Origin of the sequence: Burkholderia sp. ABCPW 111 (assembly GCF_000773065.1) — a bacterium.
In the GTDB taxonomy this organism is placed as follows: Bacteria; Pseudomonadota; Gammaproteobacteria; order Burkholderiales; family Burkholderiaceae; genus Burkholderia; species Burkholderia savannae.
This window is the reverse complement of record NZ_JPWT01000053.1, coordinates 1-93,062: the sequence shown is the minus strand read 5'-3', so window position 1 is coordinate 93,062 and position 93,062 is coordinate 1. Positions and strand designations below refer to the sequence as shown.

Below are 93,062 nucleotides of genomic sequence, written 5' to 3'. Positions count from 1 at the left end.
CGATCAAGGTCATCAAGCGCAGGGCCTACGGGTACCGTGACGAGGAGTACTTCTTCCTCAAGATCCGCGCCGCGTTCCCCGGAATTCCGCGATGAACCATAAAAAAGCCGGCATCGCAACACGCGATGCCGGCTTTTTCGTCCGCGGCCGCCGGGAAACGGGCGGCCGCAACCGCCGTCAGGCGAGCGCCTTCTCGACGATCTCCCGCACGTCGCGCGACTGCGCGTTCGCGGCGACACGCTCGAGCGCGTCGCGCATCTTGTCGCGCAGCGCCGGCGTGAAGCGGCGCCAGAGCTCGAGCGCGCGCGCGAGCCGCGCGGCGACCTGCGGATTGAGCGCGTCGAGCGCGAGCACCTGGTCGGCCCAGAACGCGTAGCCCGAACCGTCGGCCGCGTGGAACTGCGCCGGATTCGCCGAACAGAAGCCGAAGATCAGCGAGCGCGCGCGGTTCGGATTCTTCAGGTTGAACGCCGGATGCGCGAGCAGCTTGCGCACGACGTCGAGCGTCGGATGCTCGGGCGTGCCGCGCCGCGTCGCCTGCATCGAGAACCACTTGTCGATCACGAGCGCTTCCTTCTCGAAGCGGCGGTAGAAATCGTCGAGCGCGCGATCGGCGGCGCGCGCGGCGTCGGCCGAGCCGGCGGCCGCCGACAGCAGCGCGACGAGCGCGGCCGAGCGGTCGGTCATGTTGTTCGCGGCGTCGTATTGCGCGTGCGCGAGACGGACCGCGTCGGCCGGCTCGTCGAGCTCGGCGAGGTACGCGAGCGCGAGGTTCTTCAGCGCGCGGCGGCCGGAGTCGTCGGGCGTCGGCGCATACGCGCCCGGCGTCTGGTGGCGCTCGTGCACCGCGAGCCACTCGTCGCGCAGCGCGGTCGCGAGCTGGCGCCGCACGAACTGGCGCGCGCGATGGACGGCGGCCGGATCGGCTTGCGTCATCTGGTCGGCGAGATAGGCCTCCGACGGCAGCGTGAGCGCGAGCTCGCGGAACGCGGGCGACAGCGTGTCGTCCGTCAGCACGCGCTTGAACGCGGCGACGAACGCGTCGTCGAGCGCGAGCGGCTGCTGCGCGGCCGCGCGCGCGGCAAGCGTGAGCAGCGCGCGCGTCGCGAGGCGCTGGCCCGCTTCCCAGCGGTTGAACGGATCGCTATCGTGCGCGAGCAGGAACGCGAGCTCCTCGTCGCGGTAGTCGTATTCGACGATCACGGGCGCCGAGAAATTGCGCAGCAGCGACGGCAGCGGCGCTTCGTCGACGTCGACGAACGTGAACGTCGTTTCCGTGTCGGTCAGTTCGAGCACGCGCGTCGTGCCCGACGCGGCCGTCTCGCCTTCGAGCCGCAGCGGCAGGTCGCGGCCGTCGGCGCCGATCAGGCCGATCGCGAACGGAATCAGCAGCGGCCCGTTCTGCGTGTCGCGCGCGGCGGGCGCGGCTTCGCCGTAGCCTTGCCGCAGCGTCACCGAATAGCGCTTCGCGGCGGCGTCGTACGCGGTGCGGACCGTCACGCGCGGCGTGCCCGCCTGGCTATACCAGCGCTCGAACTGCGCGAGGTCGCGGCCGTTCGCGTCGGCCAGCGCGTGCCGGAAGTCGTCGCAGGTGACCGCCTGGCCGTCGTGGCGCTGGAAGTACAGATCCATTCCCTTGCGAAAACCGTCGCGGCCGAACAGCGTCTGATACATCCGCACGACTTCCGCGCCTTTCTCGTAGACGGTCATCGTGTAGAAGTTGTTGATCTCGACGTAGCTCTCGGGCCGCACCGGGTGCGCCATCGGGCCCGCATCCTCGGCGAACTGGAGCTGGCGCAGCACGCGCACGTCCTCGATCCGCTTGACCGCGCGCGCCGCGGCATGCTCGCCGTCGCCCGCCGACATGTCGGCCGAGAACTCCTGGTCGCGGAACACGGTGAGGCCTTCCTTCAGGCTCAACTGGAACCAGTCGCGGCAGGTCACGCGGTTGCCGGTCCAGTTGTGGAAATACTCGTGGCCGACGACCGATTCGATGTTCGCGAAGTCGACGTCGGTCGCCGTTTCCGGATTCGCGAGCACGTACTTCGTGTTGAAGATGTTGAGCCCCTTGTTCTCCATCGCGCCCATGTTGAAGTCGCCGACGGCGACGATCATGAAACGGTCGAGATCGAGCTCGAGGCCGAAGCGCTTTTCGTCCCAGCGGATCGAATGGATCAGCGAATCCATCGCGTGGCGGGTCTTGTCGAGATCGTGCGGCTCGACCCACACCTGCAGCAGCTTTTCCTTGCCGCTGCCGGAGGTGATCTTTTCCTCGAGCTTGACGAGCTTGCCCGCGACGAGCGCGAACAGATAGCTCGGCTTCTTGAACGGGTCTTCCCATTTCGCGAAGTGGCGGCCGCCCGGCAGCCCGCCGGAATCGACGAGGTTGCCGTTCGACAGCAGCACCGGGTACGCGGCCTCGTCCGCGCGCAGCGTGACCGTGTACGACGCCATCACGTCGGGACGGTCGACGAAGTAGGTGATGCGGCGAAAGCCTTCCGCCTCGCACTGCGTGAAGAAATTGCCGCTCGACACGTACAGGCCGGACAGCGTCGTGTTCGATTCGGGCGCGCACGCGTTCTCGATCGTGAGCTCGAACGCGTCGGGCACGTTCTCGACGGTGAGGCCGTGCTCGTGCGCGCGCACGGCGTCGTACGGCCTGCCGTCGAGCCGCGCGCCGACGAACTCGAGCGCTTCGCCTATCAGCTCGAAGTGCGGCGCGGGCGCGGCGTCCGGGTTGCGACGCACGCGCATCGTGTTCTTGACGATCGTGCGCGCCGGCTCGAGATCGAATTCGAGCGCGACGGCGTCGATCAGGAACGCAGGCGGCGTGTAGTCGCTGCGGCGGATCACGGCGGATGGAGCGGCGGTATCGGACATGTCGATCGTGGGCTTAAGAAAGTAGGGGGCGCGCCGATCGGGCGGCGCGGCGGCAGGAGCCCATTGTACAAAGCCTTTGCGCGCGGTGCGCGGGGCGAACTTTTCGGCGCGCCGAACGGTCTTCGTATTATCGGCGCGGTGCCCGCGCGGGCGGCGTATGATCCGGTCATCGCGACGCCCGGCCGGCCCGCGCGACGCCATCGATCAAGAGGACGAACATGAAACGCAATCCCATCATCCGCGGCGCGGCATGGCTCGCGGGTGCCCTGATCGTGCTGCTGTCCGGCTGCACGTCCTACGTCACGACGCAGGTCACGGCGTTCTCGAACTGGAGCGGCAGCGACGCGACGCGCACCTACGCGTTCGCCCGGACCGCCGAGCAGCAGAATAGCCTCGAGCAGTCGACTTACGAGCAGATCGTCGGCAACGAGCTGTCGGCCTACGCATTCACCCGCGCGCCGGAGAAGGCCGCGCGCTATCTCGTCGGGCTCGCGTACGGCATCAAGAGCGATTGGGTGTCGGTGCCGCAGCCCGTCTACTACGACCCGTGGTTCGGCCCCGGCCCGTACTGGCGCGGCGGCCCGTGGGGGCCGTTCGGTCCGTGGGGACCGTTTCCGGCGGGCTACGTGAATCAGAGCTACCAGATCTTCCAGCGTTCGCTCGAAATCCGGATCACCGAGCGCGCGACGGGCAAGGAGGTCTATAACGTCGCCGCGCGCAACGCGGGCGAAGGCTCGTCGCTGCTGCAGGCGATGCCGTATCTCGCCCGCGCGGCGCTCGCCGATTTCCCGCTCGGCAACGGCACCGTGCGCACGGTGCGGCTGCCCGTCGACAAGAACGGCGCGCCCGCGCCGATGCCGTCGAACGAGCGCGCGGTGCCGGCCGCGCCCGCATCCGGCGCCGCCGCGGCGCCGGCGCGTTGAGAGGCGGCCTGGCGTCGAGGCAGGTCGGCGGAGCGGGAAGCCGGTGGTCTGGGCGGCCGGTGAAGCGGCCGGGCCGGTCGAAGAAGCGGCATATCGGCGAAGCGGGCGCCGGGCCGGCGGACAACGGGCCGCTGCCTTCGCCGCGAGCCGCGGCCGTGCGCGGTGGGGCTGCGCCCACGAATGGTCCGTCTGCCTGATGCGGTTTTCGCGCCGTCAGGCGCCGCCGCGAACGAACGCGAGCGCGCCGAGCACGACGAACAGCACGGCCGCGATGGCATGGACGAGCTTCGTCGGCAGCCGGTGCGCGAAGCGGTCGCCGAGCAGGATCGCCGGCACGTTCGCGAGCATCATCCCGAACGTCGTGCCGGCGACGACGCCGACGTAATCCTGGAAGCGCGCGGCGAGCGCGACGGTCGCGATCTGCGTCTTGTCGCCCATTTCGGCAAGGAAGAACGCGACGAACGTCGCGCCGAACACGCCGAGACGCGAGCGGTTCGCGTTCGCCTCGGCGGCGTCGAGCTTGTCCGGCACGAGAATCCACAAGCCCATCCCGATGAACGAAATCGCGAGCGCCCAGCGCATCACCGACGGCGTCAGATACACGCCGAGCCACTCGCCGAGCGCGCCGGCGAACGCGTGATTGATCAGGGTCGCGGCGAGGACGCCGGCGATGATCGGCAGCGGCTTGCGGTAGCGGGCGGCGAGGACGAGAGAGAGCAACTGGGTCTTGTCGCCGATTTCGGCGAGGGCGACGGCGCCCGTCGAGATTAGGAAGGCTTGAGTCACGGAATGAATATCCCAGGGCCTGGTTGAACGCGAGCGACGATTCGCCGCGCGCCGGGCCCATCTGCGGCGTGCGGTGAACCATCGGTCTCGCCAGGCCTTGCGGGCTGCGTCCGCCATGGCCGCGACGGCCAAGTCTGTTGACGGACGCCTCCGTCACGAGCGCGCCGGGCGGCGTCGGCTCGAGCGGAGCGGCTACTCCCCAATGAGGAGCGGATTCTAGCACGCCTTTTTTGCACGAAGGGAAGGATTGTTGCGTCGCGTTGCGTCGCGTCGCGTTGCGTCGCGTCGCGTCGCGTCGCGTCGCGTGGAGCGAAGCGATGCGGGCAATCGATGTGGCGGGGATGCCGCCCGCACCGGCGCAGGCGGGCACGGCGGGCGGGGGCGGGCGCTGCGGGTTGCGGAGGACGGGCGGGGAAGCGTCGGGTTTCGGTCGAGTCCAATTTGAATCGGGTCGAATCGGGTCGAATGGGGGAATCGGCGCGCCAGGGCGCGCGAGCGCGGTGCAGGCGCGGGCGCGGCAGCGAGCACGCGCCGCGTGTGTCGGCGATTCGACTCGTGCCGGCGTCTTTGCCGTCGCGACTGCTGCACCGCAGCGTCGCGCGCGGTCGTCGGTCGTGATTCGCACGTCAGTCGATGCGTGTCGCTTCAGCGGGGGGGCGCGGCGTGTTCCGCCGCCGAACGGTCGCCTGCCTGCGTGCTCGGCCGCTCAGCTCGCGTCGGCGCCGTCGCGCCGATGCACGCAGCGCCCTGCCGCGTACGTGCGATAGACGGCGCGATCGTCGCCGAGCAGCGCGAGCGCGAACAGCAGCTCTTCGAGCGATTCCGCGCGCGCGGTGCGGCGCGCGAGCAGCGGCGTCGCGGCCGGATCGAGCACGACGAAGTCGGCCTCCGTGCGCGGCGCGAGCGTGCCGATCGTGTCCGCCAGCTCGAGCGCGTGCGCCGCGCCCGCCGTCGCGAGCCAGAACATGCGCGTCGCGCTCAGGTGATGGCCGGTCATTCGTGCGATCTTGTGCGCCTCGTTCATCGTCTGCAGCATCGAGAACGACGTGCCGCCGCCGACGTCGGTCGCGAGCGTGACGGCCATCCGCTGCGCATTCGCGCGATCGAAATCGAACAGGCCGCTGCCGAGGAACAGGTTCGACGTCGGGCAGTGCGCGGCGATCGCGCCCGTTTCCGCGAAGCGCCGGCGATCGTCGTCGTCGAGATGAATGCAGTGGCCGTAGACCGCGCGGCGGCGCAGCAGGCCGTAGTGATCGTAGACGTCGAGATAGCTGCGCCGCTCGGGGAACAACTCGGCCGCCCAGCGGATTTCGTCGAGGTTCTCGGCGACGTGGCTCTGGATGAACACGTCCGGATAAAGCTTCGCGAGCGCGCCGCACGCTTCGAGCTGCTCGTGCGTCGACGTCGGCGCGAAGCGCGGCGTGAGCGCGTACAGCTGCCGGCCGCGGCCGTGCCAGCGCGCGATCAGCTCGGCGCTGTCGTCGTAGCCCGATTGCGCGGTGTCGCGCAGGAACTCGGGGCAGTGGCGGTCCATCAGCACCTTGCCCGCGACCATCCGCAAACCGCGCGCGTCGCTTGCGTCGAAGAACGCATCGGCCGACTGCTTGTGCACGGTGCAGTAGACGAGCGCCGTCGTCGTGCCGCACGCGAGCAGCGTGTCGAGGAAGAAGTCCGAGACGTCGCGCGCGTGCGCGGGATCGGCGAAACGCCGCTCGGTCGGGAACGTGTAGCGGTCGAGCCATGGCAGCAGGCCCGGCGCCGGCGACGCGATCATTTCGGTCTGCGGATAATGAACGTGCGTGTCGATGAAGCCGGGCACGATCAGCTTGTCGCGCATCTCGACGAGCGTCGCGCCCGGCGCGAGCCGCGGCGCGAGCGCCGCATGCGCGCCGGCCGCGACGACGCGCCCGTCGTCGACGATCACGAGGCCGTCTTCGTCGTACGCGGCCGCATCGTCCGATTGCGCGGGATCGCCGTCGAATCGCAAGAGGCGCGCGCGGAAAGCGGTTTGAGTCATCGTTGGGAATCCGTATCGATTGAAGTCAGAGCTGTGCGACGAGAAGCACCGACAGCGCGGCGACCACCCACATCGCCGGCTTTACTTCGTCGCGGCGGCCCGTGAAGAGCTTCAGCACGACGAACGCGAGGAAGCCGTACGCGATGCCTTCGGTGATCGAGTACGTGAGCGGGATCAGGATCATCGCGAGGAACGCGGGGATCGCCTCGTCGAAGCGATGCCATTCGATCTTCGTGATCGATTCCATCATGAACACGCCGACGAGCACGAGCGCGGGCGCCGTCGCGATCGCGGGCACGAGCGAGAGCAGCGGCGACAGGAACAGGAACGGCACGAAGCACAGGCCCGCGACCACCGCGACGAGCCCCGTGCGGCCGCCCGCCGAGATGCCCGCCGCAGATTCGATGTACGCGTTCGCGGGGCTCGTGCCGAGCGGCGCGGATACGACGGCCGAGAACGCGTCGACGATCATCGACTGGCGAATGTTGCGCGGATTGCCGTCGCGGTCGCGCAGGTTGCCCGCTTCCGAAATCGCCATGAACGTGGACAGCGCGTCGAAGAACGCGGTGAACAACATCACGAAGATGAACGGCCAGTAAGCGAATTTCAGCGAGCCGAGCAGATCGAGCTGGCCGATCGCCGAGAAGTCCGGCGCGGCGACGAAGCCGTTCCAGTTGACGAGCGTCTTCGTCGCGATCGCGGCGGGCCAGTACGCGCTGCCGTCGCCCCACACGCGGCCGATCGGGATCGCGAGCAGCGTGGTCGCGACGATGCCGAGCATGAGCGCGCCCGTCACGCGGCGCACGACGAGCACGGTCGTGATCGCGAGGCCGGCGAGGAACGTGACGATCACCGGATTGAGCGACGTCGCATGGACGATCGTCACCGGATCGCCGACGATGAACTTCGCGTTCACGAGCCCGATCAGGCTGATGAACAGGCCGATTCCGCACGACACCGCGTGCCGCAGGTTGGCCGGAATCGCGTCGACGACGAGCTTGCGCGCGTTGAACGCGGCGAGCGTCGCGAACAGCACGCCCGCCCAGAACACGCAGCCGAGCGCGGTTTGCCACGGCATCTTGCCGCCATGGACCATCACGAACGTGAAAAGCGCGTTCATGCCCATGCCGGGCGCGACGAGCACCGGGTTGCGCGCGTAGAGTCCCATCGCGCAGCTGCCGAGGAAGCTGACGATCACGGTCGCCGTGAGCGCGGCCGAAAACGGCACGCCCGCCTGCGACAGGATGCCGGGATTCACGACGATGATGTACATCGCCGTCAGGAACGTCGTCACGCCGGCGACGATCTCGGTGCGCGGCCGCGAGCCGGACTCGCGAATGCCGAAGTGGCGCTCGAGCGCCGAGCGCTTCGCGGGCGCGGCGGTGCCTTGATAGAGGTCCATCGTTAAGCTCTCCTCAGTGTCTCGTGTCGAGCGCACCGCGTCACGACGCGCGCGCTTTCGCGCGCCTCGCATGCAGCGCGCGCGTCGTTTCGGCCGTCAGGCCGCGTGCCAGTGCGCGTCGAGCTTCGCGATCAGCGCCGCGCGTTCGTCGGCGCTCACGAACGACGCGTCGAAGCCGTTCTTGATCACCGTGTAGACGTCGGCATCGCCAAGCTGCAGCGCGTCGACGGTCGCGAAGTAGTTTGCGTTGACGTAGCCGCCGAAATACGCGGGATCGTCGGAGTTGATCGTCACCGCGACGCCGCGGTCGAGCAGATCCTTCAGCGTGTGCTTCGTCAGGTCGTCGAACACGCAGAGCTTCAGGTTCGACAGCGGGCAGACGGTGAGCGCGATCTTTTCGTTCGCGAGACGTGCGACGAGCGCCGCGTCTTCCGCGCTGCGCACGCCGTGATCGACGCGATCCACCTTCAGCACGTCGAGCGCTTGCGTCACGTAGTCGGGCGGGCCTTCCTCGCCCGCGTGCGCGACGAGCTTCAGGCCCCGCTCACGCGCCTTCTCGAACACGCGCGCGAACTTCGACGGCGGATTGCCGCGCTCGGACGAATCGAGGCCGACGCCCACGAGGCGCTGCGCGTAGCGATCGAAGAGGGGCAGCGCCGCTTCGAATGTCGCGAGCGCGTCCTCCTCGGACAGATGACGCAGGAAACACAGGATCAGCTTGCTCGAGAAGCCGCGCTTTTGCGCATCGGCGAGCGCGCGCTCGATGCCCGCGACGACGGTCTCGATCGGCACGCCGCGCTCGGTGTGCGTCTGCGGATCGAAGAAGATCTCCGCGTGCGCGACGTGATCGGCGAGCGCGCGCTCGACGTACGCGGTCGTCATGTCGTAGAAATCCTGCTCGGTGAGGAGCACGCTCGCGCCCGCGTAGTAGATGTCGAGGAACGACTGCAGATCGCTGAACGCGTAGGCGGCGCGCAGCGCGTCGATCGAGTCGTATGCGAGCTTCACGCCGTTGCGTTGCGCGAGCTTGAAGATCAGCTCGGGCTCGAGCGAGCCTTCGATGTGGATGTGCAGCTCCGCTTTCGGCGCGCGGGCGATCTTGTCTTGGAATGTCGGGGTCATCGTGGTGTCTGTATGCGTAACCTGGTTTGAATGACGGCGGCTCAGCATGCGCGCGCGCCGGGCGGCGAAGGCGATGCGGCCGGATGCTCGTTCGCGCGGCGCGCGTCGACGGTCTGCAGGATCTGCGCGGCGACGGCGATCGCGATCGCCTCGGGCGCCTTGTCGACGATGCCGGGCACGCCGATCGGGCACTGCATCCGCGCGATTTGCAACGGGTCGATGCCGCGCGCGGCGAGCCGGTGCTCGAACTGCATCCGCTTCGTGCGCGAGCCGATCATGCCGAAGTACGCGTAGTCGCCGCGCGCGAGGATGCGGTGCGCGAGCTCGAGATCGCGGGCGTGATTGTGCGTCATCACGACGAAGTACGCACCGGGCTCGGCTTCGTCGATCGCTTCGTCGGGCGCGTCGTTCGCGTCAAGCGACAGGTTGCGGATGCCCGCGAGCGCATCGGGCGGCGGGAACTGCGCGTCGCGCTCGTCGACCCAGCGGACGTGGCAGGGCAGCGTGCCGAGCACGCGCACGAGCGCCGCGCCGACGTGCCCGGCGCCGAACAGCACGACCGAAAACGCGCGCGGCGCGATCGTCTCGGTCAATAGCGGCGCGCCGCTCATTTCCCACAGCAGGCAGTCGGGGCGCGCGGCGCCCGGCTCGGGCTCGCTCAGCATCACCGCGTCGGGGTCGGGGCCGAACGACACGCTGCGCACGGTCGGCGCGCCCGCCGCCGTGCGCTTGGCGAGCGACGTGACCCAGCCGAGATCGGCGATGTCGAGCCGCTCGAATGCGAGCACGACCGCGCCGCCGCAGCATTGGCCGAGGCTCGGGCCGAGCGCGAGCCGTTCGAGCCGTCGCGCATGCGGCGTGTGCGCGCCTTCCTTCAGCAGCTGTCGGGCGATCTCGATCGCCTTCCACTCGAGATGGCCGCCGCCGATCGTGTGGCGTGCGGCTTCGCGCGTGACGAGCATCTTCGTGCCCGCGTCGCGCGGCGCGGAGCCGTCGACGCGCGCCACCGTCACGAGGACGGCCGCGTCGCCGCGGGCGAGCAGGTGCTGCAGGTCGGTGAGCCAGGTTTCCATCCGGCGCTTCTCCTGATCCTGAGTCAGACCGCGACGGCCGGCCGGGCGGCTGCTGCCGTGCGATTCGCGCGGCGCGTGCGGGCGAGAGCGGTCGCGTCGGGATGCGTCGTGCGCGGCGCTCGCCGGGGCGCGGTGGCAGCCGCGGCGCGCGCGCGCTTGGCGTCTCGGCGCGACGAACGCGTGATCGCGGCGCTCGTCCGCGACGTGCTGCACGTGAAGCTCGCGCAGCCGGCTCGATCGCCGTGGCCGGAGGCAATGCGGCCGAAGACGACGAGGGACACGCCGCGGACGCGGCAACGGCGAGCGGCGGCGCGCATCGGCTGCGCGTCGCGACGGCGCGCGGCGGACGGGCGGACTCGCGGCGAACCGGCGCGGCGCGCGCCGTCGTCAGGCCGGGCGCCTCGCGCCTTGATGCGCGGGGCGGCGCGGACAGGGCTGCGGCGGGAAATGCGGATGGTTTGCGTTGTCATGGCGAATCCACGGGACATTGCGGATCAGGCGCGCGTTACGCAGGGTCGAGAGGCTCCCGCCTCGCGCACGTAGATCGCCATCCGGAAACGAAGATAGCACCGCAAAAAAATGGCGGCATGGCCTGGCAATGATGCGGGCTATTCGGCGGCGATCATGATGCACGTAGGATTCGCGCGCCCGTCCGAAGTTGCCGGGCGGCGGGAAACCATTGCCCCGCGCGGGTCGCGGCGGGGCGGGACGCGGATGCGGCGCCGCCGGCGCGCGTCGGCTCCCGGGCCGCCGCGCTCGGGAAAACGAGCAGCGGCCGAGCAGCGGCGGCGCGGAGCGATCTATCGCGATCCCCATGCGCCGCCGCGCCGACGCAGGTCAGCGCAGCCGGCCGCGGTGGCGCAGCAGGCTCACGGCGACGGGCACGACGATCAGCACGAATGCGATCAGCGCCCAGCCGGGCAGCAGGATGCCGAAGATCGGCGGATAGACGGTCTCGCACAGCCCGGCGACCTTGAACACGCCCGGCAGCCAGTGCGCAGGCGGCAGGCTGTCGACGATCGGCTGCAGCGCGTCGAAGCCGCAACTGAAGCCTGGGTTCAGTTGCACGTACAAATGGCGTGCGGCGGTGCCGACGCCCGCGGCGGCCGACAGCACGATGAGCGCCTCGGTCACCACGATGCCCGCGCCGCTCGTCATGCCCGCGCCGATGAACGCGAACAACGCGATCAGCACGAAGAAATAGCGCTGGATGATGCAAAGCGGGCACGGATCTTCGTTTTTCACGTACTGCAGATAAAGCGCGCCGGCCAGAAGCGCGAGGCACACGAGGCCGAGCAGCACGAGCAGGCGCCGTTCGCGGCGCAGCGAGAGCATCAGGTTGTTCATCGAAACGGGATTCCTTCGAGCGGTCAGGAAAATGAATCGTCGGATTTTAACGCGAACGCCGCGCCGTCTTCGGGCGGCGGCGTCAGCGGATCGTCGCGAGCACCGCTTCGACCGCCTGGCCGATCGCGAGCAGCGCGTCGTCGCGATGCGGCGCGGCGGCGAGCATCAGGCCGACGGGCGCCGTGTCGCGCGGATGGCACGGCAGCGACAGCGCGCAGGCGTCGAGAAAGTTGAACGCGCTCGGGTTGCGCAGCACGAGTGCGTTCGTGCGCGCGAACGCGTCGTCATCACGCTCGAGCTCGTCGATGCGCGGCGGCGCGACGGGCACCGTCGGCGCGACGAGCGCGTCGAAACGCTGCCACACGGTGCGCGCCGCTTCGTCGATGAGCGCCGCGCGCGCGGCGACGAGATCGAGATAATCGGTGGCGCTCGCCGGCTCGCCCTTCAGGATGCGCGCGAGCACGCGCGGATCGTACGCGTCGCGGTGGCGGGCGATGAGCGGGCGATGCCACGCGTACGCCTCGATCGACGAAAAGCCGATGCGATTGATGTCGGGCAGCGTGTCGAGCGGCGCGAAGCGCGCTTCCGACACGATCGCGCCCGCGGCTTCCAGGTGCTTGAGCGCCGTGTCGAGCGACGCCGCGACGTGCGCGTCGACGCCGTCCGTCACGTAGTTCGTCAGCACGCCGAGCCGCACGCCTTCGAGCGGCCGCGCGGCGCTCACGTGCGGCTCGAGGCCCGCGAGGACCCGGTCGACGAGCGCGCAGCACGCAACCGACACGCCGATCGGGCCGAACGAATCGAGCGTCGCCGACAGCGGCACGCCGCCTTGCCTCGGAATCCGGCTCGCGGTCGGCTTGAAGCCCGTCAGTCCGCAGAGCGCGGCGGGTATCCGGATCGAGCCGCCCGTGTCAGTCGCGAGCGCGACGGCGGCCATGCCGTCCGCAACCGACGCGGCCGCGCCCGACGACGAGCCGCCCGCGATCCGCTCGTCGCCGGGCACGCCGCGCCGGTACGGCGAGCGCGGCGTGCCGTAGTGCGGATTCAGGCCCAGGCCGGAGAACGCGAACTCGCTCATGTTCGTGCGGCCGACGAGCACGGCGCCCGCGCGCTTCAGGCGGGCGACGGCGATCGCGTCGGCGGTCGCGGGGGGCGCATCGGCGAGCACGCGCGATCCCGCGCGCGTGACCTGCCCCGCGATGTCGAACAGATCCTTCACCGACACCGGAATGCCCGCGAGCGGCGACAGCACGGTGCCCGCGGCGCGCAGGCGATCGTGCGCGTCGGCGGTCGCGCGCGCGCCTTGCGCATCGACCTCGGTGAACGCGACCGCGCCCTGTCCCGCCGGATCGGCGATCCGTTCGAGCGCGGCTTCGACGAGCGCGCGGCTGGTCGTCGTGCCGGCGGCGAGATCGGCGGCGAGCCGGGCGAGCGGCGGGAAGGGGGCGAAAGTGGTCATGGCGGTATCGGGCTCGATCGGGTTGGCGACGCGCCGCGCGAAGCGCGCTCGGCACGACACGTCACGCCACGGCACGTCGCGTCGCGTCGCGAAGCCGCGCGTGCGGCGTGCGACGCTCGGGTTCGCGCATTGTAGAACAGCGTTGCGGCGCGGGGTTGTGTCCGGCGGCTCGCCGCTTCGCGTGCGCGGCTCGCGTCGGCCGACGCGCAGGATGCCGATTCGCCGCGCGGCGGCGAATCGGATCGCAGCGGTGGCGTTCGGGCGTGCGGACATGCGGCCGTTGCGATATCCGAACGACGTTTGCGGTCGACTGCAGGTTCGTGTGAGGTTTATTCGCGTGCGCTGTCAGCCGATGCGAGATTGCATGCGAGCCGCGCATGAAGTCAGGGGGGCGAAGCGCCTGGGCGGCGCATCGCGATGCAGTTTGCCGACGCGCGCTCTATGCGCGCTCGACGCGCACGCGCGCCGTTTCGCACGCCGAATCATGCGCGTCGTCGCGCGATTGCAACGTGCGTCGGCGTGAATTCGACACAACATTGCAACAATATTGACGAAACGCTGTCGGTTTGCCGCCGATCGTGTACTGAAGCATAATGAATTCTCGTTGATTCTCCGCGTGACCGACGCGCCAGACCTTCGTCATGAGCGAAAACACGTCCGCAAGAGCCGAGCAGTCCGGTTCTGCCTCTTCTTCCGTTGCGACGTCTTCCGGCCACGCCGGCGCGGCATCGTCTTCCGTTTCCGACAATCCGTCCGTGGGCGCGACCGTTCACGTCGGCGCGTTCGCCGCGCAGATCGCGGCCGCGCAGGACGTCGGCGACCCCGGCTCGGCGCCGACCGATACGATTGCCGAGCCCGGTGCGCCCGGCGTCGGCCCGGGCGGCCCGGGCGCGCGCCCAGCCGCCGCGTCGGCCGGTTCATCGGCCGGTTCATCCGCCGCCGCGCCGCCGGGCGCGACGGCCGCCGGCGCGGCTTCCGCCGCGAGGGCAGGCTCGCCGCCGCCCGGCTTCGGCGCGCCGCCCGATTTCGAGGCGTCGCGCCCGCCGCCCGCGAGCGCCGCGCCGCCTGCGCCGCCCGCGTACCTGAAACAGAGCGATACGCCGTGGTCGGTGTTCGGCCGGATCATCGCCGCGCGGGCGCGCCGGCTGTTCGACCGCGCCGGCCAGCGGATCACGCAACGCACGCTGCGCATCGGCGTGTCGGCGCGGATCTTCCATCCGGAGCCGGGCGCGCCGGGGCTGCGCGGCAAGACGCTGCAATATCTGGAGGAATCGATCGCGCACTGGGTGATGTCGCGCGACGTGCTCGTGTTTATGATTCCGACCGTCGGCCATCAGGGGATGCTGCACCCGAGCAACATCCGGCTGCGCGACTACGCGAAGCATCTCGACGGGCTGCTGCTGCAAGGCGGCGCCGACGTGTCGCCGCAGACGTACGCGGCTTCCGACGCGTATTCCGAGTGGCCCGGCGACCGCGTGCGCGACATGTACGAGCTCGAGCTGCTGCACGAGTTCATCGAGTCGGGCAAGCCGGTGCTCGGCGTGTGCCGCGGCTGCCAGCTGATCAACGTCGCGTTCGGCGGCTCGCTCTATCAGGACATCGCGACCGACGTGCCGACGGCGGGCGCGCACGTGAGCGAGCACTACGACCAGCACCGGCACGCGATCCGCTTCCCGGACGGCTCGACGCTCGCGAACATGTTCCCCGGCCGCCGCGAGGCGATCGTCAACTCGATCCACCATCAGGCGATTCGCGATATCGGCCGCGATCTGAACATCGAGGCGGTGTCGGCGGAAGACGGGATCATCGAGGGAATTCGTTATCGCCGCGCGCCGTTCGTCGTCGGCGTTCAGTGGCACCCGGAGTTTCATCGCGCGGGCGGCCCGGAGCTGCTCGACTGCACGCCGCTTCTCGACACGTTCCTGCGCGCGGCGCGCGAGACGCGGCTGTAGCCGATCGGCGTGCGACGCCCTCGGCGCGAAACGACATGACGGGCCGCACGCGGGTGCGGCCCGTCGTTCGTTCGGCATCCGGAGCGACGAAGCGTCGGAGAGTCGGAGAGTCGGAGAGCGGCGGTGCGGCCGCGTGATTCTCGCGGCGCGACGCCGCATCGCTCACACGATAAACGCCGGAAATCCCGGCGTATTCGTCAGTTTTCAAAGTCCTTTCGGACGACTCCGCAAGCGACGCATTGACGCATCCCGCCGCCGTTCGCAGTAAGATGGCAGGCGCCGTGCAGCGCATCATCGATCTGCACCGCCCCCGGCGCGCCGGGGCAAGAAACACGATGTGATACGCGCCGCATGCCGCTCGATCGGCCGCGGCGCAGCCTTATCGAGAGAGACATGTCTACAGCGTCCCCCGCAATACAGCAGGAATCCAAGGCCAGGACCGTGTTCCGCGTCGTCAGCGGCAACTTCTTGGAGATGTACGACTTCATGGTCTACGGCTACTACGCGTCAGCGATCGCCAAGACCTACTTCCCGAACGGCAACGCGTTCGCGTCGCTGATGCTGTCGCTGTCGGTGTTCGGCGCGGGCTTTCTGATGCGCCCCGTCGGCGCGATCGTGCTCGGTGCCTACATCGACCATCACGGCCGCCGCAAGGGCCTCATCCTGACGCTCGCGCTGATGGCGCTCGGCACGCTGACCGTCGCGACGATTCCGGGCTACGCGACGATCGGCGTGCTCGCGCCGATTCTCGTGCTGCTCGGGCGGCTGTTGCAGGGCTTTTCGGCGGGCGTCGAGCTGGGCGGCGTGTCGGTGTACCTGTCCGAGATCGCGACGAAGGGCAACAAGGGCTTCTACACGTCGTGGCAGTCCGGTAGCCAGCAGGTGGCCGTCGTGTTCGCCGCGTTCGTCGGCGTGCTGCTGAACCGCGCGCTGCCCGTCGAGCAGATGACGGCGTGGGGCTGGCGCATCCCGTTCCTGATCGGCTGCCTGATCGTGCCGTTCCTGTTCCTGATCCGCCGTTCGCTGAAGGAGACCGACGAGTTCCTCGCGAAGCGCCGCCGCCCGAGCATGGGCGAGATCATGAAGTCGATGCTCGAGAACTGGGGCGTCGTGCTCGCGGGCATGGGGATGGTCATCATGACGACGGTGTCGTTCTACATGATCACCGCGTATACGCCGACGTTCGGCAAGGAAGTGCTGCATCTGTCGGCGATCGACGCGCTCGTCGTGACCGTTTGCGTCGGGCTGTCGAACCTCGTCTGGCTGCCGCTGTCGGGCGCGCTGTCCGACCGGATCGGCCGTCGTCCGGTGCTGATCGCGTTCACCGCGCTCACGATCCTCACCGCGTATCCGGTGATGCAGTGGCTCGTTGGTTCGCCGTCGTTCCTGCGGCTGCTGACGGCCGAACTGTGGCTGTCGTTCCTGTACGGTTCGTACAACGGCGCGATGGTCGTCGCGCTGACCGAAGTGATGCCGGCCGACGTGCGCACCGCGGGCTTCTCGCTCGCGTACAGCCTCGCGACGACGATCGGCGGCTTCACGCCGGCGATCTCGACGCTGCTGATCCACGAAACCGGCAACAAGGCGGCGCCGGGCCTCTGGCTCGGCCTCGCGGCGATCTGCGGGCTGATCGCGACGCTCGTGCTGTACCGGTCGCCGGAAGCGCGCAATCAGTACAAGACGGCTTGAGCGAACGTGCGGCCCGGCGCGAGCGGGCCGCGATGGACGAAGCGGAAAACGGAGCGCCTAGCGCTCCGTTTTTTTGTTTGGGCGAAGCGATTTGCGGCGGCGGAGCGTGGCGGCGGCGAGGATCGTTGTCGCGAGCCGTGGCGGCATGCGGGCGCGGCATCGACAATATTGCGGCACGAAGGCACGAAGGCACGAAGGCACGAAGGCACGAAGGCACGAAGGCACGAAGGCACGAAGGCACGAAGGCACGAAGGCACGAAGGCACGAAGGCTCAAAGGCTCAAAGGCTCAAAGGCTCAAAGGCTCAAAGGCGAGAAGGCGAGAAGGCGAGAAGGCGAGAAGGGCGCGAATTCCACCTATAACGGCGCGGCGCGCCCTGCACGAGCGACGATTCGCGGATACGACGCTCGAACGGCCGAAGGCGGTCCCGCACGAATGCGCGCGAGCCGTCACCCGCGCGCGATCTCGGCCGCGACCGTCGCGACCACATCGTCCCAGCGTCCCGGCTGCGATTGCCGGACGAGCCGCGCATGCGGATACCACGGACTATCGTCGCCCGTGCTCCAGCGCCAGTCGGCGGCGACGGGCAGCATCAGCCACAGCGGCTTGCCGAGCGCGCCCGCCAGGTGCGCGAGCGCGGTGTCGATCGACACGACGCCGTCGAGCCGATCGACGAGTGCAGCCGTCGCCGCGAAATCGGTCAAGCCATCGAGGCGGTGGATGCGCACCGCATGCGGATGCGCGTCGAGCGCCGCGCGCTCGGCGTCCGACAGCGCCGGCTGCAGCACGATCCAGTCGACGCCGGCGAGCGCGAAGAGCGGCGCGAGCGTGTCGAGCGGCACCGCGCGGTTTTCCTGCACCTGAGCGCTGCCGGACCACGCGAGCCCGAGCTTGCGCTTCGCGTGTCCGCCGAGCGAGCCGCGGAAGCGGCGGCGCGCGGCATCCGGCACGTCGAGATACGGCGTGCGGGACGGGATCGCGTCGTATTCGAGGCCGAGCGCGAACGGCAGGCTGAGGAGCGGACAGACGAGATCGGCCACGGGCATGCGCGCCGTATCGGTCGGCACGACGCTCACGCGCCAGCGCGCGGCCATTGTCTCGACGAGCGGCAGCAGCGCCGGCTGGACCTGCAGGATCAGCCGCGCGCAGCGCTCGCGCGCGAGCGGAACGAGCCGCACGAACTGCAGCGTGTCGCCGAAACCCTGTTCGGCGCGCACGAGCAGCGTGCGGCCTTCGATCGGCTCGCCTTGCCAGCGCGGCAGCGGCCCGAGGGGCGCCGCGCCCGGCAGCGCATGCCGCGCTTCATACGCGGGCAGGCCGCGCGCGAAGTCGCGCAGCGTGAGCAGCGTGACCGCGCGATGCATTTGCGCGAGCGCATGCGCGGGATCGAGCCGCAGTGCCTGGTCGAATGCGCGCAGCGCCATCTCGTGCGCGCCGAGCGCGTGGTGCGCGGTGCCGAGATTGAGCCACGCGAGCACGAACGACGGATCGAGTCCGACCGCGCGCTCGTAATGCGGCAGCGCGTCGCGATGGCGGCCGAGCGCCGCGAGCGCGTTCGCGAGCCCGAACAGCGCGAGCGGAAAGCGCGGCTGCAGCGCGAGCGCGGATTCGAACGCGGGCAGCGCCTGCGCATGCCGGCCGATCGCATCGAGCGCGTTGCCGAGATTGAAATGCGCGGCGACGAAGCGCGGCTCGGCGGCGAGCGCCGCGCGAAAATGCGAGATCGCTTCGTCGGTGTTTCCGAGCGCGGCGAGCGCCATCCCGAGGTTGTTGTGCGCGCCCGCGTGGCCGGGACGCAGCTCGAGCGCGCGGCGAAACGCCGCGAGCGCGTCGTCGTGCCGGCCGAGCGCGTTGAGCGCGTTGCCGAGGTTGTTGTGGATCGATGCGTCGCCGGGCGTGAGCGCGAGCGCGCGCTCGAACGCGTCGACCGCGTCGTCGTGACGCTCCTGCGCCGCATACGCGTTGCCGAGGTTGTAGTGCGCGAGCGGGAACGTCGGCGCGAGCGTGAGCGCGTTGCGAAAGCGCTCGATCGCGTCGTCGAGGCGACCGAGCGCCTTGAACGCATTGCCGAGGTTCAGTTGCAGCGCGGCGTCGTCCGGACGCAACTCGACCGCGCGGCCGACGAGATCGGCCGCTTCTTCGTGCCGGCCCTGCTGATGGCGCAGCACGCCGAACAGGTGCAGCGCATCGGCGTCGGCGGGGTTGGCCGCGAGCGCCGCCCGATAGCCGTGTTCGGCGACGTCGAGCCGGCCTGCGCGGTGTGCGGCGAATGCGCGGTCGAAAGCGGATTCCATGACGCGAGACAAACGGGAAACCTCGCATTTTCCCACACCTCGGACGGCGCCCGCCGATTCGGGGGCGCGCCGCGCTATGGATGCGGCGAGGCGGCGGGCGTAGACTGCGAATGTTGCGTATCGACGAGGTCTTTATGGCAGTCGTTCCGCTCGCCACTCCTCCCGTCCTGATCGTCGGCGCCGGGCCGACCGGGCTTGCCGCCGCGCTCTGCCTCGCCCGCGCCCGCGTGCCGGTGCGGATCGTCGACAAGGCGGCGCAGCCCGCGCGCTTTTCACGCGCGATCGGCATCCAGGCCAGAACGCTCGAGCTCCTCGAGCAGCAGCGCGTCGTCGAACGGTTCGTCGAGCTCGGGCATCGCGCGCGTGTCGCGATCCTGTACTCGGGCGGGCAGCGCATCGCCGAGCTCGATTTCGATCCGTTGCAAACGCGCTATCCGTACCTGCTGTTTCTCGACCAGACCGTTACCGAGCGGCTCTTGACCGAGCATCTCGCGACGTTCGGCGTCGAAGTCGAGCGCGGCGTGACGCTCACGCACTGCACCGATCCGGACGGCGCGCTCGATGTCCGCCTGCGCCACGGCGACGGCCGCGAGGAGAGCCTGCAGCCGTCGTACGTCGTGGCCGCCGACGGCGCGCACAGCACCGTTCGGCATCTGCTCGACGTCGAATTCGTCGGGCATGCGTTCGAGCAGACGTTCATGCTCGCCGATCTCGATGTCGACGCCGACTGGCCGGACGACGAGATTCATTTGTTCACGACGGGCGACGGCATCGCCGGATTGTTTCCGATGGGAAACGGGCGCTACCGGCTCGTCGCGGATCGACCGCCGCGCAACGGCGCGCTCGACGACGAGCACGGGCCGTCGCTCGAACTGTGTCGCGAGATCGTGCGCGCGCGCGTGATGCCCGAGCTGAAGATCGGCGATCTCGCGTGGTCGTCGTATTTTCATCTGCACAGCCGGATGGTCGCGCAACTGCGCCGCGGGCGCGTGTTCTTCGCGGGCGACGCGGCGCACGTGCACAGCCCGGCGGGCGCGCAGGGGATGAACACGGGCATCCAGGAGGCGTTCAATCTCGGCTGGAAGCTTGCGCGGGTGCTGGCCGGCAACGCGCCCGAGCGGCTGCTCGACACGTATCACGACGAGCGCCATCCGATCGAGCGCGACGTGCTGCGGCAGACGAGCTTCGCGACGCAGGTCGTCGAGGCGGGGCGCGGGCCGCTCAGGCTGCTGCGCGAGCACGTCGTGCCGATTCTCGCGTCGTTCGGGCCGCTGCGGGATGCGGCGCGCCGCACGGTCAGCGAGCTTGCGATCCAGTACCGGAAGAGCCCGCTCACGCTCGAGCGCGTGCTCGACGGCGGGCCGCGCGCCGGGGAACGCGCGCCGGATGCGCTCGTGCACGTGCTCGACGGGCCGCTCGGCAAGGCGCCCGGCGTCGCGCGCCTCTTCGATCTGCACGATCCCGCGCATTTCACGCTGCTCGTGCTCGAGCCGCGCTCGGCCGTCGACGACACGCTGCCGTCGGACCCGGGCGAGGACGGCCGCACGCTTGCCGGCGCGCTCGAGCGGATCATGCCGGGCGCGGTGCGCTGCTGGCGCCTGACGGACGCGCAAGGCGAGGGCGCGCCGCTGTTGAGCGATGCGTACGGGGGCGCGCGGCCGGCGTTCTATCTGCTGCGGCCGGACGGCTATGTCGCCGCGCGCGGCCGCCCGGCGACCGATGCGAGCGCGTTGCTGCACCATTGCGAGACGTGGTTTTCGGGGATGCGGCTCGAGACTTGAGGGCGACGGCGCGCTCGACGCAAGCGCCAGGCGCGCGGCCGCGCGACGAGCGGCGCCGCCGTCTCGCCGTCTTGCCTTGCGGTTGTCGTGTCTTTGAAGCGGGCGAGCGTTGCGTCGTCGCGATGCGGCGTCAACGCGAACGCGGCGATGGGGGCGGCGTGCGCGAAGCGTCAGCGCCGATCCGCGCGATGCGGCGTCTGTCCGCACGCGATGCTGCGAGCAGCGAGCGCGCGTCGTTCGCGCGACACGGCGGCGTCGCGCGCGTCGCGGCGTGCGCCTGCGGCCGCCTATGCGGCGCGCGGCGTTTCAGGCGCGGGCGCCGGTTCGAGCGATGCGCGGTGCCTGTCGATCGCCTCGCGAACGATCGGCGCGACGCTTGTCGCGGCCTCGTCGTTCGGATCGTCGAGCGCCGCGAGGAGCGCGCGCCGCATCCGCGGCTCCCAGAAGCGCCGGATGTGATCGGCGACGCCCGCGACCGCCTCGTCGTGATCGGGCATCGACGCGAAGAACGCGCCGATCTGGTTGGCCATGTCGATCAGGTGTCGGCTTTCCATGTCGACCTCACTTGCCCGTTGCCGTCGCCGTTGCGCTCGACGTCGCCGGCGCGCTCGCCGTCGTGCGCCGCTCGAGCAGCGCGAGCTGCTCCGCGCGAAAGCGCGTGTACGCGCGCTGCCACTCGGACGGCTGCGCGACGGGCGCGACCTGCACCGCCGTCACCTTGTATTCCGGGCAGTTGGTCGCCCAGTCCGAGCTATCGGTGGTGATCACGTTCGCGCCGGATTCGGGGAAGTGGAACGTCGTGTAGACGACGCCCGGCTGCATCCGCTCGGTCACGAGCGCGCGCAGCACCGTCTGCCCCGCGCGCGATTCGACGCCGACCCAGTCGCCCGACCTGATTCCGCGATCGTTCGCATCGTGCGGATGGATCTCGAGCCGGTCCTCGTCGTGCCAGCGCACGTTCTCCGTGCGGCGCGTCTGCGCGCCGACGTTGTACTGCGACAGAATCCGGCCCGTCGTCAGGATGAGCGGGTAGCGCGGCGTGACCTTCTCCGGCGACGCGATGTACTGCGTGATCATGAACTTGCCCTTGCCGCGCACGAAGTGATCGACGTGCATCGTCGGCGTGCCTTCGGGCGCCGCGTCGTTGCAGGGCCACTGCACGCTGCCGAGCTCGTCGAGCAGCGCGTACGACACGCCTGCGAACGTCGGCGTGAGGCGCGCGATCTCGTCCATGATCTCGGACGGATGCGCGTAGCGCATCTCGTAGCCGAGCGCGCGCGACAGCATCAGCGTCACCTCCCAGTCCGCATAGCCGGAAAGCGGCTTCATCGCGCGGCGCACGCGCGAGATCCGGCGCTCGGCGTTCGTGAACGTGCCGTCCTTCTCGAGGAAGGTCGCGCCCGGCAGGAACACGTGCGCGTACTTCGCGGTTTCGTTCAGGAAGATGTCCTGCACGACGAGGCATTCGAGCGACGACAGCGCGGCCGCGACGTGCTGCGTGTTCGGGTCCGACTGGACGATGTCCTCGCCCTGGCAGTAGAGGCCCTTGAAGCTGCCGTCGAGCGCCGCGTCGAACATGTTCGGGATGCGCAGGCCGGGTTCCGGCTGCAGCGTCGTCGACCAGGCCTCGTCGAAGAGCGCACGCACCGCGGCGTCGCCGATGTGCCGGTAGCCGGGCAGTTCGTGCGGGAACGAGCCCATGTCGCACGAGCCCTGCACGTTGTTCTGTCCGCGCAGCGGGTTCACGCCCGCGCCCTCGATGCCGAGGTTGCCCGTCGCCATCGCGAGATTCGCGATGCCCATCACCATCGTCGAGCCCTGCGCATGCTCGGTCACGCCGAGCCCATAGAAGATCGCGGCGCGCCCGCCCGTCGCATACAGGCGCGCGGCGGCGCGCACGGCGTCGGCCGGCACGCCCGTGATGCAGGCCGTCGCCTCGGGCGAATGCTCGGGCCGCGCGGCGAACGCGCGCCACACGTCGAACGCGTGCGGCTCGCAGCGTTCGGCGACAAACGCCTCGTCGACGAGCCCTTCGGTGACGATCACGTGCGCGAGCGCGTTGACGAGTGCGACGTTCGTGCCGGGGCGCAGTTGCAGATGATGGACGGCCTTCACGTGCGGGCCGTCGACGAGATCGATCCTGCGCGGATCGATGACGATCAGCTTCGCGCCCTCGCGCACGCGGCGCTTGAGCCGCGAGCCGAACACCGGATGGCCGTCGGTCGGATTCGCGCCGATCACGACGATCACGTCGGCCGAGCCGACTGACGCGAACGTCTGCGTGCCCGCCGATTCGCCGAGCGTGACTTTGAGCCCGTAGCCCGTCGGCGAGTGGCACACACGCGCGCAGGTGTCGACGTTGTTGTTGCCGAACGCCGCGCGCACGAGCTTCTGCACGAGATAGGTTTCTTCGTTCGTGCAGCGCGACGACGTGATGCCGCCGATCGAATCGCGGCCGTGCTTGTCCTGGATGCGGCGGAACTGCGCGGCCGCATGGCCGATCGCTTCGTCCCAGCTCACTTCGCGCCACGCATCGGTGATTTTCTCGCGGATCATCGGTTTCGTGATGCGGTCCTTGTGCGTCGCGTAGCCCCATGCGAAGCGGCCTTTCACGCACGCATGGCCTTCGTTCGCCTGGCCGTTCTTGTGCGGCGTCATCCGCACGACCTGGTCGCCCTTCATCTCCGCCTTCAGCGAGCAGCCGACGCCGCAATACGCGCAGGTCGTGACGACCGCGTGCTCGGGCTGACCGAGCAGCGCGACGCTCTTCTCGACGAGCGTCGCGGTGGGGCACGCGGCGACGCACGCGCCGCACGATACGCACTCCGAATCCATGAACGCGTCGCCCGCGCTCGCCGCGACGCGCGATTCGAAGCCGCGCGCGGCGATCGTCAGCGCGAACGTGCCTTGCGTCTCCTCGCATGCGCGCACGCAGCGGTTGCAGACGATGCACTTCGACGGGTCGTAGCTGAAGTACGGATTCGACTCGTCCTTCGCGTCGCGCAGATGGTTCTTGCCGTCGAAGCCGTAGCGCACTTCGCGCAGCCCGACTGCGCCCGCCATGTCCTGCAGCTCGCAGTCGCCGTTCGCCGCGCACGTCAGGCAGTCGAGCGGGTGATCGGAGATGTAGAGCTCCATCACGTTGCGGCGCAGGTCCTGCAGGCGATCGCTTTGCGTGCGCACCTTCATGCCGGCTTCGACGGGCGTCGTGCACGACGCCGGATAGCCGCGCCGGCCCTCGATCTCGACGAGGCACAGGCGGCACGAGCCGAACGGCTCGAGCGAATCGGTCGCGCAGAGCTTCGGCACGTTGATGCCGGCCTCGATCGCCGCGCGCATCACCGACGTGCCGGCCGGCACCGTCACCGTGCGGCCGTCGATGTCGAGCGTGACGTCGGTATCGGCGCGGCGCGCCGGCGTGCCGTAGTCGGTGTCGTCGAACGGATCGGCGCGGCGCGCCTGCGCCGCGCTCTTGCACGCGCACTGACCGGAGCCGCAGCCTTGCCGGGGCGAATCGAAAGCGGAAGAGGTCATTGGGACTCCTGCTGTCAGGCCGCGGCCGGCGCAGCGTTTTTCGCGCGCGCGGCGAGGCCGAAATCTTCGGGGAAGTGATCGAGCGCGGACAGCACCGGGTACGGCGTCATGCCGCCCATCGCGCAGAGCGAGCCCGCCGTCATCGTGTCGCAGAGCTCGCGCAGCAGGCGCACCTGCTTTTCCGACGTGTCGCCCGCGCGGATCTTCGCGATCGTCTCGACGCCGCGCGTCGAGCCGATCCGGCACGGCGTGCACTTGCCGCACGATTCGAGCGCGCAGAAGTGCATCGCGTATTCGGCGAGCGCGGCGAGGTTCGACGTGTCGTCGTGCAGCACGATGCCGCCATGTCCGACGACGGCGCCGACGGCCGCATACGCCTCGTAGTCGAGCGGGATGTCCCATTGACTGTCGGGCAGGTAGGTGCCGAGCGGGCCGCCGACCTGCGCGGCGCGCGCCGGGCGCCCGCTCGCGGTGCCGCCGCCGAAGTCGAACAGCAGCTCGCGCAGCGTGACGCCGAACGCGAGCTCGACGAGCCCGCCGCGCTTCACGTTGCCCGCGAGCTGGAACGGCAGCGTGCCGCGCGAGCGGCCCATCCCGTAGTCGCGGTAGAACGCCGCGCCGCGCGCGAAGATGATCGGCGCGGTCGCGAGCGTGATCACGTTGTTGATGACGGTCGGTTGTCCGAAGAGCCCCGCGAGCGCGGGCAGCGGCGGCTTCGCGCGCACGACGCCGCGCTTGCCTTCGAGCGATTCGAGGAGCGCCGTTTCCTCGCCGCACACGTACGCGCCCGCGCCTTTCGCGACGTGCAGCTCGAACGCGTGCGCGGTGCCGAGCACGCTCGCGCCGAGCCAGCCGGCGGTACGCGCGCGGGCGATCGCTTCGCCCAACGCCGCGATCGCGTGCGGATATTCGCTGCGCACGTAGATGTAGCCGATCGTCGCGCCCGTCGCGACGCCCGCGATGATCATCCCTTCGATCAGGCAGTACGGATCGCTTTCCATGATGAGGCGATCGGAGAACGTGCCGGAGTCGCCTTCGTCCGCGTTGCAGACGACGTATTTCTGCGCGGCCGCGGCTTCGCGCACGGTCCGCCATTTGACGCCCGCCGGAAATGCGGCGCCGCCGCGTCCGCGCAGGCCCGATTCGACGAGCGTCTCGCAGGCGGCGGCGCCGTCGAGCGCGAGCGCATTCTTCAGGCCTTCGAGCCCGCCGTGCGCGACGTAGTCGTCGATCGACAACGGATCGGTGATGCCGATTCGCGCGAACGTGAGCCGCTGCTGGCGCTTCAGGTACGGCATTTCGTCGACGATGCCGACGCGCGCCGGGTGTTCGCCGCCGTCGAGCCAGCCGGCGTCGAAGAGCGCGGGGACGTCGGCCGCCGTGAGGTTCGCGTAGCCGACGCGGCCCGCGGCCGTGCCGATCTCGACGAGCGGCTCGAGCCACAGGAGCCCGCGCGAGCCGTTGCGCACGAGCTCGATCGCGGTGCCGCGCGCGGCCGCCTCGGCCTCGATCGCGCGCGCGAGCGCGTCTGCGCCGACCGCGAGCGCCGCGGAATCGCGCGGCACGTAGATGCGCGTGCTCATGCGGGCTCCTTCGCGCGGACGGCCGCGTCGAAGAGCGCGTCGAAGCGCGCGGGCGACATCTTCGCGTGGAGCGTGTCGTTGATCGTGAGCGACGGCGACTGCGCGCAAAGGCCGAGGCAGTAGACCGATTCGAGCGCGACTTCGCCGCCGTGCTCGCCGTCGATGCGGCAGCCGGCGCGCGCCTGCGCGTGCGCGACGAGCGCCTCGCCGCCCATGCTGCGGCACGCTTCCGCGCGGCAGAGCCGGATCGTCACGCGCGCGGGCGGCGCGGTGCGGAAGTGGTGATAGTAGGTCAGCACGCCGTGCACTTCGGCGCGCGACAGATTGAGCGCCTTCGCGAGCGGCTCGACACATGCGGGCGGCACGTAGCCCGCGTCGTCCTGGATCGCATGCAGGATCGCGACGAGTGATTTGCCGGGTTGCGCGTGTGCGCGCACGAGCGCGTCGGGCGCGACGGAATGGGGGGACATCCGGTTGCCTCCTCCGAAGTCATATATGCGCTTTGGGTTCATATGGAGCGCAAACAGACTTTGAGATATTGATATGAGTCAACGATAAATCGATAGAATGACGGCTGCAATAGGAAAAGGGATTGCATAAATGATTCGAGTCGAATGCGACGCGCATTTGATCGTGCGCGACAACGGCGGCCGCACCGCGAGCCTGACTGATGTGGCACCGCTTCTCGAACTCGTCGCGGCGACGGGCAGCATCGCGCAGGCGGCCGAGGCGAAAGGGCTGTCGTACCGGCACGCGTGGGGGCTTCTGCGCGCGCTCGAGGCGTGCGTCGGCGGCGCGCTGATCGAGACCGTGCGCGGCAAGGGCTCGTCGCTGTCCGAACTCGGGCAGGCGGTCGTCGCTGCGCAGCGCCTCGCGGGTGAGCGCCTCGACGGCAACCTGCGCGCGCTCGCCGCCGAGGTCGCGAGCGGGCTGAACCGGCGGCTCGTGCGGCACGCGGGCGCGCTGCGGATTCATGCGTCGCACGGCTACGCGGTCGCGGCGCTCGTGTCAGCGCTCGTCGAAGCCGGCTCGCCCGTCGACATCAAGTACCGCGAGAGCGTCGAGGCGATGCGCGCGCTCGCGGGCGGCGAATGCGATCTGGCGGGGTTTCACCTGCCGCGCGGCGTGTTTCGCGCGCACTGCGCGCAGATCTACCGGCCGTGGCTCGACGATGCCGATCACGTGCTGATTCATCTGACGCGCCGCAAGCAGGGCCTGTTCGTGTCGCGCGGCAACCCGAAGCGGATCGAGGGCCTCGCCGACCTCGCGCGCGGCGACATCCGCTTCGTCAACCGGCAGCCGGGCTCCGGCACGCGGATGCTGCTCGATCTCGCGCTGCGCGACATCGGCATCGATCCGGAGCGGATCGACGGCTACGCATCGGCGGAGCTGACGCATTCGGCGATCGCCGCGTTCGTCGCGAGCGGGATGGCGGATCTCGGCTTCGGCGTCGAGCCTGCCGCGCGCCATTTCGGCCTCGATTTCATACCGATCGTCGACGAGGACTATTACTTCGCGTGCGAGCGCTCGCGGCTCGGCGATGCGCCGCTCGCGGGCGCGCTTTCGCTGCTGCGAGACGACGGCTACCACGCCGCCGTCGCGCGGCTCGACGGCTATGATCCGGGCGCGTGCGGCACGCTCGTCGACGTGGCGGCGGGCCTCGCGGGCACCGCCGACGGCGCGCGCGCGAGCAGTCACGGACGGTAACGAAGCGGGTATGCGAGCGGCGCTGCAAGGCGCGCGCATTTGCGTTACGCTTGCCGCTTACTTTCGTATGAGCCAAAGCGCCGACCGGCGCCCGACACACCGATGAAGCTCCTGACCCATCTCGCCGTCGCGTCCGCCGCCGCGGGCGCGCTCGCCGTGGCCGCGACGGTCGCGTTCGCGCAGAACTCGCCCGGCGTGCCGGGCGGCATCCTGAATGACCAGTTCCGGCTGAACGAGCATCCGCAGATGCAGTTCGCCGCGTCGGCGCCGTCGAAAAAATATCAGAGCGGCAAGAAATCGGATCTGCGCAGGAAGGGCGACATAGGCGATCCGAACGGCTGCAACCTGAAGTGCCCGATGAATTGACGGCGCTCTTGCGCGGCGCCGACCGAGGTGGCCGCGCGAGATGCACGCCGGCCGCGCAGCGCATCCGGCGGGCATGCGTGGCACGACGCATGAGATCGCCCGCTGACGAACGAAGCGAGGACAGGCGAACGCGAACGCCGTAAGCGACGGCGCCGGCTCGCCGCCGGCATGACGTCAAGCGGCCGTCGAGGGCGGCCGCGCGCCCGGCCACGCATGGCCGATCGGCGACGGGGAACCCCAGAAGTCCGCACAGCGCTGCAACCGGTAGACGGCCGCGGGCGGCACGTTCGCCCATGCGATGCCGATGCGCTCCGCGCGAATGCCGATCGCCGCGAGCCGGCTTGCGGGAATCGGGCAGCGAGGCAGATAGGTGAACTGATAGAACGCGCCGCCCGGGCCGAGGTGCATCGCGAATGCGCCATGCACGATCGCAACCGCCTGCTCGACGGGCATCGCGACGAGCGGCAGGCCGCTGACGACGGCGCTCGCACGCGCGTCGCCGAACAGGCCGCGCGTGATGCCGAGTTCGGCCGCATCCATGTTCATGACCCGCAGGTCGGGAAAGCGGCGACGCAGCGTCGCGGCGAACGCCGGATCGGCTTCGACGAGCACGAGCCGCTCGGCGGCGACGCCGCGCGACAGCAACTCACGCGTGAAGACGCCCGTGCCCGCGCCGAGTTCGATCACGCGCGCGCTGTCGCCGGGAATCTGGGCGGTCATCAGCATGGCGAGCGCGGGACCGGACGGCGCGAGCGCGCCGACCTGACGGGGATTGCGCAGCCATGCACGCAGGAAGAGCGCGAGTTCGGGAATCCGCATGGTTGGTTCCAGGGGAATTGAGCGGCAAGCTGTCACGGCGCCGTTCCGATGAAATCGGCTTCGGCTTTGCGACCGGCAAGCTAGCCTGCCACGATCAAAAACACAGGCCATTGTGTATTACCCGCTGTGTTGCGCTGGCGCATGCCGCGCATTCGAGCGCGAAAACCTGCGGTCGAACACCGCAGGTGTTCGTGACAATTGTCGATAGTCTGGAGTCGCGCGCCTACAAGAGCACAACGGGGATCAAAGTGAGACTACCGTTACGCTCCGTGGGAGTGCATAGAGTTCCCCGGGGCGGTCGGGCCTGAATATGTAGCCGATCGCAGCGCGTTTTAAGCGGGCAGCAGTTGCAGATCGAGCGCCAGGAAGTGCGTATCGACTACTGCGGGGACTGTCACAAACGCAACTTCTAGTAGGGGCGTTACGTCGGTGCCGTTTAGCTTGAAATCGTCGGTAGGGTGGGCGAGGCGCTGGCCGGCAAAGTCTATGGTGGTCGCCCAAGCGCGCGCTACACTTGCAGGATCAGCGAACGTTTGGACAACTGCTGGCGACAGCCTTTGCAGCGGTGTGGCGTCCTTCAAGCGGAAGTCTTCGATTCCAAGATCGCCACGGTGACTGCGCGGCCCATCTTTGATGGCTGAAAGCACAGACGGATGGCCGCTGGATTTCAGTCCGAGAAATTCGAGCAAGTACCGGCAGTGAATCGCACCCATGCTCGTCACCGGCTGGGTGTAGTTCATGAGCACACCCTCGTGTACCGGGTGCTCAATCTGCTCAACGCGTATCTCAATCTCCGCGAGCGGTCCGTGCTGTGCTTGAAGTCTTAGTGCGCTGTACGCTAAACGAACTTCGGCCACGAACTGAGGAATGACGCCGACCCGCAACCTGAGCAGGTCCAACGGGTTGATTTCGCGCGGCACGGTTACGGCCAACTGAGTGGGGGATTACGTGGGGGTTCGAGGGCAGCAATCACCGTAAGTCCCATGTAAATCAAGGACTTACGGCAAAATTTGGTGGAGGCGGCGGGAATCGAACCCGCGTCCAGAAGCGGTCCACGACCAGTTCTACATGTTTAGTTCTGTCTTTTGATTTAACCGTGACGTCGCGGACGAACACGCTCCGTTGCGGCGATTCACTAAGTTTTCGACCCGGCCGTCGTGACGCCGGCAAGGCTTAACTGACGTATATGACCTCTGTCGGTATTGCTACCGGTCTTGCGACACTAGCCCGTCAGTGAACTAGGCAGAGGACGGCGGCCCTTAGGCTGCCAGTGCGAACGTATCGTCGTTTGCAGTTACGTTTTTCCCATTGATTAACGAGGTGACGGGTCCTCGACATGCCCTAGCCGCTTCACAACCCCTGTCGAAACCAGGTCGCCCCCAGCGGATTACACATTATAGCGCAACGCGCGCAGCAATCGCTCCAGTTCGTCCGTTGTCTCGACGAGATGCTGCGCTTGCCACTCGGCGGGCACGGTGCCGTCGCCGCAATAGCCGTACGCGGCCGCCACCGTTGGCATCCCGGCCGCGCTGCCTGCCTGGATGTCGCGCAGGTCGTCGCCGACGTACACGATCCGCGCGGGCGCGAGCGACAGCCGCTGCGCCGCGTACAGCAGCGGCGCCGGATGCGGCTTCGGGTGCGACGCCGTGTCGCCGCTGACGACGCACGCCGCGCGCCCGGCGAGGCCGAGCAGTTCGACGAGCGGATCGGTGAACCGCGCGGCCTTGTTCGTCACGATGCCCCAGCGCACGCCGCGCGCGTCGAGCGCGTCGAGGAGCGCGCCGATGCCCGGAAAGAGCGTCGTCTGCACGCACAGGTCGGTCGCGTAGTTCGCGAGGAATTCGTCGCGCAGCGCATCGTATTCCACGTCCGCCGGCGCGATGCCGAACGCGCCGCCGATCAGGCCGCGGGCGCCCGCCGATGCGAGCGGACGCAGCGCGTCGAGCGGCGTTTGTGCGACGCCGCGCGAGCGCTGCATCTTGTTGACTGCGGCGGCGAGGTCGGGCGCGGTGTCGGCGAGCGTGCCGTCGAGATCGAACAGCACGGCTTCGCATGCATCGAGGCGCGGCTCGTCGGTCGGCGACGCGGCGAAGGAGGGCGAGGATGAGCTCATGGACGAGATCGAAACGGGTGGCGGGTCAGGCGCTGCGGCGGCATGCGAGGAGATAGTTGACGTCGGTGTCGTTCGACAGCGTGAAACGCTTCGCGAGCGGGTGATACGTGATGCCCTTGATCTCGACGGTCTGCAGATCGGCTGCGCGCACGAAGCGTGCGAGCTCGGATGGCCGGATGAAGCGCGCGTAGTCGTGCGTGCCCTTCGGCAGCATCTGCGCGATGTACTCGGCGCCGATCACGGCGAGCAGGTACGACTTCAGGTTGCGGTTCAGCGTCGAGAAGAACACCCAGCCGCCCGGCTTCACGAGCGTCGCGCATGCGGCGACGATGTTCGCGGGCGACGGCACGTGCTCGAGCATCTCCATGCACGTGACGACGTCGTACGTGCCCGGTTCGCGCGCGGCGAGCGCTTCGGCCGCGATCGCCTCGTAATCGACGGTCACGCCGCTCTCGAGGCTGTGCAGATCGGCGACGCCGAGCGCTTCCGTCGAGAGATCGATGCCCTTGACCTGCGCGCCGAGCGACGCCATCGATTCGGACAGGATGCCGCCGCCGCAGCCGATGTCGACGATGCGCTTGCCCGGCAGATGCGCATGCGCGTCGATCCAGTTCAGACGCACCGGATTGAGGTCGTGCAGCGGCTTGAATTCGGCGTTCGGGTCCCACCATTTGTGGGCGAGGTCGCTGAATTTCTGGAGTTCGTGCGGATCGGCGTTCGTCATGTCGGCAAGCGGATGCGGGAAAGAGGGCGGCGGCGCGCCCGTCAAGCCACGAGTATATAAGCTAAGCGGGCGAGGTCGCCAGGAACGCGGCCGAGCGATGTCCGGGCCGCGTCAATGAAAAAGCCCCGCCGAAGCGGGGCTTTTGAAGCAGATGCGATCGATCCGCGGCTTACTGCGCCGGAACGGTCGTCTTCTGCACTTCCTGCGTACCAACCACTTCGACTTCCACGCGGCGGTCCGGTGCGAGGCAGGCGATGAGCTGCTTGCGGTTCTTCTGCTTGCAGGTGTTGCCCGTGACCGGGTTGCGCTTGCCCTTGCCTTCCGTGTAAACCTTGTTCGCCGGAACGCCCTTGCTGACAAGGTACGACTTGACGGCTTGCGCACGGCGCAGCGACAGACGGTCGTTGTACTTGTCCGAACCGATGCGGTCGGTGTAGCCCGTGGCGACGACCACTTCCACGTTCATGCCTTGGATCTTCGAGGCCAGTTCGTCAAGCTTCTGCTTGCCGGCCGGCTTCAGGATGGCCTTGTCGAAGTCGAACAGCGTATCGGCTTGGTACGTAATCTTCTGGCTCGTGATGACCGGAGCAGCCGGTGCAACCGGGGCCGGTGCCGGTGCCTGGGCGACCAGTGCGCCATCGCACTTCGCGTTGGCGGTGGCCGGCGTCCAGAACGCATCGCGCCAGCAGAGCTCGTTCGTGCCGTTCATCCACACCCATTCGCCCGTGCCATTCACCCAGTTGTCATTCACGGCTTGACGCGACGCCGGCACCGACTGTGCCGAAGCGGATGCAGCCATAACTGCGGTAGCTGCAATGAACGCGAGCTTTGAAAGTTTATTCATATTTCTCCTCTCGAAATTGAGATTACCGCAGGTTTACTGCGAGCCTGTTGACGATGACAAGTCATACATTGCTCGAAGTATAACATTGGTGCGGCACAAAAAACGCGGCACCGCTCTGTGTAGACTTCGAGCAGCGTCTAACTTTCAGTGCGTTGGCATTTTGCCATATCGTTCCCTTCCCACGAAAAAAAATCCTCCCCACCCTAAGATCGGTCTATCGATTGTGGCGCGAGTGCAACACCGCTTGCCGCATGTTTTGGAAATTGTCAAGTCTGTTGGCGGGGAATTGCAGATTTTTTGAAATGCGAACCTTTCGTTGATCGTTTTGTGTTTTTTTGTGCGTGCGGCGGGGCGGGGTGGCGGCGAAGCGGCCGCGCGAGTTTCGCCATTCTTATATAGAGGGGCCGCGTTGGGGCGGGTTGGGGCGCATGTTAGAATCGCACGTTGCGTCGCGCGAGCGGCGCCCACGCGAAAGGCGGCCCCGTCTTCGCTCCGAAAAGATACGGATACATGGATCAATTCGCCAAAGAGACCCTGCCCACCTCCCTCGAGGAGGAAATGCGCAAGTCGTATCTCGATTACGCCATGAGCGTGATCGTCGGACGTGCCCTTCCGGATGTCCGCGATGGCTTGAAGCCCGTGCACCGGCGCGTGCTGTTCGCAATGCACGAACTGAACAACGACTGGAACCGGCCTTACAAGAAGTCCGCGCGTATCGTCGGCGACGTGATCGGTAAGTACCACCCGCACGGCGACACCGCGGTCTACGACACGATCGTCCGGATGGCCCAGGACTTCTCGCTGCGCTACATGCTCGTCGACGGCCAGGGCAACTTCGGCTCCGTCGACGGCGACAACGCGGCCGCGATGCGCTACACCGAAATCCGGATGGCCAAGATCGGCCACGAGCTGCTCGCGGACATCGACAAGGAAACCGTCGACTTCGGCCCGAACTACGACGGCAGCGAGACGCAGCCGCTCATCCTGCCGTCGCGGATTCCGAACCTCCTCATCAACGGTTCGTCGGGGATCGCGGTCGGCATGGCCACCAACATTCCGCCGCACAACCTGAACGAGGTCGTCGACGCGTGCCTGTATCTGCTGAACAATCCGCAGGCGAGCGTCGACGAGCTGATCGAGATCATCCCCGCGCCGGATTTCCCGACGGCCGGCATCATCTACGGCGTCGCGGGCGTGCGCGACGGCTATCGCACGGGGCGCGGCCGCGTCGTGATGCGCGCGACGACGCACTTCGAGGAGATCGACCGCGGCCAGCGGATGGCGATCATCGTCGACGAGCTGCCGTACCAGGTCAACAAGCGCTCGCTGCTCGAGCGCATCGCCGAGCTCGTCAACGAGAAGAAGCTCGAGGGCATCTCCGACATCCGCGACGAGTCCGACAAGAGCGGCATGCGCGTCGTGATCGAGCTCAAGCGCGGCGAAGTGCCCGAGGTCGTGCTGAACAACCTCTACAAGGCGACGCAGCTGCAAGACACGTTCGGCATGAACATGGTCGCGCTCGTCGACAACCAGCCGAAGCTCCTCAATCTGAAGGAAATCCTGCAGTGCTTCCTGTCGCATCGACGCGAAGTGCTGACGCGGCGCACGGTCTACGAGCTGCGCAAGGCGCGCGAACGCGGCCACGTGCTCGAGGGCCTCGCCGTCGCGCTCGCGAACATCGACGAGTTCATCGCGATCATCAAGGCCGCGCCGACGCCGCCGATCGCGAAGCAGGAACTGATGGCGAAGTCGTGGGATTCGTCGCTCGTGCGCGAGATGCTGACGCGCGCCGAGACGGAGAACGCGGCGGCGGGCGGGCGCGACGCGTACCGCCCGGAAGGCTTGAGCCCGGCGTTCGGCATGCAGGGCGACGGCCTCTACAGGCTGTCCGATACGCAGGCGCAGGAAATCCTCCAGATGCGCCTGCAGCGTCTGACGGGCCTCGAGCAGGACAAGATCATCGGCGAATACCGCGACGTGATGGCGCAGATCGCCGATCTGCTCGACATTCTCGCGCGGCCCGAGCGGATCACCGTGATGATCAGCGAGGAGCTGAACGCGGTGAAGGCCGAGTTCGGCGACGCGCGCCGCTCGAAGATCGAGCTGAACGCGACCGAGCTGAATACGGAAGACTTGATCACGCCGCAGGACATGGTGGTGACGATGTCGCACGCGGGCTACGTGAAGTCGCAGCCGCTGTCGGAATATCGCGCGCAGAAGCGCGGTGGCCGCGGCAAGCAGGCGACGCAGATGAAGGAAGACGACTGGATCGAGACGCTCTTCATCGCGAACACGCACGACTACATCCTGTGCTTCTCGAACCGCGGCCGCGTGTACTGGGTCAAGGTCTACGAGGTGCCGCAGGGCTCGCGCAACTCGCGCGGCCGTCCGATCGTCAACATGTTCCCGCTGCAGGACGGCGAGAAGATCAACGTCGTGCTGCCCGTCAAGGAATTCTCAGCCGACAAGTACGTGTTCATGACGACGGCCTTGGGCACCGTCAAGAAGACGCCGCTCGAAGCGTTCAGCCGGCCGATGAAGAAGGGCATCATCGCGGTCGGCCTCGACGAGGGCGACTACCTGATCGGCGCGGCGATCACCGACGGCGCGCACGACGTGATGCTGTTCTCCGACGCCGGCAAGGCGGTGCGCTTCGACGAGAACGACGTGCGTCCGATGGGCCGCGAGGCGCGCGGCGTGCGCGGGATGCAGCTCGACGAAGGTCAGCAGGTGATCGCGATGCTCGTCGCGGGCAGCGAGGAGCAATCGGTGCTGACCGCGACCGAGAACGGTTTCGGCAAGCGCACGCCGATCACCGAGTACACGCGCCACGGCCGCGGCACGAAGGGGATGATCGCGATCCAGACGTCCGAGCGCAATGGTCGCGTGGTGGCCGCTACGCTCGTCGACGCCGAGGATCAGATCATGCTGATCACCACGGCGGGCGTGCTGATCCGCACGCGCGTGTCGGAGATCCGCGAGATGGGACGGGCGACGCAAGGTGTTACACTCATCAGTCTCGATGAAGGCACCAAGCTTTCGGGTCTGCAGCAGATCGCCGAGGCGGATGCCGATCCCGACGACGACGACGCGTCGGAGGGCGGCGACGCCTGAGCCGGTTGTGACCGTCGAGCCGCCGCCCGGCGCGCACGCAAAGATGCGGCGTGACGGGCGCGGCGTATAAACTGTGCATATTTCCATGAGGGAGTGATGATGCAAAAACGATTCAAGCAACTGGTCCTGCTGGCAGCGATGGTTCCGGCGTTCGCGATGGCTCAGTCGCTGTCGAACCAGACTTCGGCTCCGGCGGCCGCTGCTCCGATCGACGCAGACAAGAAGGCGGCGATCAAGGATCTGCTCGACGCGATCGACGCGCCGAAGCTCGTCGCGGCCATCGCGAACAGCGCCGAGATGCAGTCGAAGCAGCTCGTGCCGGCGATCCTGTCGGACGCGCTGTCGGAGAACAAGACGCTGAACGACAAGCAAAAGCAAGCCGCCGTGCCGACGCTGCAAAAGAATGCGGTGCCGAAGCTCGTCGACGGCGCGGGCAAGGTGTTCGGCACGCAGCAGTTCACGAACGACGCGATGCAGGCTCAGTACGACGCGTACGCGAAGTACTACAGCACGTCGGAGATCAAGGATCTGACGACGTTCTACAAGAGCCCGACGGGCCGCAAGTTCATCCAGGTTCAGGATCAGGTCGGCCGCGACGTCGTGAACGGCCTGATGCAGAAGTACATGCCGCAGGCGATCAAGGCGACGCGCGACCAAGCCGACAAGGAAGTCGCGACGGTCAAGCCGGGCAAGTAAGCCGCGCCGGCTGAGGCCCGCCGGTCGGGGCGTTCGCCGCCCGGGTTTGGCGGGTTCGTCAGGACAGTGCGATAATGGCCGTTTGCGCGACAGCGCAAGCGGCCATTTCCTTTTCCCGCACGGCTTTCGGCGGATCGAGGCGGCCGCGTCCCTTCCGAGGTTCTCACGATGCGCGTCTTTAATTTCTCCGCCGGTCCCGCGGCGATGCCCGAGGAAGTGCTGCGCCAGGCGGCCGCCGAAATGCTCGACTGGAACGGCAGCGGCATGAGCGTGATGGAAATGAGCCATCGCGGCAAGGAATTCATGTCGATCCACGAGGCGGCGCTTGCCGATCTGCGCGAGCTGCTCGACGTGCCCGCGAATTACCGGATACTGTTCCTGCAGGGCGGAGGGATCGCCGAGAACGCGATCGTGCCGATGAACCTACTCGGTTCGCGGACGACGGCCGACTTCATCGTCACGGGCTCGTGGTCGCAGAAGTCGTTCAACGAGGCGAAGAAATACTGCGCGCCGCATCTCGCCGCGACGGGCAAGACGGAAGCGGGCTTCACGCGCGTGCCGGCGTTCTCCGAATGGCAAATGTCCGACGATCCGGCGTACGTGCACCTGTGCACGAACGAGACGATCGACGGCGTCGAGACGTTCGACATCCCCGATCTCGGCAACGTGCCGCTCGTCGCCGACGTGTCGTCGCACATCCTGTCGCGTCCGATCGAGATCGAGAAGTACGGCGCGATCTTCGGCGGCGCGCAGAAGAACATCGGGATGGCGGGCGTGACGCTCGTGATCGTCCGCGAGGATCTGCTCGACCGCGCGCTGTCGATCTGCCCGTCGGCGTTCGAGTGGAAGACGGTCGCGCTCAACAATTCGCTGTACAACACGCCGCCCACCTACGCGATCTACATCGCGGGCCTCGTGTTCAAGTGGCTGAAGGCGCAAGGCGGCCTTGCCGAGATCGAGAAGCGCAACATCGAAAAATCGAAGCTGCTGTACGACGCGATCGACGCGGGCAGCTTCTATCTGAACAAGGTCGAGAAGTCGGCGCGTTCGCGGATGAACGTGCCGTTCTTTCTTGCCGACGAATCGCGCAACGAAGACTTCCTTGCCGGCGCAAAAGAGCGCGGGCTGCTGCAGTTGAAGGGCCACAAGTCCGTCGGCGGCATGCGGGCGTCGATCTATAACGCGGTGCCGCTCGCGGGCGTGCAGGCGCTCGTCGAGTACATGAGAGATTTCGAGCGGCGATGCGCGTGACGCGCGCCGCTCCCTAAGCACGCTTGTCAATTCATGGACGACGAACTCAATACCCGCCTGAAGCCTTTGCGCGAGCGCATCGACGCGATCGATGCGCAGCTGATCGCGCTGCTGAACCAGCGCGCGGCGGTCGCGCTCGAGGTCGGCGAGGTCAAGAAGCACTTCAACGCGCCCGTGTTCCGGCCGGAGCGCGAGCAGCAGGTGATCACGCGCTTGCAGGACATGAGCGGCGGGCCGCTCGCGAGCGAGCACATCAGCGCGATCTGGCGCGAGATCATGGCGGCGAGCCGTGCGCTCGAGCAGACGATTCACGTCGCGTTCCTGGGGCCTGTCGGCACGTACAGCGAACAGGCGATGTTCGACTACTTCGGGCATTCGATCGAGGGGCTGCCTTGCCCGTCGATCGACGAAGTGTTCCGCTCGGTCGAGGCGGGCGCCGTGGCATTCGGCGTCGTGCCGGTCGAGAACTCGTCGGAAGGCGCGGTGTCGCGCACGCTCGATCTGCTGCTGCACACGCAGTTGCTGATCGGCGGCGAGCTGTCGCTGCCGATTCATCACAACCTGCTCACGCAGACGGGCACGCTCGACGGCGTGAAGCGTGTCTGCGCGCATGCGCAGGCGCTCGCTCAGTGCCAGCACTGGCTCGCCGCGAACGCGCCGCATCTCGAGCGGCAGGCCGTCTCGAGCAACGCGGAAGCCGCGCGCCTCGCGGCCGACGACGCGACGGTCGCCGCGATCGCGGGCGACCGCGCGGCGACGCACTACCGGCTGCAGATCGCGTATGCGCTGATCCAGGACGATCCGCACAACCGCACGCGCTTCGCCGTGATCGGCAAGGAGCCGGCGGGGCAGAGCGGGCACGACCAGACGTCGCTCATCGTGTCGGTGAAGAACGAGCCGGGCGCGGTGTTCAAGCTGCTCGAGCCGCTCGCGCGGCACGGCGTCTCGATGACGCGCTTCGAATCGCGCCCGGCGCGGGTCGGCACGTGGGAGTATTACTTCTACATCGACATCGAAGGGCATCGCGACGACGACGCCGTCAAGGCCGCGCTCGCGGAGCTCGGCAAGAAGGCGGCATTCCTGAAGATTCTCGGTTCGTATCCGCGCGCGCGGTGAAGCGCATCGCGTTGCGTTGCGCGGGCCGGCGCGGCCTGCTTCGGCCGCATCGGCCGAAGCGGCGCGCGGCGGCAGGTTCACGGCTGAACGGCTTGCCGCAGCGAGGCGGCGCATGGCTCTTCGCGCTTGCGAATGTGCGGCGCGCCGGGCCGGCGGCCGTTCGATATTGACCCTCGCGCGCCCGGGCCTGGCCCGGACGCGCGTTACTTGGCTCTCGTCGTGTCAGGCTTTTCTTTCGACAAACTGGTGATTTTCGGCGTCGGGCTGATCGGCGGCTCGCTCGCGCTCGCGTTGCGCGAAGGCGCGTCGGGCGGCAGGCGCGAGGTGGTCGGCGTCGGCCGCTCGACGGCGTCGATCGAGCGCGCGCTCGCATTGCGCGTGATCGACCGCGCGGCGGCGCTCGACGACGACGCGCAACTGCGCGACGCGCTCGCGGGCGCGGATCTCGTGCTGCTCGCCGCGCCCGTCGCGCAGACGGGCGCGCTTCTTGCGCGGATCGCGCGGTTTCTCGACGCGTCGACGATCGTCACCGACGCGGGCAGCACGAAGTCGGACGTCGTCGCGGCCGCGCGCGCGGCGCTCGGCGCGCGGATCGGCCAGTTCGTGCCGGGCCACCCGATCGCGGGGCGCGAATCGAGCGGCGTCGACGCGGCGCTCGCCGATCTGTACGTCGGCCGCAACGTCGTGCTGTGCGCATTGCCGGAGAACGCGCCGGACGCGCTCGCGCGGGTCGAAGCGATGTGGCGCGCGGCGCGCGCCGACGTGCGCGCGATGAGCGCCGAGCAGCACGACCGCGTGTTCGCGGCGGTGAGCCATCTGCCGCACGTGCTGTCGTTCGCGCTCGTCGAGCAGATTCTCGGCGAATCCGATGCCGAGCTGAAATTCTCGTACGCGGCGGGCGGCTTCCGCGACTTCACGCGCATCGCCGCGTCGAGCCCGGAAATGTGGCGCGACGTGTGTCTCGCGAACCGCGCGGCGCTCCTCGACGAGCTCGACGCCTACACGCGCGTGCTCGCACGGCTGCGCGCGGCGATCGACGCGGGCGACGGCGCCGCGCTCGAAACCGTGTTCGCGCGCTCGCGCGCGGCGCGCTCGGCGTGGCGCGAGCGCGGCGCGAAACCCGCATCCGCTGTCCGTTCAGCTATCCCTGCAACAGGATTTCACATGGAACATCTCGATCTCGGCCCGTTCTCCCATGCGCAAGGCACGGTGCGCCTGCCCGGCTCGAAGAGCATCTCGAATCGCGTGCTGCTGCTCGCGGCGCTCGCGGAGGGCGAGACGACCGTCACGAACCTGCTCGATTCCGACGATACGCGCGTGATGCTCGACGCGTTGACGAAGCTCGGCGTGAAGCTGTCGCGCGACGGCGACACCTGCGTCGTCGGCGGCACGCGCGGCGCGTTCACCGCGAGAACCGCGGATCTCTTCCTCGGCAACGCGGGCACGGCGGTGCGGCCGCTGACGGCGGCGCTCGCGGTGAACGGCGGCGACTACCGGATTCACGGCGTGCCGCGGATGCACGAGCGTCCGATCGGCGATCTCGTCGACGGGCTGCGCCAGATCGGCGCGCGGATCGACTATGAAGGCAGCGAGGGCTTTCCGCCGCTCAGGATTCGGCCCGCGACGATCTCGGTCGACGCGCCGATCCGCGTGCGCGGCGACGTGTCGAGCCAGTTCCTGACCGCGCTCCTGATGACGCTGCCGCTCGTGAAGGCGAAGGACGGCGCAAGCATCGTCGAGATCGAGGGTGAGCTGATCTCGAAGCCGTACGTCGAGATCACGATCAAGCTGATGGCGCGCTTCGGCGTGACGGTCGAGCGCGACGGCTGGCAGCGCTTCACGGTGCCGTCGGGCGTGCGCTACCGGTCGCCCGGCGCGATCATGGTCGAGGGCGACGCATCGTCGGCGTCGTACTTCCTCGCGGCGGGCGCGCTGGGCGGCGGGCCGTTGCGCGTCGAGGGCGTCGGCCGCGCGAGCATCCAGGGCGACGTCGGCTTCGCGAACGCGCTGATGCAGATGGGCGCGAACGTGACGATGGGCGACGACTGGATCGAAGTGCGCGGCATCGGCCACGACCACGGCAGGCTCGCGCCGATCGACATGGATTTCAACCTGATTCCGGACGCCGCGATGACGATCGCGGTCGCCGCGCTCTTCGCCGACGGCGCGAGCACATTGCGCAACATCGGCAGCTGGCGCGTGAAGGAAACCGACCGGATCGCCGCGATGGCGACCGAGCTGCGCAAGGTCGGCGCGACGGTCGAGGAGGGCGCCGACTATCTCGTCGTGACGCCGCCCGCGCAGCTCACGCCGAACGCGGCGATCGACACCTACGACGACCACCGGATGGCGATGTGCTTCTCGCTCGTGAGCCTGGGCGGGGTGCCCGTGCGCATCAACGATCCGAAGTGCGTCGGCAAGACGTTCCCCGACTATTTCGACCGTTTCCTGGCGCTCGCGAAGGCGTGACGCCCGTATTGACCCGATGAAATCGACTCGACCTTTTCACCCGACCCCAGTTATCACGATCGACGGCCCGACGGCATCCGGCAAGGGCACCGTCGCGGCGCTCGTCGCCGCGCACCTCGGTTTTCACCTGCTCGACAGCGGCGCGCTGTACCGGCTCGCGGCGCTCGCGAGCATCCGCTATCAGGTCGAGCCCGACGACGTCGACGCGCTTGCAAAGCTGGTCGACGGCCTCCACATCACGTTCCGCGAGGGTTGCGCGCAGCTCGACGGCGTCGACGTGTCCGACGCGATCCGCGCGGAGGCGGTCGGCAACCGGGCGTCGGCGATCGCCGTCCACGCGCCCGTGCGCGCGGCGCTCGTCGCGCGGCAGCGCGCGTTTCGCAAGACCCCCGGGCTCGTCGCGGACGGCCGAGACATGGGGACCGTGATCTTCCCGGACGCGGTGCTGAAGGTGTTCCTGACGGCAAGCGTCGAGGCGCGCGCCGCGCGCCGGCATAAGCAATTGATGCAAAAAGGTTTTTCTGCTAATATGGATAACTTGCTCCAGGATTTGCGCGAACGCGACGCGCGCGACAGCAATCGCGCCGCCGCGCCGCTCAAGCCTGCGGCAGACGCCAAGCCCCTCGACACGTCGGCCTTGACGATCGAGCAATCGGTCGCACAGGTGCTCGCGTGGTATCGGGAGCTCGGCCAGCCCGCCTGATCGGGGGCGAAAGCGCAGTAGGTGCTTCGCGCGTCGCGCGAAGCGTGTGTTAAACCCTTACCCCGTGTGGATTCGCGGGCGCGTCGCCAGCCGTTGCGGCCGGCGCGGGCGGTAGAGCGAAACCACGCACAAACCGATTTTTATGTCCGACCTGCAAACCTCCAACCCGAATACCGAATCCTTCGCGGCTCTGTTCGAAGAGTCGCTGACCCGCCAAGACATGCGCGCCGGCGAAGTGATCTCCGCCGAAGTCGTGCGTGTCGACCACAACTTCGTGGTCGTCAATGCCGGTCTCAAGTCCGAGGCCTACATTCCGATCGAGGAATTCCTGAACGATCAGGGCGAGGTTGAGGTTCAGGCGGGCGATTTCGTTTCCGTCGCGATCGACGCGCTGGAAAACGGCTACGGCGACACGATCCTGTCGCGCGACAAGGCGAAGCGTCTCGCTTCGTGGCTGTCGCTGGAAAAGGCTCTCGACAACAACGAACTCGTGACCGGCACGATCACGGGCAAGGTCAAGGGCGGCATGACCGTGATGGTCAACGGCATCCGCGCGTTCCTGCCGGGTTCGCTCGTCGACACGCGTCCCGTCAAGGACACGACCCCGTACGAAGGCAAGACGCTCGAGTTCCGCGTGATCAAGCTCGACCGCAAGCGTAACAACGTCGTGCTGTCGCGCCGCGCGGTGATCGAAGCCACGCAAGGCGAAGAGCGCGCGAAGCTGCTCGAGACGCTGAAGGAAGGCGCGATCGTCAACGGCGTGGTCAAGAACATCACCGACTACGGCGCGTTCGTGGACCTCGGCGGCATCGACGGCCTGCTGCACATCACCGACATCGCATGGCGCCGCGTGCGTCACCCGAGCGAAGTCCTGTCGGTTGGCCAGGAAGTCACCGCGAAGATCCTCAAGTTCGACCAAGAGAAGAACCGCGTCTCGCTCGGCATCAAGCAGCTCGGCGACGATCCGTGGGAAGGCATCTCGCGCCGCTACCCGTCGGGCACGCGCCTGTTCGGCAAGGTCACGAACATCACCGACTACGGCGCGTTCGTCGAAGTGGAATCGGGCATCGAAGGCCTCGTCCACGTGTCGGAAATGGACTGGACGAACAAGAACGTCGCTCCGTCGAAGGTCGTTCAGCTCGGCGACGAAGTCGAAGTCATGGTCCTCGAGATCGACGAAGACCGTCGTCGTATCAGCCTCGGCATGAAGCAGTGCAAGCCGAATCCGTGGGATGACTTCAGCCGCAACTTCAAGAAGGGCGACAAGATCACGGGCGCAATCAAGTCGATCACCGACTTCGGCGTGTTCATCGGTCTGCCGGGCGGCATCGACGGCCTCGTCCACCTGTCGGACCTGTCGTGGAGCGAAGCTGGCGAAGAAGCGGTTCGCAAGTACAAGAAGGGCGACGAAGTCGAGGCGATCGTGCTCGGCATCGACGTCGAGAAGGAGCGCATCTCGCTCGGCATCAAGCAGCTCGAAGGCGATCCGTTCAGCAACTACGTCGCGATGAACGACAAGGGCTCGATCGTCGACGGCGTCGTGAAGTCGGTCGATGCGAAGGGCGCGGTCATCACGCTCACGCCGGACGTCGAAGGCTACCTGCGTGCGTCGGAAATCTCGCAGGATCGCGTCGAAGACGCACGCAACGTGCTGAAGGAAGGCGACAAGGTCAACGCGATGGTGATCAACATCGATCGCAAGTCGCGCGGCATCAACCTGTCGATCAAGGCGAAGGATTCGGCCGAGCAGCAGGAAGCGATGCGCGGCCTGCAAGCCGATTCGAGCGCCGCTGCGACGGGCACGACCAACCTCGGCGCGCTGCTGAAGGCGAAGCTCGACGGCCAGAACCAGTAAGCCTCGCGAGGTCTGCTGAAGTATGACCAAATCCGAGTTGGTCGCCCAGCTGGCATCGCGATTTCCGCAGCTCGTGTTGAAGGATGCGGATTTCGCGGTGAAAACGATGCTCGATGCGATGTCCGACGCCTTGTCGAAAGGGCATCGCATCGAAATTCGCGGCTTCGGCAGCTTCGGTCTGAACCGCCGTCCGGCGCGCGTCGGACGCAATCCGAAGTCGGGCGAGAAAGTGCAGGTGCCTGAGAAGTACGTGCCGCACTTCAAGCCCGGCAAGGAATTGCGCGAGCGCGTCGACGGCCGTGCCGGCGAGCCGTTGAAGAACGACGAGCCGGAAAGCGGCGAGTGACGGTTCCGCCGCGGTCGATGCCGAACCAGCATGGCTGAAAGAAAGCGCCCCTCGCGGGCGCTTTTTCTTTGGCGCGCCGCGCGCGTTTCGCGAAGCGTGTCAAGCGTCGGCACAAGCGATTCACGAAGCGCGAAACGCTTCCTTTACAATACGGGGCGCCTGAAGCGCTGCGAAGGGGAGTCGCACGCGCTGCCGAACAATCTCAGTCAAAGAGAGGGAGTCATGAAGTTCATCGTCTGGTTGATCCGTGTGCTGGTGTTCGTGCTGCTGCTGGTGCTTGCGCTGGCCAATACGCAAAGCGCCACGCTGAATTTTCTAGCCGGGTACAACTGGCAGGCTCCGCTGATCCTGATCGGCCTCGCGTTCTTCGGCGTCGGGCTGATCGCGGGTTTGTTGTCTGCGCTGCCCGCGATTTTCCGGATGCGGATGGAGAACGGCCGCCTGAAGCGCGACTTGCGCGCTGTGCGCGAGAACCCGGCCGTCGTCGACCAGCCGCCGATGCCGCCCGTCATTTAACGATGCCGACGCCGCGCACGATGCGCGGCCCAGGTTTTTTTCGACACGTCGCATGGATCTCGATTTCTGGTGGCTGCTCGCCATTCCCGTTGCGTTCGCGCTCGGCTGGATGGCGTCGCGCTACGACCTCAACAAGCTGCTGTCCGAGAGCGCGAATCTGCCGCGCTCGTATTTCCGCGGCCTGAACTTCCTGCTGAACGAACAGCCGGATAAAGCCATCGACGCGTTTATCGAAGTCGCGAAGCTCGATCCCGAAACGGTCGAGCTGCACTTCGCGCTCGGCAACCTGTTTCGCCGTCGAGGCGAGACGGACCGCGCGATTCGCGTCCATCAGAACCTGCTGAGCCGCAACGATCTGCCCGTGAACGAGCGCGATCACGCGCTCTTCGAACTCGGGCAGGATTTCCTGAAGGCGGGCCTGCTCGACCGCGCGGAAGAGGCGTTCCACAAGCTCTCCGAAGGCGACTACGCGCTCGACGCGCAGCGCGCGCTCCTCACGATCTATGAGATCGAAAAGGACTGGAACAAGTCGATCGACACCGCGACGCGAATCGAATCGATGGGCGCGCCGCGCCTTGCGACGGAGATCTCGCAATTCCATTGCGAGCTCGCGCAGGACGCGCTGCTGCGCAAGAACGCCGAACTCGCGGCCGGGCATCTGCGCGACGCGCTCGCGGTGAATCCGCAGAACGCGCGTGCGACAATCCTGTCGGGCGACGCTGCCGCCGCAGCGGGCGACCATCTCGCGGCGATCGAGCACTGGCGCCGGATCGAGACGCAGAATCCCGCGTACCTGCCGCTCGTCGCCGACAAGCTGATGAAATCCTACGTGGCGCTCGATCGGGCGGCCGACGGCGCCGATCTGCTGACGGACTACGCGCGGCGCTATCCGTCGAACGATCTGCTCGACGTCGTCTATCAGTACGTCGCGCAGATGCGCGGCAACGGCGCCGCGCACGCGCTCGCGCGCTCGCAGATGGAAAAGGCGCCGAATCTGTCCGGCATGCTGCACTTGCTCGATGCGCAGATCGCCGCGGCCGACGAGCCCCGCCGCGCCGAGCTCGAAATGATGCGCACGCTCGTCAAGCAGCGCACCAAAAATTTGCCACGATATACATGCCAGAATTGCGGTTTCCGGGCGCGCCTCTTCTATTGGCAGTGCCCCGGATGCAGCGGATGGGAAACCTATGCGCCGCGGCGCGTCGAGCCCGCCGTTGCGTAGCGGGGCAGTAATGGGGCAGGCCGCGCCAGCCGGCGTGACATCGCCGGCGCGGGCCTGAACCGGGCGGACGCCGTCCGCTCGAGCGAATCATCGGAATACTTATGAAGATCACCATCATCGGCACGGGCTATGTGGGCCTCGTCACCGGCGCGTGTCTCGCCGAGATCGGCCACGACGTGTTCTGTCTCGACGTCGATCCCCGCAAGATCGACATCCTGAACAACGGCGGCATGCCGATTCACGAGCCCGGGCTGCAGGAAATCATCGCGCGCACGCGCACCGCGGGCCGCATCACGTTTTCGACGGACGTCGAGGCGAGCGTCGCGCACGGCGAGATCCAGTTCATCGCGGTCGGCACGCCGCCCGACGAGGACGGCTCCGCCGATCTTCAATACGTGCTCGAGGCGGCGCGCAACATCGGCCGTCACATGGCGGGCTACAAGGTGATCGTCGACAAATCGACGGTGCCCGTCGGCACCGCGCAGCGCGTGCGCGCCGTGATCGACGAGGCGCTCGCCGCGCGCGGTCTTGCCGGCAGCGCCGGGCATCGCTTCTCGGTCGTGTCGAACCCCGAGTTCCTGAAGGAGGGCGCGGCCGTCGACGATTTCATGCGGCCCGACCGGATCATCATCGGCGTCGACGACGACGAAGCGGGCGCGATCGCCCGCGAGAAGATGAAAAAGCTCTACGCGCCGTTCAACCGCAATCACGAGCGGACGATTTACATGGACGTGCGCTCGGCCGAATTCGCGAAGTACGCGGCGAATGCGATGCTCGCGACGCGCATCTCGTTCATGAACGAGATGTCGAATCTAGCGGATCGCGTCGGCGCCGACATCGAGGCGGTGCGGCGCGGGATCGGCTCCGATCCGCGGATCGGCTATCACTTCCTGTACGCGGGCGTCGGCTACGGCGGCTCGTGCTTCCCGAAGGACGTGCAGGCGCTCATCCGCACCGCGAGCGAAAACGGCCAGCCGCTCAAGATCCTCGAGGCGGTGGAGGAAGTGAACCACGCGCAGAAGAACGTGCTGCTCGGCAAGATCGAGCAGCGTTACGGCGCCGATCTGACGGGCCGCACGTTCGCCGTCTGGGGGCTCGCGTTCAAGCCGAACACCGACGACATGCGCGAAGCGCCGAGCCGGCGCCTGATCGCGTCGCTGCTCGCGCGCGGCGCGACGGTGCGCGCGTACGATCCGGTCGCGATCGACGAGGCGCGGCGCGTGTTCGCGCTCGACCTGCACGATGCGCCCGACGCGCTCGCGCGGATCGCGTTCGTCGACTCGGCCGACGATGCGCTCGCAGGCGCGGACGCGCTCGTCATCGTCACCGAATGGAAGGAATTCAAGAGCCCGGATTTCTCGCATCTGAAGGCGGTGCTGAAGGCGCCCGCGATCTTCGACGGCCGCAACCTGTACGAACCCGATGCGATGGCCGAACTCGGCATCGATTACCACGCGATTGGACGCCCCTATGTCGAGCCCGTCTCTTCCTCCGCGCGCGGATAAGCGCGCGCCGCTCGCCGCCTCGGCGAGCGGCGTGCCGCGCGAGCAGATTGCGAAATCGCGCGTGCTCGTGGTCGGCGACGTGATGCTCGACCGCTACTGGTTCGGCAACGTCAACCGGATCTCGCCCGAGGCGCCCGTGCCCGTCGTGCACGTGCAGCGGCAGGAGGAGCGGTTGGGCGGCGCGGCGAACGTGGCGCGCAACGCGGTGACGCTCGGCGGCCAGGCAGGCCTTCTGTGCGTCGTCGGCGGCGACGAGCCGGGCGAGCGGATCGTCGAGCTGCTCGGCGAAAGCGGCGTGACGCCGTACCTCGAGCGCGATCCGTCGCTGCCGACGACGATCAAGCTGCGCGTGCTCGCGCAGCAGCAGCAATTGCTGCGCGTCGACTTCGAGGCGGCGCCGACGCACGAAGTGCTGCTCGCGGGGCTCGCGCGCTTCGACGCGCTGCTGCCTTCGTACGACGTCGTGCTGATGTCGGACTACGCGAAGGGCGGGCTCACGCACGTGACGACGATGATCGCGAAGGCGCGCGCGGCGGGCAAGCCCGTGCTCGTCGATCCGAAGGGCGCCGACTGGGCGCGCTATCGCGGCGCGTCGCTGATCACGCCGAACCGCGCAGAGCTGCGCGAAGTTGTCGGGCAGTGGACGTCCGAGGACGACCTGCACGCGCGCGTGACGAAGCTGCGCGCCGAGCTCGCGCTCGACGCGCTGCTGCTCACGCGCTCGGAGGAGGGGATGACGCTCTTCTCGAACGACGGCGAGCTGCACGTGAGCGCGCTTGCGCGCGAGGTGTACGATGTGTCGGGCGCGGGCGACACGGTGATCGCGACCGTCGCGACGATGCTCGGCGCGGGGCTGCCGCTCGTCGAGGCGGTCGTGCTCGCGAATCGCGCGGCGGGCATCGTGGTCGGCAAGCTCGGCACCGCGACCGTCGAGTACGACGAACTGTTTCATTGAACGGCGCATGGCGCGCGCTGCCGCGCGCCGTGTGCCCATTTTCATCGGTAGGACGATCATGACCCTCATCGTTACCGGCGCGGCCGGCTTCATCGGCGCGAACATCGTCAAGGCGCTGAACGAGCGCGGCGAGACGCGCATCATCGCGGTCGACAATCTGACGCGCGCGGACAAGTTCAAGAACCTCGTCGATTGCGAGATCGACGATTATCTCGACAAGACCGAATTCGTCGAGCGCTTCGCGCGCGGCGAATTCGGCAAGGTGCGTGCGGTGTTCCACGAAGGCGCGTGTTCGGACACGATGGAACACGACGGCCGCTACATGATGGACAACAATTTCCGCTACAGCCGCGCGGTGCTCGACGCGTGCCTCGCGCAGGGCGCGCAGTTCCTGTACGCGTCGTCGGCGGCGATCTACGGCGGCTCGACGCGCTTCGTCGAGGAGCGCGAGGTCGAGGCGCCGCTGAATGTCTACGGCTATTCGAAGTTCCTGTTCGACCAGGTGATTCGCCGCGTCTTGCCGAGCGCGAAGAGCCAAATCGCGGGCTTTCGCTATTTCAACGTGTACGGGCCGCGCGAGTCGCACAAGGGCCGGATGGCGTCGGTCGCGTTCCACAACTTCAACCAGTTCCGCGCCGAGGGCAAGGTCAAGCTGTTCGGCGAATACAACGGTTACGGCCCGGGCGAGCAGACGCGCGATTTCGTGTCGGTGGAGGACGTCGCGAGGGTGAACCTGTATTTCTTCGACCATCCGGAGAAATCGGGCATCTTCAATCTCGGCACCGGCCGCGCGCAGCCGTTCAACGACATCGCGACGACGGTGGTCAACACGTTGCGCGCGCTCGAAGGCAAGCCCGCGCTCACGCTTGGCGAGCAGGTGGACGCGGGCCTCGTCGAATACGTGCCGTTCCCGGACGCGCTGCGCGGCAAGTACCAGTGCTTCACGCAGGCCGACCAGACGAAGCTGCGCGCGGCGGGCTACGATGCGCCGTTCCTGACGGTGCAAGAGGGCGTCGACCGTTACGTGCGTTGGCTGTTCGGCCAGCTTTGAGCGGTGCGCCCGCATCCTTAGACTGGATCTCACGGTCGGCAGCCGCCGGCCGTTTTTCTACGGAGATCCAGATGCTGAAGAAACTTCTCGCGACGGTCGCGCTGTGCGCCGCGGCCGCGCACGGATGGGCTGCCGTCGACGTCAACGCCGCGAACGACGATGCGCTTCGCGGCATCAGGGGCATCGGCCCGGCGAAGGCCAAGGCGATCATCGACGAGCGGAGCGCACACGGCCCGTACAAGGATGCGGCCGATCTCTCGCGCAGGGTGAAGGGCATGGGCGGCAAGACGGTCGAGCGCTTGCAGGCCGAAGGCCTCGCGATCGGCGCGGCGCGTGCGCCCGCCGCATCCGCGGCGCCGCAGAAAGCGGCGGCCGCCGGCAAGAAATAATCCGGGCTGCTGACGATTCCGGCGCCGACGATCCCGCGGTCGAGCGATCGCACGGTCGGCGGCAACGGCGATGTCTCCTTCAGGCGCTGCTTCGGCGGCGAATTCCCGCGGCGCACGCCGCGGGCTTTTTGCGTGGCCGCAGCGCATTGCTCGAGAGAGCCACCGAATGTCCGCGGCGGCGGTCAGGGCTTGACGGCCGTCGTGCGCGTACGTTTCTCCGCTGGTTTACAATCGATCCACTCATCGGCATCGGATAAACGTGACGTTCATGGCTTACAAAACTATCGAAGACACGATCGGCAATACGCCGCTCGTGCAGCTCGTCCGCTTGCCGGACGACGAGATTCGCGCTCGTAACAACGTGATTCTCGCGAAGCTGGAAGGCAACAATCCGGCGGGGTCGGTGAAGGACCGCCCCGCGCTGTCGATGATCCGCAAGGCGGAAGAGCGCGGCACGATCAAGCCGGGCGACACGCTGATCGAGGCGACGAGCGGCAACACCGGGATCGCGCTCGCGATGGCGGCGGCGATCCGCGGCTACAAGATGGTGCTGATCATGCCGGAGGATCTGTCCGTCGAGCGCCGCCAGAGCATGGCCGCGTACGGCGCTGAAATCGTGCTGACGCCGGTGAAGGGCGGCATGGAGTTCGCGCGCGATCTCGCCGACCAGATGCAGCGCGAAGGCAAGGGCGTGATCCTCGATCAGTTCGCGAATCCCGACAATCCGATCGCGCACTATGAAGGCACCGGCCCTGAGATCTGGCGCGAGACCGAGGGCCGCATCACGCACTTCGTGTCCGCGATGGGGACGACGGGCACGATCATGGGCACGTCGCAGTATCTGAAGGAGAGGAATCCGAACATCGAGATCGTCGGTGCGCAGCCGGAAGAGGGCTCGCGCATTCCGGGCATCCGCAAATGGCCGGAAGCGTATCTGCCGAAGATTTTCGATCGCAGCCGCGTCGATCGCGTCGAGAACGTGAGCCAGGCCGCGTCCGAGGCGATGGCGCGCAAGCTCGCGGCCGTCGAGGGCATCTTCTGCGGAATTTCGTCGGGCGGCGCGTGCGAAGTCGCGCTGCGCGTCGCGCGGCAGGTCGAGAACGCGACGATCGTGTTCGTCGTCTGCGACCGCGGCGACCGTTATTTGTCGACGGGCGTGTTCCCCGCGTGACGCGCGGTCCGGCTGCGCGGGGCCGTCGATGAAAAAAGCGCCGCTAGCGGCGCTTTTTCATTGGCGCGACGGCGCAGGCCGCACGCAATGTCATTCCGACGACGGTTGCGCGGCGGGCGCGGCATTGTCCGGCGGCGCCGTCAGCGCGCCGCTCGCTTCCATCTGCGCCTTCACGCGCTCGCCCAGCTGATACACGGCGAGCGCATAGAAGAAGCTGCGGTTGTAGCGGGTCAGCACGTAGAAATTTTGCAGTCCGAGCTTGTATTCGGTTGCGCGGCCGGGCGTCGGCAGATCGATCACGGTGACGGGCGTGCTCGCCTCCGATGCGATGTTGACGGACGGCTCGTCGAGCACGAGGCCCGCGCGCAGCAACTGCGACAGCGCCCAGTGCGGCTCGGGGCGGCCGTCGGCCGCCGCTTGCGCGACGCCCAGGCTGCCCGTGTCGGGCGCGATGTTCCATACCACCGGGCGGCTGGTCTCCCAGCCGTGCTGCTTCAGATAATTCGCGACGCTGCCGATCGCGTCGGCCTGGCTCGCGCGCAGATCGATGTGCCCGTTGCCGTCGTAGTCGACCGCGTATTCGCGGATGCTGCTCGGCAGGAACTGCGGGATGCCGACGGCGCCCGTGTACGAACCGAGCACGCTCGTCGGATCGAGCTGGCTGTCGCGCGTCCACACGAGGAAGTCTTCGAGGTTCTTGCGGAACGTCTCCTGGCGCGAGTCGCGATTCGGCGTGTTCGGATAGTCGAATGCGAGCGTGGTCAGCGCGTCGAGCGTGCGGAAGTTGCCCATGTAGCGGCCGTAGATCGTCTCGACGCCGATGATGCCGACGATCACCTCCGGCGGCACGCCGAATTCCGCCGCTGCGCGCTGCAGCGTTCCCTGATTCGCGCGCCAGAACTTCACGCCGGCGTTCACGCGCACGGCGTCGAGAAAGCGCGACTGGTAGACGCGCCAGTTCTTGACGGCGGGCGACGGCGCGGGCATCACGAGTTTCGCCGCGGTCGCCGAATAGCTGACGCGCGCGAAGAGCGTGTGCAGCGCGTTCACGTCGAAATCGTGGCGCGCGGCCATGTCGGCGATGAACGCGTCGATCTTCGGGTTGTTCGCGTAGCGCTGCGGAACGATTTCTTCTTCGAACGTCTGCCCTTGCTGCACGCTCGGCTGCGGTTGCGGTTGCGGTTGCGGCTGCGGTTGCTGTTGCTGTTGCGTTTGCGTTTGCGGCTGCGCTTGCGCGTCGACGGCCGCGGCGGGCTGCGTTTGCGCGACGGCGGCGGACGCGAGAAGCGTTGCGGCGAGCGACAGCGCGGCGAGCGGGAAGCGAAGGCGGAAGGCGAGCGAGGCGGGGGCGGCAGGCTGGTTGAAAGTCATGTCGAAGCGAGGCGGACGAGGCGGATGATTTCGGGCCAGTATAACCGACGCGCCCGCCGCGCCGGCCCGGCGCGGGGCGCGTTGTGGTAAGTTAGCGGCGAACTTCGCACCAGACGATATCGCGGACATCCTTGACGGAGACCTGCGGCGCGCACCGGCCGCGTCGCGGAACGAGCTTATGCCAACGGCCTTTTACACGCACCCCGACTGCATGCTGCACGAGATGGGGGAGTGGCATCCCGAGTCGCCGGCGCGGCTGTCGGCTATCCAGGATCAACTGATCGCGAGCCGCATCGACGATCTGATCGTCCACGAGACGGCGCCGTTCGCGAGCGAGACGGCGCTTGCCCGCGTGCACACGCAGGCGCACATCGACTACATCCGCAGCCGGATTCCGAAGGAAGGCTACGTCGAGATCGATCCCGACACGTCGCTGAACCGCTACACGTGGCGCGCGGCGCTGCGCGCCGCGGGCGCGGCCGTCGAGGCGACGGACGCCGTGCTCGAGGGCCGCTACGACAACGCGTTCTGCAGCGTGCGCCCGCCTGGCCATCACGCGGAGCCCGCGCGCGCGATGGGCTTTTGCTTCTTCAACAACGTCGCGATCGCCGCGCGCCATGCGCTCGAGATCCATGGCCTCGAGCGCGTCGCGATCATCGATTTCGACGTTCATCACGGCAACGGCACCGAGGCTGCGTTCGCGAACGACGAGCGCGTGCTGATGTGCGGCTTCTTCCAGCATCCGCTGTATCCGTTCTCGGGCGTCGACCATCAGGCGCCGAACATGGTCAATCTGCCGATGCCCGCGCGCACGAACGGAATGGCGGTGCGCGAGGCGGTCGACCTGACGTGGCTGCCGCGGCTCGACGCGTTCAAGCCGCAGATGCTGTTCGTATCGGCGGGGTTCGACGCGCATCGCGAGGACGACATCGGCGGAATGGGGCTCGTCGAGGCCGACTACGAGTGGCTCACGACGCAGATCTGCGAAGTCGCGCGGCGGCATGCGCAAGGCCGCATCGTGAGCTGCCTCGAAGGCGGCTACAACCTGTCCGCGCTCGGGCGCAGCGTGGTCGCGCATCTGCGTGTGCTCGCCGGGGTGTGAGCTCGCGAGACGGCGAGCGACGGGCGAGCGATGACGTGCGCGATGGCGCGCGACGCCGGCTGTCGAGCGCCGGCGCGCATCGGCAAGCGCCGGCAACGCGCGGCGGAGATCGTATCCCGTTCGCGGCGGCGCGCCCGATCGACCAGGCGAGCGCTCAGGCAGCGGTGGCGCGATGGCGCGGTGGCGCGGCCGCCGCGCCGGTTGCGAATCCGCGCGGCGCTGGCGGCGCGCCGCTCTTCACCTCGCGTCGCTCCCGTCTTCGCGCAACGTGTTCCGGTGTCCTTGCGCTCCGCTTGGTCCCGGCATTACCCGTGCGCCGGCGCACGCGCAAGAATCCAGTCGATCAATGCGCCGATCACGCGCTCACGTTCCAGATCGTTCATCGTCTCGTGATAGTTGCCTTCGTATAGCGTGAGCGTGCGGTCGGGCGAGCCGACGTGCAGGCCGAAGTCGCGGCTGCCGTCGGGCTCCGTCAGTTTGTCGGCGGTGCCGTGATAGACGAGCACGGGCACGCGCAGCGCCGCGCGCCCGCCCTCGATGCGCCGCATCGCGTCGAGAATTTCGGCGCCGGTGCGCGCCGGCACCGACCCGTGATGGACGAGCGGATCGGCGCGATTCGCGGCGACGACGGCCGGATCGCGTGACAGCAGCGCGGCGTCGATCTTGATCGCCGGAAAGCGGGGCCATACGCGGCTGATGAAGCGGCTCATCGCGAGCATCCACTTCGGCACGTCGCGGCCCGGCGCGAGCGCGGGACTCGACAAGATCAGGCCCGCGAAGCCCGCGCGGCGCGCGGGCGCGCGCTCGACCGCGTAGAGCGCGGCAATCGCCCCGCCCATGCTGTGCCCCATCAGGAAGAGCGGGGTGCCGTCGCGCGCCGCGCTCGCGACGAGCGCATCCGCATCCTGCAGATATTGATCGAAGCGCTCGATCCATGCGCGTTCGCCGGGCGAATGCCCGTGCCCGCGCAGATCGATCGCGACGACTTCGATGCCCGCCGCGCTCAGCCGCTCGGCGAGCGCCTGGTAGCGTCCCGCGTGCTCGGCGAGCCCGTGCACGAGCGCGACGCTCGCGCGCGGCGCCGCGAACCCCGGCGCAGCCGGCCACCGGTACGACGCGAGCGCGAGCCCGTCGGCCGTGCGCAGGTTGCCGCGCTGCGGGGCCGCGCCGGCGGCAGCGGCGGAGCGGAGCGAAGTCGAAGCGGCAGCGTCCATGGCGTGAGTCTCCGGAGCGAGTAGTTATGAAGGATGCGCTCGATCATAGACGCCGTCCGTGACGGCCCGTGCGGGCGCAGCCCTCTAATCGCGTTTGGTTATGAAAAGGTGGAAATCGATTATTAAGTGAAATGTGGCGGATGCGGTAAACTCGCGGGTTATTCCCTAGACCTAGATGCGGCGGCGGTCGACAGCGAAGCCCGGCACATCCGGCTGCGCGGTTCCGCCGCTTTGTTTACATGATCGAAATTCGCAACCTTTCGCAGCGATTCGAGGGGCCTCGCGGCTGGATCGAGGCGCTGCACAACGTTAATCTGACGATTCCGCAGGGCGAGGTCTTCGGCATCATCGGCCGCAGCGGCGCCGGCAAGAGCACGCTCGTGCGCACGATCAACCTGCTCACGCGGCCGTCGGAAGGCAGCGTGTCCGTCGGCGGGCGCGACCTGACGCAGTTGTCCGCCGGCGAGCTGCGCGGCGCGCGGCGCGATATCGGGATGATCTTCCAGCACTTCAACCTGCTGTCGTCGCGCACGGTGTTCGACAACGTCGCGCTGCCGCTCGAGCTCGCGGGCGTGAAGCGCGGGGAGATCGAGGCGACGGTGCTGCCGCTTCTCGATCTCGTCGGCCTCGCCGCGCAGAAAGACCGCTATCCGGCGCAGATCAGCGGCGGCCAGAAGCAGCGCGTCGGCATCGCGCGCGCGCTCGCGAGCAGGCCGAAGGTGCTCTTGTCCGACGAGGCGACGTCCGCGCTCGATCCGGAGACCACGCGCGCGATCCTCGACCTGCTTCGACGCATCAACCGCGAGCTCGGCCTCACGATCGTCCTCATCACGCACCAGATGGAAGTGATCAAGGACGTGTGCGATCGCGTCGCGGTGCTCGACGCGGGGCGCGTCGTCGAGGAAGGCAACGTGATCGACGTGTTCATGCGTCCGCACCACGAAGTCACGCGCGCGCTGATCGGCGACGTGATCGCGCAGGAACTGCCGCCCGCGATGAAGGCGCGCGTCGCCGAGCGCCTGAAGACGGGCTCGGGGCACCTGTTGCGCCTCGCGTTCACGGGCTCGGGCGTCGATCAGCCGATCCTGTCGGAGACGATCCGCCGCTACGAGCTGGACTTCAACATCCTGCACGGCCAGATCGACGAAATCCAGGGCCGCGCGTTCGGGTCGCTCGCGGTGCTCGCCACCGGCGAGCCGGGCAAGGTGGGGCAGGCGTTCGCGTATCTGCGCGAGCAGGGCGTGGTCGTCGAGGAGCTTTCGTATGTTGAGTGAAATGTTCGATATGTTCGTGCAGTCGTTCTGGGAGACGCTGATCATGGTCGGCATCTCCGGGGCGGTCGGCGCGCTCGTCGGTCTGCCGCTCGGCGTGCTGCTGTACCTGACCGACCGCCAGGGCGTGCTGCGGAACCTCGCGGTGAACCGCGTGCTGGGCGGCATCGTCAACGCGGTGCGCTCGACGCCGTTCATCATCCTGCTCGTCGCGGTCATTCCGTTTACGCGTCTTGCCGTCGGCTCGTCGATCGGCACGGCGGCCGCTGTCGTGCCGCTCACGATCGCGGCCGCGCCGTTCATCGCGCGGCTCGTCGAAACCGCTCTGCGCGAAGTCGATCGCGGCCTCATCGAAGCCGCGCAGGCGATGGGCGCGACGACGGGCCAGATCGTGTTCAAGGTGCTGCTGCCCGAATCGCTGCCGGGCATCGTCGCGGGGCTCACGATCACGTTCGTGTCGCTCGTCGGCTATTCGGCGATGGCGGGCGCGATCGGCGGCGGCGGCCTCGGCGATCTCGGCATCCGCTACGGCTATCAGCGCTATCTGCCCGAAGTGATGTGGACGGTCGTCGCGATCCTGATCGTGTTCGTGCAGATCGCGCAGTCGTTCGGCGACTGGCTCGTGCGGCGCCTGAGCCACAAGTAGCGCAATCGAAGACGAACGAGCGCCGCGCGCCGCGATACGCGATACGCGGCGGCGACGGCGCCGCAACCGGTGAGGAGATCCGGAGATGCAACGAAGAACGATGCTGAAGCTCGCCGCCGCGTTGGGCGCGGCCGCGTGCGTCGCAAGCGCGCATGCGCAGGCGCAGACGATCAAGGTCGGCGTGACGGGCGGCCCGCACGCGCAGGTGATGGAGGAAGTCAAGAAGGTCGCCGCGAAGAGCGGGCTCGACATCAAGATCGTCGAGTTCTCCGACTACGTGCAGCCGAACGCGGCGCTCGCGGCGGGCGACCTCGACGCGAACAGCTATCAGCACTATCCGTATCTCGAAGCGCAGGTGAAGGATCGCGGCTACAAGATCGTCAAGGTCGCGGACACGGTCACGTTCCCGATGGGCATCTACTCGAAGCGCGTGAAATCGCTCGCGGAATTGCGTCCGGGCGCGCGGATCGCGGTCCCGAACGATCCGACGAACGGCGGCCGCGCGTTGCTGCTGCTGCAGAAGCAGGGGCTGCTCAAGCTGCGCGACGGCGCGGGCCTGAAGGCGACGCGCTTCGACATCGTCGATAACCCGAAGCAGCTGAAGATCGTCGAGCTTGACGCGGCGCAGATTCCGCGCTCGCTCGCCGATGTCGACGCCGCCGCGATCAACACGAACTACGCGATGGAAGCGGGCCTGAAGCCGAAACAGGACGCGATCGCGATCGAGGGTCCGAACGGCCCTTACGCGAACATTCTCGCGGTGCGCTCGGAAGACAAGGACAAGCCGTGGGTCGCGAAGCTCGTCGCCGCGTACCGGTCGCCCGACGTGAAGCGCTTCATCGAGCGTCAATTCGGCGGCGCGGTGATCGCCGCGTGGTGAGCGAAACGAGGGGCGCCGCCGATTAGAGGCGGAAATCGAAAACCCGGGCTTGGCGTCCGGGTTTTTTCTCTTTTAAAATAGAACGACCGTTCGCTATTGTCGGCATGCCGCAAGGGGACGCTATCCTCGGTAGCCGCAAATTGAATGACCGGCGTCGCCGCCGCGCGGCCGAGCCTCGCTATAAAATGGCCGCTGGTCGTGTTCGTAACTTTGGAGCGTGTGCATGAAAATCCTGGTGCCAGTGAAGAGAGTGGTCGATTACAACGTGAAGGTCCGGGTGAAGTCGGACGGCACGGGCGTCGATATCGCGAACGTGAAGATGTCGATGAATCCGTTCGACGAGATCGCGGTCGAGGAGGCGGTGCGCCTGAAGGAAGCGGGCGTGGCGACCGAGGTGATCGCGGTGTCGGTGGGCGTCGCGCAGGCTCAGGAAACGCTTCGCACGGCGCTCGCGATCGGCGCGGACCGTGCGATTCTCGTCGAATCGAATGACGAGGTGCAGCCGCTCGGCGTGGCGAAGATCTTGAAGGCGCTGGTCGACAAGGAGCAGCCGCAGCTCGTGATCCTCGGCAAGCAGGCGATCGACGACGATTCGAACCAGACGGGCCAGATGCTGGCCGCGCTCGCGAATCTGCCGCAGGCGACGTTCGCGTCGAAGGTGACGGTGGCGGACGGCCGTGCGATCGTCGCGCGTGAAGTGGACGGCGGCGCGGAGACGCTGTCGCTCACGCTGCCGGCCGTGGTGACGACCGACCTGCGCCTGAACGAGCCGCGCTACGTGACGCTGCCGAACATCATGAAGGCGAAGAAGAAGCCGCTCGAGACGGTGAAGCCGGAAGACCTCGGCGTGGACGTCGCGCCGCGCCTGAAGACGCTGAAGGTGGCGGAGCCGCCCAAGCGTGCGGCGGGCGTGAAGGTGCCGGACGTGAAGACGCTGGTCGAAAAGCTGAAGACCGAAGCCAAGGTGCTGTAAGGGGAGCGCAAAGAAATGACGATTCTGGTAATTGCCGAACACGACAACGCATCGATCAAGGCATCGACGCTGAACACGGTGGCCGCCGCGGTGAAGATCGGCGGCGACATTCACGTGCTGGTCGCGGGCCGCGATGCGCAGGGCGCGGCGGACGCGGCGGCGAAGATCGCGGGCGTGTCGAAGGTGCTGCTGGCCGACGCGCCGCAACTCGCGGACGGTCTCGCGGAAAACGTCGAGGCGACCGCGCTGAACGTCGCGAAGGACTACTCGCACATCCTCGCGCCGGCGACCGCATACGGCAAGAACATCGCGCCGCGGATTGCCGCGAAGCTGGACGTCGCGCAGATCTCGGACATCACGGCGGTCGATTCGGCCGATACGTTCGAGCGCCCGATCTACGCGGGCAACGCGATCGCGACGGTGCAGTCGAGCGATCCGATCAAGGTGATCACGGTGCGCGCGACGGGCTTCGATCCGGTTGCGGCCGAAGGCGGCAGCGCGCCGGTCGAGAAGATCGACGCGGCGGCGGACGCGGGCGTGTCGCAGTTCGTGAGCCGCGAGGTGACGAAGCTCGATCGTCCGGAACTGACGTCGGCGTCGATCATCGTGTCGGGCGGCCGCGGCCTCGGCAGCGGCGAGAACTACACGAAGGTGCTGGAGCCGCTCGCCGACAAGCTGCAGGCGGCGCTCGGCGCGTCGCGCGCGGCGGTGGACGCGGGCTACGTGCCGAACGACTATCAGGTGGGCCAGACGGGCAAGATCGTCGCGCCGCAGCTGTACATCGCGGTGGGCATCTCGGGCGCGATCCAGCACCTGGCCGGCATGAAGGATTCGAAGGTGATCGTCGCGATCAACAAGGACCCCGAAGCGCCGATCTTCAGCGTGGCCGACTACGGCCTCGTCGGCGATCTGTTCACGCTCGTGCCGGAACTCGTGAACGAGCTCGGCTGACGCGCGCCGCGCGCGTTGCGTTCAACGCGCGAGCAGGTCGAACATGAACAAAGGGGCGCGGCGAGCGCCCCTTTTCACACCATAAGCAGACTAGGAGAGGAGCAACATGAGCTATACCGCACCCGTCAAGGACATGCTGTTCGTGATGAAGGAGCTGGCCGGCATCGATGAGGTCGCGAAGCTGCCCGGCTACGAGGACGCCGGCTTCGATACGGCGCACGCCGTGCTCGACGAATCGGCGAAGTTCTGCGGCGAGGTGCTCGCGCCGCTCAACGTCGAAGGCGACAAGAATCCGAGCAGCTGGAAGGACGGCGCCGTCACGGCGACGCCCGGCTTCAAGGAGGCGTTCCGCCAGTTCGTCGAAGGCGGCTGGCAGGGGCTCCAGCATCCGACCGAATACGACGGCCAGGGCCTGCCGAAGCTGATCGCGACGCCTTGCATCGAAATGCTGAACGCGTCGAACCTGTCGTTCGCGCTGTGCCCGCTTCTGACCGACGGCGCGATCGAGGCGCTCCTCACGGCCGGCACCGACGAACAGAAATCCCGCTACGTGCCGAAGCTCATTTCCGGCGAATGGACGGGCACGATGAACCTGACCGAGCCGCAGGCGGGCTCCGATCTCGCGCTCGTGCGCTCGCGCGCGGAGCCGCAGGGCGACGGTTCGTACAAGGTGTTCGGCACGAAAATCTTCATCACGTGGGGCGAACACGACATGGCCGACAACATCGTCCACCTCGTGCTCGCGCGCACGCCGAACGCGCCCGAAGGCGTGAAGGGCATCTCGCTGTTCATCGTGCCGAAGTTCCTCGTCAACGACGACGGCAGCCTCGGCGCGCGCAACGACGTGCACTGCGTGTCGATCGAACACAAGCTCGGCATCAAGGCGAGCCCGACCGCGGTGCTGCAGTACGGCGACCACGGCGGCGCGATCGGCTATCTCGTCGGCGAAGAGAACCGCGGCCTCGAGTACATGTTCATCATGATGAACGCGGCGCGCTTCGGCGTCGGGATGCAGGGGATCGGCGTCGCCGAGCGTGCGTACCAGAAGGCCGCCGAGTTCGCGAAGGAGCGCGTGCAGAGCCGTCCCGTCGACGGTTCCGCGAAGCAGTCGGTGACGATCATTCATCACCCGGACGTGCGCCGGATGCTCGCGACGATGCGCGCGCTCACGGAAGGCGCGCGGGCGCTGTCCTACGTCGCCGCCGCGCATTGCGATCACGCGCACCGCGCCGCCGACGAAGGCGTGCGCGCGCGGCATCAGGCGATCTACGAGTATCTGGTGCCGGTCGTGAAGGGCTGGAGCACCGAGATGGTCAACGAGGTCGCGAGCCTCGGGATTCAGGTGCACGGCGGAATGGGCTTCATCGAGGAAACGGGCGCCGCGCAGTACTACCGCGACGCGCGCATTCTCGCGATCTACGAAGGCACGACCGCGATCCAGGCGAACGACCTCGTCGGCCGGAAGACGGCGCGCGACGGCGGCGCAGTCGCGAAGGCGATCGTCGGCGAGATCCGGCAGACGGCCGACGCGCTCGGCGCGCACGATGGCCCGGCATTCGCCGCGATGAAGGCGCAACTGGAAGACGGCGCGCGCGCGTTGTCGGCCGTCGTCGACTTCGTCGTCGCGAACGTGAAGGGCGATCCGAACGCGGTGTTTGCCGGCAGCGTGCCGTATCTGAAGCTCGCGGGCGTCGTGCTGTGCGGCTGGCAAATGGCGCGCGCGCTGCTCGCCGCGCAGCAAAAACGCGCCGACGATCCGAAGTTCTACGACGCGAAGATCGCGATCGCGCAGTTCTACGCAGAGCACATTCTCGCGCAGGCGAGCGGGCTCGAAGCGTCGATCGTCGGCGCGAAGGGCGGGCAGGGCGTGTTCGCGCTGACGGAAGACCAGTTCTGATCGTCCGGCTCGGCGGCTAGACGCCGAAACGAAACGCTGAAACGAAAAACGGCGCCCTCGGGCGCCGTTCCTTTTGAACGCGGCCGCGCATGCGGGCCGCCCGATTCGCGCGTCAGTGCGTCATGCGTAGGCGGGACGATGCTCGCCGTCCGTTTCGCTCAGATAGCGATGCACGGACAGGTCGTCCGCGCGGATCGCCGGCTTCTTGCCCGACATCAGGTCGGCGAGCAGTTGGCCGGAGCCGCACGACATCGTCCAGCCGAGCGTGCCGTGGCCCGTGTTGAGGAACAGGTTCGGCACCGGCGTGCGGCCGACGATCGGCGTGCCGTCCGGCGTCATCGGACGCAGGCCGGTCCAGAACGACGCGCTTGCGGTGTCGCCGCCGCCCGGGAACAGGTCGTTCACGCACATTTCGAGCGTTTCGCGGCGCGCCTGGCGCAGCCGCTTGTCGAAGCCGACGATTTCCGCCATCCCGCCCACGCGGATGCGATCGTCGAAGCGGGTGATCGCGATCTTGTAGGTTTCGTCGAGCACGGTCGACACCGGCGCCTTCGCCGCGTCGACGATCGGCGCGGTGATCGAATAGCCCTTCAGCGGATACACCGGAATCTTCACGAGATTCGCGACGAAGTCCGTCGAGTACGAGCCTAGCGCGACCACGTACGCGTCGGCGCGCACCATCTCGCCGCCGCAATGAACGCCCGCGATCTTGCCGCCCGCGATGGCGAGCGCGTCGATGCTCGTGTTGAAGCGGAACTTCACGCCGAGCTGCTCGGCGAGCGCGGCGAGGCGCGTCGTGAAGAGCTGGCAGTCGCCCGTCTCGTCGCCCGGCAGCCGCAGGCCGCCCGTCAGCTTTTCCGAGACCGCGGCGAGCGCCGGTTCGGCCTTCTTCAGCTCGTCGCTCGACAGCAGCTCGAACGGCACGTTCGCCTCGCGTAGCACCGCGATGTCCTTCGCGGCGCCGTCGAGCTGCTGCTGCGTGCGGAAAACCTGGAGCGTGCCGCCCGTGCGTCCTTCGTACTGGATGCCCGTGTCGGCGCGCAGCGCCTGCAGGCAGTCGCGGCTGTATTCGGCGAGGCGCACCATCCGGCCCTTGTTCAGCGCGTAGCGCTCGGTCGTGCAGTTGCGCAGCATCTGCCACATCCATTGCAGCTGGAAGCGCGTGCCGTCGAGGCGGATCGCGAGCGGCGCATGCTTTTCGAACATCCACTTGACGGCCTTCAGCGGCACGCCGGGCGCGGCCCACGGCGCCGCGTAGCCGGGCGAGATCTGGCCCGCGTTCGCAAAGCTCGTGTCGAGGGCGGGACCGGCCTCGCGGTCGATCACCGTGACTTCATGGCCCGCGCGAGCCAGATAATAGGCGCTCGCCACGCCGACCACGCCACTGCCCAAGATAACCACTCGCATAGCTGCTCCGGATAGAGAAGACGCCGGGCGGCGCGCGGCACACCCGGTGCGCTCTGCGATTTCCACCCAACCTAGTTTTTTGCGCTATGGTATTGTTGAGACTATAGGTTTTGTTATTGTATTTTTTCAATTTTCAGTAAAAAAACGATGAGAACCCAACGCCAGCCGGTACGCGCGCTCGACAAGCTCGACCGGCGCATTCTGAAGCTGCTGCAAGAGGACGGCCGCATGGCGATGAAGGACCTCGCCGAGCGCGTCGGCCTGACGGTCACGCCTTGCATCGAGCGGGTGCGGCGGATGGAGCGCGACGGCGTGATCACGGGCTATCACGCGCGCGTCGACCCGGCGCAGCTCGGCGCGGCGCTGCTCGTATTCGTCGAGATCACGCTCGATCACAAGAGCGGCAACATGTTCGAGCAGTTTCGGCGCGAGGTGATGAAGATCGACGAGGTGCTCGAATGCCATCTGGTGTCGGGCGACTTCGACTATCTGATCAAGGCGCGGATCGGCGAGATGGCCGACTACCGCAAGCTGCTCGGCGACATCCTGCTGCAACTGCCGGGCGCCGTGCAGTCGAAGAGTTATGTCGTGATGGAAGAGATCAAGGAGACGCTGGCGATCGCGGTCGACGAGTGAGGCGAGCGCGCGTGCGCGCGGGCGCGAATTCTCGGCGCTTGGCACAAACCGCCAATTACTGTATGTTTATACAGTAATTGGCGGTTTTGTCATTCGCGGCTCGGGCCGCGTAGCAGAGGCACGATGAACGATCGATCCGACGTCGAATATCCGGTAGCGCCGCCCGCGCCCCGCAAGGGGCGCGGCGCGGTGGGCAACCTGCAGGGGCGCTACGAGATCGTCGAGCGCGAGGCGGTCGACGACGGCTGGACGCGCGACGACGACGGCGAGCCGCCCGCCGCGTTGCGCACGCAGGTGTTCGAGGAGCGCGCGAGGACGATCCTCACGCGCAACGCGTCGCCAGACATCCCGTTCAACGTGTCGCTGAACCCGTATCGCGGCTGCGAGCACGGCTGCATCTACTGCTTCGCGCGGCCGACGCACAGCTATCTCGGGCTGTCGCCGGGGCTCGATTTCGAGAGCCGGATCTACGCAAAGGTGAACGCGGCGGAGTTGCTCGCGCGCGAGTTCGCGAAGCCCCGTTACGTGCCCGAGCCGATCGCGCTCGGCGTGAACACCGACGCGTATCAGCCGGTCGAGCGCGAGCTGGCGATCACGCGGCAGGTGATCCAGGTGATGCACGATCACGGGCAGCCGTTTGCCGCGATCACGAAGTCGTCGCTGATCGAGCGCGATCTCGATCTGCTCGCGCCGATGGCCGAGCGCCGGCAGGTGATGGCGGCCGTCACGATCACGACGCTCGATCCCGAGCTCGCGCGGGCGCTCGAGCCTCGCGCCGCGACGCCTTCGCGCCGGCTGCGGACGATCCGCGCGCTGCGCGACGCGGGCGTGCCCGTCGGCGTGAGCGTCGCGCCGATGATTCCGTTCGTCACCGAGCCCGATCTCGAGCGCGTGCTCGAGGCGTGCGCGGACGCTGGCGCGACGCATGCGAGCTATATCGTGCTGCGGCTGCCGTGGGAGGTCGCGCCGCTCTTCACCGAATGGCTCGCCGCGCATTTCCCGGATCGCGCGGAGCGCGTGATGGCGCGCGTGCGGGACATGCGCGGCGGCAAGGACTACGACTCGGATTTCAGCCGGCGAATGAAGGGGGACGGCATGTGGGCGGATCTGCTCAGGCAGCGCTTCCGGATGGCGGTCAAGCGCTGCGGGCTGAACGAACGCTCGCGCGGCATTCTCGATTTCTCGCGGTTCGGTGCGCAGCGGCAGTCGAAGCCGCGGACGCCGCTCGCGCGGCCGGGCAAGGCGGCGCAAGCGAAAGACGCGTCGCAGCTCAGCCTGTTCTAGAGCGCGTGATGCGCGCGGGGTATTCGTGCGGGGTATTCGTGCGGGGTATGTGTGTCGCGTCGGCCGCGCCTGCGCACGCATCACTGCGAAATTTGCTTGGCCGCCTCGACCTGCGATTCGAAGTACGTCTGGAACGCGAGCGCGAGCCCTGTCATCAGCAGGAACGCGCCGATCAGCAGCGAGAAGATGACGACGAACACGACGCCCCAGCCGGAGCGGCTGCGGCGGTCCGTTGCGGCGTTGAATTGCGCGTCCCATTTGTCGTCGGCGCGCAGCCCGTAGACGAGCGCGGCGAGGAAGGCGGCGAGCAGTGAAATCGCGCCGGGCATGACGAGCCACCAGCCGAGCGCGGCGCTGCGCCCCGAGGCCGCGAGCAGCAGGAACCCGGGAACGCCGACGATCGTCGCGAACACGTGCGCCCAGCCCGCGAGGTCTTTCCAGCCGTATAGATAGAAACGGTGCGCGCCGAGTGAGCCGAACAGGAAGGCGAGCAGTGCGGTGAGCGTCTTTGAGCGAAAGCGGGGCGGCGTGGTCGTGCTGCTGGACATGTCGGGCAGGCAGAGAGGTCTTCTTCGTGGACGCCCCGGCGAGGCGGGGCGCGGCGGTCGGCTCGCATTCTACGATGTGGGGCGAGGCACGGTCACGCGATGGTTGCGTCAATGCGTCGCATCGTAGGTGATCCGGTAGATCGCGCCTGCGTAGTCGTCGCTGACGAGGAGCGAGCCGTCCGGCAGCGGCAGCACATCGGCGGGGCGTCCCCAGACGCTTTCGTCGGGCCGGAGCCACCCTTGGACGAAGGCCTCCTGGCGCGCCGACCGGCCGTCGGGCGAGGCGATCACTCGCATGACCCGGTAGCCGACCTTGCGGCTGCGGTTCCACGAACCGTGCTCGGCAATGAAGATACTGCCCCGGTAGTCGGGCGGGAACATGTCGCCCGTATAGAAGCGCATGCCGAGCGAGGCGACATGCGCGCCCAGCTTGAGCACGGGCGGCACGTAGCTCGCGCACGTGTGGCCGCCGCCGAACTGCGGATCGAGCACGTCGCCGCCGTGGCAGAACGGATAGCCGAAGTCGAGGCCCGCGCGCGGCGCACGGCTCAGCTTGTCGTCGGGGCGGTCGTCGCCCATCAGATCCCGGCCGTTGTCGGTGAACCAGAGCTCGCGCGTCGCCGGATGCCATGCGAAGCCGACCGTGTTGCGCACGCCGCGCGCATAGACCTCGTAGCCGCTGCCGTCGGGATTCATCCGGCCGATCATCGCGTAGCGGTCGCGGTCGGCGACGCAGATGTTGCACGGCGCGCCCGTCGGCACGTAGAGCTTGCCGTCGGGCCCGAATGCGATGAATTTCCAGCCGTGATGGCGCTCGGTCGGCAGCGCGTTCGTGACCACGACGGGCTTCGGCGGCGCGGCGAGCCGCTCGTCGATCCGGTCGAGGCGTAAAATTCGCGATACGGCCGACACGTAGAGCGCGCCGTCGCGGTACGCGACGCCGACCGGCATCTCGAGCCCGGATGCGATCACGTGATGCTCGCGCACATGGCCGTCGCGCACGACGAGCGCGTGCACGCGCCCCTCCATGCTGCCGACGTACAGGATGCCCCGCGGCGACCACGCCATTTCGCGCGCGGCGGGCACGTCGTCGGCGAGCACCTGGACGCGGAAGCCGGGCGGCACGCGCAGTTCGTCGATCGGCAGCGCGGCCGACGCATCGGCGGCCGCGATTGTGGCCGCGATTGTGGCGAGAACGAGACAGGCGGCGGCCGCCGCGCGCAGCAAAGCCGGCAGGTCTGACGAAACGATGCGCGACAGGGCGGTGGAAGGACGCATGACGGACGAAGGCGGGCGAGCGCGAAGCGCGCGACGGGGCAATTGTAAGTCTCCGGAGGCGGCAGCCGGGTTTTTTTGCCGGGTAAGTGTTTGTTGTGCCATCGATTTCGGGCTATAATCGCATGTTTCAGTAGTTTTCGAACCCGGTTTCCCCGAAGGAATTCATATGGTCATCATCCGTCTGGCTCGCGGCGGCTCGAAGAAGCGCCCGTTCTACAACATCGTCGCCACCGATTCGCGCAACCGTCGTGACGGCCGTTTCATCGAGCGCGTCGGCTTCTACAACCCGGTCGCGACGAAGGGCGAAGCGCTGCGCATCGCTCAAGACCGCCTGACGTACTGGCAAGGCGTTGGCGCGCAACTGTCGCCGACCGTCGAGCGTCTCGTGAAGCAAGCGCAAAAGGCGCAGCCGGCTGCCTAACATGGCGCGGCGTGCCGGAAGTGCCGGCTGCGAGGTTCGTTGATGGCTGGTCACGACTCCGGTAGCGCAAAGCGCGGACAAGCGCCGTCGTTCGGCGTATTCGTCCGCAAGCCGGTCGAGCGCGCGCCCGTGAAAGCGGCGAGCGGCGGCGCGGCTGATTCGGAAGCAATTCGCATCGACGCGGCGCAGTCGTGGCCGGACGATGCGGTCGAGGTCGGCGCGGTGGTCGACGCGTACGGCCTCAAGGGCTGGGTCAAGCTCGCGGCCCATGCCGGTGCGGGGCGAGGCGGCGACGCGCTCCTCAACGCGCGCGACTGGTGGCTGCAAAAAGGCGCGGAGCGGAAATCCGCGCGCGTCACGCAGGCGAAGCTGCATGGCGACGCGATCGTCGCGCATCCGGCCGGCTCCGCCGATCGGGATGCGGCGCTCGCGCTGCGCGGTTTTCGCGTGTTCGTGCGTCGCGGCGATTTCCCGGCGCTCGCCGCCGACGAGTTCTACTGGGTCGATCTGATCGGCCTCGACGTCGTCAACGAGGCGGGCGTCGCGCTCGGCAAGGTCGCCGACATGATCGACAACGGCGTGCATTCGATCATGCGCGTCGAATATCCGGCAACCGGCAAGGATGGCGGGCCGAAAACCGGCGAGCGGCTGATTCCGTTCGTCGGCGCGTACGTGAAGGCGGTCGAGCAGGCGGCGGGGCGCATCGTCGTCGACTGGGAAGCCGATTACTGAAATGGACGAAGCCACGCAGAGCGCGATCCAGTTCGACGTCGTCACGCTCTTTCCGGAGATGTTTCGCGCGTTGACCGACTGGGGCATCACGAGCCGCGCGGTGAAGCAGGGGCGGTTCGGCCTGCGCACGTGGAATCCGCGCGATTTCACGACCGACAATTACCGTACCGTCGACGATCGCCCGTATGGCGGCGGCCCCGGCATGGTGATGCTCGCGAAGCCGCTGGAAGCGGCGATCGGCGCGGCTAAGGCCGAGCAGGCGGCGCAGGGCGTCGCGACGTCGCGTGTCGTGATGATGTCGCCGCAGGGCGCGCCGCTCACGCACGAGCGCGTCGCGCGGATGGCTGCGGAGCCGGGCGTCGTGCTGCTGTGCGGCCGTTACGAGGCGATCGACCAGCGCCTGATCGATCGTTGCGTCGACGAGGAACTGAGCCTCGGCGACTTCGTGCTGTCGGGCGGCGAGTTGCCTGCGATGGCGCTGATGGACGCCGTCGTGCGCCTGCTGCCGGGCGTGCTGAACGATGCGCAATCGGCGGTGCAGGACAGTTTCGCCGACGGGCTGCTCGATTGCCCGCATTACACGCGCCCCGAGGATTACGAGGGCGTGCGCGTGCCGGACGTGCTGCTCGGCGGACATCATGCCGAGATCGAACGCTGGCGTAGGCAGGAAGCGTTGAGAAACACCCTTGCGAAGCGTCCCGATCTGATCGCGCGGGCGCGTCGCGAAAAGTTGCTGAGCCGGGCCGACGAGGCGTGGCTTGCAAGTCTCGCGAAAGAAGCGAAGCAGGCCTCCTGAGGCGGCGGCGCTTTCGCTCGCGAATATGGCGGTGCCGTGCATGCGTGCGCGGCGCCAGATGTGAATCCATCCTCTATCGGGGCCGAGCCTGGGTGCAGGCGGGCGCAAACGCCGACAAGATGGCTTTAGGAGTCAGTGATGAATCTGATCGCAAAACTTGAGCAGGAAGAGATCGAGCGCGCGCTCGCAGGCAAGACGATCCCCGCATTCGCCCCGGGCGACACGGTGATCGTGAACGTGAACGTGGTGGAAGGTAACCGCAAGCGCGTTCAGGCTTACGAAGGCGTCGTGATCGCGAAGCGCAACCGTGGCCTCAACTCGTCGTTCATCGTCCGCAAGATCTCGTCGGGCGAAGGCGTCGAGCGTACGTTCCAGACGTACTCGCCGCTGCTGGCGAGCATCGTCGTGAAGCGTCGCGGCGACGTGCGTCGCGCGAAGCTGTACTACCTGCGCGAGCGTTCGGGCAAGTCGGCTCGAATCAAGGAAAAGCTGGTGTCGAAGGATCGCGCCGCTGCTGCGCAACAGTAAGCGCGCTCGGGAACGTGCGCCGGATGTCGATCGGCGCGCGTTTCGTCAGGTGCGGAAAAGCGCCGTGCGGGAAGCTCCCGCACGGCGCTTTTTTTTCGCAGCGTGTCGAGAGCCGCGGCGCTGCCGCGGCTTTTTGCATTCGACCGCGGTCGCGCGATTGCGCATTCGGGTGAAACCGATCGGCGGCTCGACGCACTGCCTTGAAACGGCGAGCATCGGCCTGCACGCGTGCTGCTCGTGCCAGCGGAGCGCCGGCAAGGCCGGCGCGCGGTGGCTCGCTCACAGGAACTGGCCGAGGGGCAGGTCGAGATCGATCGTCGCACGGCTCAGTTCCGCTTCGGCGGCCCGCGCCTTCGCGGAAAAGAGCCGCATCAGCACGACCTTGTTCAGCGTGTCGCTGCGCAGCGCGCCCTGCGCGCGGCTGCCGATCAGCGTCACGCGCGCGGCGACCGGCCAGCGCCCGGCGCGCGCATAGAAGCGCGCGAGCGGCGGATCGCACGTGAACACGCCGATGTCGATGCCGCTCGCTTGCAGCCACTGCGTCGCCGCCGCGACCGTGCGCGTGCCGAGGCCCGCGCGCCGGTGCGCGGGATCGGTCGCCACCCAGCTGAGCCCGCCGATCGAGAAGCGCTCGCCCGCGTGCGAGATCGTCTTGCGCACGACGGCCGAGTAGCCGACGACTTCATGGTTCGCCGGCGTCGATACGTAGAACGACATCGCGTCGAGGCGAGGATCGTGGATCACCGGAGTCGTTTCGCCGGGGGCAAACGCATCGTCGGGGTCGACGCGTTGGTGGAGCAGGGCGAACTGGCGTCGAAGCGCGTCGGGCGCGTCGTTGTAGCGAATCGAGTGGAGTGCGTAGGCGTTCGTCATGTCGCGGGGGCATCGTGATATGGGCGGGTGGGGCGTGACAGCGAGGCGCGCCGGGGTTCATGCTGGTTCGTCGGCGCTCGGTTTGCCGATGGTCGGGCTTGCTGTCGGGCTTGTTGCCGGGCGGGCGAAGCGGCTGTCGGGCCGGTTTTCCGCTCGTCCGGGTTCGCCCGGCGCGGGGCCGAATCGCCCCGGCTCTCGAAGGCCCGGGTGCGACGACGGTTGCCCGAGCGGTCCGAATCCCGGGCCGCGCGGATGGCGCTCGCATGCAAGTTGCCGGTTCCGCGGGACGCACAAACGGCGGCGCCGGTTCGTGCCGGATATTCGTTCGATCGCGGGCGCGTCAGGCGGTTCGTGGATGTAGCGCGAATCGGGCCAACTTGCATGCCGTCGATCGGTGCGCCGCGGACGGCATCGCTGCGGCACCATATAATGAGCCACGCATCGGCGCACGCGCCGGCCGGACGCGCCGCCGATTTGCCGGTTGCCGACGGCAGTGCCGCCCGACGATCCGCCGCGATGGGCGTTTTTTTCTTTCCGGCGCGACAATATGGTCATATCCATTCCGAGAAGAGCGTCCCCTTGATCCGTCGCCCCATCATCGACCCCGAAGTGCTGCCGATCGAGACGACCGGCGCCGGTCTGCCGGCCGTCCCGCCGCCGTTGCTCACGCCGGCCGGCTTGCGCAGCCGTTTCGAGCAGCCGCCCGAATGGACGCAGGAGCCCGTCGAGGTGCAGCTCGCCGACGGCGTCGATCCGCGCAGCGCGGCGGTGCTCGTGCCGCTCGTCGTGCGTGAGCGTGGCCTGACCGTGCTGCTCACGCAGCGCGCGGACCACCTGAACGACCACGCCGGCCAGATCAGTTTCCCGGGCGGGCGCCGCGAGCCCGACGACCGCGACGCGAACGCCACCGCGCTGCGCGAGGCGCGCGAGGAAATCGCGCTCGCGCGCGAGCGCGTCGAATTGCTGGGCGCGCTGCCCGACTATCTGACGGGCACGGGTTTTTGCGTGACGCCTGTCGTCGCGCTCGTGCATCCGCCGTTCACGGTGCAGGCGGACACGCTCGAAGTTGCCGAGATTTTCGAGGTGCCGCTCGATTTCCTGATGGACCCCGCGCACCACCAGGTGAGGGTGTTCCGCTGGGAGGGCGGCGAGCGGCGCTTCTTCGCGATGCCGTATCCGCGCGGGCCGGTCGGCGGCCAGTATTTCATCTGGGGCGCGACGGCCGGCATGCTGCGCAACCTGTACCGCTTCCTCGCGGCCTAGCGGCCGGCGCCACAGTCGACGCACGCCGCAGCCATCCGGCGCGCCCGCTGTGCTATCTTTACGCGAAAAATCAATCACCCAGAACGGCACGGCCCTTCGCATGACTTTCTTCTCGGTTCTCCTTGCCCTCATCATCGAACAGGTCCGCGCGCTGTCGCCGAGCAATCCGGTCTTCGCGCTGTTTCAGTCTCATGCGGAATCGGCTGCGCACGGCTTCGACGCCGGCAAAAGGAAGCATGGCGTGCTCGCCTGGCTCGTCGTCGTGCTGCCCTGGGTGCTTGCCGTCGGGCTCGTCTATTTCCTGCTGTACAAGGTGAGCTTCGTGCTCGCGTTCCTCTGGAACGTCGTCGTCGTGTACTTCACGCTCGGCTTCCGGCAGTTCAGCCATTACTTCACCGACATCCACCTCGCGCTCAACAACGACGACGTGCCGCGTGCGCGCGACATCCTGCGCGAGTGGACGGGCATCGACACGGTCGACATGCCGGTCAGCGAGATCGTCCGCCATACGCTGATCCACGCGGTCGTCGCGTCGCATCGGCACGTGTTCGGCGTGTTCTTCTGGTTCGTGCTGCCGGTCGGCCCGGCGGGCGCGGTGCTGTACCGGATCGCCGAATATCTGTCGCGCAGCTGGTCGGCGCCGGCGGACGACCGCACCGCGGCGTTCTCGACGTTCGCGCAGCGCGCGTTCTTCGTGATCGACTGGGTGCCGGCGCGCCTGACGGCGCTCGGCTTCGCGATCGTCGGCAACTTCGAGGATGCGATCTACGCATGGCGCAATCACACGCGCCAGTGGCCCGACTCGAACGACGGCGTGCTGCTCGCGGCCGGCAGCGGCGCGCTCGGCGCGCGGCTCGCGGGCCCGCTCGCCGAGCAGTCGAGCATCGATGCGCTCGCGGCGGGGGACAACGGGCCGGTGACGGTCGGCGACGACTGCACGCCGCGCACGCTGCAGTCGGCCGTCGGCCTCGTGTGGCGCGCGGTGATCCTGTGGATGCTGCTTCTGTTGATGCTGACGATCGCCGTCTGGGTGTCGTGATGCGGCGGGGGCGTTGCGCGTGCTTCGCCCCGACCGCGACAGCCAACGAAAAAGCCGGCTTCGAGCCGGCTTTTTTGCGCCTCGTGCCGTGTCGAGCGGGGCGCGCACGTTATTGGTGCGGCGTCGGGCCTGCGGGGCGAGCCGGCACGCGGTGCGGTCAGCCGTCGCGCGGGTCGCGGCCCGCGCCGCAATGCCAGCACGCGGTGAACTGTGCGTCGAGCGTCTCGCCGCAGCGCGCGCAGCGCCACGGCGCCGCGCCGGCGGGCGGCCCGGCCGATGCCGCCTCGATCAGCCGCCGCGCGAGCGCCTCGTCGCGTTCGTCGTCGAGCCAGATTTCCGGCAGGCACGCGTCCATCGGCAGGCCGCCGAGCGCGCCGCTGGCGTAACAGTTGTGCAGCTCGCAGCCGACGCCTGCGACGTCGAGCACGTTCGCCCAGTGCTGGGCGGTGGCGAGGTCGGGGGCCTTGAAGCGCATCGGCGTCTCCTCCGTGCGTGACGAACGGGCGGCGGCGGCGCGGGGCCGCCGGGCCGCCCGGCTAGCGGACGATCTGGCTCGCCTCGTGCACGAGCTGCGCGTACAGCGCGTGGCGCGAGGCCGCGATCCTGCCGCCGGCGACGGCTTCCAGGATCGCGCAGCCCGGCTCGTGCAGATGATGACAATTATAGAAACGGCAATGCGGCAACAGCGGCCGGAACTCCGGGAACGCGCGCTCGAGGCGGCCTTCCGTCAGATGATAGAGGCCGAACTCCTGGAAGCCGGGAGAATCGATCAGCGCGCCGCCTTCCGGCAGCGGATAGAGGCGCGTGAACGTCGTCGTGTGGCGGCCGCTGTTGAGCGCCGCGGAGATTTCGCGCGTCGCCGCCTCGGCGTCGGGCACGAGCAGGTTCACGAGCGTCGATTTGCCCATCCCCGACTGGCCGAGCAGGATCGTCGAATGGCCGGCGAGACGCGGCGCGAGCTGCGCGCGCGCGTCGTCGGGCGCGCCCTTGATCGACAGCTCGAGCACGTCGTAGCCGAGCGCGCGGTATGACGCGAGACGCTCGCGCGCGGCCGGCAGCGCGGCCTCGACGTCGATCTTGTTCAGCACCACGACGGGCTTCAGCGCGTTCGCCTCGGCGGCGATCAGCGCGCGGCCGAGCAGATCTTCGCTGAAATACGGCTCGGTCGCGAGCACGATCAGCAACTGATCGAGATTCGCCGCGAAGAGCTTGGACTTGAACTGGTCGGAGCGGTAGAGCAGGTTGCGCCGCTCGCCGATCTCGACGATCACGCCCTGATCGGCCGACGTCCGTTCGTAGACGACGCGGTCGCCGACCGCGACGTCGCTTTTCTTGCCGCGCGGAAAGCACTGCAGCATCGGGCCGCCGTCGGCGGGCGCGACGATGTAGTGGCGGCCGTGCGCGGCGATCACGCGCCCTTCGACGCGCTCGCCGCCGCGCGCGGCGGCCTTGGCCGGCTGCTTGGTCGGCGCGTGCTTCATGAGTGCTGGAGCAGCCGGTCGATCCGTTGCGACGCGGGCGGGTGCGAGTAATAGAACGCGGTGTAGACGGGGTCGGGCGTGAGCGTCGACGCGTTGTCTTCGTAGAGCTTCACGAGCGCGTTGACGAGGTCGCGCGCGTCGGTCTGGCTCGCGGCGAACGCGTCGGCTTCGAACTCGTGCTTGCGCGAGCTCAGGCTGCCGAGCGGCGTGACGAAGAACAGGAACACCGGCATCGACAGGAAGAACAGCACGAGCGCGACGCCCGCGTTGCTGCCGGCGAGCGACGGCATCACGCCGAGGCCCGTGTAGAACCACGCGCGCTGCGCGAGCCAGCCGAGCAGCGCGAGGAGCGCGAGGCTGAGCGCGAACGTCCAGAGCATGCGCTTCATCACGTGGCGGCGTTTGAAATGGCCGAGCTCGTGCGCGAGCACCGCTTCGATCTCGTTGCCCGTCAGGCGGGCGAGCAAAGTATCGAAGAACACGATCCGCTTCGACGCGCCGAAACCCGTGAAGTACGCGTTGCCGTGCGCGGAGCGGCGGCTGCCGTCCATCACGAAGAGGCCCTTCGCCGCGAAGCCGCAGCGCTTCATCAGCCCTTCGATGCGCGTGCGCAGCGCGTCGTCGGACAGCGGCTCGAACTTGTTGAAGAGCGGCGCGATGAAGCTCGGGTAGAGCACGAGGACGAGCATCTGGAAGCCGACCCACACCGCCCACGTCCACAGCCACCAGAGCGCGCCCGCCTGGTTCATCAGCCACAGCACGACGAAGAGGAGCGGCAGCCCGAGCGCCGCGCCGAGAAGCGCGTTCTTCGCGAGATCGGCGAAGAACAGGCGCTTGGTCATCCGGTTGAAGCCGAAGCGCTCTTCGATGCCGAACTGGCGGTAGTACTCGAACGGCAGGTCGACCGCGCCCGAGATCACGAGCACCGCGGCGACGAGCGCGACCTGCTGGCCGTAGCCGCGCCCGAGCCAGCCGGAGAGCAGCGAATCGAGCGCGCCGACGCCGCCGAGGAGCGTGAGGCCGACGAGTACGGCCGAGCCCACGACGATCTCGAACATCGTGAGCCGGGTGCGCTCGATCGTGTAGTCGGCGGCGCGCTGATGCGCGGAAAGCGGGATCGTTTCGCGGAATTGCGCGGGCACGCGGGCGCGATGCGAGGCGACGAAGCGGATCTGCCGCGACGCGAGCCACAGCTTGGTGCCCGTCATCGCGACGACCGCGACGGCGAAGAGCAGGGTGAAGGTATAGGCGGACATCGAAGGCGCTGGTGGTATCTATGCGAGAATTATATGTTCTTGCGGACCCGGCCCGCTCGTCGTTTGCCGGCCCGCCCGGCGGCGCGCGCGCCGTCCGCCCATTTCCCAGGATTGCACATGACCGATATCTCCGCCGCGGCCGGCCAGCCCGCGCTCGTTCGCAACGAATTGAACCTCGTGTGGCTCGACATGGAAATGACGGGCCTGAACCCGGACACCGACCGCATCATCGAGATCGCCGTCGTCGTCACCAATTCGACCCTCGACGTCGCGCTCGAAGGGCCGGTGCTCGCGATCCATCAGAGCGACGAGACGCTCGCGAAGATGGACGACTGGAACAAGAACACACACGGCCGCTCCGGCCTCATCGACCGCGTGCGGGCGTCGCGTGTCACGGAGGCGGACGCCGCCGCGCAGATCGAGGCGTTCCTCGGCCAGCACGTGCCGCCCGGCAAGTCGCCGATGTGCGGCAACTCGATCTGCCAGGACCGCCGTTTCATGGCGCGCTGGATGCCGGAGCTCGAGCGTTTCTTTCATTACCGCAATCTCGACGTCAGCACGCTCAAGGAGCTGTGCCGGCGCTGGCAGCCCGCGATCTACAAGGGCTTCCAGAAGCGCGCGATGCATACCGCGCTCGCCGACATCCACGAGTCGATCGACGAGCTCAAGTACTATCGCGAGCACTTCCTGATCCCGGCCGCGCCGGCGGGCGAGACCGCTTAAGCGGAGCGGGGCGGCGCGCGCGATCCGGCGCGGTGCCCGTGCGCGGCGCGTGCCGGCGCGCTCGCGCGCCGCGCCGAGCGGCCCGCAGCCGGCGTACGACGCGGCGCCCGCGCCGCATGTCGCCGCGTTGCGCCGCGCCGCGTGCTCCACGAAGGCCGCCGTGTGCGCGGCCGGCACGTCGGACGGGCCTCGCGGCCCGCGTGCGTCGAATGTGCCTCGACCGCCCGCGGCGGGGGCGTCTTCCGGAAGGCTGATTGCCGCGGAGGCGCCTATCACGGAATCGGCTGCCTTGGCGAGCTGCGCGGCCACGCCGCCAACGGCCGCCGTCACTTCGGCGCGCGCACCGCGCTCTTCGGCCGGAACGCCGCGCATACGGCCGGATTCGTCTGCGCGTAAGGGCCGCCGATCAGGTCGATGCAATACGGCACCGCAGCGAAAATACCCGGCACCGCGACCTTGCCGTCGTCGCCGCGCAGCCCTTCGAGCGTTTCCTTGATCGACTTCGGCTGGCCGGGCAGGTTCACGATCAGCGCCGCGTGGTCCGCGGTCTCGCGGATCACCGCGACCTGCCGCGACAGGATCGCGGTCGGCACGAAATTCAGGCTGATCTGCCGCATCTGCTCGCCGAAGCCCGGCATCTCCTTCGTCGCGACCGCGAGCGTCGCCTCGGGCGTCACGTCGCGGCGCGCCGGGCCCGTGCCGCCCGTCGTCAGCACGAGGTCGCAGCCGAGCGTGTCGACGAGCTCGATGAGCGTCGCCGAGATCGTCGGCGCGTCGTCCTGGATGAGCCGCGTTTCGGCGCGCCACGGCGACGCGAGCGCGGCCGCGAGCCACTCGGCGAGCGCCGGGATGCCCTTGTCCTCGTAGACGCCGCTGCTCGCGCGGTCGCTGATCGACACGAGGCCGATCACGAGTTCGTCGGGATGGTTACGCTTGGTCGTCGTCGTCTTCATCGTCGGAAGGGGAGGAGTGCTCGGGCGAGTCGTGCGCGTCGCCCGCCGAGCCGCTCGCCGTCTTGATCCACTGGAACAGCTCGCGGAAGTAGCGCGGCGGCCTGCCTTGCTGCACTTCCTTGCGCGCGTTGCGGATCAGCGTGCGGCCTTCCTGCACGTCGGCGGCCGGATGCTCGCGGATGAACGCGGTCAGCGCGTCGTCGCTCGCGAGCAGTTGCTCGCGGGTGCGTTCGATCCAGTGCAGGCGCGCCGTCTCGGCCTTGTTCACGCCGCGCTGCGTGTCGAGCGCCGTGCGCAGCGCGGCCGTCTCGTCGGCGGTGAGCGAGCGCATCACGCGCCCGACGTACTGAACCTGGCGGCGCTTGCCCTCGTGATCGGTGATGCGGCGCGCCTCGCGCACGGCGTCGGCGAGATCTTCCGGCATCGGCATGCGCTTTAGCGCGTCCTTCGGCAGCTCGACGAGGGCGGAGCCCAGTTCCTGCAGCGCGTGCATGTCGCGCTTCAGTTGGGATTTGCTCGGGCGATCGTAGCCGTGGTCGGCGTCCTCGCCGGCGTGCTCGATCGGTTGGATGCGGGTTTTGCGTGTCATGGGCGGCATTGTATCGCGGCGCGCACCGCACGCCGCGCATCGCCGCAGCGCGCTGCGTTCGCCGACTCGCGTCGCCGGCGCCGGACCTTGCTATGATCGCGGGATACGCACATTTCGAAACACGCGGGCGACCCGCCCGCCACCGGATATCACGACGATGGCTGCAAACCTCGACGCCCAGGCGCACTATTTCCCGCACACGCAGGACGAACTGAAAGAAATCGCGACGGACATCCTCCGGCACGCGAAGGCGCTCGGCGCGACCGACGCCGCGACCGAGATCTCCGAAGGCGACGGCCTGTCGGTGTCGGTGCGGCGCGGCGAAGTCGAGACGATCGAGCACAACCGCGACAAGACGGTCGGCGTGACCGTCTTCATCGGCAAGAAGCGCGGCAACGCGAGCACGTCCGATTTCTCGCCCGCGGCGCTGAAGGACACGGTCGCGGCCGCGTACAACATCGCGCGCTTCACGGCCGAGGACGACGCGGCCGGGCTCGCCGAAGCCGAGCTGCTCGAAACCGATCCGCGCGATCTCGACCTCTACCATCCGTGGTGCATCTCGGCCGACGAAGCGGTCGACATCGCGCGCCGCGCGGAGGACGCCGCTTTCGCGGTCAGCCCGCAGATCCGCAATTCGGAAGGCGCGAGCGTGTCCGCGCAGCACTCGCAGTTCGTGCTCGCGACGACGCGCGGCTTCCTCGCCGGCTATCCGTACTCGCGCCACTACGTCGCGTGCGCGCCGATCGCGGGCAGCGGCCGCCACATGCAGCGCGACGACTGGTACACGTCGAAGCGCCGCGCGGACGAGCTCGCGTCGCCCGAGTCGGTCGGCCGCTATGCGGCCGAGCGTGCGCTCGCGCGGATGGGCGCGCGCCGGCTCGACACGCGCAAGGTGCCCGTGCTGTTCGAGGCGCCGCTCGCGGCGGGCCTGCTCGGTGCGTTCGTGCAGGCGGTGAGCGGCGGCGCGCTGTATCGGAAGACGTCGTTCCTCGTCGACAGCCTCGGCAAGGAAGTGTTCGCGCGGCACGTGCAGATCGTCGAGGACCCGCACGTGCCGCGCGCGATGGGCAGCGCGCCGTTCGACGAGGAAGGCGTGCGCACGCGCGCGCGCGGCGTCGTGAAGGACGGCGTGGTCGAGGGCTATTTCCTGTCGACGTATTCGGCGCGCAAGCTCGGCACGCAGACGACGGGCAACGCGGGCGGCTCGCACAACATCGCGCTGAGGAGCGCGCAGACGAAGCCGGCCGACGATTTCGACGCGATGCTCAAGAAGCTCGGCACGGGCCTGCTGCTGACCGAACTGATGGGGCAGGGCGTCAACTATGTGACGGGCGACTATTCGCGCGGCGCGGCGGGCTTCTGGGTCGAGAACGGCGTGATCCAGTATCCGGTCGAGGAAATCACGGTTGCGAGCACGCTGCAGGAGATGTTCCGCCACATCGTCGCGATCGGCGCGGATTCGATCGTGCGCGGCACGAAGGAAACGGGCTCGGTGCTGATCGAACAGATGACGATCGCCGGGCAGTGAGCGCCGCGATCGGTTCGATCGCGCGCAAAAGCAAGAAGCGCCGCGGGAAGCGGCGCTTTTTTTGTCGTCGGGCGTTATGCCGTCGGGCAGGCGGGCGCGGGATCACGCGCCGTCCGGCGTTCGTCAGCCGGCGCGCCTGCGACGGTAGACGACGAACGCGTACGCGAATTCGTTCGGCTGCGCCGCGCGATGCGCATCGCGCGACACCTCTTCCCAATGCGCGGGATCGGGCGCGGGGAACGACGCGTCGCCTTCGAAGTCCTCGTCGATCTCGGTGACGATCAGCTTGTCCGCGTGGCGCAGGCCCTCCGCGTAAAGCTGCGCGCCGCCGATCAGGAACGCCTCGGCCGCGCCGTCGCGCTCGGCGAGCGCGAGCGCGTCGCCGAGCGACGTGACCGTGTCGCAGCCGTCGAAGCGACGCGCGGCGTCGCGCGTGACGACGATGTTGCGGCGGCCGGGCAGCGGCCGGCCGATCGACTCGTGCGTCTTGCGGCCCATGACGATCGGCGCGCCCATCGTCGTGCGCTTGAAGAACGCGAGATCCTCGGGGAGTTTCCACGGAAGTTGGTTGTCGCGGCCGATCACGCCGTTGCGGGCGCGTGCGACGATCAGGGTCAGCGTCGTCATGACGGGAACAGTAGAGATGCCGGGGGCACGATTCTACCGGATCGCGCGTCGGCCGCCGCGCGGCGCTTCGGCTTCGTTCGGCGCCGCCGCACGGGCGGCGTTCGCGCGTCGCGCCGGCTCGAAAGGCGACGGGTGCGTGATTCGCGTCGCGGCGTGCCCGGCGGCGGACGCTTCGCGTTCCGCGTTCCGCGCGCCGCATGCCGCGCGCGCGTCACGCGTGGTCGGCCTCGTCGTCCGGGGCGCTCGCGCCCGGTCGATGCGTTCCCCACGACAAGTCGCGCAGGCCGTGCGACACCATCAGCCGATACAGCGTCGCGCGCGACACGCCGAGCTCCGCCGCCGCCTCGGTCAGGCGGTTGCGATGCCGCAGCAGCGACGCCTCGATCGTGCGGCGCTCGGCGCGCTCGCGCGCCTCGGCGAGCGTCGTCGCCTGGCGCGTCGCGAACGGCGCGAGATCGAGATCGGCGGCCGACAACTGGCGGCTATCGGACATCACGATCGCGCGCCGGATTCGGTTGATCAACTCGCGCACGTTGCCGGGCCACTGGTAGTTGTACATCGCCTCGACCGCGCACGACGTAAAGCCGTGAATCCTGCGCGCGCCGTCGCTTCTGAAGCGATGCAGGATGTGATGCGCGAGGATCTCGATGTCCTTGCCGCGCGCGCGCAACGGCGGCTCTTCGAGCTTCAGCACGCATAGCCGGTGATACAGGTCCTCGCGAAAGCGGCCGTTGCGCATCGCCGCCTCGAGATCGACGTGCGTCGCCGAGATGATCCGCACGTCGACGGGAATCGAATCGTGCCCGCCGAGGCGCTCGATCCTGCCTTCCTGAAGGAAGCGCAGCATGCTCGCCTGGCTTTCGAGCGGCATGTCGCCGATCTCGTCGAGGAACAGCGTGCCGCCGTCGGCCGCCTCGACGCGGCCGATCTTGCGCTGGCTCGCGCCCGTGAACGCACCGCGCTCGTAGCCGAACAGTTCCGACTGCAGCAGGTGATTCGGAATCGCGCCGCAGTTGATCGCGACGAACGGCGCCTTGCGGTGTTCCGAGCGCTCGTGGATCGCGAGCGCGGTCAGCTCCTTGCCGGTGCCGGATTCGCCGGAGATGAACACGGTCGCGTCGGTGGCGGCGACCTTGCGGATCATCCGGAACAGCTGTTGCATCGCGTCGCACGCGCCGACCATCTCGTCGCCCGTCGCCTGCGCGGCGCCCGCCGCGATATCGAGGTCGCACAGCGCGACCATGCCGTATGCATGGCCGACGAGGTAATCGATCGTCTCGTGCGGCGGCGGGCCTTGCATGTAGTCGAAGCAGTATTGGCGAATCAGCCGGCGCACGTCGGGATCGTTGAGGCGGGTGTCGCCCGCGAGCGCGATCCAGCCGACTTGCTGTTGTCGCAGCACCGATTCGAGCGTCGGCAGCTCGCGCGGCGCGAAGCCGTCGAGATCGGCGATTCCCGCCTGCGGCTCGTCCGGCTTCACGCGCCGCGCCGCTTCGTTCGCCGAGCGTGCGACGTGCACGTTCCAGTGTCGCGCGCGCAGATGCTCGACGAGCACCGTGTCGGGCGTGCGCGACAGGTAGACGAGCTGGCGCGCGGCCGTGTCGGCCGGCGGGACGCACGGATGCGCGGCGTGACCGGGCGGCGTGCAACCGGAGGAGGAGCGGGAGTCTTGCACGATGCACCTCTGCATGGATGTTGTTCAGAACGTGTCGCGGATGTGCGCGCCGAGAGCGGCGCGCGATGTCCGGTGCGGGCGTCGCGTTCGCCGCATGCGTCGCGGCGAGCGCGCCGGCGCCGCGATCGAGGCGGGCGAGCGGCGAAGGGGGCGACGCCGTTTGGCCGGCGCTCGGCTCGGCTCGGGCGCGGCGCATGCGTATTCGTCGAGCATTCGTTCAGGTCGGAAGCGCGGCGATGCGCGCGACGCGCGTCGCGCGATGCACGGACGGCGCGCGCGTGCCGGGTGCGTGAAGTCGGACGACGCGGCCGCGCGGCGCCGCCGCCGACCGTGTCCGGCCGAGCGGCGACGCCGCGATCGAGGACGCGCGCGCACGGCGCGCGGCGCGCGAATGCGGCGGCTGGCCGAACGAGCGTCGGCGCGGTTTCCCCGGCCATGTCGGTCCCCCCGTTGCGCGACGCGCCGCATGTTCGGCGGCGCGACGCACGCTCCCCGGTAAGAGCCGTCGACGGCTGCGCGTCAGCGCGGCGACGACGAATGGTTGTCTTGCCTGTCGCCGGCATTGCCGGCGGTCTTCGATTCGATGATGCCGATCGCACGCGCCGCGCCGCGACGTGTGCTCGACGCGGCGAGCCGGTTCGCTCGCCGCGCCGGAAAAACGTGTGCGCCGGCGCGACGCGCCGCCGCGTCGCCGGCGTCGTCAGTGTCGCCGGCGTTGCCGGCGTCGTGCGTCCGGCGCGACCGCCGCGGCATGCATGTCGCGGCCGGTGCGCGCACAAGCGCCGATGCGCACGCGGCCCGATGCGAATCGCGTCGGCGGCGCGCGTCGCGGGCCACGCTCGATGTCATTGCGATCCGCTGATCGCGGCCGCTTGTCGCGGCGGCGTCGGCGCGATCGACGCGCGCGCATCCGCGCGGCACGGCGTTGCGCGGCGCGACGCCGCGTGCGTTGTCTGAAGTCGGGCGAAGCGCCGAGGCGGGCGCGAAACCGGCGGCCGTTGCAGGCTTCGCCGCTGCAAAGCGTGGGCGCGTCGTCATCCTGCGCTCCGACGTCTAGGAATTCCGTTGTCAAAAAGAGTGCCCGCCGGGGGACGGAGCACCAAAACGTTTGCCGTTGCATGAACGGCTTCGGCTATCTGGACGACCTGGACGATTCCGATGAGATGTGCGAGCGCGTCGCCGTGGCGCAATGCACGCTGCATGTCATGCCCCCCCGACGGCTGTCCCAGATTTCCGTGTTTCGAGGCCGCCTCGGATAGCGCGCTATCCGGGGCGGTCTCCACTTCCGCGCTCAGCGTGAGGATCGTGACGCTGCGGCGCTGAAGGCCTGCGGCGCCCGCGCGACGAAGCGCGGGCGGCGAACCTGACGGGTTCGACAATGCGATGCATCCGGCGCTCGTCGGCGCATGCGATGCGCGAAGCCGAGCGAGCCGGATGGAAATGTGCGAATGCTTCGAATCGGAGAGAGGCCAAACGCGCGTGCGGCGCGCGGCGGCCGCGTTCGCGCGCCGCATGCAGGCATGCACGGCCGGCGCGCCGAGACGGTCGCGATCGTCGCGAATGCGCGACGCGCGTCGGCGATTCGCCGCGCGCGATTCGACCGCGTGCTCGCGCGCCGCGCCGCGCGGAACCGCGCCCATCGGCTCGGCGCGCACGTTCGCGTCGCTGAAACCGATCCGCACGGCGGACAGCGTGCGGCGCGACGACGGGTGCGAAGCGTCGGGCATTGCGGTCATCTCGTCTCCTGTTCGCGTTGCGTTGTTTTGTCGCGGCGGGCTCGCCCTTTGCATTCGAATGCGTCATTGCCTCGTATCGCGCGTGCCGTCGCTGCTGACCGTGCGCTGTGCGTCGGCCGGCACGGGCAGCGGCGTCGGCGGGCCGATCTCGTCCCATAGCGTCACGGCTGCGCCGCCGCCGACGAGCGGTGCCGGCGTCGCGACGGGAACCGGTGTCGCCGTGCGCTCGCGCGGTCGCGCGAACGCGCCGGCGTCGACGCGCGCGATGCGTTCGGTCCATTCGGCCGACGCGACATGCACGGGCTGCGCATCGGTGATTCGATTTGTTTCGTTTTCGTGCGCGGCTGCGACAAAAGGCGACAACACGGCAAACCACGCGGCGAGCACAGTGGCGGTGCAATGAGGTCGATAGGCAAGACAGGCCGCAATTCGCATGGCGTCTCTCCGGTTTGCCGGTGATCCAGCGAAATGCATGCCATCGCGCGCAATCCGTTGACCGGGCGGGCTGCGCGAATGCGCGGACGAATCGGGGCGCGCTCGATCGCGCGCAAAACGTTTCAGGTCTGAAACGGGCACTTGGGAATACCGCTGATTCAAAAATTGACGGGCTAATCTAATCTTCTATTCAAGCGTGCAACGAATTAAGCGAATTGATAAACACAGTCTTTCGGAGTTTAAGCAGAAGAATGCAATGCCGTTTTAATGCAGTCCATGCTGAAAAGAGTTGATTTAATTCATTTGCTTTGTCGCACGCTTGTCAGTACGCTGAAACAACATAGAGTCGAGAAACGGGCGGCCGTGACCACCGCTCTTTTTCGAGCCAAGCGCCGATCTACGGGGAAACGCAGTTCCAGTGTTGTGAAAAATGACGAGCCGAGTTCCTCTCGCGGGTTCCGGCTCGGTTCCGTCGCGCGCCTGTGCCAGGCGGCGCGACGCAATTCGATTGACTGGGTGGCGTCATGGATGTTGCGGCAAGGCATCTCATCTACTATTCCCATCGTCCGGATGCGGATCTGCGGCGCTGTTTCGATCAGCACGGATGGCAGGTCGACGTCGTCGATTCGCCGCGCGAGATGCGGCGCTCCGCCGCGCGCGACGTGATCGCGGGCGGCTTGCTCGATTTTTCTTGCGGCGTCGGGGCCGCCGAATTGCGCGAGCTCGAAGCCAGCTTGAAGACGCCGAACGTGGGATGGATCGCGACGACGAGGCGGGGGCAGATGGAAGACGACGCGGTGCGCCGGCTCGTGCGCGATTACTGTTTCGACTACGTGACGGTGCCTTACGAATGCGAGCGCATCGTCGAATCGGTCGGCCACGCGTACGGGATGGTCACGCTGTCGGAAGGGCTCGCGCCCGCCGCCGCGACGGTGCGCAACGAAGGCGAGATGGTCGGCACCTGCGACGCGATGCTCGCGCTCTTCAAGATGATCCGCAAGGTGGCCGCGACCGACGCGCCCGTGTTCATCTCCGGTGAATCGGGGACGGGCAAGGAGCTCACGGCGGTCGCGATTCACGAGCGTTCGTCGCGCGTGAGCGCGCCGTTCGTCGCGATCAATTGCGGCGCGATTCCGCCGACGCTGTTGCAGGCCGAGCTGTTCGGCTACGAGCGCGGCGCGTTCACCGGCGCGAATCAGCGCAAGATCGGCCGCATCGAAGCCGCGAACGGCGGCACGCTGTTCCTCGACGAAATCGGCGATCTGCCGTTCGAGAGCCAGGCGAGCCTCTTGCGCTTCCTGCAGGAGCACAAGGTCGAGCGCGTCGGCGGGCACACGTCGATTCCGGTCGACGTGCGGATCATCTCGGCGACGCACGTCGACATGCAGGTCGCATTGCGCAACGGCCGCTTTCGCGAGGACCTGTATCACCGGCTATGCGTGCTGAAGCTCGAAGAGCCGCCGTTGCGCGAGCGCGGCAAGGACATCGAGATCCTCGCCCGGCACATGCTCGAGCGTTTCAAGGGCGACGCGCACCGGCGGTTGCGCGGCTTCACGCCCGACGCGATCGCCGCGCTTCACAACTACGCGTGGCCGGGCAACGTGCGCGAGCTGATCAACCGGGTGCGGCGCGCGATCGTGATGTCGGAAGGGCGGATGATCAGCGCGGCGGATCTCGAGCTGTCGAACTACGCGGAAGTCGTGCCGATGTCGCTCGAGGAGGCGCGCGAAAGCGCGGAGCGGCACGCGATCGAAGTCGCGCTGCTGCGGCATCGCGGCCGGCTCGCGGACGCCGCGCGCGAGCTCGGCGTGTCGCGCGTGACGCTCTACCGTCTGCTCTGTGCGTACGGGATGCGCGACGACGGCAGCACGCGCGCGAAGCGCGAAGAGGACCTGCGTCGGGCCTGCTGACGCGGCCCTTGCTAAAATGGCGGGCACGGCCGCTTTCCGCGGCCGGAGGAACCCGCATGAAACAGTATCTCGACCTCGTTCGCACCATTCTCGACACCGGCACCTGGCAGAACAACCGCACGGGCATCCGCACGGTCAGCATGCCCGGCGCGATGCTGCGCTTCGATCTGCAGCAGGGCTTTCCCGCGGTGACGACGAAGAAGCTCGCGTTCAAGTCGGCGATCGGCGAACTCGTCGGCTTCCTGCGCGCGAAGCGCAGCGCGGCCGATTTCCGCGCGCTCGGCTGCAAGGTGTGGGACGCGAATGCGAATGAGAACGCGCAGTGGCTCGCGAACCCGTACCGCCGCGGCGCGGACGATCTCGGCGACGTGTACGGCGTTCAATGGCGGCAGTGGCCGGGCTACAAGGTGCTCGACGCGCACGCCGACGCGCAGATCGCCGATGCGACGTCGCGCGGCTTTCGCGTCGTTGCCCGATTCGACGAAGGCGGCGCGGGCAAGGTGCTGCTCCACAAGGCGATCGATCAGCTGCGCGATTGCCTCGACACGATCGTGCGCGATCCGTCGAGCCGGCGCATTTTGTTTCACGGCTGGAACCCCGCGGTGCTCGACGAGATCGCGTTGCCCGCGTGCCATCTGCTGTATCAGTTCCTGCCGAACGTCGAGCGCCGCGAAATCTCGCTGTGCCTGTACATCCGCAGCAACGACGTCGGACTCGGCACGCCGTTCAATCTCGCGGAAGGCGCGGCGCTCCTCGCGCTCGTCGGCCGGCTGACGGGCTACGCGCCGCGCTGGTTCACGTACTTCGTCGGCGATGCGCACATCTACGAGAATCAGCTCGACATGCTGAAGCAGCAGCTCGAGCGCGAGCCGTTCGAGAGCCCGCGGCTCGAGATCGCCGAGCGCGTGCCCGATTACGCGAAGACGGGCAAGTACGAGCCGGAATGGCTCGAGCGCGTCGAGCCGTCGGATTTCACGCTCGCCGGTTATCGCCATCACGAGCCGTTGAGCGCGCCGATGGCCGTCTGAGCGGCGCGCCGCTCGTCGGCCGAATCATGAAAAAACCCGCGAAACTCGCGGGTTTTTTTTGTTTGATGCGCGGCGCGACCTCACGCACGCCGACGTTCTTCGCGGTGCGCATCGGAGCCGTGCTGCTGATCCGGACGCACCTGGCGCGCCGGCTCCTGGCGCGGCGCGGGAGGCGGTGGGGTGTGCGGCACGGCGGGCGGCGGCGGCGCGGGGCGCGGTTCCATGCGAGGCGCCTCCATTCGCGGCGCGGGGGCGCGAGGCGCTTCCATCCTCGGCGCTTCCGTCTGCGGACGTGGCGCAGGGGCCGGCGCGCGATATTCGTTGCGCGGCGCGTCCTGACGCGGCATGCCGCGCGGCGCCTCGGTCGCGCGCATTTCGTTTCGCGGCGCGGGCTGCGGCTGCGTCCGCTCGGCGGGCTGCGGCGCGGACGGCGCGGGGTGGATGGGCGTGGGCGTCGAGCGGATCGGCGGCACCGCGTTCTGCGTCGGCGAACGGTAATTGAGCGGCGCATTCGGCCCGGCGTTCGCGCGAGGCTGGCCTTCGTTCGCGTGCTGCTGCTGGATCGGCGGATGCGGCTGCGTCCACGACGGTTGCGCGCGCTGCGCTTCGCCCGGTGCGCGTGATTCCGCGCGCGCGCCTAGGCCCTCGTCGGCTGCGGGTGGCCGCGGCACGCCATTGTTGAACGCCGGCGCGGGATTCGGGCGAGACACGTTCGGCTGCATCGCGTTCTGCGGGCCGCCCGGCGCGTGCGGCGCATTCGGCTGCGCGAGGCCCGGTTGCGGGATGCCGGGGCGCGCGAGGTTCGGTTGGGCCGCATTCGGCTGCGGCATGTTCGGCTGCGGTGGCTCGCCCGCGCGCGCGGCCGGGTTGCCGGCGCCGCCCTGCGGTCCGCGGCCGGGTTGAGCGACAGGCGCGTGCGTATCGACGAGCTGCACGTTGCGCATCGCCCAGCGGTTCGGCGCACCCGCGTTTTCGGGCGAGCGCACCGGCCGCATCGCATAGTTCGGCGGCGCCGAGGTCTTTACGACGGGCGCGCCCGCGCCCGGCACCCGCGCGCCGCTTTGCGCGAGGTGCGCGGCGAGCTGGTCGTGATAGGCGGCCGGCACGACCGGGTTGCGCGTCGCGACGATCGCGCGCTGCTCGACGGCCGCGGGCGGCCGGTACGCGGCGTTGCGCAGCGCGCCCGCGAAGCTTTGCCGCACCGGCGCGACGCCCGGCGCGCCCGAGCCGACGTGCGCGTTGCGCCACTGCTGCGGATCGACCTTCTGCGCGAAGCGCGACACCGGCTGCCCGTGGACGAACGCGGTCGCGGGCACGGCCGTCACCGCGTTCGGCGCGCGGAAGTTCACGTACGTGTTGTGGATGTTCGTGATGTTCGTCACGTTCACCGTCTTGTTGACGTTGATGTTGTTGACGTTGTTCACGATCACCGTCCGGTTCACGTGCTGGTAGTAGTGCGGGCTCCAGCCGCCCCAGCTCGGCCGCCACGGATCGTGCGGGCCGAGCGGGAACCACGCGACGCCCGCTGCCGCGATTCCGCCGATCGCGAGGCCGACGCTCCAGTCGAAGCCGCCGCCGCCCCCGCCGACGAACGCGACGAGCGCGGGCGCGTAGCACGGCGGCGCGCTGACGACGAGCGGGCCCGGCACCCAGGCCCACGAATCGTCGACGTAGGCCCAGCGGCCGTAGTGGTAAGGCGCGAAGCCCCACGGCTGGTCGTCGACCCAGGTCCAGCCCCACGGCGCCTGCCAGATCCAGTGGCCGGTGCGATACGGCGCCCAGCCGGCGGGCACCGCGCTCGGCACCCACACCTCGCCGTAATCGGGGTCGTCGCGCCACGAGCCGTTCGCGTCGAGATCCTGGTAGCCCGGGATTTCGCGCGACACGTAGCGCGCCGACACCGAGCGCTCCTCGGCGGCATCGCGGCTCGCGGCCCATTCGTCGAGACCGTCGGGCGGCGGCGCGGCGCCCGTGTCCGCGACTTGCAGCCCGGTGCCCGTGAAGACGACCCGCTGGCCGGCCGACACCGGCATCTGCGCGCCGTCGCCGTAGACAGTCGCGCTGCCGCGCCGCACGGTGACGGTCGTGCTCGAGCCGTCGGGCGCGACGTCGACCCGATAGTCGCCGGGCGAGCCGACCGCGAGCGCGAGGTTCGGCGTGTCGACTTCGTACGACGTGCCGGGCGGCAACTCGCGCACGTGCGTCGACAGCGTGCCGAGCGGCACCTTCAACTGCGTGTTCGTGTCGTCGAGGTTGAGGAGCGACAGGCTCGTCGACTGGCCGAGGCGCACCGCGGTCGAGCCGATGTGCAGCTCGGAGCGCGCGCCCGAATCGTTCCATAGCTGGTCGCCGGTCGTGAGCGGGCGATTGACGGCCGCGTACGACCAGTCGCTCGCGCCCGCGGGCTCGGTCGTCACGGCGCCGGACAGGTAATTGAGGCGCGCGACGCGGCTCGGCGGATCGCCGCCCGCTTGCTGGGCGACGCCGGCGGGCGGCGCATCGATGGTCTGCGCGATGGCGGGCGGCAAGGCGGCGAGCATCGCGACGGCGACGAGCGTGTGGCGGGCGATGCGCGACAGCGCAAATGGACTACGAACGGCGAGGATGGTCATCATTGTCTCTGTTATGTCCGGCGTGGCACGCGCCGTATGAATCCACTCTATCCGCTCGACATGTTTCAGTGACGGTCGTTTTGTTATGCGATTTGACGTGCGTGTAACAAGAATTGTCGGCACTCGGGAATTCGTCAGACCGATGAAAGCGCGCGTCATCCGCCGGTAAACAGCGCGTCGAATTCGCGCTGCCCGGCGGGCGTCACGCGCAGCACGCGCGGCTTCGCCGCGTGCTCGATCCAGCCGCGCCGGCAGAAGCTGTCGAGGAGCGCGGCGCCGAGCGCGCCGCCCAGGTGCGGACGACGCTCGCTCCAGTCCGGGCACGTGCATGCGAAGCGGCGGCGCTTCGCGCGCTGGCCGCCGACGTCGACGCCCCATTGCGCGAACTGCGCGGCGCCCGCCGCGGTCGCGTCGAGCGCGCCGTCCGCCATCGTCAGCCAGCCGCGCGACATCAGCCGCTCGAACACCTGGACCGCGAGCTCGCCCGCCATGTGGTCGTAGCAGGTGCGCGCGTAGCGCATGTCGGGCGGCACGGTGCGCGCCGGTTGCGGCGTCGGGCGCCGCGGCGCGGCCGCCTGCGCGACGTTCGCGAGCGCCTCGATCGCCGCGGCGATGTCGGGCGACGCGATCCGGTAGTAGCGGTGGCGGCCGCGCACGTCGAGCGCGAGGAGGCCGCCGTCCGCGAGCCGCGCGAGATGCGCGCTTGCCGCTGACGGCGACAGCCCGGCGATCATCGTCAGCTCGCCCGCGGGGCGCGCGCTGCCGTCCATCAGCGCCCAGAGCATCGCGGCGCGCCCCGGATCGGCGAGCAGCGCGCCCAGATGGCTCAGGCCGGGGAAATGGTGGTGGCGGTCGGAGTCGGACATTGGCGGATTTCGGACAGGGGGATGTGTTCGAGTGTAGGCGCGTATTGCATTCGATGTTTCGGCGTCGGGTGAAATGTCGAATGCGCGCCGGGCTTGATGACTGAAGCCGGCGTTGCGGTTCGGGCGCATGCCGGGGTTCGGGTTCAGGTTCAAGTCGTGGCATTGGCTCCGGTTCGGGCGCATGCTCTGGCTCTGGCTCTGGCTCAGGTTTGGGTTTAGGTTTGGGCTCAGGGCAAGGAGCAGGTCCAGGGCAAGGTGTCTCGGATTAGGGCGACCCGACGTCATGCGCCCGCCGCCTTCGGCGCGTGTCCCGACAGCGCGCGTAAAATGCGACGACCGCTGACCCGGCGGCGCGCCATCGCGGCGCGCCGGCCATTCGACGACGCTTCTCCCGATGAAAACGCTTGTTGCAACCCTCATTGCCGTCTTTGTCTGCACCGGCTGCGCGTCCGGCGGCGCGGGCGGGTCCGGCGCCGGCACCGGCCGCATCGAGATGTACGGCACGATCGATCAGGGCATCACGATCCGCAACTGACGGCGCGGCCGCGAGCTAGCGCCGCTTTCGCCCCGGCGTGCGCGGCGGGCCCGGCTCGGCGGGCGCGACGCTTTGTCGCAGCGCAACGTATAATCATCTCCTTTCCCGCTACACCGCAGAACTGGAGCTAGCCGACATGCCCGCCACGCCTTCCGCGCCGCTTGATCGCACCGAAACCGTTTTCCGCTTCCTCGCCGAGCCGACGTCCGTGAACTTCGGCGGCAAGGTGCATGGCGGCGCGTTGATGAAATGGATCGACGAGACCGCGTATGCGTGCGCGGCGATCTGGTCGAGCCGCTATTGCGTGACGGTGAGCGTCGGCAACATCCGCTTCCAGCGGCCGATCCTCGTCGGCAATCTCGTCGAGCTGAAGGCGCGCGTCGTCGCGACGGGCCGCACGAGCATGCACATCCACGTGTCGGTGCACGCGGGCGATCCGAAGGGCGGCGTGCTGCGCCAGACGACCGATTGCCTCGTCGTGTTCGTCGCGGTCGACGAGAACGGCAATCCGGTGCCCGTGCCGCCGTTCGAGCCCTCCACCGACGAGCAGAAGCGGCTCGCGCAATACGCGATGGAAGTGCGGGCCGCGCTCGACAAGATCGTCGAGCTCAAGCCCGAGGAAGTCGCGAAAGGGGAAGTGTGAGCGCGCATCGGCGCTCGTCGCGCGGCCAAGCGGGCGCGTGAGCGGGGGCCGCCGGGCTCATCGAACCGAAGACGCCGCGATCGTTCGCGGCGTTTTTCATTGGAGCGGCGCGGCGCGATTGGAGCGGCGAGGCGCGGCGTGAAAGCGGGGCGGCGTGCGCGGGCTTGCGTCGACGTGCGTCGCACACGTTGCTCACGCATGCTGCAGCGATTGCGCGTCGAGGGTGCATCGAGGGCGCGCCGGGATCGTACGGTCGGCAGGGCGGCGGCGATCGAATGCCCGCGAGCACGTTCACGTGATGATGATCGTGCGCTTCGATTCGATTACATCGGATCGAACGCAGACGATCGAGCGCCGATGATCGAGCGCGTTCGATCAAGCCGGCGACGATCAACCGGCGACCATCGAACGACAACCGGCAATCACATGGCGCCGGCCGCCCGGCGCCGATCCAGCGCGGGCGAGCGGGCTCCGCCACCGGCCCGCCGCCGCGCTGGGCCGTCGTCGGCCCGCGCGACGCCGACCGAGTCGCGGCCCCGCCGTGCGCGTCGCGCGTCGCCGGCATCGGACATCAGCCGTTGCCGACCATCTTCTCCGGCCGCACCCATTCATCGAACTGCGCTTCGGTCACGTAGCCGAGCGCGAGCGCCGCGGCTTTCAGCGTCGTGCCTTCCTTGTGCGCCTTCTTCGCGATCTGCGCGGCCTTGTCGTAGCCGATGTGCGGATTGAGCGCCGTCACGAGCATCAGCGATTCGTTCAGGAGCGCGTCGATGCGCGGACGATTCGGCTCGATCCCCACCGCGCAGTGATCGTTGAAGCTCTGCGCGCCGTCCGCGAGCAGCCGCACGGATTGCAGTACGTTGTGCGCGATCATCGGCCGGAACACGTTCAGCTCGAAATTGCCGCTCGCGCCGCCGAAGTTCACCGCGACGTCGTTGCCGAACACCTGGCAGCACAGCATCGTCACGGCTTCGGACTGCGTCGGGTTGACCTTGCCCGGCATGATCGAGCTGCCCGGCTCGTTCTCCGGAATCGACAGCTCGCCGAGCCCGCAGCGCGGCCCGCTCGCGAGCCAGCGGATGTCGTTCGCGATCTTCATCAGGCTCGCGGCGACGGTCTTCAGCGCGCCGTGCGCGAACACGAGCGCGTCGGCCGCGGCCATCACCTCGAACTTGTTCGGCGCGCTGACGAACGGCAGCCCGGCGAGCCGGCCGATCTCGGCCGCGACGCCCGCGGCGAACTTCGGATGCGCGTTGAGCCCGGTGCCGACCGCGGTGCCGCCTTGCGCGAGCTCGTAAAGATGCGGCAGCGCCGCTTCGGCGTGGCGGATGCCCTGATCGAGCTGCGCGACGTAGCCGGAGAATTCCTGGCCGAGCGTGAGCGGCGTCGCGTCCTGCAGGTGCGTGCGGCCGATCTTCACGATGTCGGCGAACGCGGCTGCCTTCGCGTCGAGCGTCGCGCGCAGCGTGCGCAGCGCGGGCAGCAGATGCGTGACGATCGCGCGCGCGGCGGCGATGTGCATCGCGGTCGGGAACACGTCGTTCGACGACTGGCCGCGATTGACGTCGTCGTTCGGATGCACCTTGCGGCTCTCGCCGCGTTCGCCGCCGAGCAGCTCGCTCGCGCGGTTCGCAATCACCTCGTTCAGGTTCATGTTGGTCTGCGTGCCCGAACCCGTCTGCCAGACCGCGAGCGGGAATTCGTCGGGGTGCTTGCCCGCGACGATCTCGTCGGCGGCGGCGATGATCGCGTTCGCCTTGTCTTGCGCGAGCACGCCGAGCTCGAGATTGACGGCGGCGGCCGCCCGCTTGATCAGCGCGAGCGCCTCGATCAGCTCGGGCGACTGCTTCTCGGTCGAGATCTTGAAGTTCTGCAGCGAGCGCTGCGTTTGCGCGCCCCATAGCCGGGCCGCGGGCACTGCGATTTCACCGAACGTGTCGCGTTCCATCCGTACTGCTTCGCTCATGATTGCTCCTTCAGATGACGGGGGACGCCGCGCGGACGCGGCGCAATGCGCATGCGGGGACGGGGCCGTTCTCGCGACGGCGGCCGCTTGATCGGCAAGCATAGCGCCGCGCGCGATTTCGTGCCGCGGCGCGCGTGGCGGACAATGCGAACGCGGGAGGAATCGGGCGCGGGCGGGGCGGGGCGCACGCGCGTCGCGGCGATCGGGACGGCGTGGCGTATGCGAGCGCCGGCGCGATTGGCGGGACGTGGATGCGCCGATTTCGCTCGGCGCCGACGTCGCGCGCGGCCGCACTCGACGCGAGGCGACGCGGACTGTCCGGTCGGCGTCGCCTTGCCGGATGGATGGCGGTCAGCCGATTCGACGGCGTCGACGAGGCGGCGATCGCATGCGCGCATCGTGCGGCGAATCGGCCGATGCTTGCGATGATGCGTGCCGTAGCGTCCGATGAAATGAACATAGGCCGCTCGCGGCGGCGAATGAGCGCTTGCGCGGATCGCCGTCGCCGTGTTCGCCTGCGCTAACGCGCTAACGCGCTAACGCGCTAACGCGCTAACGCGCTAACGCGCTAACGCGCTAACGCGCTAACGCGCTAACGCGCTAACGCGCTAACGCG

The 93,062-nt window shown here is 68.3% G+C and carries 79 protein-coding genes, 1 other RNA gene, 2 pseudogenes and 1 riboswitch; of the genes and pseudogenes, 43 read left to right on the top strand and 39 right to left on the bottom strand.

The genetic code is table 11. The features are described from left to right. Positions 1-177: 177 nt before the first annotated feature. Complete coding sequence (pepN, locus tag X946_RS08080) at positions 178-2,880, bottom strand: aminopeptidase N (protein ID WP_038745651.1); 2,703 nt, start codon at positions 2,878-2,880, stop codon at positions 178-180. A gap of 218 nt (positions 2,881-3,098) precedes the next feature. Here pepN and X946_RS08075 point away from each other — a divergent pair, with 218 nt between their 5' ends. Continuing rightward, a complete protein-coding gene (locus X946_RS08075) occupies positions 3,099-3,803 on the top strand; it encodes a DUF4136 domain-containing protein (protein ID WP_038745649.1) in 705 nt (234 codons plus the stop codon). Between the two features lie 213 nt (positions 3,804-4,016). Here the strand turns inward: X946_RS08075 and X946_RS08070 are convergent, their stop codons facing one another. The 9 genes from X946_RS08070 to X946_RS35420 form a co-directional block, all read right to left on the bottom strand. Further along, positions 4,017-4,589, bottom strand: coding sequence for a TMEM165/GDT1 family protein (locus X946_RS08070; protein WP_038745647.1), 573 nt, complete (start codon positions 4,587-4,589; stop codon positions 4,017-4,019). Positions 4,590-4,665: 76 nt separating this feature from the next. Beyond that, positions 4,666-4,802: riboswitch (yybP-ykoY riboswitch) on the bottom strand. A gap of 493 nt (positions 4,803-5,295) precedes the next feature. Further along, positions 5,296-6,606, bottom strand: coding sequence for a guanine deaminase (gene guaD / locus X946_RS08065; protein WP_038745645.1), 1,311 nt, complete (start codon positions 6,604-6,606; stop codon positions 5,296-5,298). A gap of 25 nt (positions 6,607-6,631) precedes the next feature. Continuing rightward, positions 6,632-8,008, bottom strand: coding sequence for an NCS2 family permease (locus tag X946_RS08060; RefSeq protein ID WP_038745643.1), 1,377 nt, complete (start codon positions 8,006-8,008; stop codon positions 6,632-6,634). 96 nt (positions 8,009-8,104) lie between these two features. After that, on the bottom strand, positions 8,105-9,130 hold the full coding sequence (locus X946_RS08055; protein WP_038745641.1) for an adenosine deaminase: 1,026 nt from the start codon (positions 9,128-9,130) through the stop codon (positions 8,105-8,107). Positions 9,131-9,171: 41 nt separating this feature from the next. Then, positions 9,172-10,203, bottom strand: coding sequence for a xanthine dehydrogenase accessory protein XdhC (xdhC, locus tag X946_RS08050; RefSeq protein WP_038745669.1), 1,032 nt, complete (start codon positions 10,201-10,203; stop codon positions 9,172-9,174). Between the two features lie 23 nt (positions 10,204-10,226). After that, complete coding sequence (locus X946_RS35425; RefSeq protein WP_152611650.1) at positions 10,227-10,691, bottom strand: hypothetical protein; 465 nt, start codon at positions 10,689-10,691, stop codon at positions 10,227-10,229. Positions 10,692-11,040: 349 nt separating this feature from the next. After that, the gene (locus tag X946_RS08045) at positions 11,041-11,550 is read right to left on the bottom strand and encodes a disulfide bond formation protein B (RefSeq protein ID WP_038745639.1); all 510 of its coding nucleotides are present in this window, start codon (positions 11,548-11,550) and stop codon (positions 11,041-11,043) included. An 82-nt stretch (positions 11,551-11,632) separates the two neighbouring features. Then, positions 11,633-13,009: an amidase gene (locus X946_RS08040; protein ID WP_038745667.1), complete on the bottom strand. Its 1,377-nt coding sequence runs from the start codon at positions 13,007-13,009 to the stop codon at positions 11,633-11,635. Positions 13,010-13,448: 439 nt separating this feature from the next. Continuing rightward, positions 13,449-13,757, bottom strand: coding sequence for a hypothetical protein (locus X946_RS35420; RefSeq protein ID WP_081989430.1), 309 nt, complete (start codon positions 13,755-13,757; stop codon positions 13,449-13,451). Between X946_RS35420 and X946_RS08030 the strand changes: the two genes are divergently transcribed. Together X946_RS08030 and X946_RS08025 are read left to right on the top strand one after the other, a co-directional pair. After that, positions 13,651-14,961: a gamma-glutamyl-gamma-aminobutyrate hydrolase family protein gene (locus tag X946_RS08030; protein ID WP_038745636.1), complete on the top strand. Its 1,311-nt coding sequence runs from the start codon at positions 13,651-13,653 to the stop codon at positions 14,959-14,961. The two genes, X946_RS35420 and X946_RS08030, sit on opposite strands and share 107 nt — an antisense overlap. A 393-nt stretch (positions 14,962-15,354) precedes the next feature. Continuing rightward, positions 15,355-16,650 carry an MFS transporter gene (locus X946_RS08025; protein WP_038745634.1) on the top strand — a complete coding sequence of 432 codons (1,296 nt, stop codon included), beginning with the start codon at positions 15,355-15,357 and terminating at the stop codon, positions 16,648-16,650. A gap of 448 nt (positions 16,651-17,098) precedes the next feature. Here the strand turns inward: X946_RS08025 and X946_RS08020 are convergent, their stop codons facing one another. Further along, entirely contained in the window at positions 17,099-18,943 is a 1,845-nt protein-coding gene (locus X946_RS08020) for a tetratricopeptide repeat protein (protein WP_038745632.1), read from the bottom strand. Between the two features lie 134 nt (positions 18,944-19,077). On the opposite strand from X946_RS08020, the gene X946_RS08015 reads away from it, so the two are divergent. After that, a complete protein-coding gene (locus X946_RS08015) occupies positions 19,078-20,724 on the top strand; it encodes an FAD-dependent monooxygenase (RefSeq protein WP_038745630.1) in 1,647 nt (548 codons plus the stop codon). A 287-nt stretch (positions 20,725-21,011) separates the two neighbouring features. Here the strand turns inward: X946_RS08015 and X946_RS08010 are convergent, their stop codons facing one another. The 4 genes from X946_RS08010 to X946_RS07995 are packed head-to-tail and all read right to left on the bottom strand — an operon-like array spanning position 21,012 to position 26,311. Further along, a complete protein-coding gene (locus X946_RS08010; protein ID WP_038745628.1) occupies positions 21,012-21,278 on the bottom strand; it encodes a formate dehydrogenase subunit delta in 267 nt (88 codons plus the stop codon). 7 nt (positions 21,279-21,285) lie between these two features. Beyond that, positions 21,286-24,258: a formate dehydrogenase subunit alpha gene (fdhF, locus tag X946_RS08005; RefSeq protein ID WP_038745626.1), complete on the bottom strand. Its 2,973-nt coding sequence runs from the start codon at positions 24,256-24,258 to the stop codon at positions 21,286-21,288. A 14-nt stretch (positions 24,259-24,272) separates the two neighbouring features. Then, on the bottom strand, positions 24,273-25,841 hold the full coding sequence (locus tag X946_RS08000) for a formate dehydrogenase beta subunit (RefSeq protein ID WP_038745624.1): 1,569 nt from the start codon (positions 25,839-25,841) through the stop codon (positions 24,273-24,275). Next, on the bottom strand, positions 25,838-26,311 hold the full coding sequence (locus X946_RS07995) for an NAD(P)H-dependent oxidoreductase subunit E (RefSeq protein WP_038745622.1): 474 nt from the start codon (positions 26,309-26,311) through the stop codon (positions 25,838-25,840). The genes X946_RS08000 and X946_RS07995 overlap by 4 nt, the downstream gene beginning before the upstream one ends. Before the next feature lie 130 nt (positions 26,312-26,441). On the opposite strand from X946_RS07995, the gene X946_RS07990 reads away from it, so the two are divergent. Both X946_RS07990 and X946_RS07985 read left to right on the top strand, forming a co-directional pair. Further along, positions 26,442-27,548, top strand: a complete 1,107-nt coding sequence (locus X946_RS07990; RefSeq protein WP_038745620.1) for a substrate-binding domain-containing protein — start codon at positions 26,442-26,444, stop codon at positions 27,546-27,548. Between the two features lie 102 nt (positions 27,549-27,650). After that, a complete protein-coding gene (locus X946_RS07985) occupies positions 27,651-27,914 on the top strand; it encodes a hypothetical protein (protein WP_038745619.1) in 264 nt (87 codons plus the stop codon). Positions 27,915-28,088: 174 nt separating this feature from the next. On the opposite strand, the gene X946_RS07980 is transcribed toward X946_RS07985, so the two are convergent. The 6 genes from X946_RS07980 to ompA all read right to left on the bottom strand — a co-directional run bounded on the left by X946_RS07980 (position 28,089) and on the right by ompA (position 32,414). Then, positions 28,089-28,733 (bottom strand): class I SAM-dependent methyltransferase, encoded by a 645-nt coding sequence (locus tag X946_RS07980; protein ID WP_038745617.1) that lies wholly within the window; start codon positions 28,731-28,733, stop codon positions 28,089-28,091. A gap of 332 nt (positions 28,734-29,065) precedes the next feature. After that, the gene (locus tag X946_RS07975; RefSeq protein ID WP_152611649.1) at positions 29,066-29,473 is read right to left on the bottom strand and encodes a hypothetical protein; all 408 of its coding nucleotides are present in this window, start codon (positions 29,471-29,473) and stop codon (positions 29,066-29,068) included. Positions 29,474-29,744: 271 nt separating this feature from the next. Continuing rightward, positions 29,745-30,114, bottom strand: a transfer-messenger RNA (tmRNA) gene (gene ssrA / locus X946_RS30600). A 6-nt stretch (positions 30,115-30,120) separates the two neighbouring features. Then, the gene (gph, locus tag X946_RS07970; protein ID WP_038745613.1) at positions 30,121-30,846 is read right to left on the bottom strand and encodes a phosphoglycolate phosphatase; all 726 of its coding nucleotides are present in this window, start codon (positions 30,844-30,846) and stop codon (positions 30,121-30,123) included. A 25-nt stretch (positions 30,847-30,871) separates the two neighbouring features. Then, positions 30,872-31,570 (bottom strand): bifunctional 2-polyprenyl-6-hydroxyphenol methylase/3-demethylubiquinol 3-O-methyltransferase UbiG, encoded by a 699-nt coding sequence (gene ubiG, locus X946_RS07965; RefSeq protein ID WP_038745611.1) that lies wholly within the window; start codon positions 31,568-31,570, stop codon positions 30,872-30,874. Positions 31,571-31,739: 169 nt separating this feature from the next. Further along, positions 31,740-32,414 carry an outer membrane protein OmpA gene (gene ompA, locus X946_RS07960; RefSeq protein WP_006025709.1) on the bottom strand — a complete coding sequence of 225 codons (675 nt, stop codon included), beginning with the start codon at positions 32,412-32,414 and terminating at the stop codon, positions 31,740-31,742. Positions 32,415-32,924: 510 nt separating this feature from the next. Here ompA and gyrA point away from each other — a divergent pair. The 16 genes and pseudogenes from gyrA (at position 32,925) to cysM (ending at position 50,773) form a co-directional block, all read left to right on the top strand. Beyond that, entirely contained in the window at positions 32,925-35,528 is a 2,604-nt protein-coding gene (gene gyrA / locus X946_RS07955; RefSeq protein ID WP_038745609.1) for a DNA gyrase subunit A, read from the top strand. Positions 35,529-35,627: 99 nt separating this feature from the next. Beyond that, entirely contained in the window at positions 35,628-36,224 is a 597-nt protein-coding gene (locus tag X946_RS07950) for a DUF2059 domain-containing protein (RefSeq protein ID WP_038745665.1), read from the top strand. Positions 36,225-36,392: 168 nt separating this feature from the next. Then, positions 36,393-37,475 carry a 3-phosphoserine/phosphohydroxythreonine transaminase gene (gene serC / locus X946_RS07945; RefSeq protein WP_038745607.1) on the top strand — a complete coding sequence of 361 codons (1,083 nt, stop codon included), beginning with the start codon at positions 36,393-36,395 and terminating at the stop codon, positions 37,473-37,475. A gap of 33 nt (positions 37,476-37,508) precedes the next feature. Continuing rightward, positions 37,509-38,591: a prephenate dehydratase gene (gene pheA, locus X946_RS07940; protein WP_038745605.1), complete on the top strand. Its 1,083-nt coding sequence runs from the start codon at positions 37,509-37,511 to the stop codon at positions 38,589-38,591. Between the two features lie 132 nt (positions 38,592-38,723). Next, positions 38,724-39,650, top strand: a pseudogene (locus tag X946_RS36650) (prephenate dehydrogenase/arogenate dehydrogenase family protein); the annotation flags it as partial. Positions 39,651-39,755: 105 nt separating this feature from the next. After that, a complete protein-coding gene (gene aroA / locus X946_RS36645) occupies positions 39,756-41,060 on the top strand; it encodes a 3-phosphoshikimate 1-carboxyvinyltransferase (RefSeq protein ID WP_038745663.1) in 1,305 nt (434 codons plus the stop codon). A 16-nt stretch (positions 41,061-41,076) separates the two neighbouring features. Next, entirely contained in the window at positions 41,077-41,763 is a 687-nt protein-coding gene (cmK, locus tag X946_RS07930; RefSeq protein ID WP_038745603.1) for a cytidylate kinase CmK, read from the top strand. Between the two features lie 142 nt (positions 41,764-41,905). Beyond that, positions 41,906-43,618, top strand: a complete 1,713-nt coding sequence (gene rpsA, locus X946_RS07925) for a 30S ribosomal protein S1 (RefSeq protein WP_038745601.1) — start codon at positions 41,906-41,908, stop codon at positions 43,616-43,618. Positions 43,619-43,640: 22 nt separating this feature from the next. Beyond that, entirely contained in the window at positions 43,641-43,964 is a 324-nt protein-coding gene (locus tag X946_RS07920; RefSeq protein WP_038745600.1) for an integration host factor subunit beta, read from the top strand. A gap of 222 nt (positions 43,965-44,186) precedes the next feature. Beyond that, positions 44,187-44,480 (top strand): LapA family protein, encoded by a 294-nt coding sequence (locus tag X946_RS07915; protein ID WP_004195986.1) that lies wholly within the window; start codon positions 44,187-44,189, stop codon positions 44,478-44,480. A 52-nt stretch (positions 44,481-44,532) separates the two neighbouring features. Further along, positions 44,533-45,702 (top strand): lipopolysaccharide assembly protein LapB, encoded by a 1,170-nt coding sequence (lapB, locus tag X946_RS07910; RefSeq protein WP_038745598.1) that lies wholly within the window; start codon positions 44,533-44,535, stop codon positions 45,700-45,702. Between the two features lie 101 nt (positions 45,703-45,803). Continuing rightward, the gene (locus X946_RS07905; RefSeq protein WP_038745596.1) at positions 45,804-47,207 is read left to right on the top strand and encodes a UDP-glucose dehydrogenase family protein; all 1,404 of its coding nucleotides are present in this window, start codon (positions 45,804-45,806) and stop codon (positions 47,205-47,207) included. Beyond that, positions 47,173-48,162 (top strand): D-glycero-beta-D-manno-heptose-7-phosphate kinase, encoded by a 990-nt coding sequence (rfaE1, locus tag X946_RS07900; RefSeq protein ID WP_052145031.1) that lies wholly within the window; start codon positions 47,173-47,175, stop codon positions 48,160-48,162. Before X946_RS07905 ends, rfaE1 begins: the two co-directional genes overlap by 35 nt. A 58-nt stretch (positions 48,163-48,220) precedes the next feature. Then, positions 48,221-49,213, top strand: coding sequence for an ADP-glyceromanno-heptose 6-epimerase (gene rfaD, locus X946_RS07895; protein ID WP_038745594.1), 993 nt, complete (start codon positions 48,221-48,223; stop codon positions 49,211-49,213). Between the two features lie 71 nt (positions 49,214-49,284). Beyond that, positions 49,285-49,602, top strand: a complete 318-nt coding sequence (locus X946_RS07890) for a ComEA family DNA-binding protein (protein ID WP_038745592.1) — start codon at positions 49,285-49,287, stop codon at positions 49,600-49,602. A 268-nt stretch (positions 49,603-49,870) separates the two neighbouring features. After that, on the top strand, positions 49,871-50,773 hold the full coding sequence (cysM, locus tag X946_RS07885) for a cysteine synthase CysM (RefSeq protein WP_038745590.1): 903 nt from the start codon (positions 49,871-49,873) through the stop codon (positions 50,771-50,773). 90 nt (positions 50,774-50,863) lie between these two features. On the opposite strand, the gene mltB is transcribed toward cysM, so the two are convergent. Further along, positions 50,864-52,144, bottom strand: a complete 1,281-nt coding sequence (gene mltB / locus X946_RS07880) for a lytic murein transglycosylase B (RefSeq protein ID WP_038745588.1) — start codon at positions 52,142-52,144, stop codon at positions 50,864-50,866. A 178-nt stretch (positions 52,145-52,322) separates the two neighbouring features. On the opposite strand from mltB, the gene X946_RS07875 reads away from it, so the two are divergent. Then, entirely contained in the window at positions 52,323-53,246 is a 924-nt protein-coding gene (locus X946_RS07875) for a histone deacetylase family protein (RefSeq protein WP_038745585.1), read from the top strand. 305 nt (positions 53,247-53,551) lie between these two features. On the opposite strand, the gene X946_RS07870 is transcribed toward X946_RS07875, so the two are convergent. Further along, positions 53,552-54,391 (bottom strand): alpha/beta hydrolase, encoded by an 840-nt coding sequence (locus tag X946_RS07870; protein ID WP_081989435.1) that lies wholly within the window; start codon positions 54,389-54,391, stop codon positions 53,552-53,554. A 308-nt stretch (positions 54,392-54,699) separates the two neighbouring features. Here X946_RS07870 and X946_RS07865 point away from each other — a divergent pair, with 308 nt between their 5' ends. The 6 genes from X946_RS07865 to X946_RS07840 all read left to right on the top strand — a co-directional run bounded on the left by X946_RS07865 (position 54,700) and on the right by X946_RS07840 (position 61,078). After that, positions 54,700-55,734: a methionine ABC transporter ATP-binding protein gene (locus X946_RS07865; protein ID WP_038745581.1), complete on the top strand. Its 1,035-nt coding sequence runs from the start codon at positions 54,700-54,702 to the stop codon at positions 55,732-55,734. Then, entirely contained in the window at positions 55,724-56,377 is a 654-nt protein-coding gene (locus X946_RS07860) for a methionine ABC transporter permease (RefSeq protein ID WP_038745579.1), read from the top strand. The genes X946_RS07865 and X946_RS07860 overlap by 11 nt, the downstream gene beginning before the upstream one ends. A gap of 85 nt (positions 56,378-56,462) precedes the next feature. Continuing rightward, positions 56,463-57,257, top strand: coding sequence for a MetQ/NlpA family ABC transporter substrate-binding protein (locus tag X946_RS07855; protein ID WP_081989426.1), 795 nt, complete (start codon positions 56,463-56,465; stop codon positions 57,255-57,257). Between the two features lie 223 nt (positions 57,258-57,480). Further along, entirely contained in the window at positions 57,481-58,230 is a 750-nt protein-coding gene (locus X946_RS07850) for an electron transfer flavoprotein subunit beta/FixA family protein (protein WP_038745575.1), read from the top strand. Positions 58,231-58,245: 15 nt separating this feature from the next. Then, the gene (locus X946_RS07845; protein ID WP_038745573.1) at positions 58,246-59,181 is read left to right on the top strand and encodes an electron transfer flavoprotein subunit alpha/FixB family protein; all 936 of its coding nucleotides are present in this window, start codon (positions 58,246-58,248) and stop codon (positions 59,179-59,181) included. Between the two features lie 106 nt (positions 59,182-59,287). Continuing rightward, a complete protein-coding gene (locus tag X946_RS07840; RefSeq protein ID WP_038745571.1) occupies positions 59,288-61,078 on the top strand; it encodes an acyl-CoA dehydrogenase in 1,791 nt (596 codons plus the stop codon). Between the two features lie 120 nt (positions 61,079-61,198). Here X946_RS07840 and X946_RS07835 read toward each other — a convergent pair whose 3' ends face one another. Beyond that, entirely contained in the window at positions 61,199-62,485 is a 1,287-nt protein-coding gene (locus tag X946_RS07835; protein ID WP_038745570.1) for a D-amino acid dehydrogenase, read from the bottom strand. A 147-nt stretch (positions 62,486-62,632) separates the two neighbouring features. On the opposite strand from X946_RS07835, the gene X946_RS07830 reads away from it, so the two are divergent. Together X946_RS07830 and X946_RS07825 are read left to right on the top strand one after the other, a co-directional pair. After that, the gene (locus X946_RS07830) at positions 62,633-63,121 is read left to right on the top strand and encodes an Lrp/AsnC ligand binding domain-containing protein (protein WP_038745568.1); all 489 of its coding nucleotides are present in this window, start codon (positions 62,633-62,635) and stop codon (positions 63,119-63,121) included. A 123-nt stretch (positions 63,122-63,244) separates the two neighbouring features. Next, on the top strand, positions 63,245-64,405 hold the full coding sequence (locus X946_RS07825; RefSeq protein ID WP_038745566.1) for a PA0069 family radical SAM protein: 1,161 nt from the start codon (positions 63,245-63,247) through the stop codon (positions 64,403-64,405). Positions 64,406-64,485: 80 nt separating this feature from the next. On the opposite strand, the gene X946_RS07820 is transcribed toward X946_RS07825, so the two are convergent. Then, on the bottom strand, positions 64,486-64,953 hold the full coding sequence (locus tag X946_RS07820) for an NINE protein (RefSeq protein ID WP_038745564.1): 468 nt from the start codon (positions 64,951-64,953) through the stop codon (positions 64,486-64,488). 108 nt (positions 64,954-65,061) lie between these two features. Next, complete coding sequence (locus X946_RS07815; RefSeq protein ID WP_038745562.1) at positions 65,062-66,231, bottom strand: PQQ-dependent sugar dehydrogenase; 1,170 nt, start codon at positions 66,229-66,231, stop codon at positions 65,062-65,064. A 166-nt stretch (positions 66,232-66,397) separates the two neighbouring features. Here X946_RS07815 and rpsP point away from each other — a divergent pair, with 166 nt between their 5' ends. The 4 genes from rpsP (at position 66,398) to rplS (ending at position 68,708) form a co-directional block, all read left to right on the top strand. After that, on the top strand, positions 66,398-66,652 hold the full coding sequence (gene rpsP, locus X946_RS07810; RefSeq protein WP_004189402.1) for a 30S ribosomal protein S16: 255 nt from the start codon (positions 66,398-66,400) through the stop codon (positions 66,650-66,652). A 42-nt stretch (positions 66,653-66,694) separates the two neighbouring features. Then, the gene (rimM, locus tag X946_RS07805) at positions 66,695-67,384 is read left to right on the top strand and encodes a ribosome maturation factor RimM (protein ID WP_038745560.1); all 690 of its coding nucleotides are present in this window, start codon (positions 66,695-66,697) and stop codon (positions 67,382-67,384) included. 1 nt (position 67,385) lies between these two features. Continuing rightward, entirely contained in the window at positions 67,386-68,180 is a 795-nt protein-coding gene (trmD, locus tag X946_RS07800) for a tRNA (guanosine(37)-N1)-methyltransferase TrmD (protein WP_038745558.1), read from the top strand. A 138-nt stretch (positions 68,181-68,318) separates the two neighbouring features. Then, entirely contained in the window at positions 68,319-68,708 is a 390-nt protein-coding gene (rplS, locus tag X946_RS07795) for a 50S ribosomal protein L19 (RefSeq protein ID WP_038745556.1), read from the top strand. Between the two features lie 279 nt (positions 68,709-68,987). Here the strand turns inward: rplS and X946_RS07790 are convergent, their stop codons facing one another. Further along, on the bottom strand, positions 68,988-69,581 hold the full coding sequence (locus tag X946_RS07790) for a GNAT family N-acetyltransferase (RefSeq protein ID WP_038745554.1): 594 nt from the start codon (positions 69,579-69,581) through the stop codon (positions 68,988-68,990). A gap of 579 nt (positions 69,582-70,160) precedes the next feature. Here X946_RS07790 and X946_RS07785 point away from each other — a divergent pair. Together X946_RS07785 and X946_RS07780 are read left to right on the top strand one after the other, a co-directional pair. Further along, complete coding sequence (locus X946_RS07785) at positions 70,161-70,844, top strand: CoA pyrophosphatase (RefSeq protein ID WP_038745552.1); 684 nt, start codon at positions 70,161-70,163, stop codon at positions 70,842-70,844. A 100-nt stretch (positions 70,845-70,944) separates the two neighbouring features. Further along, positions 70,945-71,883 carry a CobD/CbiB family protein gene (locus X946_RS07780; RefSeq protein WP_038745550.1) on the top strand — a complete coding sequence of 313 codons (939 nt, stop codon included), beginning with the start codon at positions 70,945-70,947 and terminating at the stop codon, positions 71,881-71,883. 157 nt (positions 71,884-72,040) lie between these two features. On the opposite strand, the gene X946_RS07775 is transcribed toward X946_RS07780, so the two are convergent. The 3 genes from X946_RS07775 to X946_RS07765 all read right to left on the bottom strand — a co-directional run bounded on the left by X946_RS07775 (position 72,041) and on the right by X946_RS07765 (position 74,620). Continuing rightward, positions 72,041-72,358 carry a putative signal transducing protein gene (locus X946_RS07775; RefSeq protein ID WP_038745548.1) on the bottom strand — a complete coding sequence of 106 codons (318 nt, stop codon included), beginning with the start codon at positions 72,356-72,358 and terminating at the stop codon, positions 72,041-72,043. A 61-nt stretch (positions 72,359-72,419) separates the two neighbouring features. Next, a complete protein-coding gene (rsgA, locus tag X946_RS07770; protein ID WP_038745546.1) occupies positions 72,420-73,364 on the bottom strand; it encodes a ribosome small subunit-dependent GTPase A in 945 nt (314 codons plus the stop codon). Beyond that, positions 73,361-74,620: a M48 family metallopeptidase gene (locus X946_RS07765; protein ID WP_038745544.1), complete on the bottom strand. Its 1,260-nt coding sequence runs from the start codon at positions 74,618-74,620 to the stop codon at positions 73,361-73,363. Before X946_RS07765 ends, rsgA begins: the two co-directional genes overlap by 4 nt. Positions 74,621-74,737: 117 nt before the next feature. Here X946_RS07765 and orn point away from each other — a divergent pair, with 117 nt between their 5' ends. Then, positions 74,738-75,343 carry an oligoribonuclease gene (gene orn, locus X946_RS07760; protein ID WP_038745542.1) on the top strand — a complete coding sequence of 202 codons (606 nt, stop codon included), beginning with the start codon at positions 74,738-74,740 and terminating at the stop codon, positions 75,341-75,343. A 326-nt stretch (positions 75,344-75,669) separates the two neighbouring features. Here the strand turns inward: orn and mog are convergent, their stop codons facing one another. Together mog and yjgA are read right to left on the bottom strand one after the other, a co-directional pair. Then, positions 75,670-76,296: a molybdopterin adenylyltransferase gene (mog, locus tag X946_RS07755; protein ID WP_081989424.1), complete on the bottom strand. Its 627-nt coding sequence runs from the start codon at positions 76,294-76,296 to the stop codon at positions 75,670-75,672. Beyond that, positions 76,271-76,885 (bottom strand): ribosome biogenesis factor YjgA, encoded by a 615-nt coding sequence (gene yjgA, locus X946_RS07750; protein WP_272482185.1) that lies wholly within the window; start codon positions 76,883-76,885, stop codon positions 76,271-76,273. The genes mog and yjgA overlap by 26 nt, the downstream gene beginning before the upstream one ends. 157 nt (positions 76,886-77,042) lie before the next feature. Between yjgA and pmbA the strand changes: the two genes are divergently transcribed. Further along, complete coding sequence (gene pmbA, locus X946_RS07745; protein ID WP_038745538.1) at positions 77,043-78,413, top strand: metalloprotease PmbA; 1,371 nt, start codon at positions 77,043-77,045, stop codon at positions 78,411-78,413. Positions 78,414-78,536: 123 nt separating this feature from the next. On the opposite strand, the gene X946_RS07740 is transcribed toward pmbA, so the two are convergent. The 4 genes and pseudogenes from X946_RS07740 to X946_RS36105 form a co-directional block, all read right to left on the bottom strand. After that, complete coding sequence (locus X946_RS07740) at positions 78,537-79,040, bottom strand: dihydrofolate reductase (RefSeq protein WP_038745536.1); 504 nt, start codon at positions 79,038-79,040, stop codon at positions 78,537-78,539. 211 nt (positions 79,041-79,251) lie between these two features. Beyond that, positions 79,252-80,878, bottom strand: a pseudogene (locus X946_RS07735) (sigma 54-interacting transcriptional regulator); the annotation flags it as partial. An 871-nt stretch (positions 80,879-81,749) separates the two neighbouring features. Then, on the bottom strand, positions 81,750-82,397 hold the full coding sequence (locus X946_RS35025) for a hypothetical protein (protein ID WP_161788645.1): 648 nt from the start codon (positions 82,395-82,397) through the stop codon (positions 81,750-81,752). Positions 82,398-82,514: 117 nt separating this feature from the next. Then, positions 82,515-82,886, bottom strand: coding sequence for a hypothetical protein (locus X946_RS36105; RefSeq protein WP_038745532.1), 372 nt, complete (start codon positions 82,884-82,886; stop codon positions 82,515-82,517). A 524-nt stretch (positions 82,887-83,410) separates the two neighbouring features. Here X946_RS36105 and X946_RS07710 point away from each other — a divergent pair. Both X946_RS07710 and X946_RS07705 read left to right on the top strand, forming a co-directional pair. Then, positions 83,411-84,796, top strand: a complete 1,386-nt coding sequence (locus X946_RS07710) for a sigma-54 dependent transcriptional regulator (RefSeq protein WP_038745530.1) — start codon at positions 83,411-83,413, stop codon at positions 84,794-84,796. A 56-nt stretch (positions 84,797-84,852) separates the two neighbouring features. Next, positions 84,853-85,824: a thymidylate synthase gene (locus X946_RS07705; RefSeq protein WP_038745528.1), complete on the top strand. Its 972-nt coding sequence runs from the start codon at positions 84,853-84,855 to the stop codon at positions 85,822-85,824. 80 nt (positions 85,825-85,904) lie between these two features. On the opposite strand, the gene X946_RS07700 is transcribed toward X946_RS07705, so the two are convergent. Both X946_RS07700 and X946_RS07695 read right to left on the bottom strand, forming a co-directional pair. Continuing rightward, entirely contained in the window at positions 85,905-88,436 is a 2,532-nt protein-coding gene (locus X946_RS07700) for a DUF6600 domain-containing protein (RefSeq protein WP_038745654.1), read from the bottom strand. A gap of 155 nt (positions 88,437-88,591) precedes the next feature. Then, positions 88,592-89,302: an ArsR/SmtB family transcription factor gene (locus X946_RS07695; protein ID WP_038745526.1), complete on the bottom strand. Its 711-nt coding sequence runs from the start codon at positions 89,300-89,302 to the stop codon at positions 88,592-88,594. 394 nt (positions 89,303-89,696) lie between these two features. On the opposite strand from X946_RS07695, the gene X946_RS35635 reads away from it, so the two are divergent. Further along, positions 89,697-89,837, top strand: a complete 141-nt coding sequence (locus X946_RS35635; RefSeq protein ID WP_145986828.1) for a hypothetical protein — start codon at positions 89,697-89,699, stop codon at positions 89,835-89,837. Positions 89,838-89,973: 136 nt separating this feature from the next. Then, entirely contained in the window at positions 89,974-90,480 is a 507-nt protein-coding gene (locus X946_RS07690) for an acyl-CoA thioesterase (protein WP_038745524.1), read from the top strand. 571 nt (positions 90,481-91,051) lie between these two features. On the opposite strand, the gene fumC is transcribed toward X946_RS07690, so the two are convergent. Continuing rightward, a complete protein-coding gene (gene fumC, locus X946_RS07685) occupies positions 91,052-92,446 on the bottom strand; it encodes a class II fumarate hydratase (RefSeq protein ID WP_038745522.1) in 1,395 nt (464 codons plus the stop codon). Between the last annotated feature and the right edge of the window lie 616 nt (positions 92,447-93,062).

Coding starts and splice junctions, on each gene's coding strand:
- rfaD (WP_038745594.1), top strand. CDS start 48,221: ATGACCCTCATCGTTACCGGCGCGGCCGGCTTCATCGGCGCGAACATC.
- mltB (WP_038745588.1), bottom strand. CDS start 52,144: ATGACTTTCAACCAGCCTGCCGCCCCCGCCTCGCTCGCCTTCCGCCTT.
- X946_RS07975 (WP_152611649.1), bottom strand. CDS start 29,473: ATGAACTACACCCAGCCGGTGACGAGCATGGGTGCGATTCACTGCCGG.
- orn (WP_038745542.1), top strand. CDS start 74,738: ATGACCGATATCTCCGCCGCGGCCGGCCAGCCCGCGCTCGTTCGCAAC.
- pepN (WP_038745651.1), bottom strand. CDS start 2,880: ATGTCCGATACCGCCGCTCCATCCGCCGTGATCCGCCGCAGCGACTAC.
- X946_RS08055 (WP_038745641.1), bottom strand. CDS start 9,130: ATGACCCCGACATTCCAAGACAAGATCGCCCGCGCGCCGAAAGCGGAG.
- lapB (WP_038745598.1), top strand. CDS start 44,533: ATGGATCTCGATTTCTGGTGGCTGCTCGCCATTCCCGTTGCGTTCGCG.
- X946_RS08025 (WP_038745634.1), top strand. CDS start 15,355: ATGTCTACAGCGTCCCCCGCAATACAGCAGGAATCCAAGGCCAGGACC.
- X946_RS07865 (WP_038745581.1), top strand. CDS start 54,700: ATGATCGAAATTCGCAACCTTTCGCAGCGATTCGAGGGGCCTCGCGGC.
- X946_RS07835 (WP_038745570.1), bottom strand. CDS start 62,485: ATGCGAGTGGTTATCTTGGGCAGTGGCGTGGTCGGCGTGGCGAGCGCC.
- rfaE1 (WP_052145031.1), top strand. CDS start 47,173: ATGTCGAGCCCGTCTCTTCCTCCGCGCGCGGATAAGCGCGCGCCGCTC.
- X946_RS07995 (WP_038745622.1), bottom strand. CDS start 26,311: ATGTCCCCCCATTCCGTCGCGCCCGACGCGCTCGTGCGCGCACACGCG.
- X946_RS08060 (WP_038745643.1), bottom strand. CDS start 8,008: ATGGACCTCTATCAAGGCACCGCCGCGCCCGCGAAGCGCTCGGCGCTC.
- X946_RS07740 (WP_038745536.1), bottom strand. CDS start 79,040: ATGACGACGCTGACCCTGATCGTCGCACGCGCCCGCAACGGCGTGATC.
- xdhC (WP_038745669.1), bottom strand. CDS start 10,203: ATGGAAACCTGGCTCACCGACCTGCAGCACCTGCTCGCCCGCGGCGAC.
- ubiG (WP_038745611.1), bottom strand. CDS start 31,570: ATGACGAACGCCGATCCGCACGAACTCCAGAAATTCAGCGACCTCGCC.
- X946_RS07700 (WP_038745654.1), bottom strand. CDS start 88,436: ATGACCATCCTCGCCGTTCGTAGTCCATTTGCGCTGTCGCGCATCGCC.
- X946_RS08030 (WP_038745636.1), top strand. CDS start 13,651: ATGAGCGAAAACACGTCCGCAAGAGCCGAGCAGTCCGGTTCTGCCTCT.
- X946_RS07890 (WP_038745592.1), top strand. CDS start 49,285: ATGCTGAAGAAACTTCTCGCGACGGTCGCGCTGTGCGCCGCGGCCGCG.
- X946_RS08045 (WP_038745639.1), bottom strand. CDS start 11,550: ATGAACAACCTGATGCTCTCGCTGCGCCGCGAACGGCGCCTGCTCGTG.
- X946_RS35635 (WP_145986828.1), top strand. CDS start 89,697: ATGAAAACGCTTGTTGCAACCCTCATTGCCGTCTTTGTCTGCACCGGC.
- guaD (WP_038745645.1), bottom strand. CDS start 6,606: ATGACTCAAACCGCTTTCCGCGCGCGCCTCTTGCGATTCGACGGCGAT.
- ompA (WP_006025709.1), bottom strand. CDS start 32,414: ATGAATAAACTTTCAAAGCTCGCGTTCATTGCAGCTACCGCAGTTATG.
- X946_RS36105 (WP_038745532.1), bottom strand. CDS start 82,886: ATGCGAATTGCGGCCTGTCTTGCCTATCGACCTCATTGCACCGCCACT.
- X946_RS07920 (WP_038745600.1), top strand. CDS start 43,641: ATGACCAAATCCGAGTTGGTCGCCCAGCTGGCATCGCGATTTCCGCAG.
- gph (WP_038745613.1), bottom strand. CDS start 30,846: ATGAGCTCATCCTCGCCCTCCTTCGCCGCGTCGCCGACCGACGAGCCG.
- rpsA (WP_038745601.1), top strand. CDS start 41,906: ATGTCCGACCTGCAAACCTCCAACCCGAATACCGAATCCTTCGCGGCT.
- X946_RS07845 (WP_038745573.1), top strand. CDS start 58,246: ATGACGATTCTGGTAATTGCCGAACACGACAACGCATCGATCAAGGCA.
- X946_RS07790 (WP_038745554.1), bottom strand. CDS start 69,581: ATGACGAACGCCTACGCACTCCACTCGATTCGCTACAACGACGCGCCC.
- X946_RS08015 (WP_038745630.1), top strand. CDS start 19,078: ATGGCAGTCGTTCCGCTCGCCACTCCTCCCGTCCTGATCGTCGGCGCC.
- X946_RS07915 (WP_004195986.1), top strand. CDS start 44,187: ATGAAGTTCATCGTCTGGTTGATCCGTGTGCTGGTGTTCGTGCTGCTG.
- X946_RS08000 (WP_038745624.1), bottom strand. CDS start 25,841: ATGAGCACGCGCATCTACGTGCCGCGCGATTCCGCGGCGCTCGCGGTC.
- fumC (WP_038745522.1), bottom strand. CDS start 92,446: ATGAGCGAAGCAGTACGGATGGAACGCGACACGTTCGGTGAAATCGCA.
- X946_RS07695 (WP_038745526.1), bottom strand. CDS start 89,302: ATGTCCGACTCCGACCGCCACCACCATTTCCCCGGCCTGAGCCATCTG.
- X946_RS08040 (WP_038745667.1), bottom strand. CDS start 13,009: ATGACCACTTTCGCCCCCTTCCCGCCGCTCGCCCGGCTCGCCGCCGAT.
- X946_RS07855 (WP_081989426.1), top strand. CDS start 56,463: ATGCAACGAAGAACGATGCTGAAGCTCGCCGCCGCGTTGGGCGCGGCC.
- X946_RS07985 (WP_038745619.1), top strand. CDS start 27,651: ATGAAGCTCCTGACCCATCTCGCCGTCGCGTCCGCCGCCGCGGGCGCG.
- gyrA (WP_038745609.1), top strand. CDS start 32,925: ATGGATCAATTCGCCAAAGAGACCCTGCCCACCTCCCTCGAGGAGGAA.
- X946_RS07780 (WP_038745550.1), top strand. CDS start 70,945: ATGACTTTCTTCTCGGTTCTCCTTGCCCTCATCATCGAACAGGTCCGC.
- trmD (WP_038745558.1), top strand. CDS start 67,386: ATGGACGAAGCCACGCAGAGCGCGATCCAGTTCGACGTCGTCACGCTC.
- X946_RS07815 (WP_038745562.1), bottom strand. CDS start 66,231: ATGCGTCCTTCCACCGCCCTGTCGCGCATCGTTTCGTCAGACCTGCCG.
- X946_RS08075 (WP_038745649.1), top strand. CDS start 3,099: ATGAAACGCAATCCCATCATCCGCGGCGCGGCATGGCTCGCGGGTGCC.
- rimM (WP_038745560.1), top strand. CDS start 66,695: ATGGCTGGTCACGACTCCGGTAGCGCAAAGCGCGGACAAGCGCCGTCG.
- X946_RS07840 (WP_038745571.1), top strand. CDS start 59,288: ATGAGCTATACCGCACCCGTCAAGGACATGCTGTTCGTGATGAAGGAG.
- X946_RS08020 (WP_038745632.1), bottom strand. CDS start 18,943: ATGGAATCCGCTTTCGACCGCGCATTCGCCGCACACCGCGCAGGCCGG.
- X946_RS08010 (WP_038745628.1), bottom strand. CDS start 21,278: ATGGAAAGCCGACACCTGATCGACATGGCCAACCAGATCGGCGCGTTC.
- rsgA (WP_038745546.1), bottom strand. CDS start 73,364: ATGAAGCACGCGCCGACCAAGCAGCCGGCCAAGGCCGCCGCGCGCGGC.
- X946_RS07875 (WP_038745585.1), top strand. CDS start 52,323: ATGCCAACGGCCTTTTACACGCACCCCGACTGCATGCTGCACGAGATG.
- X946_RS07820 (WP_038745564.1), bottom strand. CDS start 64,953: ATGTCCAGCAGCACGACCACGCCGCCCCGCTTTCGCTCAAAGACGCTC.
- rpsP (WP_004189402.1), top strand. CDS start 66,398: ATGGTCATCATCCGTCTGGCTCGCGGCGGCTCGAAGAAGCGCCCGTTC.
- X946_RS07990 (WP_038745620.1), top strand. CDS start 26,442: ATGATTCGAGTCGAATGCGACGCGCATTTGATCGTGCGCGACAACGGC.
- yjgA (WP_272482185.1), bottom strand. CDS start 76,885: ATGACACGCAAAACCCGCATCCAACCGATCGAGCACGCCGGCGAGGAC.
- X946_RS35425 (WP_152611650.1), bottom strand. CDS start 10,691: ATGTCCCGTGGATTCGCCATGACAACGCAAACCATCCGCATTTCCCGC.
- cysM (WP_038745590.1), top strand. CDS start 49,871: ATGGCTTACAAAACTATCGAAGACACGATCGGCAATACGCCGCTCGTG.
- X946_RS07690 (WP_038745524.1), top strand. CDS start 89,974: ATGCCCGCCACGCCTTCCGCGCCGCTTGATCGCACCGAAACCGTTTTC.
- fdhF (WP_038745626.1), bottom strand. CDS start 24,258: ATGACCTCTTCCGCTTTCGATTCGCCCCGGCAAGGCTGCGGCTCCGGT.
- pmbA (WP_038745538.1), top strand. CDS start 77,043: ATGGCTGCAAACCTCGACGCCCAGGCGCACTATTTCCCGCACACGCAG.
- aroA (WP_038745663.1), top strand. CDS start 39,756: ATGGAACATCTCGATCTCGGCCCGTTCTCCCATGCGCAAGGCACGGTG.
- X946_RS07830 (WP_038745568.1), top strand. CDS start 62,633: ATGAGAACCCAACGCCAGCCGGTACGCGCGCTCGACAAGCTCGACCGG.
- cmK (WP_038745603.1), top strand. CDS start 41,077: ATGAAATCGACTCGACCTTTTCACCCGACCCCAGTTATCACGATCGAC.
- X946_RS07905 (WP_038745596.1), top strand. CDS start 45,804: ATGAAGATCACCATCATCGGCACGGGCTATGTGGGCCTCGTCACCGGC.
- rplS (WP_038745556.1), top strand. CDS start 68,319: ATGAATCTGATCGCAAAACTTGAGCAGGAAGAGATCGAGCGCGCGCTC.
- X946_RS07705 (WP_038745528.1), top strand. CDS start 84,853: ATGAAACAGTATCTCGACCTCGTTCGCACCATTCTCGACACCGGCACC.
- X946_RS07710 (WP_038745530.1), top strand. CDS start 83,411: ATGGATGTTGCGGCAAGGCATCTCATCTACTATTCCCATCGTCCGGAT.
- X946_RS07950 (WP_038745665.1), top strand. CDS start 35,628: ATGCAAAAACGATTCAAGCAACTGGTCCTGCTGGCAGCGATGGTTCCG.
- X946_RS07765 (WP_038745544.1), bottom strand. CDS start 74,620: ATGTCCGCCTATACCTTCACCCTGCTCTTCGCCGTCGCGGTCGTCGCG.
- X946_RS07775 (WP_038745548.1), bottom strand. CDS start 72,358: ATGCGCTTCAAGGCCCCCGACCTCGCCACCGCCCAGCACTGGGCGAAC.
- mog (WP_081989424.1), bottom strand. CDS start 76,296: ATGAAGACGACGACGACCAAGCGTAACCATCCCGACGAACTCGTGATC.
- pheA (WP_038745605.1), top strand. CDS start 37,509: ATGGACGACGAACTCAATACCCGCCTGAAGCCTTTGCGCGAGCGCATC.
- X946_RS07980 (WP_038745617.1), bottom strand. CDS start 28,733: ATGCGGATTCCCGAACTCGCGCTCTTCCTGCGTGCATGGCTGCGCAAT.
- serC (WP_038745607.1), top strand. CDS start 36,393: ATGCGCGTCTTTAATTTCTCCGCCGGTCCCGCGGCGATGCCCGAGGAA.
- X946_RS07860 (WP_038745579.1), top strand. CDS start 55,724: ATGTTGAGTGAAATGTTCGATATGTTCGTGCAGTCGTTCTGGGAGACG.
- X946_RS07850 (WP_038745575.1), top strand. CDS start 57,481: ATGAAAATCCTGGTGCCAGTGAAGAGAGTGGTCGATTACAACGTGAAG.
- X946_RS07825 (WP_038745566.1), top strand. CDS start 63,245: ATGAACGATCGATCCGACGTCGAATATCCGGTAGCGCCGCCCGCGCCC.